The sequence below is a fragment of the Paraburkholderia sp. MPAMCS5 genome, assembly GCF_036016995.1.
Classification (GTDB): Bacteria; Pseudomonadota; Gammaproteobacteria; order Burkholderiales; family Burkholderiaceae; genus Paraburkholderia.
In genome coordinates, this window is record NZ_JAYXBK010000020.1 from 1 (window position 1) to 95769 (window position 95769).

79 protein-coding genes and 1 pseudogene are annotated in these 95769 nt (G+C 62.9%); 54 read left to right on the forward strand and 26 right to left on the reverse strand.

The features are described 5' to 3' along the window. The first annotated feature begins 345 nt into the window (after nt 1–345). Both VOM14_RS28340 and VOM14_RS28345 read left to right on the forward strand, forming a co-directional pair. Nucleotides 346–1344, forward strand: a complete 999-nt coding sequence (locus tag VOM14_RS28340; protein ID WP_327632033.1) for an amidohydrolase family protein — start codon at nt 346–348, stop codon at nt 1342–1344. 22 nt (nt 1345–1366) lie between these two features. Next, complete coding sequence (locus tag VOM14_RS28345) at nt 1367–2704, forward strand: MFS transporter (protein ID WP_327632034.1); 1338 nt, start codon at nt 1367–1369, stop codon at nt 2702–2704. Nucleotides 2705–2756: 52 nt separating this feature from the next. Here the strand turns inward: VOM14_RS28345 and VOM14_RS28350 are convergent, their stop codons facing one another. After that, nucleotides 2757–3650, reverse strand: coding sequence for a LysR family transcriptional regulator (locus tag VOM14_RS28350; RefSeq protein WP_327632035.1), 894 nt, complete (start codon nt 3648–3650; stop codon nt 2757–2759). Nucleotides 3651–3874: 224 nt separating this feature from the next. On the opposite strand from VOM14_RS28350, the gene VOM14_RS28355 reads away from it, so the two are divergent. The 6 genes from VOM14_RS28355 to VOM14_RS28380 all read left to right on the forward strand — a co-directional run bounded on the left by VOM14_RS28355 (nt 3875) and on the right by VOM14_RS28380 (nt 12680). Beyond that, nucleotides 3875–5941, forward strand: a complete 2067-nt coding sequence (locus VOM14_RS28355) for a hydantoinase/oxoprolinase family protein (RefSeq protein WP_327632036.1) — start codon at nt 3875–3877, stop codon at nt 5939–5941. Continuing rightward, nucleotides 5938–7650 (forward strand): hydantoinase B/oxoprolinase family protein, encoded by a 1713-nt coding sequence (locus tag VOM14_RS28360; protein WP_327632037.1) that lies wholly within the window; start codon nt 5938–5940, stop codon nt 7648–7650. The genes VOM14_RS28355 and VOM14_RS28360 overlap by 4 nt, the downstream gene beginning before the upstream one ends. Beyond that, the gene (locus VOM14_RS28365; protein ID WP_327632038.1) at nt 7647–8750 is read left to right on the forward strand and encodes a M24 family metallopeptidase; all 1104 of its coding nucleotides are present in this window, start codon (nt 7647–7649) and stop codon (nt 8748–8750) included. Before VOM14_RS28360 ends, VOM14_RS28365 begins: the two co-directional genes overlap by 4 nt. Nucleotides 8751–8778: 28 nt before the next feature. Further along, nucleotides 8779–9861: an aminopeptidase P family N-terminal domain-containing protein gene (locus VOM14_RS28370; protein WP_327632039.1), complete on the forward strand. Its 1083-nt coding sequence runs from the start codon at nt 8779–8781 to the stop codon at nt 9859–9861. A gap of 11 nt (nt 9862–9872) precedes the next feature. Then, nucleotides 9873–11213 carry an MmgE/PrpD family protein gene (locus VOM14_RS28375; RefSeq protein WP_327632040.1) on the forward strand — a complete coding sequence of 447 codons (1341 nt, stop codon included), beginning with the start codon at nt 9873–9875 and terminating at the stop codon, nt 11211–11213. Nucleotides 11214–11333: 120 nt separating this feature from the next. Further along, nucleotides 11334–12680, forward strand: a complete 1347-nt coding sequence (locus VOM14_RS28380; RefSeq protein ID WP_327632041.1) for an MFS transporter — start codon at nt 11334–11336, stop codon at nt 12678–12680. A 282-nt stretch (nt 12681–12962) separates the two neighbouring features. Here the strand turns inward: VOM14_RS28380 and VOM14_RS28385 are convergent, their stop codons facing one another. Continuing rightward, a complete protein-coding gene (locus VOM14_RS28385; RefSeq protein WP_327632042.1) occupies nt 12963–14363 on the reverse strand; it encodes a GntP family permease in 1401 nt (466 codons plus the stop codon). Nucleotides 14364–14689: 326 nt separating this feature from the next. On the opposite strand from VOM14_RS28385, the gene VOM14_RS28390 reads away from it, so the two are divergent. The 14 genes from VOM14_RS28390 (at nt 14690) to VOM14_RS28455 (ending at nt 30876) form a co-directional block, all read left to right on the forward strand. After that, the gene (locus tag VOM14_RS28390) at nt 14690–16168 is read left to right on the forward strand and encodes a sigma-54 interaction domain-containing protein (RefSeq protein ID WP_327632043.1); all 1479 of its coding nucleotides are present in this window, start codon (nt 14690–14692) and stop codon (nt 16166–16168) included. A gap of 95 nt (nt 16169–16263) precedes the next feature. Beyond that, nucleotides 16264–16524, forward strand: coding sequence for a hypothetical protein (locus tag VOM14_RS28395; RefSeq protein WP_327632044.1), 261 nt, complete (start codon nt 16264–16266; stop codon nt 16522–16524). A 476-nt stretch (nt 16525–17000) separates the two neighbouring features. Next, entirely contained in the window at nt 17001–17204 is a 204-nt protein-coding gene (locus VOM14_RS28400; protein ID WP_327632101.1) for a hypothetical protein, read from the forward strand. 241 nt (nt 17205–17445) lie between these two features. Beyond that, complete coding sequence (locus tag VOM14_RS28405; RefSeq protein ID WP_327632045.1) at nt 17446–17736, forward strand: H-NS histone family protein; 291 nt, start codon at nt 17446–17448, stop codon at nt 17734–17736. Between the two features lie 634 nt (nt 17737–18370). After that, complete coding sequence (gene fae, locus VOM14_RS28410; RefSeq protein WP_327632046.1) at nt 18371–18895, forward strand: formaldehyde-activating enzyme; 525 nt, start codon at nt 18371–18373, stop codon at nt 18893–18895. Nucleotides 18896–18947: 52 nt separating this feature from the next. After that, a complete protein-coding gene (locus VOM14_RS28415; RefSeq protein ID WP_327632047.1) occupies nt 18948–19985 on the forward strand; it encodes an aldo/keto reductase in 1038 nt (345 codons plus the stop codon). After that, nucleotides 19982–21433, forward strand: coding sequence for an NAD-dependent succinate-semialdehyde dehydrogenase (locus tag VOM14_RS28420; protein ID WP_327632048.1), 1452 nt, complete (start codon nt 19982–19984; stop codon nt 21431–21433). The genes VOM14_RS28415 and VOM14_RS28420 overlap by 4 nt, the downstream gene beginning before the upstream one ends. 149 nt (nt 21434–21582) lie before the next feature. Continuing rightward, nucleotides 21583–22965, forward strand: coding sequence for an MFS transporter (locus tag VOM14_RS28425; RefSeq protein WP_327632049.1), 1383 nt, complete (start codon nt 21583–21585; stop codon nt 22963–22965). Between the two features lie 256 nt (nt 22966–23221). Next, nucleotides 23222–23782, forward strand: coding sequence for a fimbrial protein (locus VOM14_RS28430; RefSeq protein ID WP_327632050.1), 561 nt, complete (start codon nt 23222–23224; stop codon nt 23780–23782). Between the two features lie 77 nt (nt 23783–23859). Beyond that, entirely contained in the window at nt 23860–24603 is a 744-nt protein-coding gene (locus VOM14_RS28435; RefSeq protein WP_327632102.1) for a fimbria/pilus periplasmic chaperone, read from the forward strand. 144 nt (nt 24604–24747) lie between these two features. After that, a complete protein-coding gene (locus VOM14_RS28440) occupies nt 24748–27387 on the forward strand; it encodes a fimbria/pilus outer membrane usher protein (RefSeq protein ID WP_327632051.1) in 2640 nt (879 codons plus the stop codon). A 252-nt stretch (nt 27388–27639) separates the two neighbouring features. Next, a complete protein-coding gene (locus tag VOM14_RS28445) occupies nt 27640–27900 on the forward strand; it encodes a hypothetical protein (protein ID WP_327632052.1) in 261 nt (86 codons plus the stop codon). Between the two features lie 388 nt (nt 27901–28288). Beyond that, complete coding sequence (locus tag VOM14_RS28450) at nt 28289–28951, forward strand: fimbrial protein (RefSeq protein ID WP_327632053.1); 663 nt, start codon at nt 28289–28291, stop codon at nt 28949–28951. Nucleotides 28952–29274: 323 nt separating this feature from the next. Then, entirely contained in the window at nt 29275–30876 is a 1602-nt protein-coding gene (locus VOM14_RS28455; RefSeq protein WP_327632054.1) for a peptide chain release factor 3, read from the forward strand. 126 nt (nt 30877–31002) lie between these two features. On the opposite strand, the gene VOM14_RS28460 is transcribed toward VOM14_RS28455, so the two are convergent. Beyond that, a complete protein-coding gene (locus tag VOM14_RS28460; protein WP_327632055.1) occupies nt 31003–31872 on the reverse strand; it encodes a LysR substrate-binding domain-containing protein in 870 nt (289 codons plus the stop codon). A 270-nt stretch (nt 31873–32142) separates the two neighbouring features. On the opposite strand from VOM14_RS28460, the gene VOM14_RS28465 reads away from it, so the two are divergent. Beyond that, nucleotides 32143–34701, forward strand: coding sequence for a bifunctional acetate--CoA ligase family protein/GNAT family N-acetyltransferase (locus VOM14_RS28465; RefSeq protein ID WP_327632056.1), 2559 nt, complete (start codon nt 32143–32145; stop codon nt 34699–34701). A 101-nt stretch (nt 34702–34802) separates the two neighbouring features. Further along, nucleotides 34803–35651, forward strand: coding sequence for a ShlB/FhaC/HecB family hemolysin secretion/activation protein (locus tag VOM14_RS28470; RefSeq protein ID WP_327632103.1), 849 nt, complete (start codon nt 34803–34805; stop codon nt 35649–35651). A 97-nt stretch (nt 35652–35748) separates the two neighbouring features. On the opposite strand, the gene VOM14_RS28475 is transcribed toward VOM14_RS28470, so the two are convergent. Next, complete coding sequence (locus VOM14_RS28475; RefSeq protein WP_327632057.1) at nt 35749–36294, reverse strand: hypothetical protein; 546 nt, start codon at nt 36292–36294, stop codon at nt 35749–35751. 107 nt (nt 36295–36401) lie between these two features. Further along, a complete protein-coding gene (locus tag VOM14_RS28480; protein WP_327632058.1) occupies nt 36402–37190 on the reverse strand; it encodes an IclR family transcriptional regulator in 789 nt (262 codons plus the stop codon). 218 nt (nt 37191–37408) lie between these two features. On the opposite strand from VOM14_RS28480, the gene VOM14_RS28485 reads away from it, so the two are divergent. From VOM14_RS28485 to VOM14_RS28515, 7 genes are all read left to right on the forward strand, one after another. Beyond that, on the forward strand, nt 37409–37579 hold the full coding sequence (locus VOM14_RS28485) for a hypothetical protein (protein WP_327632059.1): 171 nt from the start codon (nt 37409–37411) through the stop codon (nt 37577–37579). Between the two features lie 14 nt (nt 37580–37593). Next, nucleotides 37594–37905, forward strand: coding sequence for a UxaA family hydrolase (locus tag VOM14_RS28490; RefSeq protein WP_327632104.1), 312 nt, complete (start codon nt 37594–37596; stop codon nt 37903–37905). 42 nt (nt 37906–37947) lie between these two features. Next, nucleotides 37948–39270: a UxaA family hydrolase gene (locus VOM14_RS28495; RefSeq protein ID WP_327632060.1), complete on the forward strand. Its 1323-nt coding sequence runs from the start codon at nt 37948–37950 to the stop codon at nt 39268–39270. A 62-nt stretch (nt 39271–39332) separates the two neighbouring features. Next, entirely contained in the window at nt 39333–40385 is a 1053-nt protein-coding gene (locus tag VOM14_RS28500) for an aldo/keto reductase (protein ID WP_327632061.1), read from the forward strand. Nucleotides 40386–40392: 7 nt separating this feature from the next. Then, nucleotides 40393–41223: an amidohydrolase family protein gene (locus tag VOM14_RS28505; protein WP_327632062.1), complete on the forward strand. Its 831-nt coding sequence runs from the start codon at nt 40393–40395 to the stop codon at nt 41221–41223. A 40-nt stretch (nt 41224–41263) separates the two neighbouring features. Next, nucleotides 41264–42007, forward strand: coding sequence for an SDR family oxidoreductase (locus VOM14_RS28510; protein WP_327632063.1), 744 nt, complete (start codon nt 41264–41266; stop codon nt 42005–42007). Between the two features lie 66 nt (nt 42008–42073). Then, entirely contained in the window at nt 42074–42922 is an 849-nt protein-coding gene (locus VOM14_RS28515; protein ID WP_327632064.1) for an ureidoglycolate lyase, read from the forward strand. Between the two features lie 38 nt (nt 42923–42960). Here VOM14_RS28515 and VOM14_RS28520 read toward each other — a convergent pair whose 3' ends face one another. Beyond that, nucleotides 42961–43395 carry a PaaI family thioesterase gene (locus VOM14_RS28520; protein WP_327632065.1) on the reverse strand — a complete coding sequence of 145 codons (435 nt, stop codon included), beginning with the start codon at nt 43393–43395 and terminating at the stop codon, nt 42961–42963. Nucleotides 43396–43665: 270 nt separating this feature from the next. Between VOM14_RS28520 and VOM14_RS28525 the strand changes: the two genes are divergently transcribed. Next, nucleotides 43666–45288, forward strand: coding sequence for a methyl-accepting chemotaxis protein (locus tag VOM14_RS28525; protein WP_327632066.1), 1623 nt, complete (start codon nt 43666–43668; stop codon nt 45286–45288). A 112-nt stretch (nt 45289–45400) separates the two neighbouring features. Here VOM14_RS28525 and VOM14_RS28530 read toward each other — a convergent pair whose 3' ends face one another. After that, a complete protein-coding gene (locus tag VOM14_RS28530) occupies nt 45401–45604 on the reverse strand; it encodes a cold-shock protein (RefSeq protein WP_006047528.1) in 204 nt (67 codons plus the stop codon). Between the two features lie 365 nt (nt 45605–45969). Continuing rightward, nucleotides 45970–47079 carry an AGE family epimerase/isomerase gene (locus VOM14_RS28535; protein ID WP_327632105.1) on the reverse strand — a complete coding sequence of 370 codons (1110 nt, stop codon included), beginning with the start codon at nt 47077–47079 and terminating at the stop codon, nt 45970–45972. Nucleotides 47080–47242: 163 nt separating this feature from the next. Between VOM14_RS28535 and VOM14_RS28540 the strand changes: the two genes are divergently transcribed. The 6 genes from VOM14_RS28540 (at nt 47243) to VOM14_RS28565 (ending at nt 51914) form a co-directional block, all read left to right on the forward strand. Beyond that, complete coding sequence (locus tag VOM14_RS28540; RefSeq protein ID WP_327632067.1) at nt 47243–47530, forward strand: hypothetical protein; 288 nt, start codon at nt 47243–47245, stop codon at nt 47528–47530. A gap of 46 nt (nt 47531–47576) precedes the next feature. Then, nucleotides 47577–48944: a hypothetical protein gene (locus tag VOM14_RS28545; RefSeq protein ID WP_327632068.1), complete on the forward strand. Its 1368-nt coding sequence runs from the start codon at nt 47577–47579 to the stop codon at nt 48942–48944. Between the two features lie 231 nt (nt 48945–49175). Then, the gene (locus tag VOM14_RS28550; RefSeq protein ID WP_327632069.1) at nt 49176–49334 is read left to right on the forward strand and encodes a hypothetical protein; all 159 of its coding nucleotides are present in this window, start codon (nt 49176–49178) and stop codon (nt 49332–49334) included. Between the two features lie 454 nt (nt 49335–49788). After that, nucleotides 49789–50106 (forward strand): hypothetical protein, encoded by a 318-nt coding sequence (locus VOM14_RS28555; protein ID WP_327632070.1) that lies wholly within the window; start codon nt 49789–49791, stop codon nt 50104–50106. A gap of 109 nt (nt 50107–50215) precedes the next feature. Then, on the forward strand, nt 50216–51169 hold the full coding sequence (locus VOM14_RS28560; protein ID WP_327632071.1) for a 3-hydroxyacyl-CoA dehydrogenase family protein: 954 nt from the start codon (nt 50216–50218) through the stop codon (nt 51167–51169). A gap of 133 nt (nt 51170–51302) precedes the next feature. Then, nucleotides 51303–51914 carry a flavin reductase family protein gene (locus VOM14_RS28565; RefSeq protein WP_327632072.1) on the forward strand — a complete coding sequence of 204 codons (612 nt, stop codon included), beginning with the start codon at nt 51303–51305 and terminating at the stop codon, nt 51912–51914. Nucleotides 51915–52141: 227 nt separating this feature from the next. On the opposite strand, the gene VOM14_RS28570 is transcribed toward VOM14_RS28565, so the two are convergent. Further along, nucleotides 52142–54505 carry a heavy metal translocating P-type ATPase gene (locus VOM14_RS28570; protein ID WP_442955596.1) on the reverse strand — a complete coding sequence of 788 codons (2364 nt, stop codon included), beginning with the start codon at nt 54503–54505 and terminating at the stop codon, nt 52142–52144. 265 nt (nt 54506–54770) lie between these two features. Between VOM14_RS28570 and VOM14_RS28575 the strand changes: the two genes are divergently transcribed. Then, nucleotides 54771–56192, forward strand: coding sequence for a DUF1254 domain-containing protein (locus tag VOM14_RS28575; protein ID WP_327632074.1), 1422 nt, complete (start codon nt 54771–54773; stop codon nt 56190–56192). A 235-nt stretch (nt 56193–56427) separates the two neighbouring features. After that, complete coding sequence (locus VOM14_RS28580; protein ID WP_327632075.1) at nt 56428–60237, forward strand: DUF748 domain-containing protein; 3810 nt, start codon at nt 56428–56430, stop codon at nt 60235–60237. A 25-nt stretch (nt 60238–60262) separates the two neighbouring features. Here the strand turns inward: VOM14_RS28580 and pdxR are convergent, their stop codons facing one another. After that, nucleotides 60263–61810, reverse strand: coding sequence for a MocR-like pyridoxine biosynthesis transcription factor PdxR (gene pdxR, locus VOM14_RS28585; protein ID WP_327632076.1), 1548 nt, complete (start codon nt 61808–61810; stop codon nt 60263–60265). 130 nt (nt 61811–61940) lie between these two features. Between pdxR and VOM14_RS28590 the strand changes: the two genes are divergently transcribed. The 7 genes from VOM14_RS28590 to VOM14_RS28620 all read left to right on the forward strand — a co-directional run bounded on the left by VOM14_RS28590 (nt 61941) and on the right by VOM14_RS28620 (nt 68827). Beyond that, nucleotides 61941–63047, forward strand: coding sequence for an ABC transporter ATP-binding protein (locus tag VOM14_RS28590; RefSeq protein WP_327632077.1), 1107 nt, complete (start codon nt 61941–61943; stop codon nt 63045–63047). A gap of 142 nt (nt 63048–63189) precedes the next feature. Further along, entirely contained in the window at nt 63190–64245 is a 1056-nt protein-coding gene (locus VOM14_RS28595) for an ABC transporter substrate-binding protein (RefSeq protein ID WP_327632078.1), read from the forward strand. Nucleotides 64246–64335: 90 nt separating this feature from the next. After that, a complete protein-coding gene (locus VOM14_RS28600) occupies nt 64336–65613 on the forward strand; it encodes an ABC transporter permease (protein WP_327632079.1) in 1278 nt (425 codons plus the stop codon). A gap of 15 nt (nt 65614–65628) precedes the next feature. Further along, nucleotides 65629–66468, forward strand: a complete 840-nt coding sequence (locus VOM14_RS28605; RefSeq protein WP_327632080.1) for an ABC transporter permease — start codon at nt 65629–65631, stop codon at nt 66466–66468. A 151-nt stretch (nt 66469–66619) separates the two neighbouring features. After that, complete coding sequence (locus tag VOM14_RS28610) at nt 66620–67681, forward strand: OmpA family protein (protein WP_442955597.1); 1062 nt, start codon at nt 66620–66622, stop codon at nt 67679–67681. 107 nt (nt 67682–67788) lie between these two features. Next, nucleotides 67789–68430 carry a response regulator transcription factor gene (locus tag VOM14_RS28615; RefSeq protein WP_327632082.1) on the forward strand — a complete coding sequence of 214 codons (642 nt, stop codon included), beginning with the start codon at nt 67789–67791 and terminating at the stop codon, nt 68428–68430. A gap of 7 nt (nt 68431–68437) precedes the next feature. Then, complete coding sequence (locus tag VOM14_RS28620; RefSeq protein ID WP_327632083.1) at nt 68438–68827, forward strand: Hpt domain-containing protein; 390 nt, start codon at nt 68438–68440, stop codon at nt 68825–68827. A gap of 14 nt (nt 68828–68841) precedes the next feature. Here the strand turns inward: VOM14_RS28620 and VOM14_RS28625 are convergent, their stop codons facing one another. The 12 genes from VOM14_RS28625 to VOM14_RS28680 all read right to left on the reverse strand — a co-directional run bounded on the left by VOM14_RS28625 (nt 68842) and on the right by VOM14_RS28680 (nt 80921). Next, on the reverse strand, nt 68842–69465 hold the full coding sequence (locus tag VOM14_RS28625) for a lytic transglycosylase domain-containing protein (RefSeq protein WP_327632084.1): 624 nt from the start codon (nt 69463–69465) through the stop codon (nt 68842–68844). Nucleotides 69466–69632: 167 nt separating this feature from the next. Further along, complete coding sequence (locus VOM14_RS28630) at nt 69633–70376, reverse strand: TadE family protein (protein ID WP_327632106.1); 744 nt, start codon at nt 70374–70376, stop codon at nt 69633–69635. A gap of 89 nt (nt 70377–70465) precedes the next feature. Beyond that, nucleotides 70466–70816, reverse strand: coding sequence for a DUF192 domain-containing protein (locus VOM14_RS28635; RefSeq protein WP_327632085.1), 351 nt, complete (start codon nt 70814–70816; stop codon nt 70466–70468). Further along, complete coding sequence (locus tag VOM14_RS28640) at nt 70813–71694, reverse strand: type II secretion system F family protein (RefSeq protein WP_327632086.1); 882 nt, start codon at nt 71692–71694, stop codon at nt 70813–70815. Before VOM14_RS28640 ends, VOM14_RS28635 begins: the two co-directional genes overlap by 4 nt. 2 nt (nt 71695–71696) lie before the next feature. Then, a complete protein-coding gene (locus VOM14_RS28645; RefSeq protein WP_327632087.1) occupies nt 71697–72551 on the reverse strand; it encodes a type II secretion system F family protein in 855 nt (284 codons plus the stop codon). Between the two features lie 10 nt (nt 72552–72561). Continuing rightward, a complete protein-coding gene (locus tag VOM14_RS28650; RefSeq protein ID WP_327632088.1) occupies nt 72562–74418 on the reverse strand; it encodes an ATPase, T2SS/T4P/T4SS family in 1857 nt (618 codons plus the stop codon). Between the two features lie 21 nt (nt 74419–74439). Further along, nucleotides 74440–76155, reverse strand: coding sequence for a type II and III secretion system protein family protein (locus tag VOM14_RS28655; RefSeq protein ID WP_327632089.1), 1716 nt, complete (start codon nt 76153–76155; stop codon nt 74440–74442). Nucleotides 76156–76179: 24 nt separating this feature from the next. Beyond that, the gene (cpaB, locus tag VOM14_RS28660; protein WP_327632107.1) at nt 76180–77265 is read right to left on the reverse strand and encodes a Flp pilus assembly protein CpaB; all 1086 of its coding nucleotides are present in this window, start codon (nt 77263–77265) and stop codon (nt 76180–76182) included. A gap of 219 nt (nt 77266–77484) precedes the next feature. After that, complete coding sequence (locus VOM14_RS28665) at nt 77485–78198, reverse strand: hypothetical protein (RefSeq protein ID WP_327632090.1); 714 nt, start codon at nt 78196–78198, stop codon at nt 77485–77487. Next, nucleotides 78195–79091 carry a hypothetical protein gene (locus VOM14_RS28670; RefSeq protein ID WP_327632091.1) on the reverse strand — a complete coding sequence of 299 codons (897 nt, stop codon included), beginning with the start codon at nt 79089–79091 and terminating at the stop codon, nt 78195–78197. Before VOM14_RS28670 ends, VOM14_RS28665 begins: the two co-directional genes overlap by 4 nt. Beyond that, nucleotides 79088–80617, reverse strand: a complete 1530-nt coding sequence (locus VOM14_RS28675) for a pilus assembly protein TadG-related protein (RefSeq protein WP_327632108.1) — start codon at nt 80615–80617, stop codon at nt 79088–79090. The genes VOM14_RS28670 and VOM14_RS28675 overlap by 4 nt, the downstream gene beginning before the upstream one ends. 25 nt (nt 80618–80642) lie before the next feature. Next, nucleotides 80643–80921, reverse strand: coding sequence for a Flp family type IVb pilin (locus tag VOM14_RS28680; RefSeq protein ID WP_327632092.1), 279 nt, complete (start codon nt 80919–80921; stop codon nt 80643–80645). Between the two features lie 590 nt (nt 80922–81511). Between VOM14_RS28680 and VOM14_RS28690 the strand changes: the two genes are divergently transcribed. The 7 genes and pseudogenes from VOM14_RS28690 to VOM14_RS28720 all read left to right on the forward strand — a co-directional run bounded on the left by VOM14_RS28690 (nt 81512) and on the right by VOM14_RS28720 (nt 90637). Beyond that, the gene (locus VOM14_RS28690) at nt 81512–86410 is read left to right on the forward strand and encodes an ESPR-type extended signal peptide-containing protein (RefSeq protein WP_442955598.1); all 4899 of its coding nucleotides are present in this window, start codon (nt 81512–81514) and stop codon (nt 86408–86410) included. A gap of 10 nt (nt 86411–86420) precedes the next feature. Further along, nucleotides 86421–86483, forward strand: a pseudogene (locus tag VOM14_RS28695) (hypothetical protein); the annotation flags it as partial. A gap of 21 nt (nt 86484–86504) precedes the next feature. Then, a complete protein-coding gene (locus tag VOM14_RS28700; protein ID WP_327632110.1) occupies nt 86505–86954 on the forward strand; it encodes a YadA family autotransporter adhesin in 450 nt (149 codons plus the stop codon). Nucleotides 86955–87051: 97 nt separating this feature from the next. Then, on the forward strand, nt 87052–88152 hold the full coding sequence (locus VOM14_RS28705; RefSeq protein WP_327632093.1) for an OmpA family protein: 1101 nt from the start codon (nt 87052–87054) through the stop codon (nt 88150–88152). Nucleotides 88153–88490: 338 nt separating this feature from the next. Beyond that, on the forward strand, nt 88491–89099 hold the full coding sequence (locus VOM14_RS28710) for a response regulator transcription factor (RefSeq protein ID WP_327632094.1): 609 nt from the start codon (nt 88491–88493) through the stop codon (nt 89097–89099). A gap of 12 nt (nt 89100–89111) precedes the next feature. After that, on the forward strand, nt 89112–89654 hold the full coding sequence (locus VOM14_RS28715; protein ID WP_327632095.1) for an Hpt domain-containing protein: 543 nt from the start codon (nt 89112–89114) through the stop codon (nt 89652–89654). After that, entirely contained in the window at nt 89651–90637 is a 987-nt protein-coding gene (locus VOM14_RS28720) for a hypothetical protein (RefSeq protein ID WP_327632096.1), read from the forward strand. The genes VOM14_RS28715 and VOM14_RS28720 overlap by 4 nt, the downstream gene beginning before the upstream one ends. 124 nt (nt 90638–90761) lie before the next feature. Here the strand turns inward: VOM14_RS28720 and acnA are convergent, their stop codons facing one another. The 4 genes from acnA to VOM14_RS28740 form a co-directional block, all read right to left on the reverse strand. Further along, on the reverse strand, nt 90762–93479 hold the full coding sequence (acnA, locus tag VOM14_RS28725) for an aconitate hydratase AcnA (protein ID WP_327632097.1): 2718 nt from the start codon (nt 93477–93479) through the stop codon (nt 90762–90764). 40 nt (nt 93480–93519) lie between these two features. Beyond that, nucleotides 93520–94971 (reverse strand): bifunctional 2-methylcitrate dehydratase/aconitate hydratase, encoded by a 1452-nt coding sequence (locus VOM14_RS28730; protein ID WP_327632098.1) that lies wholly within the window; start codon nt 94969–94971, stop codon nt 93520–93522. Between the two features lie 25 nt (nt 94972–94996). Continuing rightward, entirely contained in the window at nt 94997–95506 is a 510-nt protein-coding gene (locus tag VOM14_RS28735) for a hypothetical protein (RefSeq protein ID WP_327632099.1), read from the reverse strand. Nucleotides 95507–95609: 103 nt separating this feature from the next. Then, on the reverse strand, nt 95610–95769 hold a 160-nt coding region (locus VOM14_RS28740), incomplete at its 5' end, for a citrate/2-methylcitrate synthase (protein ID WP_327632111.1).

Consider the following 95769-nt stretch of genomic DNA (forward strand, 5'->3'; position numbering starts at 1 on the left):
CCCAAGACCCGCAAACCCGCACCCTATGTCGAAGGCGCGGTAGCCCGCGCCCATCACAGTACCGCTCGCCTGCTTAAACGCGCCAAAGGCGGGACATCTTGATCAAGACCTTGAAAGGGCTGGGTCTAAAACCCTCATCATGTCGTCGCTGACTTACCTGCTTTCCAAACGAACGACCCTCTACGCAGAGGTTGACCGCACCCGATACGCCGGCACGGAAATAGCGAACGGGCAAAACAACCAGTTCGGCGTCGGTGCCGGCCTCAGCGTGCGGTTCTGAAATCAGCGAATTGCAAACAGACTAACGTCGTGCCCATGGTGGGCGTGACTGACGGAGCAACGATCATGCGCATTCTCGATTCCCACTTCCACTGGTGGCCTCGTTCGGTGTTCGAGGCGCTCTGCAAGCGCGATGGCTTCCCGCGCGCGGAGCCGAACGGCAAGGGCGGCTACACGTATTGGCGTCAGGAAGGCGGAAGCGCGCGCTTTAATCTCGGTGAGGAATGGTTCGACCTCGACAAGCAGATCGCGCACATGGACACGCTCGGCTATGAGGTCGACGTGCTCTGCTCAATTGGACCGTTCTCGCTGCATTTCTCCGATCTGCCGGTCCAGGAGGGCCGCGAAGCAGCGATGCTGTGGAACGCAGAAATGGCCGGCGCGCAACGACGCTATCCGGGCCGGCTATGGGCAAGCGCCGCGGTGCCGCTGCGCGATACTGACATCGCGATCGAAGTGGTCGATCATGCGATCGGCGAGCTGGGCCTCGTGGGCGTGAATTTGCCCGGTAGTGTCGGCTCGGTCGATCGGATCGACGCCGAGCGGCTCGAACCGTTCTACGCGCACATCGAAAAACTCGGCGTGCCGCTGTTCCTGCATCCTACCGATTCCATCTTCCCGGACATCCTGGATGGCTATGACGGCGCGCTTTATTTGAGCCTCGGTCGTGTCGTGGACGTCAGTGTGTCTGCCTGCCGGCTGGTGCTGTCGGGTCTCATGGAGCGCCATCCAGACCTGAAGGTGATCATGTCGCACACAGGCGGCGCGCTGCCGTATCAAGCAGGGCGGATGGACAAGAATTCGAAGCGGGCCAATTTGCCGAAGCCGCCCAGCACCTACATCAAGCGCATGTACACCGATACGGTGTCCCCGCACGAAATGGGGATTCGCTACGCGATCGAGTTCTACGGCGCGGACCATGTGATGTACGGCAGCGACTATCCGTGCTGGGACCCGGCGACCGCAGTGCAGCTATTCAACGAAGTCGGCCTCTCGAAAGAAGACCAGGAAAAAATTTTCTACGGCAATGCGCGAAACCTGTTCGGCTTGCCGGCCGCTAACTGAGGTTGCTATGCCCGAGCGACACATGATCGATCTAGAAGCGCTAATCGACCAAAGCAGGCTGAGCCGCTTTCAGGTCTTCGTCGCGGTGCTGTGCGCGGCGGTGCTGCTGGTGGATGGCTTCGACACGATGGCCATTGGCTTTGTCGCGCCCGCGTTGATCAAGGCGTGGCACATCAATCGCGCTGCCATGACGCCGGTGTTCGCCGCCGGCCAGGTCGGCCTCATGCTCGGCTCAATGGTCGTGGGTCCGCTAGCAGACCGTTACGGGCGCCGGCCGGTGATGATCTTCAGTTGCTTCGCGTTCGGCCTGCTCTCGCTTGCGACGATGTCGGCCACCTCGATCGGTCAACTGGCGGTGCTGCGGTTCCTGACGGGCTTCGGCCTGGGCGGCGGGATGCCCAATGCGCTGGCGCTCACGAGCGAGTACATGCCGTCGCGGGTCCGCGTGACCGCGACGATGGTCATGTTCTGCGGCTTCTCACTCGGCGCGGCGCTGGGCGGCTGGGCGGTCGCGCAACTGATCGCGCAGCACGGCTGGCAGGCGGTCTTCCTGATCGGCGGCGTTGTCCCGCTAGTGCTTTCGGTCGCGCTCGCGCTGCTGTTGCCTGAATCGATGCGCTACTTCGCGGCGGCCGGGACACACCCGGAACGCCTCAGGCGCTACGTGTCCCGCATCGCGCCCCATGCCGACCCCGAGCGCCGCGCCACGTATGTGATCGCGGAGAAGAAGGCGAAGGGCTTCGTGGTTCGCGAGCTTTTCAACGACGGCCGCACGCGCCTGACGTTGCTGTTGTGGACCATCACGTTCATGGTGCTGCTCGACCTCAATCTGCTGTCGAACTGGATGTCGGTGATCCTGCACGATTCCGGTTTGCGTCTGGAGACAGCGGCGACGGTCACGATCGGCTATCAGATCGGCGGCGCGTTCGGCAATCTGTTGCTCGGCCGCCTGGTCGATCGTTGGTCGCCGTTTCTGGTGCTGGCCGGCACTTATGTGATTGCCTTCATCGGCATCGTGTCGCTCGGTTTCGCGGGCACGAACGTCGTGCTGCTCTGCGCGCTGATCTTCCTCGTCGGGTTCTGCGTGATTGGCGGGGTAGGCGCGTCCGACGCGCTGGTCGCAACGTGCTACCCGACAGGAATGCGCGTGACCGGTCTCGGCTGGGTGATCGGCGTGGGCCGTCTCGGGGCGGTGATCGGGCCCACACTCGGAGGCCTTTCGCTCACCATGGGGGCGAGCGCGACGAGCTTCTTTGCGATCGGTGCATTGCCCATGCTGGGCGCGGCCTCGGCGGCATGGGCCATTCACGTCAATGCGCGCCAGATGCAGCCGACGACGTCATCCATGCGCGGCGTCTGACAGTGCGGCTCGCGACGTAAGCCGCGCCCGCGTGCCGGTGGCCGTGGCGCGATCAGCTGGGGAGGCTTTCGGCCTGCCGCACCATGTCGATGAGCCGGTCGATTTCCGGCATGCTGGATTTGGGATTGCGCACGTAATGCAGCGTTAGGTGCATTGGCGCGACGTCCACGTCGAGTTCGACGATCGTGCCGGCGGCAATATCCTTCTGCACCGAGCGCCGCAGTGAGCACGCGATGCCGATTCCCGCCATGACCATGTTGCGCACCATGCTCATTTCCTGCGCCTGGGACGCGACGTTCGGCTCGGCGAGCCCTGCCGCGCGCAACATGCTCGCGATGGTGCGACCGAAATACGACGTGTCGTACGCGACGATGAACGGGTACTGCGCGAGCGTTTCGATCGGAATATCGGCTTCGTTCGCGAGCGGATGATCGGGCGATCCAATGAACGCCAACCGATAACGGCCAAGCGGCTCGGCATCCAGCCGTGGCACCTTGCCGTTGCTCAATAGAAAGCCCAGGTCGACCTGACCGCGCGAGCACAGCGAATGGACTTCCTCGAACGTGCCGGCAAGCGCAACCAGTTCGATTTGCGGAAATGCCGTCGAAAATTCACCGAGCGCTTTTGAAAGCAGCGAATCGGCCGCGAAGCGTTGTGCGGCGAAACGCAGCTTGCGTTTGCTTTTCTTCAGATTCGCGGAGATTGCGGTGGTGCGTTCGAGCGTTTCGAGCGCATAGCTATAAAACGCGCGGCCCGCGGTGGTCAATTGCGGACTCACACCGGGATGACGTTCGAACAACGGACTGCCGAGCTTCGCTTCGAGTTCGCGTATATGCACGCTGACAGAAGGTTGAGAAATGTTGAGCGTTGCCGCTGCTGCACCGAAGCCACCTGAATCGACTACCGCTACGAATACCTGCAGCCCACGCAATGTTACCGGCAACATCTTGTTTGTCTCCGTCAACGCATAACCCATAGCGATACTACTATGAATACATAGGTCGCTGGTGGATTGCTTGCGCTAATCGATGTCCCTTAAATTGGATTCACAGAACAAGAAAGGAAAAGGAGACGCACACACCGTTGACCATTCCCGTTCTGCAGCACGGTCGGCACCGATTGCATGACATATCGGACAGCTAATTGAAAACTGAATCCATGGAATAAGCGATGAATCAAGTAGGTGTGGACATAGGCGGCACATTCACGGACCTGGTGGGCTATCGGGAAGGCGAGCTGTTGCTCGCGAAAACCTTGACCACGCCGTCCAACCCCACGCAGGGCGTCGCGACGGCGCTCGAACTGGCCGGTTCGAAGCTGGACGAGTTGGACGAGTTCCTGCACGGCTCGACAATGGCGATCAACACGGTGCTGGAGCGCAAGGGCGCGGCCACCGCACTGATTACAACCGAGGGCTTTCGCGACGTCTACGAGATCGGGCGCGGCAACCGTCCGCAAGCGTTCGACATTCATTTCCATCGTCCGGAGCCGCTGATTCCGCGCGAGTTGCGGTTCGAGGTGCGTGAGCGCCTGAACGCGAAGGGCGATGTGCTCACGCCGCTCGACGAGGACGCGGTGCGCAAGCTCGGCGCTGCGCTGGTCGCGCAAGGCATCGAGTCGGTCGCGATCTGCTTTCTGCACGCCTATGCCAATCCGCAGCATGAACTGGCGGCGGGCGAGGTCCTGCGTGCCGCGTATCCGGATCTGTTCGTGACGTTGTCGCACGAAATCCTGCGCGAGTTCCGCGAATACGAGCGCACGTCGACCACCGCTTTGAACGCCTACGTCGGCCCGCGCGTGCGGCGCTATCTGCACACGTTGAAGTCGCACCTCGACGAACGCGGCTTCCGTGGCGGCATCCAGATCATGCGTTCGAACGGTGGCAGCATGTCGCTCGCCCACGCGGCGGTCGAGCCGGTCTCGATGATGGAATCCGGTCCGGTGGCCGGCATGATCGGCGCCGGGCACGTCGCGAAGCTGCTCGGCATCCGTCAGGCGATCGGCTTCGACATGGGCGGCACGACCGCTAAGGCGACGCTGATCACCGAAGGCATTCCGGCGATCGAAGACGGCTACTACATTGGCGGCTATGCCACCGGGCAGCCGATGCAACTGCCGGTCGTGTCGATTGTTGAAGTGGGCACGGGTGGCGGCAGCATCGCGTGGCGCGACAAGTCGGGCGGTCTGCATGTCGGCCCGCAAAGCGCGGGCGCGGCGCCCGGCCCGGTCTGCTATAGCCGTGGCGGCGTCGAACCGACCATTACCGACGCGAACGTCGTGCTGGGCCGCCTCAATCCAGGCCGCTTTCTCGGCGGCGGGATGGCGCTCGACGTCGAAGGCGCGAAGCGGGCGCTCGACCAGTACGTCGGCGAGGGGCTCGACCTGAGCGCGAACGAAGCCGCAATGGGCGTCGTGCGAATTGCGGACTCAGCCATGGCGCTTGCGGTGCGCGCGGTGTCCGTCCGCAAGGGCGTCGATCCGCGCGACACGACCATGATTGCCTTCGGCGGCGCGGGCCCGGTCCACGCGGCGGCGCTGTGCAAGGAAATCTATATCCCGACGCTCGTCATTCCGAAGCTCCCCGGCAGCTTCTCGGCGATGGGCATGCTGCTCGCGCCGTGGCGCCAGGATCTGGTGCGCACACTCGTCGGCGTGCTTGGCAAGCTCGATGAGCAAACCGTGATCGCCGGGTTCGACGAGCTTACCCAAGCCGCGAAGCGGCAACTGCACGACGACGGACTCGACGTCGATCACGCGAACTTCGAATTCGCGGTTGATCTGCGCTATCGCGGTCAGGAGCACAGCATCACGGTGCCGTTGAGCGGTCCCGATGCGCTGTCGAGCACGAACACCGCGATGCGCGAGCGCTTCGACGAACTTCACGACCAGCGCTATGGGCACTCGGCGGCTGGCGAAATCATCGAAGTCGTGAATCTGCGGCTTACCGCTCTGGTGGGCCGTGGCGATGCCATCGACAGCTTCATCAGCGCGCCGTTCGAGGCTGAGGAGGAACGCCCCGAGCAGCGGCGCGACGTGACGTTTGACGACCCGCAGCAGCCGCTGGGCGCGCGCATTCTATGGCGTCCGTCGCTGGCGCCGGGCTTCGAGGTGGAAGGGCCCGCGGTGATCGAGGAACCGCATTCGACCACGGTCATTTTCCCCGGCGACGTCGCCCGCATTACCGAACACGGCCACATGGTGGTGTCCATCAAACTGCCCGAAGGAAATCAGCAATGAGCAAGAAGCAAACACGTCCCGGCGTGGACCCGATTACCCTGGAAGTCGTCAGCAATTCTCTGATCGCCTACGCGGAGGAGATGGCGCTCGCGCTGTGCAAGTCCGCTTACAACATGATGATTTATGAGGTTCGCGATTTCTGCTGCGGCCTCATCGACACCGAAGGCCGGATGATCTGCCAGAACGAAGGCGGCTTGCCCATCTTTCTCGCCGACCTGGGCATCGCCGTGAAGGACGGTATCGACCGCTTCGGGCTCGACGGTTTCGCCCCCGGCGACGTGGTCATCATGAATCACGCGGGCGTCTGCGGTCAGCATCTGAACAACGTCGTCGTGTATACGCCGTGCTTCTTCGAAGGCAAGGTTGTCGCGTTCGCGGCGAACCGCGCGCACTGGGCGGACGTCGGTGGTCTGCGGACAGGCTTCGGCAACGTGCAGACGTACGAGATCTTCCACGAAGGCATCCAGATGCGTTCGATCAAGATCTACGAGGCCGGCCGCCGCAACGAAGGCGTATGGCAGATGATCTCCGATAACATCCGCTTCCCCGAAGCGTCGCTCGGCGATCTGCGCGCGCAGATCGCGGCGTGCCAGCTGGGCGGGCGCCGTCTCGCCGAACTGTATGGCCGCTATTCGGTGCAGACCGTCAGTGACTGCATTGCGGCGTCGTGGGACCAGGCCGAGGCGCAGGCGCGCGCAGTCGTCGAAAGCATTCCCGATGGCGTCTACACGGCCGAGTCGCGGCTCGATAGCGACGGGCGTCGTCTCGACGTGCCGTTGCGTGTGAAGGTCACGGTGATCGTCGAAGGCTCGCATCTGACGATCGACTATTCCGACATGAACGAGCAGGTGCCGGGGCCGCTGAATTCGGGCTACTCGGGCGGCTTGTCGGCGGCGCGCGTCGCCTTCAAGTGCATCACGATGCCGCATGCGCCGGTGAACGAAGGCTGCTTCCGCGCGCTCACGCTCATTTCGCCGGAAGGCACGATGCTCAATGCGCGTCCGCCGGCGGCGCTCGGGCTGTGGAGCATTGCATTGCCGACGGTAATCGACACGCTGCTGCGCGCGCTCTCGCAAGCGCTGCCCGATTTCGTGCCGGCCGCGCACAAGGGCGACATGGGCGGCTGCTCCTTCTACGGTCAACGTGAGGAAAACGGCGAGCGCTACGTGCTGATGAACATCTTCGGCGGCGGCTGGGGCGGCCGGGCGACGGAAGACGGCGCGTCGGCATCGGTGTCCATCTGCCAGGGCGACGTGCGCAACACGCCGGTCGAGTTGCAGGAAATCCGCTATCCATTCCTCGTCGAATGTCACCAGCTACGCGAGGACAGCGGCGGCGCGGGCGAACATCGCGGCGGCCTCGGCGTGGTGCTGCGCTATCGCGCGCTGCAGAAGAGCACGGTGAACGTCAATCTCGAACGCATCATCGAACCGCCCTGGGGCGTGAAGGGCGGCAAGTCGGGTGCGAGCAACGCGGCATTGATCCGGCGTCATGACGGAGCGGAGCGCTCGGTGACCAAGGAAAGCAACATCGGGTTGTCCGCGGGCGACACCATCACGTTCTGGACGGCGGGCGGCGGCGGCTACGGCGATGTGCGCGAGCGTTCGCGCGAACGGATCGAGGCGGATATTCAGAAGGGCTACGTGACGCCGGACGGTGCATCTCGCGATTACGGCGTGCAAATGACGCCGGAGGAAACCGTGTCATGAGCGCTCAACTTCATCAGGAACGTTCCGGTCGTCTGCGTGAGGAGATGGCCAACGCGGGACTCGACTTGCTGGTTGTGCCGGGCGACGTGTGGCACAGCGATTACCTGCGCTACGCGCTCGATGTGACGCCGATGGAAGGTCAGGTGATCGCGTGCATTCAGCGCGACGGGCCGTCCCGGCTGTTCGTCGACAGCCCGGCCGAAGCGGCCCGCCTCGCCGCCGAGCAACCGGCTGTCGAAGTGTCGTGGTCAAGCGGGCCGCTCGCCGAAACCGAGGCGTGGCTTGCGGCGCGCGGCGCCGTCAAGGCGGCGATCGTCGCGCCGGGCGCCGCACCGACGCGGCTCGCTCGCGGCCCGCTTGGCGCGACGATCGCGGCGACAACCGCGTGGTTCGATCGGCTGATGGTCAACAAGAGCGCGGCGGAGGCGCAAGCCGTGGTGCGCGCCTGCGCGCTGGCCGATGCCGGCTACGAAGTGTTCCGCGAGGCGGCCCGCATCGGGTGCAGCGAATACGAGCTGATTGCCGCAGTCGAGGGATGGTTCCGCTCACAGGGCTGTCCGGAGAACTTCGTCATTCTGGGCAGCGGCGGGCGGGAAGTGCGCGGGATGCATCCGCCCGGCGAGCGGCGGATCGAAGCCGGCGATCTCGTGACCACCGAGCTGACGCCGTGCGTCGACGGCTACTACGCGCAGATCTGCCGCACGCTCGTGGTGGGCGAGCCGAGCGAGGCCCAGTTGCGCGCGTATGCGGTCTATCAGGAAGCCCTCGCGGCGGGAATTGCCGCGGTGCGTCCGGGCGCGACGCATGGCGACGTCGCGCGCGCGCAGAACGACGTCTTCCGCCGTCACGGTCTGGGTGACTACGTGACGTCGGCCTATACGCGGGTACGCGGCCACGGCGTGGGCCTCTTTGTCGACGGGCCGCATGTGCTGGAGACAGTCGAACTCGTGCTGGAGCCGGACATGACGCTGATCGTGCATCCGAACACCTATCACCCGGAAGTCGGCTACATGGTGCTCGGCGATATGGTCCGCGTGACGGAACACGGCTGCGAGGTGCTGACGAAGACGCCTCGCGATCTGTTCAGCGTGCCGGCCTGACCGCCCTATATAGACAGGAGACGAATCGATGCGCCGAGGTTTAATCAGCTGGTCGCGGGACGAGGTTCCGCAAGCAGTACTCGAAGCCCGGGTAGGGCGGCTGCAGCAAGCGATGCGCGGGCAAGGGCTGGATGCCGTGCTGGCCTATACGTCGTTCGCGCAGCCCGCGCCGGTGCAGTGGCTGACGCACTTCGTGCCGTACTGGAGCGAGGGGCTCGCCGTGGTGTTTGCGCAAGGCGCGCCAGCGTTGCTGGCCGCCCTGACAGCACGCGTGCATCCATGGATACGCGAGGTGTCGCATGTCGCGGAGGTCGTCTCGGCGCCGCGTCTTGGCGAGAGCGCGGCTGCGTTTCTGCGCGAGCGCCTGGCCGCGAAGCCGAAGGTCGGCGTAATCGGTCTGGATGGGTTGCCGTGGTCGGTGGGCGAGCCGTTGATCCATGCGGTGGGCGCGGAGAGCCTCGTCGATGTGACCGCGCTTTACGCCGACTTGCGTCAACAGGCGGATTCCGCCGAATTCGATCTCGCGAAGCGCGCAAGCGCCATCGGTGAGGTCGCCCTGCGCGCAATTCCTGCGGGCGCGACGCGCGCATCGGAAGTGCTCGCGGCGGTCGAAGCGTCGGCGCGCCGCGCCGGAGCCGAGGAAGTGCTGCTGCGGATCGCGCCGGATTTCACGCGTAACGCGACGCTGCTGCGCATGGAAGGCGATGCGCCATTGGGTGAGCGTTACGCGGTGGAATTGTCGGTCGCGTATAAGGGCAGTTGGGTGCGCGTGAACCGCTGCGTGGCGCTGCATGGCGCTCCGTCGTCATGGCAAGCCGCGGCGCAGTGGCTGACAAAGGCCGCGTTGTCCATTTCCGCTGGCCGGTCAACGCCGTCGTTCGACGCGCTTCCCGATGGCGGCAAGCTGAGCGCCTGGACGCTTGAGTCTTGTGTCGGTGTCCATCCGCTGTCCGTCGTGGCCGCGCAGGATCGGCCGCCAGTCAACGCGTCGTCCGAGGGCGGCGTCGCTGTGTTGACGGTCGAACTGGCGCTCCCTGACGGACCATGGCGTGACAGCGTGGGGCTCGTGGTCGGCGCGGCGGGCGGTCATGCGACGCTGCTCGCAACATGAGCAGGCCGTCTATGTCCTCGCTCATCGAGCGACTCGCTGACTTTGCGGCGACGGCATCGAGCGAATCGCATCGCGACGCGATCGGCCTGCAACTCGCGGATTCGGCTATCGCGTTGCTGGCGGGTGCGGCGACGCCGGAAGGCCGCGCGATCCAGCGGTTCGTCGCGAACGCCGACGGCGGCGGCCTTGCTGCGTCGGCCAGTCTCGCCGCGACGATGCGCTTGACCGAGGTCGACGATATTCACCGGCAGAGCGCAGTGACGCCAAGCGCGATCGTGGTGCCGACCGCACTCGCGCTTCGTGCGTCGTGCGTACCGCACGCAAGCCCGTCGTCGTTCACGGACGCGCTTTTCGTCGGCGAGGAACTGTCGATTCGCCTCGCTTGCGCGCTGGGCGGCGTGTCATTGCTCGCGCGCGGTTCGTGGCCAAGCTATGTGGTCGCGCCGCTGGGCGCGGCGGCGACGGCGGGCCGCCTGCTCGGCCTATCGCGCGATCGGATGTGCCATGCGCTCGCGCTGGCCGCCGCGCAGACGCCGCCGCCGATAGGCCGTACTGCCGGACGCCGCCCCGGTCGCTGGCTGCTATTCGGCCAGGCGGTGCGAGCCGGCTGCGTCGCGGCGCTCGCCGCGGCCGATGGATTCGATGGCGACGTCGGCTTGCTGAATGACGCGTGGCTGCGCGCCATCGGCGGCGCAGACGCAAATGCGGGCTGGCTTGCCACGTACGAGGGCGAGATGCCCGCGCGTCTATTGATCAGCACGAAGCCTCATTGCGCGGCGAAGCAGGTGCTCGCGGCGGTTCAGGGCCTGAAGGCGTTGCTTGCAGAGGGCGTCGATCCGGCGAGTGTGGAGTCGGTTGAGATTGCGGTGCCGTCGGCGTACGCGGCGATGATCGATCGCGAACCGCCTGAAGCCGGCCGCCTCGCGAGCCTGCTGAGCGTGCGCGGGCAATTGGCGCTCGCCGCATTACGGCCTGCCTCGCTCGACGATGTCGCGCGCGAGCGCCTGGAATGGACGCCGGACCTGGTGGCCTTTGCCGCGCGCGTGTGTGTCACGTCCGATGCGTCGCTCGACAGCCTCTACCCGGTCAAGTGGCCAGCCCGCGTCCGGATTCGCGCGGCGGGACGCGTGCGTGAAATCACCGTGGAAGACAGCCTCGGCGATCCGGCGCAGCGCTCGAACTTCCACGCGATTGCCGACAAGGCCATACGCATGCTCGGAGAAGCGCATCCCGCGCTCGGCTTGATCGAGACGGCGCGGCGAGCGGCCACGCAACAGACAGACCTCGATGCGTTGTGCGGTTATTTTCAGCCTGAGGCGCCGGGTCATAGGGCGTTGCCTATGCACGCATAGCGTAATGGTCAATTGCCACTCTCAGATTGGGCCCGCTAACGTGTCCCCGTCCGCGCTTCGCGCGGCGGGCTCTTTCGCGAGCACCGAATGCATAAGCAAAAAGACATTGGAGACGACAACATGAACGCGACGACGGAACTCAACGTCGGCATGCTACTTGGCAATCAGCCGCTGCGCTGGCTGCACATCTTGATCGTCGCGGTGCTGGCCGCGACGATGGTGATCGACGGCTACGACATCTTCATGATCGGGCTCATTCTTCCTGCGTTGTCGCACGGGCTCAACGTACATCCGGCTGCACTGACGCAGGTATTCGTGCTTCAACAACTGGCGTTGCTGATCGGCACGCTCGTGTCCGGTCCGATGCTGGACCGCTTCGGCCGGCGGCGCGTGCTGCTGGTTGCGATGCCGGTATTCGCGCTGCTGACGATGGCGACGTCTCAGGTGCGGACGGTGTTGGAACTCGACGTGATGCGCTTTGCGGCGGCGCTGTTCTTCAGCGCGGTGATTCCGGCGACGATTACCCTCGCGAACGAGTTCGCGCCGGCCCGCTATCGGTCAGCGGCGGTGTCGGTGGTGTTCTGCGGGTACGCGGGTGGGAATCTGATCGGCGCGAGCGTGCAGGCGTGGATACTCCCGTTCGGCTGGCAGGCGGCGTTCTGGGTCGGCGGTTTGCTGCCGCTGGTGCTGGTCGGCTGCCTGTGGCTGTGGCTGCCCGAGTCGCTGCAATTCCTGACCATGCGCAATCCGACCGATCCGGGAATCGGCAAGACGCTGCGGCGGTTCGACCCGTCGTTCCAGATTGCATCGGGCCAGCGCTTCGTCGTGAGCGGCAAGCCGGAGCGCATGCCCAGGTTTTCCCCGAAGCTGCTGTTCACAAATGGTCGCGTGACGATCACGTTGCTGCTGTGGGTCGCGTACCTGGCCACGGGCATCTTCAGTTACATCAATAATTCGTGGACCACGACGCTGTTGCATCTGACACGCCACATGCCGATGGTCCATATCGCGCAACTGATGGCGATGAGCGCGCTCGCCGGCGTGATCGGCACGGCGAGCAGCGGTTTCGTGATGGACCGCTTCGGCGCGGCGCGAGTGTTGCCGACGTATCTGGCGGCTGCCGCCCTGACGGTCGCCATCGTCGCAACGATGGATATCTATTCGATATGGGCGCCGTTTGCTTTCGCGATGCTCGGCTTTCTGTACAACAGCAGCTGGGGCGCGTTGAATGCGTTTTGCGCGACCGTCTCGCCGACCGAGATCCGTGCGACCAGCGTGGCTTGGGCGCACGGCGCGTCGAAGTTGGGCGGCATGATCGGCCCGGCGATCGGCGGCGCGATGGTCCGCGCGCAATGGGATTTCACACCGATCTTTCTGGTGGCGGCGGGGTTCGAACTGGCGTCGGCGGCGGCCGTGCTGTTGCTGGTCACGCGCCGGCGGCCGTCGCCAGTGCAGGCGCGGGCCTGACCCGACACTTGACTGTCGGCCGGAGCGAATCCGAACCGCGTTTCCGTGGACGCAAGCGGCTTCTGTGTCGAACCCTGAAAGACAAAACGCCCGATGCAGTGCACCGGGCGTTTCTGGGTTTAACAACTGTCAACCTGTTCCGTGACGGGAGTATTGACTTGACGATCGGCCCGCGCCGTATGAGTCAGTTGCCGCGCAGAGGTGAATTTCGGACCCGTGAAGTTCGACACCGAATTCAAACTTCACCGTTGCCGGCAAATCGTGCCCCGCACGGACTTGCGATCAAACCAACCCGGTCGTGTAATAAACCGCGATCACGAAGAAAACCGCCAGCGTCTTGATCACCGTCACCGCGAAGATGTCGCGATACGACTGACGGTGCGTCAATCCGGTCACCGCCAGCAGCGTGATCACCGCGCCGTTGTGCGGCAGCGTGTCCATGCCGCCGCTTGCCATGGCGACCACGCGGTGCAGCACTTCCATCGGAATATGCGCGGCCTCGGCGCCCTTGATGAACACGTCCGACATGGCCGCAAGCGCGATGCTCATGCCGCCGGAAGCCGAACCGGTAATGCCCGCCAGCGAGCTGACCGACACGGCGGCATTCACGAGCGGATTGGGAATGCTCTTGAGCGCATCGCCCACCACCAGAAAGCCCGGCAATGCGGCAATCACGCCGCCGAAACCATATTCCGACGCGGTATTCAGCGACGCCAGCAGCGCGCCTGCCACAGCAGCCTTGGTGCCGACCGCAAAGCGCTCGCGCACGCGGCCGAACGCCGTGACGAGCACCATGACGATGCCGAGCAGCAGCGCGCCTTCCACGGCCCAGATCGCCACGACGGTTTTGATCGTCGTGGTGAGCGGCGTGTGGACGCCCGGCAGGATGTCCGGCGTGACGGTGTACGACGCGCCATAGGCGTTCGGAATCCAGCGCGTCAGCACGAAGTTCGCGACGCCGACGAGCACGAGCGGCGCGATAGCGAGCAGCGGATGCGGCAATTGCTTCGACTCCACGCGCTCCGGCTCGTTGACCAGTTCCGTGCCGTAGCCCTCGCCGGTCGCCATGGCCGCGCGGCGGCGCCATTCCAGATACGTCAGGCCGACGATGATGATGAAGACCGAGCCGATCACGCCGAGCGCGGGCGCGGCCCACGACGTCGTCTTGAAGAACGTGGTCGGAATGATGTTCTGGATCTGCGGCGTGCCCGGCAGCGAATCCATGGTGAACGAGAATGCGCCGAGCGCGATGGCGCCGGGCATCAGGCGCTTCGGAATATTGCTCTGGCGATACAGCTCGGCGGCGAACGGATAGACCGCGAACACCACCACGAACAGCGAGACGCCGCCATAGGTGAGCAGCGCGCACACGGCGACGATCACCGCGTTCGCGCGCGAGCGGCCGATGTAGCGAATCGCGGCGGCGACGATCGACTCCGAAAAACCGGACAGTTCGATCACCTTGCCGAACACGGCGCCGAGCAGGAACACTGGGAAGTAAAGCTTGACGAAGCCGACCATCTTCTCCATGAAGATGCCGGTGAAAACCGGCGCGACGGCGGCGGGATCGACGAGAAGAACCGCGCCGAGCGCGGCGATCGGCGCGAACAGAATCACGCTGTAGCCGCGATACGCGGCGAACATCAGAAACGCCAGCGCGGCGAGGACGATGACAAAGGACATTGAGTCTCCAGAAGCTTGGTTTGTTCTACGTGTACGCCGTCCCTGGGAGGGCGACGGCACGGCGCCCCATATGCAGTTTCCATGCCATGCCGCCCGGCAACGGCCCGCGTATTGATTCGACGGGCTCAAGCGGGCAAAAGCCCAGGAACGCCAAGGCGCCGATTGTACCCAAACGTCTCAAAATGGCGACGCAAATCGTGCGAAGTTTGCGATTTCCGAGGTTAAACCCTTATGGAATAAGCCTGTTGGCGATCTCGTCGTTGAGATAAGATCGTCTCCAATAAGAGACAGCGACGTATAGAACGATAGCCGGAGACAGCGACAAGATGATGAACGACTGGGCGGGCCTGCCCGCCACTTACGACGACGTGCTACGTCGCGCGATGGACTCGCTCTTCCGCACTTTCGAAAACTTCAGCGAAGGCACGTTTATCGTCGATGCCGAGGCGCGCGTCGTCTGGATCAACAAGCGCTATGCCGCGCGTTTCGGTTTCGCGGACCCCGAGCAGGCAATTGGCCGCGACTGCGAAGCGGTGATCCCGAACAGCCTGATGCGCGAGGTCGTGAAAACCGGCAAGCCGATTTTGCTCGACATTCTCGAAACGGATCGCGAGCCGCTCGTCGTCACCCGTTTGCCGGTGAAGGACGACGCCGGGGAAACCGTCGGCGCCGTCGGCTTCGCGCTGTTCGACGAGCTGAAGGCGCTGACGCCGCTTTTTTCGCACTACTCGCGCGTGCAGGAAGAACTGATCGCGACGCGCCAGTCGCTCGCGCAGGCGCGCCGCGCTAAATACACGTTCGGCAGTTTTGTCGGCACGAGCGCGGCCAGTCTCGAAGTGAAGCGCCAGGCGCGCCGCGCGGCGCAACTGCAATCGCCGGTTCTGCTGCTCGGCGAAACCGGCACCGGCAAGGAACTGCTCGCGCACGCGATCCACGGCGGCTCGGCGCGCGCGAACCAGCCGCTCGTGACCGTCAACGTCGCGGCGATTCCGGACGCCTTGCTCGAAGTGGAGTTTTTCGGCGCGGCGCCAGGCGCGTATACCGGCGCGGACCGCAAAGGGCGCGTCGGCAAATTCGAGCTGGCGAACGGCGGCACGCTTTTTCTCGACGAGATCGGCGATATGCCGCTGCCTTTGCAGGGCAAGTTGCTGCGCGTGTTGCAGGACAAGGAGTTCGAGCCGCTCGGCTCGAACCGGATCGTGCGCGCGGACGTGCGGATCATCGCGGCGACATCGGCGGATCTGCCCGCGCTCGTCGCGGCGGGCCGCTTTCGCGCGGACCTGTTCTATCGCCTGAATGTGCTGACGATCCACGCGCCGCCGCTGCGCGAGCGCGCCTCCGACATCGAGGCGCTTGCCTACGCAATGCTCGAGGACCTGACGACGCAGGCGCGCGGCGGCAGTCACTTCGAATTGCAGGACGACGCGCTGCGCTTACTGTGCTCTTACAGATGGCCCGGCAATGTGCGCGAGTTGCGCAACACGCTGGAGCGCGCCGTCATGCTGTCCGATAGCGAGCGGATCGACGCGCGTTCGCTTGCGCCGTTTATCGGTTCGGGGCAAAGCGGTGTGCTTGCCGCGAACGTGAGCGCGCCGGGCGCCGTGCCGCAGCCGGTTTCGTCGACCACCGCGAGCGCCGAGGCGCAGCCGTTGTCGTGGAGCGAGGCGATGGCGGCGTTCGAAAAGCGCTTTCTCAGCGACGCGCTGCGCGCCAACGGCGGCCGTGTAATCGAAGCGGCCGCGCAGATCGGCATGGGCCGCGCGACGCTCTATAAAAAGATCGCGGCATACGGCATCGACGTGTGACGTGTGAGAACACTCCGTTTGCATCGAGTGACGCAGCGTAATAACCGCGTGGCACAATCGCGTGATCCAAAAACAAGATGTGATCGGGGTTTGAAATGAACCGGAGTTTCTCTTTCTTCGCGCGGATTGTATGCGCCGTGCTGACCGTCGGCGCGGGCGTAGCGCTGAACGGTTGCAGCAGCAGTGCGCCGCTGTTCCTGTCGGACGGCCGCCCGACCACGCTGGTTCAATGTCCCGCAGGTTCCGACTCGTGCGCGCAGCAGGCCACGGCTGGCTGCGGCGGCGCATTCGATGCAGTCCGTCAATCCACGAGCGGCGGCACGCTCAGCCTGATCTACGCCTGTCGCGCAAAGTGACGGCGCGCGGCCGCGCATGAGCGCGGCGGCTACAGCATTAAAACTTTCTTCCTTCCGTGCGCGGCTTCTCGACAAGCCGCGCATAACGCATTGTGTTTGCGCTTTTTTAATAAGCGCACGACCGTTATATATTCGCGCGTAATGCTGTTTTGTAAGGGACAGTCGATATGCGCGACAGTTAAAAACGCACACACGGATTTATTCCGGACGGATCGACATTCATAAAGCGTCAGCGGATTTTTTTGCACGGAAGCGAAGTCGGTGCGCCAGGTAACGGAACCCGGATTCCCCACGCAGTAATCTGTTTCCACGGTTCGCTAGCGCATGCGACCAGCAGCTTTTGCCGGCAGAGGAGGCCATGCGGCAGAAGCCAGGAATAAGTTGCCGACCAACGAAAAATGGCGCTCAAAGAGCGGCACCTAGCTGTGCTTTCCATCGCGTTTCGATTTGAGTCAACAAGCATTCCGGGGAAAAAAATGAACCACCAGCAACTGGAAAAAGATATCCAGCATCTCGAACACATCATCTCCCACATTTCCGCAGAAGACCGAATACCGCTGTCTTATTGGCGTAATCGGCTCGATTCGGTTTCCGGCGCGGTTCGTATGCCGACTCAGGTCAACCGCATCAAACGTCTCAATGCCGCGCTCGCGGCTCTGGAAGAGCGATTAAAAGCGTGACGCGCGATGCCCGCCGCGGCGCATGGTCGAGGATCATTGCGCCCGCGAGCCGCGGTCGAAGCGCTCATCGGCATGATGCTGATTCAGCGCCGTTTCCCACGGCCGTGGATGTCGAGCGCCGCGTGTACGATGCCATTGACGATTGACGGCGCAAGCCGCGCAACGACGGCTTACTATCCGGTGTTTTATTCATCTGGTAGCGTCCGCACTTCAGTTCGCCAAAATCAATGGAGCATCCGTCATGGCCTCTTACAAGCAGTTGACCGCTCAGCTCGAAAAGCTTCACAAGGAAGTTGCGGCGGCTCGCGAAAAAGAAATCGCCGAAGCGATTGCCGACATCAAACAGAAAATTGCCGAATACGACTTGACGGCCGAGGAACTGGGTTTTGCGAGCACGCGCACGGCGGCGCGCAAGACCGCGTCGGTCGCGAAGTATCGAAATCCGAAGACCGGCGAGACGTGGAGCGGGCGCGGCCGCTCGCCGGCATGGCTCGCGGGCAAGAATCGCGAGCGCTTTCTGATCGAAGACTAAGGCTCGGTGTTTGGCGCGCGTCGCCCAGTCAGCAACGTGAATCGACTGCGGTGATGCCGCGCGCCGCTTCTCCCGCACCGCGAGACAAGTCCCGAAAACGCTCACCTTTCGTGTGACTCCGCCGCGCGCGCCATCTCTTCGCGGTGGCGGCGCGGGCGATGCCGCGTTGTTTCGGTGAGCCTGGTGTTGTCGCGGCGCGCACCTCGATCAGGGTGAGCGCGAGCAATGCGCCGCCTCTCACCCTTTCCTTCGAAACCCGCGCCAGCCTTTGCTGGCGGGCGTTCCCAGGCTGTGCGAAGAATCGTCCGAGCGGCCGCGAACGCCGATCCGCGCACAGCCGCCAGCAATCGATGTCTGCCCGACATCGCGCCGCAGGTGCGATAGCGACTTCGCGCGCGCTCACCTTTCGCTGTCCTGCGCGACGCCTCATCGCGTGTCCCGAAAACGCTCACCTTTGCGCGCGCCTCGTGGCCTGGTCACTTGCCGCTTCTGGCTGGCGCGCGGCCCGCGCCCCGCGTCGTCCGGACAAACCCGGAGTTGAGTTCGCCTCATACCCCGGATCAAAACTCATCGATACAGGGTCGCGCATGCCGAACGCCACAATCGGTCATCCCTTCCACTCGACGGAAAAACCATGAGCGTATCGACGGACAAGCAACTCTTTATCGGCGAAGGATTCGAAGGCCCGGGCGTCAACCTCGCGCACATCAACGTGCTGGTCGGCCCGCGCAACGGTCCGGCAGGCCAGGCCTTCGCCACGGCGCTGGCGACACCGTCGGCAGGGCACGCGCCGTTCGTCGTGATCGCGCGGCCGGGCGTGCCGACCAAGCCGTTGACGCTCTATGTGAACAAGGCGCAGATCGGCAGCGAGTTCCACGGCAACGCGACCTGGGGCGCATCGCAAGCCGGCATTGCGAAGGCCGTGGCGGAATCGCTTGAGAACGGCACGCTGCCGCCCGAAGCGGAGAACGAGTGGGTGGTCGTGTCGGCGAATTGGGTCAACCCGGCCACCAACGACCTCGACGCTGTTTTCGACAACAACTACCGCGCGTGCAGGAGCGCGATTCTCGCGGCCATGAAGGGCCTGCCGCATCGCGATGACGTGTTCGCCGCCGCGCGCGACGTCTCGAATCCGTTCTACACCCCCAAACAACGCTGATTGCGGCCTTCACCGCACGCAGCGAAATCCGGTCTGCAAGGAGACAGGTTTCATGGAATACATTCGCCTCGGCCAATCCGGCCTGAAGGTTTCGCGTCTGTGCCTCGGCACGATGAATATGGGCACGCCGCAATGGAAACCCTGGATTTTCGACGAAGCGCGCAGCGAGCCGATCGTGCGTCATGCGCTGGAGGCGGGCGTGAATTTTATCGACCTCGCCGATTTCTATTCGACGGGCGTCGGCGAAGAAGTGGTGGGCCGCATTCTGAAGCGCCTCGCGCGCCGCGAGGAAATCGTGGTGACCACGAAAGTCGGCTACGACATGGGCGCGTATCAGAACGCGGGCGGCCATTCGCGCAAGCACATCATGGACGGCATCGACGCGTCGCTCACGCGCCTCGGCATGGACTATGTCGATCTCTACATGCTGCATTTCTTCGACGTGAATACGCCGGTCGAAGAAACGATGAGCGCGCTGAACGACATCGTGCGCGCGGGCAAGGCGCGCTATATCGGCGTATCGACCATGTACACGTGGCAGTTCGCGAAGATCATGCAGGTCTGCGAACGCAACGGCTGGCATAAGCCGGTCAACATGCAGTTGCAGCTGAATCTCGCGTATCGCGAGGAAGCGCGCGAAATGATTCCGTACTGCCAGGATCAGGGCGTCGGCGTGTCGGTGTTCAGTCCGCTCGCGCGCGGGTTGCTCACGAGCGACGCTCATTCGACGCGCAATCAGACCGACTTCTTCACCTCGCAAATGTACGGCGATGCGGTGTCGCGCGAGATCGCGGCGTCGGTCGCGCGCGTGGCCGCGCGACGCGGCGTGTCGGCCGCGCAGATCGCGCAGGCGTGGGTGCTCCGGCATGCGGGCGTGGCGAGCATGCTGGTCGGCGCGGACACGCCGGCGCAGTTCGACAGCGCGGTCGCCGCGCTCGGCACGACGCTTTCCGACGAAGAGCTGTTCGAGCTTGAACGCAACTACACGCCGTGCGACCTGATCAACGACTACACGGCGGGCAAGCGCATCGACCGCGAGCCGCGACTGGCGCAAGGCGCGTTCGTCGATCATCTGGAGAAAGCCGCATGAACGAATTTCTGCGGAGCGGGCATTACATCGGCGGCGAATGGTACGAAAGCGCGGGCACGTATCCCGTGCTCAATCCCGCGACGGGCGAAGTGATCGCGCAAGTCGCCAGGGGCGGCGCGGCCGAAACAAAGGAAGCCATCGCCGCCGCCGAACGCGCGTTGCCCGCCTGGCGATCATTGACGGCGAAAGAGCGCGGCGCGCGCGTGAAGCGTTGGGGCGAGTTGATGCTCGAACATCGCGAAGCGCTCGCCGAACTGTTGACGCTCGAACAAGGCAAGCCGCTTGCCGAAGCGCGCGGCGAAGTGGGCTACGCGGCGAGCTTTTTCGAATGGTTCGCCGAGGAGGCGAAGCGCGCATATGGCGACGTGATTCCGAGCCCGAATCCGCATGCGCGAATCATCGTGACGCGCGAACCGGTCGGCGTGGTCGCGGCCATCACGCCATGGAATTTCCCGCTCGCGATGATCACGCGCAAGGCCGGGCCCGCGCTCGCGGCCGGTTGCACGATGGTGCTGAAGCCATCGGAGGAAACGCCGTTGTCAGCGTTTGCGCTGGCCGTGCTCGCCGGCAAGGCCGGCATTCCGGCGGGCGTGTTCAACATCGTTTCCGGCGATGCGGTTGCGATTGGCGGCGCGCTGACTGAATCCGACGTCGTACGCAAGCTTTCGTTCACCGGCTCCACGCGAGTCGGCAAGCTGCTCGCGAAGCAGTCGGCGGATACGTTGAAGAAGCTCTCGCTCGAACTCGGCGGCAATGCGCCGTTCATCGTATTCGACGACGCCGACCTCGACGCCGCCGTGCAGGGCGCGATGGCCTCAAAGTTTCGCAACACTGGGCAGACGTGCGTGTGCGTCAATCGCTTCTACGTGCAGGACGGCATTTACGAGGCGTTCACGGCGGCGCTCGCGCAGGCGGTGCGCAAGATGCGCGTGGGCGACGCGTTGCAAGGCGATGTCGAACAAGGTCCGCTCATCAATCAGGCCGCGTTGAAGAAAGTCGAAACGCACGTCGCCGATGCTTTGCAAAAGGGCGCCAAGGTGTTGACCGGCGCAAAGCCGCATTCGCTGGGCGGCACTTTTTATGAGCCGACGGTTCTCGCCGATGCATCGAGTTCCATGCTGATCGCGCACGAAGAGACCTTCGGACCGGTGGCCGCGTGCTTTCGCTTCAAGACCGAAGAGGAAGCGGTTGCCGCTGCCAACGCGACGCCGTTCGGGTTGTCGGCGTATTTCTACACGCGCGATCTGGCGCGCGCGTGGCGTGTCGGCGAGGTGCTGGAAAGCGGCATGGTGGGTATCAACGAAGGAATTTTGTCTACCGAGGTCGCGCCCTTTGGCGGTGTCAAGCAGTCGGGTCTTGGGCGTGAAGGGTCGAAGTATGGAATCGAGGAGTACATGGAAATGAAGTATCTGATGATGGGCGGCCTGGAGGCGAGTGGTGGGGCGTGAATAAGTGCTTTTGCATGGGCCCAGAGTAAGTGCTTTTGCATGGGCCCAGAGTAAGTGCTTTGCATGGGCCCAGAGTAAGCGCTAAAGCGCCAACTCTGGCCGACAGCTAAAGCGCCAGCGCCAGTCGACAGCTTTGCATGGGAGACAACATGAATAATCAGGATATCCAGGTAAGTACCTTAAACATCACTCCAACTTTCGCAGCCGCCTCGCCACCCGCGCACGGCCCCGTTCCTATCGACGACGTCCCGATCAACGCGTTCCACGTCAAGATCGCCGGGCTCACTTTCGGTGCGCATTTCACAGAAGGATTCGCGCTCGGCACCATCGGCTACGCGCTCGCCGCGATGAATCGTCAAATGCCGCTCGACGCTTTCTGGATGGGCATGATCGGCAGTTCCGCGCTAATGGGCATTTTTCTCGGCAGCCTCGTGTTCGGCTGGCTGTCGGATCGGCTCGGCCGGCAAAAGATTTTTCTGACGAGCTTCCTCATCATCACCGTCGCGGCGTTTGCGCAATTCTATGTGCGCTCGCCTTTCGAATTGTGCCTGCTGCGCGTGCTGATCGGCTTCGGCATGGGCGGCGATTTCGCCGTGGGTCACGCGATCCTCGCGGAATTCTCGCCGCGCAAACATCGCGGGACATTGCTCGGCTCGTTCAGCGTCGTATGGACGATCGGCTATGTGGTCGCGAACGTGCTCGGCATGCATTACGCCGATGCCGCGCCCGACGCGTGGCGCTGGCTGCTTGCGTCGGCGGGCGTGCCGGCGGCGGTCGTCCTTGTGCTGCGGATGGGCACGCCGGAGTCGCCGCGGTGGCTGCTCGGCAAGGGCCGGGTCGCGGAAGCGAAGGCGGTCGTCGTCAAGCACTTCGGCGAAAACGTCACGCTCGACGGCGCGTACGACGAACACGCGCAAACGGCAGGCGGCTTCATGCGTCTATTCGAGAAAGACCTGATCCGCCGGACTATTTTTAACTGCGCGTTTTTCGTGTGCCTAGTCATTCCGTATTTCGCGATCTACACGTTCTTGCCGACCATCCTGAAGGCGATTCATTTGAACAACGATTCAGGCGCGGATTTTCTGCTGAACGGCTTTCTCGTGCTGGGCGCGTTGATCGGCATCTGGCTCACGATTAAATTGCCGCGTCGTCAGTTTTTGATCGGGTCTTTCGCGGTGACCTGCGTGTCGCTGATTGCGTTGAGCCTGCTGCCGGAGTCGGCGACGCTCGCCATGATCGTCGCGTTCGGGATTTTCACGCTGACGATGTCGGCCTTCTCGAACCTCGTCGGCGTGTTTCCGCCCGAGTGCTTTCCCACCGAAGTCCGCGCGTGCGGCGTCGGCCTCGCGATTGCGTGCAGCCGTCTCGGTTCGGCAGTCGGCACGTTTATGCTGCCGCTCGGCATTGTGAGCTTCGGCTTTCACGTCACCATGATGGTGCTCGCAGCGGTGCTGCTGGTAGGCATGATCGTGTCAATCGCGTGGGCGCCCGAAACGAAGCATTTGACGCTGAACGAAGCAAGCGGCGGCTAGTCAAGCTGTACTTTAAAAAACCCGCTACCTCGGAAACGAGGTAGCGGGTTTTGCGTTTTTATTCAGACGGGTTCAGATGCTTCAAAATTAATCTGATGGCGATATATTCAAAATAGGAATGATCTTAGATATTTCATATTCCAAAATCAATAACATGGATTTGTGCTTGGGCGACGCGCCATAACGCTCCGAAAGTCACGGGGAGGTTCGAGCATTCGAGGCAATCCCCTTAATTTCTAATAGCAGGAACAAAACCATGAAATCAATTCTTTCCGCAATCGCGATCGCCAGTGGCGGCGTGATGGCTCTTGCGTCGCTTGGCGCACATGCAGCGGACGGCACCATCACTTTCATCGGCACGGTTTCGGACACAACCTGTTCGATCAACGGCACGGCATCGGGCACATCGGCGGATAAGTCGGTCACGCTTGCACCGGTCCCTACCGGTTCTCTTGCGGCGGCGGGCGCCGTTGCCGGCACTTCCAGCCCGACCGACCTGCAACTGAGCCTGACGGGTTGCAGCGGCGCGGCTACCAAGGCGATTGCTCATTTCGAAAACGGCCCCACGGTCGACCAGTCGAACGGCTATCTGAAGAATAGCGGCGGGACGGCAGGCAACGTCGAAATTCGTCTTCTGAACGCACAGATGCAACCGATCAACGTCACGACGAATTCGAACAACCAGCTTGCCACGAACGCCGCGACGATAACCGGCGGCGCGGCAACCCTGCAGTACTTCGCACAGTACTACGCGACTGGCGCTGCACAAGCCGGCACGGTCAACACGTCGGTCCAATACACGATGCAGTATCAATAAGTGAAGGCCCGAGGCGTTCGCAACCGCGTGGGCCTTTATCCACGCATTTTTCTCAGGTTGTCCGGAAGGGATTCGTGATGAAGCTGCTCAAGGAAATGACGACGGCAATCGGTCTTGCATGTGCATTGCTGGCTGGCGGCGCACATGCAAGCGTGACGATCGGTGGAACGCGCGTGGTGTATCCGCTCGAGGAGCGTGAAGTCACGGTCAAGCTGGACAACGACAGCAACGCGCCTTCGCTCGTGCAAGTGTGGATCGACGACGGTGACGCGAACGCCAAGCCGAGCGAGGTGAAAGTGCCTTTCGTCATTACGCCGCCGATTTTCCGCATGGACCCGAAAAAGGCTCAAATGCTGCGGGTCATGTACGCGGGCGAAGCGTTGCCTCAGGACCGCGAGTCGGTTTATTGGTTGAACGTGCTGGATATTCCGCCGAAGGCCGCTGACTCGGCGGGCGTCAATACGCTGAAACTGGCTTATCGCACGCGCATCAAGGTGTTCGCGCGTCCGGGCAAGCTCCCCGGCAAACCTGAAGATGCGCCCGCGCAACTGACATGGAAAATGGCTGCGTCGCCGGATGGCAAAGGCGAGGCCGTGAGCGTTTCCAATCCGACGCCGTACTACGTCTCTTTCAGTGAGGTCGAGGTCGAAAGCGGCGGGCGTTCCTTCAGGAATGAGCAAGGCGGCATGGTTGCGCCGCATGGGTCGTTGGTCTTGTCGATTCCGAAGATGAACAAGGTCGTCGCGGGTTCGAAGGTCCACTACACCGCAATCAATGACTACGGCGGTCCTATCAATGGAGATGCCGCGCTAGGTCAATAAGCGCCGGCATTGGTCAGTCTGGCGGGACAACTCCGCCCTCAGTCAAGTCCAGTCAAGTCCACTCAAGTCCAGCACGTGCGTTGCATAGGCAACGCACAGGGATGACGCATGCCTGTTTCGGGCACATCGCAAATCAGTCAGAACATGAACGTCCGACTCCGTCACAAGCTGTCTGCACGCACCTCGGAAGTCTCCGGTGCAATCCGGCTGACTCCGGCCGCCACGATTGTCATGCTGGCATTTGCGGTATTGGGCGCAGTCCAGCAGACAAGCGCGCAGGCAACGGAAATGTCGGGCGCCGACGCCGCAGTGGAATTCGACACGACTTTTCTGCGGACCGATTCCAAAGAGACAGTGGACGTCTCGCGTTTCGCACGAGGCAACCCGGTTTCGGAAGGCGTGTATTCCGTCGATGTGGTTCTTAACGGCATTCGTGTGGCGCGTCACGATGTGCGCTTCGTCGCCGCCGCGGGCGCGAATGGCGCGCGTCCGTGTTTTAGTCGTGCGATGTTGGAGACACTTGGGATCGATTTTTCGAAGATTGCCGCTAACGGCGGACCACAAACGACCGTGGAGCCGGCGCGATGCATCGACGTTGCATCGGCGATTCCCGACGCTACAGCAGACTTCGACTTTGAAGAGCAAAAGATTTCCCTCAGCGTGCCGCAAAAGTATCTGAAAAACGCGGCGCGCGGTTACGTGCCGCCGGAGATGTGGCAAGAGGGCGTCAATGCGGGTTTCGTGAGCTATAACGCAAACACGTATCAGAGCTTCGCTCGGGGCGTTGAATCGCATCAGAACTATCTGGGATTGAATGCGGGCGTGAACCTGGGCGCGTGGCATTTCCGTCACCAATCGTCGGTATCGCAGCAAAGCCAGGGCTCTCATTTCGACAACATTGCGAGCTACGTTCAGCACGACATCACCGCGCTGAAGTCGCAAGTGACACTCGGCGATGGCTATACGACCGGCGATGTGTTCGACAGCGTGCCGTTCCGCGGCGCCCAACTCGCCACCGACGACCGCATGCTGCCCGAGTCGCTGCGAGGCTATGCGCCGGTGGTGCGAGGTACGGCTGAATCGAACGCGCGCGTGACCGTCCGGCAGAACGGACAGGTCATTTACGAAACCAACGTGTCGCCGGGGCCATTCGAAATCACCGACCTGTATGCGACCGGCTATGGCGGCAACCTCGACGTGACCATCACCGAAGCCGATGGCCGCACGAAGACGTTCTCGGTGCCCTACGCTTGCGTCGCCCAGTCGCTGCGTCCGGGCACCACCCGTTTTTCGGTTACTGCAGGAGAGCTTCGGACCTCCACGCTCGACACGAAGCCGAAATTCACGCAGTTCACCGTGCAACGCGGCCTGACGAACCTGGTGACTGCCTACGGCGGCGCCGGAGTCGCCAACGGCTATATCACTGCGGACTTCGGCGCCGCGTTGAATACGACGCTGGGCGCATTCTCGGCAGACGTGACTGCCGCGCAGACGCAGGTGCCGAATCAGGGCACATCTCGCGGCACGAGCTGGCGCATCGGCTACAGCAAATTTATCGACCCAACCGACACAAACATTGCAGTCGCCGCGTATCGCTATTCGACGGCGGGCTATATGAATCTGTCGGATGCCGCGACCGTGCGCGATCTCGCCATGCGAGGTGGCGATCCGAATTCTGTCTATCGGGAACGCAACCGTTTCCAGGTGACGCTCAACCAGAACTTCAAGGAACACGGCACGGTGTTTTTAAACGCTTCCGCCCAGCAATACTGGAATCGCAGCGGCAACGATGTGTTTTACCAGGCTGGTTACAGCAACAGCTTCAAATACGGCACGTACAGCATTAGCGCAGGCCGCATGCGAGGCGCGGACGGCTCGATGTCCAATCAGGTGATGCTGAGCACGACGCTTCCGCTCGGCCATAGCCAGCATTCTCCGCTGATGTCGACCAACCTCTCCAGTTCCGGCGGAAGCACGAACGCGCAGATGAACCTGGGCGGCTCACTCGGCGAAAGCAACCAGTATTCGTACAACGCGTACGGTTCGTACGGCGCCGGCAACGGCCACAGCATGGCGACAGCGGGCGTGAGCGGTACTTATCGCGCGCCGTATGCGCAGTTGACCGGCGCGGCGAGCACGGGCACAGGTTCGAGCCAGGTGTCGGCCGGTATCAGCGGGTCGGTCGTCGCACATTCGGGCGGCATGATTTTCTCGCAGACGGTCGGCGACACCTTCGGCATCGTCGAGGCGCCGGGCGCGGCGGGCGCAAATGTAATCAGCGCGCCGGGTGTGAAGGTGAACAGCCGTGGCTATGCAGTGGTGCCGTATTTGACGCCGTATGGCGTGAACACGGTCGACATCGACCCGAAAGGAACATCGACCGACGTGGAGTTTCAATCGACCTCCGAGCAGGCGGTTCCGCGCCTCGGTTCGGTCGTGATGATCAGGTACAAGACGGTCAATGGACGCGCGGCGCTGATTCGCGCGCCGCAATTGGGCGACAAGCCGCTGCCGTTCGGTGCGGATGTCATCGATGGAAGTGGACGCAATGTCGGGGTGGTCGCGCAGGACAGCCGGATTTTCGCACGCGGGCTGGATGACTTGGGGACGCTGCGGGTCAAGTGGGGTTCCGATGCGGCGGCGGAGTGTCGCATCGACTATAGGCTGCCGAAAAGAGCGGACAGTGGCGGCGGTGCATATACCTCGATGCAGGCGCACTGCGTGAGCGACATTGCGCCGATCCAGACGGCCGGCACGGCAAGTATGTCCGCGATAACGAAGTAAGGACGAAGAGATGAACAGGTTCAGAATTGCGCAATGCAACGTGATGAGCGACGCCATTTCCTCTTGCATGGCGCGCGCGGGCTCCAGATTCGCCCGGAAGTTTTCCGTGGCCCGATTTCTGATTTGACACAACCGAAAGCCCGCAGGCGGGTGCCGAGTCACTTAATGCTTAACCGCGCCAGCGCGTTGCCGGTGGAAAATCCCATGCTGTCTGCGTGAAGAGATAGGCAAATGTTCAGAGTTTTATCGTGGATGAAAAAGTTTGTGGCGTTCGTCGTGCTCGCATGCATATGCAATGCTGCGGCAGCCCGCTATAACGACTGCTCGGCGCCGTTGCCGATGTCGGTGAATATTCACAATTGCACAATGAATCCCGGAGAAAACTGGTATTTGACTTTGCTTTCCTCCTCCTTTTCCGCCGTCGCCGGTTACAGCGATGCCTGTACGACTGTAGGGATGGGCGCGGGAGTGCGCTTTCGGATTCGCAACGCGGCGGGTACCACCAACGGGTAAGGTCCATGCGACCTCGCTTGCCGCCGTTGGAGTCGCTAACGACAAATAAAATGTGAATATGATGATCAATTTCGTAGCGATAAGGCGTTGGTTCTTGCGATCGCTTGTCCTTGTCATGCTGGCGAGTGGTTGGTCCGCGTCGGCTAGAGCGGACTGCCCCACGGCAGCGTTGCCTAAAACGTTTACATTCGGGTCGATAGCCGCTTCCGCTTCACTGCCAATCGGCGCCATCATCCCTGGCACTGTCCAGTCCTTCACGCTCAGCGGAAAATGTGCCGGTTCAAATACCTGGAACCAACCCATTGTTGTTTGTCCGCCTGGGCAAAACACGTTGGTGAGCGGGACAGTCGATGTCTACAGTGCGGGTTTGCCTGGCGTCGGGATGCGAATGCGTAACGCCAGCGGCACGCCACTTACAGGAACGGGCGCGTGTGGCACGACCTCGTCGCTCGGCAACACCGGTGCGGACGGGAGTTTCAATGTCGCCGGTACCATTGAACTCGTCAAAACGGGCACGATTTCGGGGGGAACCATCCAGCCTACAGCCAGTGGAGGTATTTACTACAGCGGAGTACTCAATACCGGCGTACCTCTGAATAACTCGAGCAATACGTTGAGCATAGCCAGTGGCACTCCCGTGCGGCAAGTTACCTGCTCGGTCTCGTCGCTAAGTGCGAATCAAACCATTCCAATGGCAACGGTGAACCCCTCAATGTTTCCTGGTTCAGGCTCCGTCGCGGCGAAAACGCCGTTTTCAATTGCGCTGATCTGCGATGCCAATGTAGGCGTGGCTGTCACATTTGTTTCGGCTACGGGCAATTCGGGCATTGCCTCGGTGCTGGCTTCAGGTGGAACGGCAACAGGGGTCGGTGTGCAACTGTTGAATGCTTCCGGGGCGCCGATCACTTTGGGAGATCCACTCCAACTGACATCCGGCACCGTGGCCAATCCAACTTTCAATTTTTTCGCGCAATATTGGCGGCTGGGCTCGGCTCCGGTGACATCTGGGTCGGTCAATGCGTCAACCATCTTCACAATGAGTTATCAATAGCGGGGGCTGCGCCACTCTGTTGGAGGCAACTCGCCAAGGCTTGCAGCGACTCGACTGCCGCTCTGCCCTCACATGCGTTTGGTGCTTTCCCACAGGTCGTGGCCATGACGTGTATCATTCGTTCCCTGCGCTGTTCTGCGCTGGCGATTATCCGCATTGTCGAACGCTCGTTCCCGACCTGTTTCCGACGCGGCCCGGTTGCCATAGTGATGCGGGCTCCCGGCCCGAGTCCCGCAGCTCGACGCCGCCGCGCCACGCGTGGCAGCCCGGAGGCCAGCCGCCTCCGAAGACCGCCGAACCCCTATCCGTGACCGCCAGACCCGATGTCAGTCTCCGAACTCAAACGCCGCCGCACTTTTGCGGTCATTTCCCACCCGGACGCGGGTAAAACCACGCTGACCGAAAAGTTGCTGCTGTTTTCGGGCGCGATTCAGATCGCCGGCACCGTGAAGGGCCGCAAGAGCAACCGCTACGCCACGTCCGACTGGATGGAGATCGAAAAGCAGCGGGGCATTTCCGTCGCCAGCTCGGTGATGCAGTTCGAGTACGGCGACGCCGTCATCAATCTGCTCGACACACCGGGTCACGAAGACTTTTCCGAAGACACCTATCGCGTGCTCACCGCGGTCGACGCCGCCGTGATGGTGATCGACGGCGCGAACGGCGTCGAAGCGCAAACGCTGAAGCTGCTCGAAGTCTGCCGCAGCCGCAAGACGCCGATCGTCACGTTCATCAACAAGCTCGACCGCGAAGTGCGCGAGCCGCTCGAACTGCTCGACGAAATCGAGCAGCATCTGGGCGTGGCGGCGGTGCCGTTCACGTGGCCGATCGGCATGGGCAAGGAATTCCAGGGCGTCTACGACATCCAGCGCGATCAGGTTCGCGTGTTCCGCGCGGGCCAGGACACGGCCGGCGGCGCGGTGGAAACGGTGCAGGGCCTGAGCGATGAGGAAGGCGAGCGCCGCTTCGGCCATAGCTGGGTCCGCGCGAAGGAAGAAATCGACCTGATCACCGGCGCGACGCCCGACTTCGACCGCGAGCAGTTCCTCGCCGGCCAGCAGTCGCCCGTGCTGTTCGGCTCGGCGATCAATAACTTCGGCGTGAAGGAAATTCTCGACGCGCTGGTCGATCTGGCGCCGCCGCCGTCCATGCGCATGACGGTGCAGCGTCCGGTGCTGCCCGACGAGCCGAAGTTCACCGGCGTCGTGTTCAAGGTTCAGGCGAACATGGACCTCGCGCACCGCGACCGCGTGGCGTTCATCCGCGTCTGTTCGGGGCGTTTCGAGCGCGGCATGGCGGTGAAGGTGACGCGTTCGAACAAGACGTTCCGCGCCAATAACGTGGTGACGTTCCTGTCGCAGCGCCGCGAGACCGTGAGCGAGGCGTATCCGGGCGACATCATCGGTATTCCGAATCATGGCACGCTGAGTCTCGGCGATACGCTGACCGAAGGCGAAGCGCTGCAGTTCGTCGGCCTGCCGTTCTTCGCGCCGGAAATTTTTCAGACCGTCGAAGTGGTCGATCCGATGCGCGCCAAACAGCTTGGCGAGGCGCTCAAGCAGCTCGGCGAAGAAGGCGCGATTCAGGTGTTCCGTCCGGAAGTGGGCGGCTTGATGATTCTCGGCGCGGTCGGCCAACTCCAATTCGAAGTGGTGTCGCACCGTCTGTCGACCGAATACAAGGTCGATGTGCGCATGGCGCCCGCGCGTTATCGCATGTCCCGCTGGGTGACGTGTGATGACGCCGCCGAACTGCGCCGCTTCACCGATTCCTACGCCGCGCGCATCGCGCTCGACGCCTCCGACGCGCCCACCTATCTCGCCTCGCACGTGTCCGAGATCGAAGTCGCGCAAAAGGCGTGGCCGAAAATCGTGTTCAACGAGTTGCGCGAGCATTCGGGCGCGCCGTTCAAGAAGGCGATGTAAGCCGCGAGGCCAGAAACCCGCGAGCGCGTTTGGCTCGAGGTGTCCGCTGAAATCGACAAAAAGCCGCGTGTCATGCACGCGGCTTTTTCGTTGTGGCGCGGCTCGCGAGCAGGCGCGCAGCGGCGTTCAGTTCATCTTCAGCACTTCCTCGCGCAGCCAGCCCGCGAACGCCTGCACATACTCCAGGCCTGCGTGCGACGGCGCGACGTCGAGCCAATAGCCGAACGGACCGGCCACCTCGACGTCCGAAAATTGTGCGAGGCTGCCGTCCGCCAGTTCCTCGACAATCATGTTCCGGTCGACGATGGCCAGTCCCGCGCCCTTGCGCGCCGCGCGAATCGCCTGTTCGAGCGTCGAAAATTCGATGCCGTTTTCCGCATAGCGCGCGGGCAGGCCCGCCGTGGCGAGCCAGTTCGGCCAGAGGTCGAGCCGCGCGTCGTTGTGCAGCACATGAAGCGCGGGCAGATGTTCGAGCAGCCTGTCGAGCGGTTCGCCGAGCAGCTTCGGCGCGCCGACGAGCGCGTGGCGCTCGGTGATCAGCAGTTCGGAATGCCCGGCCGGCAGCGCGTGCCGGCCAAAGCGAATGGTGCAATGGCAGTCCCCGGTCGGCTCGGTGCGGATCGACAGTTCGACGTCGGGCATTTCGTCCGCCAGCGAACCGAGCCGCGGCGAGAACCATTGCGTCGCGAAAGTCGGCGGCACGGCCACCACGAGTCGGCGGCGGCCTTTTGCGGCAGTGATCTGACGGAAGCCGCGCTCGATCGTGTCGAACGCGTCTGACAGACAAGGCAGAAATTGCAGCCCGGCTGCCGTCAGGCGAATGCCTTTGTGATCACGCTCGAAAAGCTTCGCGCCGAGCGATTCCTCCAGCAGCTTGATTTGCCGGCTGACGGCGCCTTGCGTCACGCACAGCGCGCTCGCCGCACGGTTGAAGCTCATGTGGCGCGCGGTCTCTTCGAAAAAGCGCAACGCGATCAGCGAGGGCAAGCGTCGCATACATCACCTTCTGTTTCTTTGATCGTCCGGGGCAGGGCGGTTTCGCGCCGCGCGCAAAGCGCCTGCAATTGTCGCATCGAAGCGCGTCGTTTTTGCCTAAGCGCGCTAAAAAAATCCCGGCGCGCGGTGGCCCGGATCCAGTGTGGGGCGAGACGCGCCGCGCGCATGCCCGCCACGCGCCGCACCGCGCGATGGCCGCACTTCGCCTATCCTGACGAAGATGCGCGCGTGCACGTCCGAGCGGCGCGCCCCTTCATTCGCGGAGTGCCTGTGACCGTTCGCAATCTCGACGCGTTGTTTCGACCGAAATCCGTCGCTGTGATCGGCGCCTCCGAGCGGCCGGGCAGCACCGGCGCGATGGTGTGGTCGCGCCTGCTGGAAGGCGGCTTCGACGGCCCGCTGTGGCCGGTCAATCCCAAGTACCGCACGCTGAGCGGGCACACGGTGATCGGCGATGCCGGCGACTTGCCGCAAGCGCCGAGCGTCGCGCTGATCTGCACGCCGCCCGACACCTGGCCTTCCATCATTCACAAGCTCGGCGGGCTGGGGACGCGCGCGGCGATCATCGTCGGCGAGACGCGCTCGGAACACGACCGGCTCGCGTTGCGGCACGCGCTCTCGGCGGCGCGGCCGCATCTGTTGCGCATTGTCGGGCCGGGCAGTCTCGGCGTCGTGTCGCCGGCGCTGCGCGCGCATCTCGGCGCGCCGTCGTGCACGGTGAAGGCGGGCGGCGTCGCGTGGGTGTCGCAGTCGAACGCGCTGACCAACGCGGTGCTCGGCTGGGCGCACGCGCGCGGGCTCGGCTTTTCGCACGCGGTCGCGCTGGGCGGCGAGGCCGACGTCGATGCGGGCGACGTGCTCGACTATCTCGCGAGCGACCCCGGCACGCGCGCGATCCTGCTCGAACTCGACAGCGTGCGGGCGGCGCGCAAGTTCATGTCGGCGGCTCGCGCGGCGGCGCGCAACAAGCCGGTGCTCGCGCTGCGCTCGGGCCGCGCCGATCCCGCCGACGCGCTTTACACCGCCGCGTTCCGCCGCGCGGGCATGGTGCGCGTCGACGCGCTCGACGACCTGCTCGACGAAATCGAGACGCTCGGCGTGGGCCGCGTGGCAGCGGGCGCGACGGCGACGCTCATCACAAGCGACAGCGGCCTCGCGACGCTCGCGTGCGACGCCTTCGCGGCGGCCGGCGATACGCTCGCGGTGTGGCCTGACGAGGCGTCGGAGGCGTTGCGGCAAGCGCTGCCGCACGCGGTCGGCGGCAATCCGCTGCGACTCGGCGACGACGCGCGTCCCGAGCACTTCGGCACGGCGCTCAGGCTGCTCGCCGAACATCGCGGCACCGGCACGGCGTTCGTGGTCCACGCGTCCACGCATGGCGCGCCGGTCGGCGAGGTCGCGCAGGCGCTGATCGCGAACCAGCGGTTCGCGTATCGCGGCTTGCTCGCGTGCTTCTTCGGCGGCGTGGATGCCGCCACGCGCGACGCCTTGCACGCGCAAGGCATTCCGGTTCACACGACGCCGCAGCGGCTCGCGCGCGCATTTGCGCGTCTCGTCGATTACCGGATGGGGCGCGAATTGCTGATGCAGACGCCGGAGAGCTTGCCGGCTGAGATCCCCGATGCAATCGACGCCGCACAGGCGCAGGCGCGCGCGGCGTTGGCCGCAGGTGAGCACCAGCTAACCGGCGAAGCGGCGGCCCGCCTGCTGACTCGGTTTGGACTTCAGGTCGAGGGCGAAGCGGGCGGCGCGCAGGAGGCCGCGACGTGCGAAGCCGCCCAGGCGGGTGCGCTGGCGGGACGCCCGAGCGCGGAAAAAACGCGAGGGCAGCAAGAAAGCGCGTTCGCTTCGGAAGCGGAGCGTCAGGCGCCGCCGCCGCGATCCGGTTGCATGGATGCGGGCGCCGAAGCGGGCACTACGTCATCGGCCAGGCCTATCGTCGGTATCGCGGTCGCTCTTCACGACGACGATAATTTTGGCCCTGTGTTCCGCTTCACGGCGCCATCCGCGGACGGCGTCTCCGAGCCGTTGCGCGTGTACGGCCTGCCGCCGCTGAACCCGGTTCTCGCGCGCGACATCGTGACGCGTTCGCCGTACGCGCGGCTCGTCGCGCCCGAGCCGGTGCTGGCCGCGCTCACGGCGCTGTCGCAGGCGGTGTGCGACGTGAAGGAAATCGTCGGGCTGTCATTGACGCTCAACGTGTACCGCGACCACGTCGCGGTGCTTGACGCGGTCGTCGGCATCGCACCGACGCGCAGCCGTCTGGCCATCGTGCCGTATCCGCGCCGTTTCGAAGAGACGCTCGACTGGCAAGGGCTGCGCGTGACCGTGCGACCGATTCGCCCGGAAGACGAGGCCGCGCATCACGACTTCGCCGAGGCCATGACACCCGAGGATCTGCGCTTGCGCTTCTTCGGCGCGGTGGGCAGCTTCGACCACTCGCAGCTCGCGCGGATGACGCAGATCGACTATGACCGCGAAATGGCGCTGATCGCAGCCGTGCAGGACGAGAATGGCGTGTCGCGCACACTTGGCGTGGTGCGCGCGGTCGCGGACCCGGACAACGAAACGGCGGAGTTCGCGGTTGCCGTGCGCTCGGATCAGAAGGGCCGGCGGCTCGGGCAGTTGCTGACCGACCGGATCATCCGATATGCGCGAGCGCGTGGCACGCATTGGCTGACCGGCGAGGCGCTGCGTGAGAACACGGCGATGATCGCGCTCGCCAGATCGAGTGGCTTCACGATTGTGCCGACAGAAGATCCGGCAGTGGTGGGGTTTCGGATGGCACTGGATGAGCCTGGCGAGTGCAAAGGGCCGTCTGTCCGATGAAGAAAGCAGCCCTGTGTTCAGACGTTTCCACACGTTCTTCGAGCGGGCCGCGCTTCATGCAGACCAAAGCGGGCGAAGACGGAGATACCCGCTTGGGGCGTGTGTCCTACGACATCCTCACGGGTTTAGGCGCGAGTCGCGCCGGTATCGCGTACTCGCATGTGGACTACAAACTTGGCGAAGCCTTCGCGGGTTTGGGCACGGGCTCGGCCAACGTGGTCAGCATTTACGGGGTGAGCCCCGTGATTCGCTCAGGCACCGTCAATCTCGACTTGGGCGCCAGTCCCAACTTCAAACGGTCCAGCGACGACAAGTTCGACGACATTCTTCGCACCGGCGAGCGCAGCGTCGTCGCCTCGGTGCGTGCCGACGGCATCGTGCCAGGACAAATCAACGAGCGCCGAAACGTTATTCAATACGGCGCGGTGGTGAGTCGCGGCACGTCGAAGCAGAATGAATTCGACTACTCGGGCAGCGTTCCCACGTTGAACGGGCGACGGTTCGACTTCTACAAGGCTGAGCCGTCGCTCGCTTACGTGCAGGCCATCACACCGACCATTCGAGCGTCCGTTCAGATGTGCGGTCAATGGGCGAGCCGCGGTCTCGATAGTTCGGAGCGGCTCGGACTCGGTGGTCCATCGGCGGTACGCGCTTATGATCAGAACGCGGCGTCGGTTGACGACGGAATCATTCTTTCCGTCGCCGCAAGCAAGTCTTTGAGCAGTTTGCCCGGCGCATCCATGCAGATTTTCTACGACGATGCACGAGGGAGAACGCGCGGAGACGGCCCGATACCAGGCGGCAGCGTCAGACTGCAGGGTTACGGGATTGGCGCAAGTTACAGCGGCAAGCGTGTGTCCGCGCAACTAAGCTATGCAATGCGAGCCGGGCATGCTCCGGCGCACACGGCTCGTCAGCAGACGTGGGTCACGGTATCCACCACGTTTTAAAATCTATTGAGAGTACATGTCGTGGTCCGGCCGCAAATCATTCGACTATCTCGAAGGCGGCATCTCCAGTAGTTCATTGTTCGCCGGCGTTTTTACTTCACGCGGCCAACTTCTCCGCTGCGGCCTCGACCTGTGCGCGCGTCACCGCCAACTCTTCCAGCCACGCATCCGCATACACCGCGCCGGTCTCGCGCTCCAGACGCGCAATCGTTGCCGCGCAACGGTTCGCGTCCTTCGGCGTCGCGATAAACGACTTCACCGATTCGCCCGCCTTGAACGCGTCGAACAGCGGCACGCGAATCTCGTCCGGCAGCGCGCGCGTCGTCCATTGATACGGCTTGCCGTTGAAGGTGAATTGCGGCGGCAGCACACGCTCCTTCTTGGCCGCCGGAATCAGGCCATAGGTACGCGCCGCTTCGCCAATTTGCTCCTGCGAAAAGAGTTCGTCGGGGCTGATGTCGAATTGCTGAATGTAGTTTTCGATGCTTTGCATCGCCGCCGCGCGGTCGTCGCGGCGCTTCTGCGCATGAGCGACGATGTCGCGCAGTTCGTCGGCTTCATCCGGTGTGATCGTGAAGCTCGACTGCTTCTGCTGAAGTTCGGAAAAACGCTGGAATTCGGAATCGGACAGAAGTTTCGCCATTGCTTGTCGATGAGCGCGCACGAATGATGTCATGCGGCGTGGTTTTTTGAGAGGGCCGCCATTCTAAACCATGTGCGCGAGCGGCCCGCTTCACACCCCACTTTGAATCACACCGCTGTCTCGCGAAACATCGAAAGCGCCTCGACCGTGTCGCGCAGCAGCGCGGTCGCCGCTTCGAGCGTCGGCGCGACGTATTCGTCGATACGCCGCAAATACGGGCACGTGAGCGCCGCGATCGCGTGGCCCGACGGTCCCTGAACCGGAAACGTGAGGTCGGTCACGCCGAACGTCTGCTGGCTGTCCTTCTGCGAAAAACCTGCCGCGCGAATCCGCTCGCACACCTGTTCGAGCGCGTCGCGATCAATCGTTACCTCGCCCTTGACCTTGGTGTGCTCGGCAAGCATCTGCGCGCGCTGCTCGATGCTTTGAAACGCGAGCATCACGCGGCCGGACCCGGTGTCGATCAGACCGACTCGCGAACCGAGCCGCACCGACATGCCCCACGTGCCCGGTCCGTCCACTTGTGCGATCACGAGCAGATTGCCGCGGTCGTACACGGCAAGATGACACGATTGCTCGGCAGTATCGGCGAAACGTTGCATGAGCGGCAACGCTTCGGCGATGAGCCGGTTCATCGGCGGATGACGATGCGCGAGCGCATACAACTTCAGACTCAACGAATAACGGTCGCCGCCCTTCGAGCGCACCACGTATTGCCGCGCGACGAGCCGTTCGAGCATCCGGTACATCTCGCTCGCGTTGCGCCCGAGCAGCTTGGTGATTTCGGCGCGCGTCAGTCCTTCTTTCTGCTCGGCGAGCAGTTCGAGGATGTCGAGGCCTTTGTCGAGTGCGGGCGCGCGGTAACGGTCGGCATCGTCTTTGTCTTCTGCGTCCATCGTGAGCGAATTCCGTGAGCTGTTTCTCAATATGTGGCGCTTGAGTGTAAGTGGCGCAGCCGGTCTAGTGCGAGCCGGCGCGTCCAGGGAAAACACGGACGCTCCATGCGGCGCGCATTCCTTGACTTCAAAAAGTCCGTATATGAATAATACGTTCATTGGTGAATGAGCGGACGCCAATACGCGACAAAAGTGCAGAGAAAGCAGAATCGCCATGATTGTGCGCGCCGACAACCACGCAAGGCGAGAAGGCGTGCAAGTACATCGGCGATCACGTGAAGTCGCGCACGGTCGTGCAGACCATGTCGCACCTCGCAAGCGGCGAAGACCAGAACCGATGCAGCGCCCATGCCGTGCTCACGCCACGGCCTCACGGAGAAATCATTTGACCAGCGGCCTCACCATGCCAACCGATCCGCGTCTGATCCTGCTCAGTCCCGCCGACAACTGCCTGATCGCGGCGGCGCGTCTCGACGCGGGCACGCAACTCGACATAGAGGGCGAATGCGTCACGCTCACGCAAACCATCGAACTCGGTCACAAGGTGGCGCGCCACGAACTCGCGAATGGCGAGAAGGTGCTGCGCTACGGCGCGGTGATCGGCCACGTGACGCAGCCGGTGCGGCGCGGCGCGCATCTGCATACGCACAACCTCGAAAGCGATTACCTGCCGACTTACACGCACGACGCGGGTCATCAATTCGTCCATCACTGATTTGCGCACAACGACGCGGCCTCGCGCCGCTCTGGAACGATCATGACTGACACTCCCGTAGCAACTGCCGACACAGAGCTGCCGATGCTGCAAGGCTACCCGCGCGGCGACGGCCGTAAAGGCATCCGCAATGTGGTCGCGGTGGCGTACCTGGTCGAATGTGCGCATCACGTGGCGCGCGAGATCGTCACGCAGTTTCGCGAGCCGCTCGACGCGTTCGGCGACCCCGGCGACCCGGCCGACGGGCGCGAGCCGCCGGTGCACCTGATCGGCTTTCCCGGCTGCTATCCGAACGAATACGCCGAGAAGATGCTGGAGCGGCTCGCCACGCATCCGAACGTCGGCGCGGTGCTGCTCGTCTCGCTGGGATGCGAGAGCATGAACAAGCACTATCTCGCCGATGTCGTGCGCGCAAGCGGCCGGCCCGTCGAAGTGCTGACGATCCAGGAAAAGGGCGGCACGCGCAGCACGATTCAATATGGCGTGGATTGGGTTCGCGGCGCGCGCGAGCAATTGGCCGCGCAACAGAAAGTGCCGATGGCGCTGAGCGAGCTGGTGATCGGCACGATTTGCGGCGGCTCGGACGGCACGAGCGGCATCACGGCGAATCCGGCGGTGGGCCGCGCCTTCGATCATCTGATCGACGCGGGCGCGACCTGCCTCTTCGAGGAAACCGGCGAACTCGTGGGCTGCGAGTTTCACATGAAGACGCGCGCGGCGCGGCCGGAACTCGGCGATGCGATTGTCGAGTGCGTTGCGAAGGCTGCTCGCTATTACTCGATTCTCGGCCACGGCAGTTTTGCGGTCGGCAATGCGGACGGCGGCCTCACCACGCAAGAAGAAAAATCGCTAGGCGCCTACGCGAAAAGCGGCGCGTCGCCCATTGCGGGCATCATCAAGCCGGGCGATATTCCGCCGGCCGGCGGTCTGTATCTGCTCGATGTCGTGCCCGACGGCGAACCGCGTTTCGGCTTTCCGAACATTAGCGACAACGCGGAAATCGGCGAGCTGATTGCGTGCGGCGCGCATGTGATTCTGTTCACGACCGGACGCGGTTCCGTGGTCGGCTCGGCGATCTCGCCGGTCATCAAGGTGTGCGCGAATCCGGCCACGTATCGCAATCTCGCCGGCGACATGGACGTGGACGCGGGCCGCATTCTCGAAGGCCGCGGCACGCTCGACGAAGTGGGCCGCGAAGTATTCGAACAAACGTTGGCCGTGTCGCAAGGCACGGCGTCGAAGTCCGAGATGTTGGGTCATCAGGAATTCATTCTGACGTACAAGAGCTTCGAGCCGGTCGGGCCCGCGTGCCTGCCGTCGCGCGCCGCGCCGCCGCTGCGCGCGATGGCGGTCGAGCCGCACTGAGCGCCGGTTTGCGATGTGATAGAAAGATTGTCCGACAGCAGTGACTGGCAGGAGACGCGTCAATGACCGCAACGAACGGTTCGAAGATCCGGCAGCGCCGCCGCATTGGCCGCGGCGCGGGCCGCGATTCGCTGGAAGTCACCGGGCTGAGCCTCGGCACGGCGCCGCTCGGCGGCCTGTATCGCGATCTGTCCGACGAAGAAGCGCATGCCACCGTCGCCGCCGCATGGGACGCGGGCGTCCGCTATTTCGACACCGCGCCGCACTACGGCAACACCAAAGCGGAGCATCGTCTGGGCGATGCACTGCGCCGCTATCCGCGCGGCGAGTATGTGCTGTCGACCAAAGTGGGCCGCCGTTTCGTGCCGCGCACCACGCCCTTCGAGGACAAGGAAGGCTGGCAAAACCCGCTGCCCTTCGAGGCGATTTACGACTACACGCACGACGGCATTCTGCGTTCGTTCGAAGACAGCCAGCAGCGCCTCGGTATCGTCGAGATCGACATTCTGCTGGTTCACGACATTGGCCGCGTGACGCACGGCGAGAACAATCCTCACTACTGGCGGCAACTGACCGAAGGCGGCGGCTTTCGCGCGCTGGACGATCTGCGCTCGGCGGGCGCAATCAAGGCCGTGGGGCTCGGCGTCAACGAAGGCGCGGTCATCCTCGACGCGATGGCCGAGTTCGATATCGATTGCGCGTTGCTTGCAGGCCGTTATACGCTCCTCGAACAGACGACTCTCGACGACCTCCTGCCGGCATGCGTGCAGCGCGGCGTCAGCATCCTGTTGGGCGGCGCGTTCAACTCGGGCATCCTGGCGCGCGGCGTCGAAGGCGATCTGAAATTTAACTACGGCGAGGCGCCGCGCGAAGTCATCGAGCGCGTTGCGCGGCTGGAGGCGGTGTGCCGCGATTACGGCGTGCCGCTCGCCGCCGCCGCCTTGCAGTTTCCGTATGCGCATCCGGCGGTCGCCACCGTGCTGACCGGCGCGCGCAGTGTCGACGAATTGTGCGAGAACGCCGCGTCGTTCGAGCAGCCTATCCCCGCGGGCTTGTGGTCCGCGTTGCGCGAGAAGGGTTTGCTCGACAGCCGCGCGCCCGCGCCTGAGGACTGATCTGAAGATGCATATCGATGCTCACCAGCATTACTGGGACCCCGCTCGCGGCGATTACGAATGGCTCACGCCGGAGCTCAAGATTCTGTACCGGCCATTCGGCCCAGCGGATCTGAAACCTCTGCGGGATAAAGCGGGCATCGAGAAAACGGTCGTCGTGCAGGCGGCGCCGACCATCGACGAAACGCGTTATCTGCTGAACGTCGCGCGCGATGAGCCGTCTGTCGCGGGCCTGGTCGGCTGGGTGCCGCTGCTCTTGCCCACGGCGCCGGCATTGATCCGCGCGCTCGCGCAGGAGCCGAAGTTCAAAGGCGTGCGGCCGATGCTGCAAGACCTGCCCGACGACACGTGGATCGCGAATCCGGACCTCGCGCCGGCAGTCGAGGCGCTGGTCGCGCACGACCTCGCATTCGACGCGCTGATCTACGCGCGGCACGTCGAGCACATGGAAACGTTCGCGCGGCGTTTTCCCGCGCTGCGCATCGTGATCGACCACGGCGCGAAGCCGCCGATTCGCTACGGTCAGGCGGGCTGGCGGAGCTGGGCCGAGGCGATCGCGCGGCTGGCGAGATTGCCGGGCGTGCATTGCAAGCTGTCGGGTCTCGCGACCGAAGCCTCGTCTGGCTGGACGGAGGAGACGTTGCGGCCTTACGTCGAGCATCTGCTGAACACGTTCGGTCCCGCGCGGCTGATGTGGGGTAGCGACTGGCCGGTGCTCGAACTGAACGGCGATTATCTGCTGTGGCATTCGGTGGCGAACACGCTGCTTGCGTCGCTCACCGACGCGGAGCGCGAAGCGGTTTTCGGCGGCAATGCCGCCACGTTTTATCGGCTGTGACGTGATAGAGACAAATAAGCCCATTCAACTGGAGTCGTAGATGACACAAAGACTGGCCGGCAAGACAGCATTGATTACCGCGGCGGGGCAGGGCATCGGCCTCGCGACCGCCGAACTGTTCGCACGCGAAGGCGCGCGCGTGATCGCCACCGACATTCGCATCGACGGCCTCGCAGACAAGCCGGTCGAGGCGCGCAAGCTCGACGTGCGCGACAATGCCGCGATCAAGGCGCTCGCCGAGGAACTCGGCCCGATCGACGTGCTGTTCAACTGCGCGGGCTTTGTGCATGCGGGCTCGATTCTGGAATGCAGCGAGGAAGATTGGGATTTCGCGTTCGACCTGAACGCGAAGGCGATGTACCGGATGATCCGCGCGTTCCTGCCGGCGATGCTCGCGCGCGGCGGCGGCTCGATCATCAATATGTCGTCGGCGGCGTCGAGCGTGAAGGGCGTGCCGAACCGCTTCGCGTACAGCGCGTCGAAGGCGGCGGTGATCGGGCTGACCAAGTCGGTGGCCGCGGATTTCGTCGCGCGTGGTGTACGCTGTAACGCGATCTGTCCGGGCACGGTGTCGTCGCCGTCGCTCGAAGAGCGGATCGTCGCTCAGGCCGCGGCGCAAGGCGCGACGCTCGAAACCGTGCAGGCGGCGTTTGTCGCGCGTCAGCCGATGGGCCGCATCGGCAAGCCGGAGGAGATTGCCGCGCTCGCCCTGTATCTCGCATCCGACGAATCGTCGTTCACCACCGGTTGCGCGCATGTGATCGACGGCGGCTGGTCGAATTGACCGATGCAAGCGCGCACGCGCATTGAGAAAAGAACCGAACACTGACACCCAGAGGAAAGTGCAACGATGAAACTGCTTCGTTATGGGCCGAAAGGCCAGGAAAAGCCGGGCCTGCTCGACGCGCAAGGCAAGATTCGCGACCTGTCCGGCGTGCTTGCCGATATCGACGGCGCCGCGCTCACCGATCAAGGTCTCGCCAAACTGCGCGCGCTCGATCCGGCAACGCTGCCGGTCGTCGAAGGCAATCCGCGCATGGGCCCGTGCGTCAGCAAAATCGGCAAGTTCATCTGCATCGGCCTGAACTACGCGGATCACGCGGCCGAGTCGAATTTGCCCGTGCCCGCCGAGCCGGTGATCTTCAACAAGTGGACGAGCGCGATTTCCGGTCCTGACGACGGCATCGAAATCCCGCGCGGCTCGAAAAAAACCGACTGGGAAGTCGAGCTTGGCGTAGTGATTGGCAAGCCGGCCAAGTATGTCGACGAGGCGAACGCGCTGGATTACGTGGCCGGCTATTGCGTGATCAACGACGTGTCGGAGCGCGAATGGCAGATCGAGCGCGGCGGCACGTGGGACAAAGGCAAGGGCTTCGACACTTTCGGCCCGATCGGCCCGTGGATGGTCACGCGCGACGAAGTCGCCGATCCGCAGAACCTGAGCCTTTGGCTCGAAGTGGACGGCCATCGCTACCAGAACGGCAGCACGAAGACCATGGTGTTCGGCGTCGCCAAGCTGGTTTCGTATGTGTCGCAGTGCATGAGCCTGCAACCGGGCGACGTCATTTCCACCGGCACGCCGCCGGGCGTCGGCATGGGCGTGAAGCCGAATCCGGTTTATCTGAAGCCGGGTCAGACGGTGCGCCTCGGAATCGAAGGTCTCGGCGAGCAAACGCAAAAGACCTACGCGGCGGAGTGAGCCGCCGCGAACCGGCGCGCAGCGTGCATGCCTGGGCGCTAGCTCGCCGGTTCATGGTCGCCGTTTTCGCCAATCCGGTTGACGGTGCCCTGCGCAACCGCAACGAGTTTCTCGCGGTTGCCTTCCATCACGTAGATGTTGCATTGGCAGGTCGCCTGATGGCGGCCCGCATACACTACTTGCGCCCGCGCGATCAGCGTGCCGTTCACCGCGGGCCGCAGATAGTTGATCTTGTACTCCCCCGTCACGACCTTCGGCCCGAGCGACAAGGCGCCGGCAAAGGTCAGCGCATTGTCCGCGAGATAACTGATCACGCCGCCATGCACGAAGCCGTGCTGCTCCCGAAGCTCATCGCGGATCGGCAGGCTCAGCGTCAGTTCATTGGTGTCGGTGTGCATCAGATCCGCGCCTAACAGCACGCTGAACGGCTGGGCGTGCAGTGCGCCGCGCGCCCGGTCGAGTAGGTCGGTCATCGCAATTCCTTGAGGAAGCCCCGCGGTGGCATCGCGCACCGAGAAGTGCGCGCGTCAGTCCCTACCCACTCTAGGAAGCGCCTACGCACGCCGTCAAGGTGAATCGGAAGCGTCTGCAATGCATTGTTGTGCGAAACGACGAGAATCACGACGTTGGCTGACGTAAATGCTGTGTAAGACGATCTTTGACATCTTTGACCTTAAGCAAAGTTCGACGCTGCCGTTAACCCTGACGTAGCTTCCGTCATTTTTTGCCTTCAGGTGTTCACGATGTTCAGCAAAATCAAGGTCGCATCCGGCCTGCTGTGTGTTCTGGCAGCGTTTTGTATTTTCCAGCTTGTCACAATGGGTCTCGGTTTTTTGTCGTTGACCCGCACCCATGACGATGTGGGCAACCTTTCCAATATTGCGCTCAAGCAGGTGAATGCCGTCAACGAAACGACGCAGCATCTGATGGACGCGCGCATCAACCTGTCGCGCGCCGGCACGCGGATGGTGCGCGGCGGCTCGGAGCCGACGGACATCGTCCAGCACGCGCGCGAACAGATCGCGGCCGCCGAGCAGTCGTTCAACGCCTTCATGAGCGCGCCGAAGACCAACGACGAAAACGGTGCCCGCGCGGCAGCGCTCGCTGAGCGCTACAAGAAGCTGCACGACGCGCTCGCCGAACTCGCGCAATTTCTCGACGCCAACAACATTCAGGCGTTCATGGACCAGCCGACGCAGTCGTTCCAGGACGCCTATCTGACCGAACAGCGCAACTTCACGCAGTTCGGCAGCGCAGCGAGCCGCGCGTCGCTCGATTCGATCGATACGCGCATGGACACGTTCCGCGCCGTCAGCATCGCGATTCTGCTGCTGGTGGTGGGCGGCACGTTCGCGGTCTATACGGCATTGCGCCGCGGCGTGGTCGCGCCGCTGGAGGAAGCCGGCCGTCACTTCGACCGCATCGCGCAAGGTCGTCTCGATCAGCCGATCGCCGCGCACGGGACCAACGAAATCGGCCGCTTGTTCTCGGGCCTCGCGAAAATGCAGGCGAGCGTCGCGCGCACCGTGCAGACCGTGCGCGAATCCGCCGATTCGATTCACATTGGCGCCGATGAAATTGCCACCGGCAACGCGGATCTTTCCGCGCGCACGGAGAATCAGGCGGCATCGCTCGAAGAAACTGCGTCGAGCATGGAAGAATTGACGGCCACCGTCCGTCAGAACGCCGATCACGCCCGCGAAGCGAACGCGCTCGCCGAAACCGCGCTCGAAGCGACGTCGCGCGGCAGCGAAGTGGTCGACAAGGTGGTGGACAAGATGCGCGGCATTGCGCAAAGCTCGGACAAGATCGCCGAGATTATTTCCGTGATCGACGGCATCGCGTTCCAGACCAATATTCTCGCGCTCAACGCGGCCGTCGAGGCGGCGCGTGCCGGCGAGCAGGGCCGCGGCTTCGCGGTGGTGGCCGGCGAGGTGCGCGGGCTTGCCCAGCGCAGCGCGCAATCGGCGAAGGAAATCAAGACGCTGATCAGCGAGTCGGTCGCCGAAATTCAGGGCGGCTCCGCGCTGGTCGAGCGCGCCGGCGAAGCGATGAGCAACGTGTCCGCGTCAATCTCGCGCGTCACGCAGATGATGGCGGAGATCAGCGCGTCGTCGCTCGAACAGAGCACGGGCATTGAGCAGGTAAATCAGGCGGTCGTGCAAATGGACGAGATGACGCAGCAGAACGCGGCGCTCGTCGAGCAGGCGGCGGCAGCGGCAGGCTCGCTGCATCAACAGACGCAGCAGTTGAAGCAGGCGGTTTCCGTGTTCGAAATTTCGGAAGCTGTGTTGCGCACACAACACATTGACGCGATGCCGGCAGAAATGGGTCAATTCGCGTTGTCGGGAATGCGCGTGATTTAAATCATTCGCGCACAAAAAGCGGGCAACCGTGAAAAGAAAAATGGCCCGCAAAAGCGGGCCATTTTTGTATTAGACGCAAGCGCCTATGCGTGCCTCACAGTACCGTGGGTACTTAGGCCGGCGTGATGTTTGCAGCTTGCTTGCCCTTCGGGCCTTGCTTGACTTCGAACGACACCTTCTGGTTTTCCTGCAGGGACTTGAAGCCGCTGCCTTGAACTTCCGAAAAGTGTGCGAACAGGTCTTCGCCGCCGTCGTCCGGCGTAATGAAGCCAAAGCCCTTTGCATCGTTAAACCACTTCACAGTACCTGTTGCCATTTTTGATCCAGTAAATGTTGTGCATTGCATTCGCGACCGCTATATCTCAACCTTGAGATCGAGCGCGAAGTACGAGTTGTATCACGTCTTTATGATGGACGCCAATCAACCCGTATTCGGGTATTCCCCGGCTTCGGCCTTTTTAGGGCGTCGAGGGCACGAAAAAAGACGCACCTGCGGCTAGGGTAAACCGCTTTTATTACGGTTCCAGGAAAAGTCTTCATACATTATTCACGGGAACAACACAGGGCGTTCATGAGCCGTTTGTTCCTCTATCTCGCGGCATTGGTGCTTAAATTGCCTCGGCGAGCTGGCTGATCCGCTCGGCCGAATGATCCGAATGATCGTGCGGATCGCATTGCGCGTCAGGCCGGCAACGCCTCAAAAGCGGTGGCGAGATGGTAAGGCGTAGTGGACGGCATGTCCGCGCGCGCCACCTCGCCCGCCGAAGTCTTGCACTCGAACCAGCCTTGCGAACGCAGGAAACGCTGCTGAAACAATTCCATTTGCCGTGGCAGCGCCGCGCGCACGGCTGGGTCGTCGTGGCTGGCGAGCGCGCGCAGATATTCCGTTTGTGCCCAGATGCGCTGCGTGGACTCCTTGATCCGGCCTTCTTCGTCGAGCGAGGCGCACACGCCGCCCGTTTCCCGATCGACGCCGTGGCATTGCGCGAAGCTGAACGCGCGCGGCATGGCTTGCGCGAGACCCGAGCCTTCGAACACCGCGCCTCCTTGCTTGACCAGCCAGAACCACTCGAACTGATGACCCGGTTCCAGGCGATTGTCCGGCGTGCCGATCGGCAATTCGGCGATGCAGCCCGAAGGCGCATGCACGAAGTGGCGCGCGACCGCGCCGGCGAGGCGCTGTAGCGCGGCTTCGAAAGCGGTGTCGCGCGTGGCATCGCGGGCGGCGAGCCACGCTTCGGTCAGATGCATCAATGGGTTTTGCACCGGCGTGCCGCTCACCGTTGAGAAGTCGGCGGTGAGCGCGGCGTTGAAAAGATGGTCTTCGGCGGCGAAGCGGGACTGAATCAGCGCCGACGTGCGATGCACGATATCCAGCGCGTCACGATTGCCGGAACGCCGGCCATATTCCGCGCAGGCGAACAACACGAACGCGTGCGTGTACAGGTCTTTGGTCGTGTCGAGCGGCGCGCCGTGGCCGTCCACGCTGTAAAACCAGCCGCCGTGCCGTGTGTCCTGAAAAGTGTGCGTGAGCGACTCGAACAGAACCTGCGCGTGGGTTGCATCGCCAGCTTGAGAGAACACGAAGAGCTGGCGCGCGCAGGCCATGGCCCGATAGCGCTGCGCCGGCGCCGGACGATGATCTTCCGCGCTGAGCGCCTCGTGCGGCAGCTTGAGCGCTGCGTTGAAACCCGGGCCGCGCCACATGGGCAGGATGACGCCGTTGAAGTGATCGCGCAGCGCGGCAGCGGACGCGATCGATGAGGCGGCGGTAGGGTTCGTGCTCGGCATGGTCAGGTTGGTCAAACGCGGTATTTCAATCAAGGTGCCCGCGCAAGCGGGCCAGTTCTGCCGATGATGCAACTGGCGACGCAGAGCCGGCAGCCAGCCGCCGCAGGGCAGCAGCGTGCGGGCTAGCATAAAGCAAACGGGCGTCGGCGGGCGCCCAGGAAGGATGCGGAAAAAGCTTCAAATAATTTCAAGAAGGATTGACAGGACGAAGGCAGGGAAAAACGATGCTAGGAACCTCGAAGTTATCTCCAGTCTGATGTTGGCCGCGGTGCCCGGCGGCGTGATCGGCTTCGGGCCGCGCGCGCGTCAATGGCCGGTACAAGGGATGCCCGGCAAGACGATGTGTCGCCGTGAAGCCGTGAACTTTGGCGCGGAAAATCGTCGGCGAATGGCTTCGGCGGCGGTGAGCGCCATGCGACAATGCGGTCTCGAAAAATTCCAATGGCATTGACGAGCGGTGCCGGCGCCTGTTTCCCGGCGACGACCGTTTTTTCTCTATGGCAGATTCCGCAGTATCCACGCAGTCCCGGCCCGGGCGTGCCGCTTCGAAGAAGCGGCGCCAGGCCACCGTCTCGACCGAAACCGAAAAAAAGCTGGCGCGCGCCGCGCGCTCGGCACAACGCCTCGCGCAACTGAGCGACGCCTCGCGCGACGACAGCACGCTCGACCTGTTCCCCGACGATCCCACCCGCGCCACGCTGGAAGCGATGAACGTCGACATCCGGCAAGGCACGCTGCATGGCTTTGAACTGCCCAATGTGGTGCTGGCGGCCGTAGGCGCGCTCGATGCCGCCGACGTCGCGTCGCCGGACGCGAAAGCGGCGCGTCGCGCGCCCCGCGCAGCCAGGGCGGACGAGCCGCTCGGGGTTAACGCCCAATTGAGCGGGCTGGAGATGGAGCCGTCGGTGGTGTGTGCCGCAGAGACGGGATCGGACGAGGCGGCGTCGAAGGCGGCCATTGGCAGTGAGGAAAAAGCGGCCGCTTCGCCGCTTACGCCCGCGCTCGCGGCGGCGACGGTGATGCGCAGTGTGACGGCGTTGCGCCAGGCCGCCGAGCGCGGAACGTCAACCACGGCGGATGCGGCGGCCTCGGGCAAGTTTGCCGCGGCGACCCGGCGCAGTGAAAAGTCGCCGCAGCGTTCGGCTTCGAGTTCGACTTCGACATTGGCTCCCATGTCCGCGCTGGAAAATGAGACGGCGGTTGCCGTCGCCGAAGCTGGCGCAACCAGCACGGGCAGCGAAGCCATTTCGCTGGATTTGGTGTCGGCATCGGAAATTGAAACGGAAACGGAAGCAGCACCGGCATCAGCACCGGCATCGGCGGAGAAAGCCGAACCGGCAGGCATCCAACCCATCTCCGCGCCGTCCCGAACCAGCTTCGCCGCACCTCGGCACGACACGCCGCGCGCCGAGGCCGCAGGCGCTTCGCGCGCCACGCCGGAACTCGACCGCGCGCGCGCGACCGCCTTCGCCGATACCGTCGACGCGCTATACGGCGTGATCGCCGACCAGCGCCGCGCGGCGACCGACCATTCGCGCCGCATGAAATGGATGCTGTCGATCGTGGTCGGCGCGCTGCTGATGACCGTCGCGATCGGCATCACGCAAACCGTGTTGCTGATGCGCCTCACGCATGAAACCACCGCCCAGCAGCACCGCGTCGAACAGATGATGCAAAACCAGCAGGCCGCGATGGCTAGCCTGCTCGACACCCAGATGGCGATGGCCAATGCCGCCGCCGCGCCGGTAGCCACGCCCGCGCTCGCCGCACCTCAGCAAACCGGCGCGACGCCGGCATCCGCGAACGGCAAACGCGCCGTCCGCGCGCAACACGCGCACAAGCCGAAAACGGCGAATTCCTATTGATAATCCGCGAGTGGTCCAGAAGCGCGCCGCATCGCCGGCGCGTATGCGGTGCTGTGCGCGGCAGAAAAACGGGGACGTTGTCGTGTTGCAACGCAATATCAACGTCCACGCACGGTGTCAAGGCGGGATTCCAAAAAAATGCTGCAACGCACTAGATTTCGCCTAGGGAAAACCCTATAATTCTTCTTAAGGGAAAACCCTAGCAAATGCAGTAACCAACCGGGAGTCGCCATGAGCTTCATTTTTGCATTGTTCCAAAAGGTCAGCGACCTCTTTGCGTCGCCCCATCTGCCGCTGGATACGGACTACTCGTACGCAGCGCGAGCCCGCGAAGCAGAGCGTGTGCGCAAGGCACAAGCTACGTTGTTCGGCGTCAAGCTGGGCGACTAACAACAAGTCATACCGGCTGGCGCACGGTCATCGCGCCAGGCACCGCCCGTCGAGTGCGCTGCGTCATTTCAAGCCACTGCCCGCCCAGCGCGTGCCGTGGCTTTTGTTTTATCCGAAGTTTTATCCGAAATCGCTTTCATGTCGGTTCAACGGCGCCGCCGCCGCTCCCGAATATTTCCCGGCCGAAATGGATGTAACCGCAGCCGCGCCTCAGCCGGTTTCTCCCGTTCAGCAGTTTTCCCTGAAAGCCGCTACGAGCGGGGGTTTCGAGGGAAATCGAGGTCCGGCCATCCGACCCTTTCTATGAAATGCGCGCTTACAAGTCCTCACGTTTTCGATCGGGTCGCGTCGCTAAAGTGGGTTTCAAGCGCACGGCGTCCTGTGCGGGCCAGAACAGAGTTCGCGGCTTGCTGACACGGCGCCGGCTCGATTCACACTTTGACGGGAGAGAACCATGAAAACCTTCAACAAGACTTCGCGTTCGATCATTGCGGCTCTGCTGGCCGGCGGCGCCATGCTGGCTGCCGGCGGCGCGTCCGCTCAGGAGCGCGTGATCGTCGATCACGGCCCGGGTCCGGCCGCCTACGGTCAGCCGCACATGACGCCGGTCGGCGTGTCGATCGACATCGGCTGGCACGGCGACCGTTATTACGACGGCCACCGCTACTGGGCTCATGACGAGTGGATGCGCCATCATCCGCACGACTACGACCCGCACCACCGTGACCACGGCGACCACGACGGCCATCGTCCGCCGCCCTCGCGCTACTAACAGGCGCATGACCGCGCCGCTTGGCGCGGCGTGAAATCGGCAAAGCCGGCTCTTTCTTGCGAAAGGCCGGCTTTGTCGCATTGGGAATGGCAAAGCCGCGCGCTGCGCTATGCTTGACGGCTTTCATCGACGGCAGCAGGAGAGTGGCGTGAGCAAGGCAGTGACAGGTGTGGTGGGCACGGGACTGATGGGCGTCGGGATCGCGACGCAAAGCGCATTGCACGGACACCGGACGGTCGTCCATGACGTCGACGCCGCGCGTCTTGCGAGCGTCGCGCCGAAAGCGGAGGCGGTGCTCGACGAATTGATCGACGCCGGCCGCATCGATCTCGCGGCCAAACAGGCGGCGCTGGCGCGCATCGAGACACATGCCGAACTGGAGGTGATGGCGTCGGCGGATTTCGTGATCGAAGCAATTCCCGAAGTGCTCGAGCTGAAGCATCGTCTGTACGAAAAATTGACCGCGCTGCTTGCCGCCGACGCGATTCTCGCGAGCAACACCAGCAGTTTCCCGCCGGATCGGCTGGTCGCGCCGTTGCGTGCCAAAGAGCGCTTTGTGATCGCCCATTTCTGGAATCCGCCGCACATGATTCCGCTTGTCGAAGTCGTGCCCGGAACGGCGACCGCGCCCGAAGTGACGGCGAAAACCGCCGACCTGATGCGCGCCATCGGCATGGAGCCTGTCGTTCTGACGAAGGCGATCCCCGGCTTTGTCGGGAACCGCCTGCAGTTCGCGGTGCTGCGCGAGGCGCTGAATATCGTGCGCTCGGGCGCGGCGACGCCCGATGTGGTGGATCGCGTGATGAAGGCGTCGCTGGGACGCCGCTGGGGAATCGTCGGTCCGCTGGAAGGCGCGGACATGGGCGGGCTGGATACTTTCCTCGACATTTCCACCCATCTGATGCCCGAACTCGCCAAAGACGAAGACGTGCTCGATCTGCTGCGCGAGCAGGTCGAGGCCGGGCGCGTCGGCGTGCGCAGCGGCGCGGGCTTTTACGATTGGGACGACGCGCACCTCGCGCGAGTGAAGGAAGGGCGCAAGCGGGTGATCGCGCGGAAGTGATGCGGATGGCGGCGACGGCATTCCCAGGCCCCCACGATCGTCGAGCCGGACCAGACGGTCCGAGCTTGCTCCGCAGCGCCCCGCGCGACTCTGCGGTATAAATACCGCTCGCCTTTTTCTACGCCTCGCGCCCATGTCCCACTACTTTTACGATCCGGCCGCCGGCCACAATCTTCCGCATGATCCGTTCAAAGCCATCGTCGCGCCCCGGCTGATCGGCTGGATTTCGTCGCGCGACACCGACGGCACGCTGAACCTCGCGCCCTACAGTTTTTTCGGCGCGTTCGCGAGCTTTCCGCCGATCATCGGCTTTTGCAGCGAAGGCCGCAAAGACAGCGTCGCCAACATCGAGGCGACCGGCGAGTTCGTCTGGAATCTGGCCACGAAACCGCTCGCCGAGCAGATGAACCGCTCGTCGGCGTCCGTGCCGCCGCACGTCGACGAATTCGAACTCGCCGGGCTCACGCCGGCGCCCGGACGTAACGTGCAGGTGCCGCACGTGGCCGAAGCACCCGCCGCGCTCGAATGCAAGTTGCTACAAGTGGTGCGTCTGCACGATCTGGATGGCAAGCCGATGAACAACTACCTGTCGCTCGGCCAGGTGGTCGGCGTGCACATCGACGAGGCGTACCTGAAGGACGGTCTGTTCGACACGCACGCCGCGCAGCCGATCATGCGCGCGGGCTATCGCGCGGATTACGCCGAAATCGGCGCGATGTTCCAGATGTTCCGGCCGACCGCATAAGCCATCGAAAGCGCATGGCGTCCCCGGCAAATCACCGGCGATGCCACGCGGCTCCCCGCGGCTCAATTTCGCCCGCTTCCCAGCTTGAACACGCTGACCGCCTGCGCAAGCCGCGCGGCGTGATCGCGCGGCTTGGCTGCGGTCTTGTCCGCTTCGCCGATCTGCGTGACGGCGAGATTCACCTGTTCGATGCCGCCCGCTTGCGCTAGAAATCGCCAGCCGGGTTTTCAGCGCCTCGCCTGCCAGGTGCGCAGCAGCAGCGCGTTCGTGACCACGCTGACGCTGGAGAACGCCATCGCCGCGCCGGCCAGCATTGGGTTCAGCAGGCCGAAAGCGGCGAGCGGAATGCCGATCAGGTTATAGACGAAGGCCCAGAACAGGTTCTGCTGGATCTTGCGCCATGTCCTGCGCGAAATGTCGATGGCGTCGGCCACGAGCGCCGGGTCGCCGCGCATCAGCGTGATGCCGGCCGCTTGCATGGCGACGTCGGTGCCGGTCGCCATCGCGATGCCGATGTCGGCGGCGGCTAGCGCGGGCGCGTCGTTGATGCCGTCGCCCGCCATCGCCACGATGCCCGCGCTGCGGATTTTCAGGTCGCGGATCACGCGGGCCTTGTCGTCGGGCAGCACTTCCGCATGGAATTCGTCGATGCCGAGCGCCTTCGCGACGCTCGCCGCGCTGCCGTGGTTGTCGCCCGTCACCAGCACGCTTTTCACGCCCATGCGGGCAAGCCGCTCGACGACCGCGCGCGCCGTGGGCTTGACGGTGTCGCCGAAGGCGATCAGCGCGAGCGCGGCGGGCGCTTGCGGATCGCGCCGCATCAGCCAGGACACGGTGTTGCCCGCAGATTCGAGTTCGCGAGCGCGCGCCCTGGTTTGCGGCGCTAGCTCGATGCCGAGTTCCTGAAGCCAGCGCGTGCTGCCGAGCGCCAGCGTGCGGCCATCGACGTCCGCTTCGACGCCGCGTCCGGCCACCGCCCGCGCGGCGCTCGCAGCCGGCGCTTGCGCTGCCGCCGCCGCGTCTTGCGCCGCAGCCGGCACAAGCGCCGACGCCGCCACCGCCGCCTCATGCGCTTTGACCACGGCCCGCGCGAGCGGATGATCGCTGTGGCGCTGCACGGCGGCGGCCAGCGCGAGCGCCTCGTCGCGGTTCATCCCGTCCACCGGTTCGAAGGCCGTCACCGACGGTTGGCCGACCGTCAGCGTGCCGGTTTTGTCGAAGGCCACCACATTGACCCGATGCGCGGTTTCGAGCGCCTCGGCGTCTTTAATCAGCACGCCGTGCCGCGCCGCGACGCCCGTTCCCGCCATGATCGCCGCCGGCGTCGCGAGTCCGAGCGCGCACGGGCAGGCGATCACCAGCACGGCGACCGCGTTCAGAATCGCCGTTTCGCCGCCCGAACCGGCGATCAGCCAGCCGATCAGCGTGAGCGCGGCAATCGCCAGAATGGCCGGCACGAAGATCGCGCTGACGCGGTCGACGAGCCGCTGAATCGGCGCCTTCTCGGCCTGCGCGCTCTCGACGAGGCGAATGATCCGCGCAAGCGTCGTTTCCGCGCCGATCGCCGTGGTCGTCACGGCAAGCGCGCCTTCGCCGTTGATGGAGCCGGCGGTCACGGCGTCGCCCGTCTGCCTGGCGACCGGCAGGCTTTCGCCGGTAATCAGCGATTCGTCGATATGCGTGCGGCCTTCCAGCACCGAGCCATCCACCGGCACGCGCTCGCCGGGACGCACGATCACCACCGCGCCGACTTTCACCTGCGCGAGCGGCACGTCGCGCTCGCTTGCGCCGACGCGAATGCGCGCCCGCTCGGGCCGCAGCGCCTGGAGCGCGCGGATCGCATCGGTGGTCTGACGCTTGGCGCGCGCTTCGAGCCATTTGCCAAAGCGCACGAGCGTAATGACGACCGCCGACGCCTCGAAGTACAGATGCATGGCGTCGCCCGGATGACTCGCCAGTTCATACACGCTGATGCCGTACGCCGCCGACGTGCCGAGCGCCACCAGCAAGTCCATGTTCCCCGCGCCGGCGCGCACGGCCCGATAAGCCGCGCGATAGAAGCGCGCGCCGAACACGAATTGCACGATCGACGCAAGGCCGAACTGCGGCCACGGCGGCAGCATCGCCTGCACGCCGAACCATTCGCCGATCATCGGTGCGATCAGCGGCAGCGTCAGCAGCGCGCACACGAGCACGGCCGCCAGTTCGCGGCGCGTCTCGCTGCGTTTGCGGTCGGCGGCGGTTGCGGCGCTGTGGGCGGACGCGGCGCCGATGGGCGCATCGGCTGATTCGGGCGCGGCATCCGGCGGCGCGATCAACGCGGCTTCGTAGCCGGCCTTTTTGACGGCGGCGATCAGCGCGTCCGGGCCGGTTGCCGCGTCCGTCAGATTGACGCTTGCGGTTTCGGTCGCCAGATTCACCGACGCGCCCGCGACGCCCGGCACTTTCGCCAGCGCCTTTTCGACGCGCATCGCGCACGAGGCGCAGGTCATCCCGCCGATGTCGAGTTCAGCGGTGTGAGGCGGGTTGACGCTTGCCGCAGGCGTGGCGGTGGCGAGTTCGGTCATGGTAAGAAAGGCTCGTGACGGCATGGGGCCGCATAGTGAAACCCAGTATTCACCTTCCCATGATGGGAAGGTCAAGTCATGGTGCGAATCATGCCGCGAACGCGCGCGATGTGTTTGGGATCAAGCGCTATTCGCGCCTTTGCGCTTGCCTCGCTAGCGCGGATACGATACAACGCGAAGTTATCGCCGATACGACTGCGGACTGGCTGCGCCGGGCTTGGAGCCGGCGCGGGCACGGTTGCGCTTGCCGGCGTCTTCCTTTGCACTGCACGTTCCGCCCACTGAACGAATGATAAAAAATCGCCGAGCACTGTTTTCGAGTTATTGGACCTGCGCATCGTTCGCAGGCCTTGCATTGCTGTCTGGTTGTGCGTCGACACCCACCGCGACGCAAAAATCCACAGGCTGGATCAAGGACGAAGTCGCCGATTCCTATGTGTTCGGCTATCCGCTCGTGCTGATGGGCGTCGCGCGCGACGCGGCGGTCGGCACCGAGCCCGGTCAGGCTCCGCTCAATACGCTGCGCCATGCGCAGGCGCTGCCGCCCATCGGCGCGGCCAATCCGAGGCAGCCGAGCCTCGATACGCTCGATTCGACCGGCTGGCTCGATGTCGCCAGCGAGCCGGTGATCGTCGCGCTGCCCGATTCGCATGGCCGCTACGTCGACGCCCGCGTGCTCGACATGTGGACCAACGTCGTCTGGTCGACGAGCGATCAGTTCCCGACCCGCGCGGCCGGTATCAAGGCGCAGGCCATTGCGTTTGTCGGGCCGGGCTGGAAGGGCGACTTGCCGAAGAACGTGAAGCGCGTCGATGTGCCGACCCGCAATGCGTGGGTGAGTGTGCGCATCCAGTCGAACGGCACGCGCGATCTGTCGGCGGTTCGCAAGCTGCAGCGCGCGATTCGCGTCGCGCCGCTCTCCGTCTATACCGGCGAAGCGCGTTCCGCGGCGAGCGAGCCGTCGCGCAGCAACGCCGACGCGAGTGCTCCCGCGGGCGCATCGGGCACGCCCGCCGCGCAAGTCGCCGCGCTCGACGCGAACGGTTTTTTCAGCCGCCTCGCGCAGTCGCTGGCCGACAATCCGCCGGAACCCGCCGATCCGCATGCGCTGAAAATCCTCGCCGATCTCGGCGTGAAGCCGGGCGAAGCGGTGAAGCTGCCTGTCGGCTCCGACGCGATCGCCGCGGGTCTCGCCGACGGTCACGACCGCGTCGTCACGCCGCCGACCAATCTGCTGATGGGCAATGGCTGGAGCTGGTTCGGCGACGGCGTCGGCAACTACGGGCCCGACTACGCGTTGCGCGCTTACGCCGCCTACGCTCAACCCGGCATCGGCACGAAAGACGACGAAGTGCGCGCGGTTGTCACGCAGGACAGCGACGGTCACGTGCTCAACGGCGCGAACCGTTACGTGATTCACTTCGCGCCGAACCAGTTGCCGCCGGTGCGTGGTTTCTGGTCGATCACCGCTTACACGAAAGACGGCGCGCTCGGCGAAAGCGCGCCGGCACGACTGGCGGTCGGCGATCGAAACGGCGCGCGCCGCAACCGCGACGGTTCGCTCGACGTGACGGTGTCGTCCACGCGCGGCCGCAGCGGCAACTGGCTACCCGCGCCGCGCGCCGATATGCAACTGGTGCTGCGCTTGTACGCGCCGAAACCGCAAGCCGCCGACGGCACGTGGCAACCGCCGGCCGTCGTGCGTCAGTGATTTTCACCAGTGATTCGCACAATTAATCGACGCGCGTAATCCGCGCGATTCGAAGCCCGACGAGCGCGTATCCGTCACGTCATTCAGATGAACGACGGACGCGCGTCCCGCCTACGCGGGCAATTGTGTAAGCCCGGCTTACATTTCGTGTCTGCCGAAAGATTCACGTCTTATACTGCCGCTTGCGGAATTTTCGTTTCGCGGCGGGCTTGCCGCCGCATTACCCCAATCGAGCATGGCAAGCATCAACAAAGCATCACTCGCCTCTTCCATGCGGACCGTGCGCGATGTCGCACAGTCGCGCCGCACCCGGCGCGTCGTCACCGGTCTGCTGATCTTCATCGTATTGTTCGGTCTGCTGGGCTTTTTCGCGGCGCCGCCACTCATTCGTCACATTGCCGAGCAGCAGCTCAGCAAACAGCTTGACCGGCCTGCCACCATAGGCCGCATCGCGCTCAATCCCTACACCCTGAAACTCGAAGCCGATCGCGTGCATGTCGGCGAGCGCGGCGGCGCGGGCAATTTCGTGGATATCGAGCGGCTTATTGTGCAGGCTTCGTGGAGTTCGCTGTTTCGCGCGGCGCCGATCATCGACGAAGTGCAGCTCGATTCACCGCGCTTTCATATTGTTCGTTACGACGCGCAGCGCTTCAATTTCACCGACCTGATCGAGAAATTCGCCAGCCAGCCGGCCCAACCCGCGAGCAAGCCGACGCTCTTTTCCGTGTCGAATATTCGGCTCGAAAACGGCCAGATCACATTCGACGACAAACTGCTCGGCGCGACTCACGTGATCGATCAATGGAAACTTGGCATTCCGTTCATCGCCACGTTGCCTTCCAAAACGGATATTTTCGTCGAGCCGTTGCTGCGCGCGCGCATCGACGGCAGTCCGCTTGCTATCGACGGCAGGACGAAACCGTTCGCGGCGTCGCGGGAGTCCGAAGTATCGTTGCGCTTCGACGGGCTCGACGTGCCGCGTCTCATCTCGTACGTGCCGACGAAATTGCCGGTGATCGTGCAGGCGGGCAAGCTCTCCACCGACCTGAAACTCAACTTCATCATGTCGCACGACGCGCCCACGTTGCGCGTGACGGGCACCGTCGACATGAACGACGTGAATGTAGAGGACGCGAGCAAGGCGCCTTTTTTCGCGGCGCGCGCGGTGCATGTCGCCGCGCGCACGCTTGAGCCGCTGAAAAGCATCTATCACTTCGACGACATCCGTATCGACGCGCCGAGCGCGAATCTCGCGCGCGACAAGAGCGGGGTGCTGAGCGTCGAGCGGATGTTCGCGCCGGCGCCTTCGGGCGCAAAGCCGGCGGCGGCTGAAGCCGCGAGTGCGGCGGCCCTTGCGTCCGCGCCGGCGTCGGCTGCGAGCGCGGCGCAAAAAGAAGCACAAAAAGCCGCCGCGCCGCTCGATCTCTCGATCAAACGCTTCGCACTCAACGACGGCACGGTGAACGTGCGCGACGAAGCGGCGTCGCGTCCCGTGGATGTCGGCCTCGACAAGCTCGCGGTCACGCTGACTGACTTTTCCACGCTGGCCAACGCGCCCGCGCATTACACGGTGAATACCGACTTCAAGCGGACCGGCGGTTCGCTCGGCGCGGCGGGTGCCGTGAGTCTCGCCGCGAAAACCGCGAGCGCGAAGCTCGACCTCAAATCGCTGAATCTGCCGATGCTCCAGCCATATCTCGACGCGGCGACGACCGCGCAGATAACGGACGGCGCGCTGTCGGCGACCGCGAATATCGGCGCGAACTGGTCGAAGTCGCCGGCTGCCGTGATGGTCTCGGAGTCCGAAGTCGGGCTGAAGTCGCTGAAAGTGGCGGCGCGCGGCGACAAGGCGCCCGTGATCGCGCTCGCGCAAGGCAGCGTGAAGGTCAAGCAGGTTGACCTGAATGCGCGTACCGCCGATGTCGCGAGCGTCGATACAACCGGCCTCGCGCTCGACGTGCAACGGCTGAAAGACGGCAGCATCAACCTTGCGTCGCTGGCCGGTGCGCACGAAGCCGAGCCGCAACGCACCGCGATTCACGCGGCCAGGAAAGCGCAAGCCGAAGGACCGGCGTGGCACTACAAGATCGGCGAGCTGAATCTGAAGGACGCCACGGCCAATTTCACCGACAACACCACGCCGCAGCCGGTGAAGCTCGGCATCGCGCCGCTGCAGCTCAAAGTGCAGCAGATCAGCGACGACCTGAGCCGTCCGCTGCCGGTCGAACTGCAAGCCACGCTGAACAAAAAGGGCACGCTCGACCTCAAGGGCGACGTGACGGCGACGCCGCTGAAGGTCGCCGTCAAGGTGAACGCGAACCGGCTCGACGCCGCGGCTTTCGAGCCGTACTTCGGCAGCAAGCTGAACGCGGCGATTGCCAGCGCGCTGCTCAACGCGAGCGGCGATCTCGCGGTGAACCAGGCGAAGTCGTTGAAGGCGAGCTATCGCGGCGACGTGGCGCTCGTCGATGTACGCATGCTCGACAAGGCGACGTCGGACCCGTTCGCGGGCTGGGGCTCGCTGGCGCTGTCCAGACTGAAAGCGGATTACGACGAGCGGGGCACGTCGGTGGACGCCGAGCGCGTCACTTTCACGAAGTTTTACGGGCGCGTGCTGCTCAACGCGCAAGGCAAGCTCAATCTGACCGATGTCGTCGCGCATGAAAGCGGCGCGGCGCAGTCTCTCACGCGCGACAAGAACAGGCACGGCGCGGAGCCTGTGCCGCTGACGCCGCCCACTGCGTCGGCTGTCGTCGCTGCGCCTGCGCCCGTGGTGGCCTCCGCGGCTGCGCCGGCTTTGTCCGCCGCCCCCGCCGCGCCGGCCACCGTGACGGCGGCCACGCCGCCGCAAAATCCGGTCAAGCTGCACTTTGGCCAACTGGTGTTGCAGCAAGGCCGCGTGACCTACACCGACAACTTCATCAAGCCGAACTTCACGGCGAACCTGGTCGGCATTCAGGGCACGGTGGGCGCGTTCGGCACGCAATCGACGACTTCCGCGCCGGTCGACATCGCGGCAAAACTGGCGGCCAATGGTCCGCTGTCGATTCGTGGCACCGTGAACCCGCTGATCGCCAAGCCGGCGCTCGACCTGACCGCGAGCGCGCACGACATCGAACTGACGAACCTCACGCCGTATTCCGCGAAGTATGCGGGCTACCCGATCACGAAGGGCAAGCTGAACGTCGATCTGCACTACAAGCTCGAAAACGATCAATTGAATGCGGATAACCATCTGTTCATCGACCAGCTCACGTTCGGCGATCACATCGAAAACGACACGGCGACCAGGCTGCCGGTGCGGCTCGCTATCTCGCTTCTGAAGAATTCGCGCGGCGAAATCGACGTGAACCTGCCGGTGTCGGGCTCGTTGTCGAATCCGGAGTTCAGCGTCGGCGGCCTGATCTGGCATGCGGTGCTCAATTTGCTGCAAAAGGCGGTGACCGCGCCGTTCTCGCTGATCGCGAACGCGTTCGGCGGCGGTGGTGAAGAGTTGGGCTATGTCGAATTCGAGCCCGGCTCGGCGGATCTTTCCGACGCCGACAACAAAAAGCTCGACACCATCGTGAAGGCGCTCTCCGACAAGCCGTCGATCCGCATGGACCTGATCGGGCGCGTCGATCCGAAAATCGACGAGCCCGCGTTGCGCACGCGCTATGTGGACCGCCTCGTCAAGCAGCAAAAGATCAAAGACGTGGTGGGCAACGGTGAGAGCGTGGATCTGTCGAGCGTGACCGTCGATCCCAAGGAATACGACAAGTATCTGACCAAGGCCTATAAGTCGGCGGACTTCAAGAAGCCGCGCAATTTTGTCGGTCTGACGAAGACCTTGCCCGAGGACGACATGAAGAGCGCGCTCGCCGCCAACGCGCCCATCGACGAGGCCACCTTGCGACAACTCGCGCAGCGGCGGGCGCAGAGCGTGCAGCAGTATCTGGACGGCAAGATCGACAACAGCCGCATCTTTATCGTCGCGCCGAAGCTCGACGCCGACGGCATCAAGGACAAAGGCGCGACCACGCGAGTCGATTTCGGGCTGAAGTAAGCGAAGGTGAGCGCGGCGGCTGCGTTCAGGCCGCGCGCGTCGGCGCTTTCAGCGCGGTTCGTTCGATCACGCGTGCCAGCGTCTCGAACGCCGGCGCGATCTTGTCGTTGGGCACGCACGCATAGCCGAGCAGCAGCCCGCGCCGCGCGGGCGGATCGTTGCTGTAATAGCTTGCCAGCGGTCGCACGATCACGCCGGCGTCGAAGGCCGCCGCCGTCACCGCGCGATCGTCCGCATGATCGGGCAGGCCGAGCACCAGATGCAAACCGGCTTCGTCGCCCATGACCGGCAGTTCGTTGCCGAAACGCGCGGTGATCGCGTCGATCAGAATCTGCCGGCGCTCGCCATATAAAGCGCGCATTCGCCGCACATGCGACGTGAGATGGCCGTCCATGATGAAGTCGGTCATCACGGCCTGCTGCATCAGCTGACCTTCGCGATACAGCTCGGCCACGCCCGTGCGGAACGTATCGACGAGATGCTCCGGCGCGATCATGTAGCCCATGCGCAAGCCGGGAAACAGCATCTTGCCGAGGCTGCCCACGTAGATCACCTGACCGGCGTCGTCGAGTCCTTGCAGCGACGCCAGCGGGCGGCTGCCGTAGCGGAACTCGCTGTCGTAATCGTCTTCGATGATCCACACATTGTGCTGGCGCGCGTATTCGAGCAGCGTGCGGCGGCGCGCGAGACTCATGACCATGCCGAGCGGATATTGATGCGACGGTGTGACGAGCGCGAGACGCGGCGGCTGCTGCAAATCCAGCTCGCGCGGATTGAGGCCTTCGTCGTCCACGGGGACCGGCACCAGCGTGACGCCCGACGACTGCAACACGCTGCGCGCACCCCAATAACACGGCTCCTCCACCCACGCGCGGTCGCCGACGTCGGTCAACAGGCGCACCGCCAGATCGATCGACTGGTGAATACCCGTAGTGATGATGATCTGATCGGGCGTGCAGTTCACCGAGCGCGCCACGCGCAGATAGTCGGACAACGCGCGGCGCAACGGACGATAGCCGCCGCCGGGCGCATACGTGAGCAGATCCGGATTCGCTTCTTTCCACAACCTCGCCTGCAAGCGGCTCCACGTTCGCGCGGGAAATTCGGCGACGTCGGGCACGCCGGGCATGAACGCCCCCCACTGTTTAGCGGACACGCCGGCCTGGCCGATCAGGCGCCGTCCGCGCATCGACAGGTCGTCCAGATTGCGCTTGGCCGGCTTGCCCTGAGCCGCGACCGGCTTGCCCTGAGCGTCGATGGCCGCGACCGCCGGCTGTCTGCGCGCGTTGACTGCGGCGGTGTCCGGCTGCGTGTCGGCGACATAGGTGCCGCTGCCCGTGGTCGAAATCACATAGCCTTCGGCGGTCAACTGGTCGTACACATGCAGCACCGTATTGCGCGCGATGCCGAGATCTTCGGCGAGCGTGCGCGAACTGGGCAGCTTGGTGCCAGGCGGCAACTGGCCGGTGAGAATGGCCTGCTGCATCAGCCGCAAGGTCTGCCGATAGAGCGGCTCCGCGGCCGCGCGATCAAGCCCGGCGGCGAGCCAGTCCGACAAGATGATCGTGTCCAAGTGGTTCTATCCGGAATAATGAAATGGTTCCATATTGTAGAACCGTAACGGTCTATAGTGGGCCACGCATGGGATACGCGCGCGCCGTGTGAGAGGCGCAGCCGGCCGGACCGCAGAGGAGACATCGGCGATGAAAACAGATGAAGTGATCGTCAGCTTTCGAGGTGTGCGCAAGACGTACGACGGCGAAACGCTGGTCGTCAAACAACTCGATCTGGACATCTATCAGGGCGAATTCCTGACGTTGCTCGGGCCGTCGGGTTCCGGCAAAACCACGTGTCTGATGATGCTCGCGGGCTTCGAATTTCCTACCGGCGGCGAAATATGGCTCGACGGCACGCTGCTCAATACCGTGCCGCCGCACAAGCGAAACATCGGCATGGTGTTTCAGAACTACGCGCTGTTTCCGCATCTGACGGTCGAACAGAACGTCGCCTATCCGCTCACTGTGCGCAAGCTTTCCGCGGAAGAGCGCGCGCATCGCACCCATAACGCGCTGAAGATGGTGCGCATGGAGAGCTTCGCGAAGCGCTATCCGGCGCAGCTTTCCGGCGGGCAGCAGCAGCGCATCGCGCTCGCCCGGGCGCTCGTGTTCGAGCCCAAACTCGTACTGATGGACGAACCGCTCGGCGCGCTCGACAAGCAGCTGCGCGAACACATGCAGTACGAATTGAAGTCGTTGCACGAGAAGCTTGGCGTGACCTTCGTTTATGTCACGCACGATCAGGGCGAGGCGTTGACCATGTCGGATCGCGTCGCGGTGTTCGACAAAGGCATCGTGCAGCAGCTCGATACCGTGGATCGTCTGTACGAATCGCCGTGCAACGAGTTCGTCGCGAACTTCATCGGCGACAGCAACAAGCTGCGCGGCACGATCGCGAATGTGGACGGCGAGTATTGCGAGTTTCATCTCGTCGATGGCACGCGGCTCACCGGCCGCAATATCGGCGGCGCGCGGGCGGGGACGACGGCCATCGCGTGCATCCGGCCCGAACGCATGCAGCTCGCCGCTCACGGCAACGGTGCGGCGCGGCCCGGCGCCAATGCGTTGAGCGGCGAAGCGCGCGGACTCATCTATTTCGGCGATCACGTGCGCATGCGCTGCGGTCTGCCGCAACAGGACGAGTGCTTCGTCAAGGTGCCGCTCGGCACAGACGCACTCGACGCCTTCGCGCCGGGCGCACCCGTCGCGCTGGAGTTCGCGCCGGAGCATCTGCGGGTCTTCGCGGGGGCGTGAGCGTGCCCGACGCGCGCATCGTCGCGCACATCGTTTCACGCAGCAGAGCAGTCAGCAGCACATAACAACGCAGCCCCAAATCTGTGCGGCCCTGCGTTTTCTTGATGAGCCTGAAAAAACCACCCAAGAGGAGCAACACACCATGAGCAAGATCGGGAAATCGCGCTGTGCCGTCGCCGTCGCTGTCGGTGCCGTGGCGCTCGCGCTGGGCGCCGCGCAGGTCAATGCAGCCGAGTTGACGGTCGTGAATTTCGGCGGGGCGAACGGCGACGCGCAAAAGGCCGCGTTCAACCAGCCGTTCGAGTCGAAGACCGGCAACAAGGTGACGGCCGTCGAATACAACGGTGAACAGGCCAAGGTCAAAGCGATGGTCGAAGCCAAACATGTGAACTGGGACGTGGTGGAAGTGGAGTCGGGCGACATCGGCCGAGGCTGCGATGAGGGTCTGTATGAAAAGCTCGACTGGTCGAAGATCGGCAAGAAGTCGGACCTGATTCCCGAAGCGCCGCAGACTTGTGGCGTCGGCTTCTTTGTGTGGTCGACGGCGCTCGCGTATAACGCCGACAAGCTGAAGACCGCGCCGTCCGGCTGGGCCGACTTCTGGGATGTGAAGAAAATCCCCGGCAAGCGGGCGATGCGCAAGGGCGCGCGCTACAACCTCGAGTTCGCGCTGATGGCGGACGGCGTCGCGCCGAAAGATGTCTACAAGGTGCTCGCGACGAAGCAAGGCCAGGACCGCGCGTTCAAGAAGCTCGACGAGCTGAAGCCGAACATCCAGTGGTGGGAAGCGGGCGCCCAGCCGCCGCAATTCCTGGTGGCGGGCGACGTGGTGATGTCCACGGCGTATAACGGCCGCATCGACGCCGCGCAGCGCGAAGGCAAGAACCTGAAGGTCGTGTGGAACGGCAGCATTTACGACCTCGACTACTGGGCGATTCCGAAGGGCTCGCCGAACAAGTCGCTGGCTGAGCAGTACATCGCCTATACGCTGAGCCCGAAGCCGCAGCAGGACTACGCGCACCACATCGCGTATGGCCCGGTGAACGCGACGGCGATCAAGTCGCTCGACGCGAAGACGCTCGCCGATCTGCCGAATTCGCCGGCCAACGGCAAGAACGCGGTGCTGCAGAACCTGTCGTTCTGGACGGATCACGGCGATGAGCTGGAGCAGCGGTTTTCGTCGTGGGCTTCGAAGTAAGTTGATGGGATCGGGGTAACGGCTTTGCGTGGATAGTTAAGGCTTAAAGCGCGTTACTCCGATCAACAGTTTCTGCGTGGAGATAACACCGTGACTACGATGACGATCGCCGCCGATCCGACGCCGGATTCGACCGGCCAGCTCAAGCGCGAATTGAAGGCCGCGGAGTCCAGAAAGCGCGCCATGGCGCTGCTGCTGATCGCGCCGCTCGCGATTTTTCTGTTGCTGATCTTCGTCGTGCCGATTGGCGCGCTGTTGACGCGCGCCGCGCAGAATCCCGAAGTCGTGAACGCGCTGCCGCACACGCTCGGCGCATTGAGCACGTGGGATCGCAAGACGCCGCCGCCGGATGCCGCCTACGCCGCGTTGGCGACCGACCTCGCGGCGATCGCCGACAGCGATGGCATGGGCGCGCTGGCGCGCCGGCTCAACGTCGAAATTCCGGGTTATCGCTCGCTGGTCGCCAAATCGGCGCGCGCGATGCCGTTCGCCGACGACAACAGCAAGCCGCTGCAACTCACGCCCGCGCAGTTCCACGTGAAATTCGCCGAACTCGACGAACGATGGAACGACATCGCGTACTGGCAGGCTATCGCCAAAAACGGCAGTCCATATTCGCCGTTCTATCTGCTCGCCTCGCTGGATCACAAGCAGGACGCGTTCGGCCACATCGTTGCGACCGATCCCGATCAGCAGATCTACCTCGCCGTGTTCAGCCGTACTTTCGTGATCGGCGCGGCCGTGACGGTGTTCGCGCTGCTGCTCGGCTATCCGCTCGCGTACTGGATTTCGACGCTGTCCGAGCGTCGTGCGAATCTGGTGATGATTCTCGTGCTGATTCCGTTCTGGACGTCGATCCTCGTGCGCGTCGCCGCGTGGATCGTGATTCTGCAAAGCGAAGGGCTCGTGAACAAGGCGCTGATCGGCAGTGGCTTGCTGCACGATCCGCTCGCGCTGCTGTTCAACCGAACCGGCGTCTACATTTCGATGACGCACATTCTGCTGCCGTTCATGATCCTGCCGCTCTACAGCGTGATGAAGTCGATTCCGCCGACCTATCAGCGCGCGGCCATCTCGCTCGGCAGTCATCCGTTCGCCGCGTTCTGGCGCGTGTATGTGCCGCAGACTTATCCGGGCATCGGCGCGGGCGCGCTGCTGGTTTTTATTCTGGCGATCGGCTACTACATCACGCCCGCGCTGCTCGGCGGACCGAACGATCAGATGGTCAGCTATTACGTCGCGTACTTCACCAATGTGACGATCAACTGGGGCATGGCTTGCGCTCTCGGTGGCCTGCTGCTCGCGGCCACGCTGGTGCTGTATGTGATCTACGGACGCTTCACGCGCTCGTCGCTGAGCCTCGGCTGAACGGAGCCTATCGACATGAAACTTGCCAAGCCTCTGTTCGCGCCGCATACGTCCTTCGTGGAGCGCGTGTGGTATTTCGCGTTGCGCGCGCTGGCCGTGCTCACGCTGCTGTACCTGATCTTGCCCGTGCTGGCCATCGTGCCGCTGTCGTTTTCGTCGAGTACGTTTCTGGTGTATCCGATTCCTGGCTGGTCGCTGCGCTGGTATCAAAATCTGATTGCGTCCGATGAGTGGCGCATGGCGGCTAAGAATAGCTTTATCGTGGCGCCCTCGGCGACGGTGGTTGCGACGGTGCTCGGCACGCTCGCGGCGATTGGGCTCACCAAGGCGAATTTCCGCGGCAAGGCGCTGCTCATGGCGATCCTCATTTCGCCGATGATCGTCCCGGTGGTGGTGGTCGGCGTCGGCATGTATCTGTTTTTCGCGCCGCTCGGCCTCGCCAATACCTACATCGGCCTGATTCTCGCGCATGCATCGCTTGGCGTGCCCTTTGTCGTGACGACCGTGGCCGCGACCTTGCAGGGCTTCAACTACAACCTGGTGCGCGCGAGCCTGTCGCTCGGTGCGAATCCGGTGAAGACGTTCTTCCGCATCACACTGCCGGTGATTGCGCCCGGCGTGATTTCGGGCGCGCTGTTCGCGTTCGCCACTTCGTTCGATGAAGTCGTGGTGACGCTGTTTCTCGCGGGCGCGGATCAGACCACGCTGCCGCGACAGATGTTCACGGGTATTCGCGAGAACATCAGTCCGACGATTGCGGCGCTTGCCACGATCCTGATTGTTTTTTCCACGTGTCTATTGCTCGCGCTCGAATGGTTGCGAGGCCGCAATGCGGCGCGCGCGATCAGGGCGTGAGCGCGCGACGACCGCTATCACGCACGCAGTCAACGAGCCTGGCCCTCAACAAGTGCTGACTACCTTCTAAGAATTTTCCCATTCCGCGGGCTTCCGTGTCTCGTCATACTTTTGTCTCTCGATAAAAAGATGCGTATGACGCAGAAAACAAATGAAGCTACCGCTATCCGTGCTTGTGTGCGTGGTCACACTAACCGCTTGCGCGGACCACGCCGCGCGCGCGCGTCTCGGTATTGAAGACTCCACGTTGCTCAAATCCGGCCTTGGCGCCTCGCAAGACGAGGCGGCAGGCGCCGCCAATCCGCAATGGGTCAATACCTACGCGCCCGTTGTGAGCGGTGGGGCTGCGCTTCAGTCGTTGCAAGCGCGGCTCGATCGCATGCCGCCGGAGCAGAACAGCTATTTCCGCGCGAAAGCGCAATGCTGGATCAACGCCGCACAACAGGCGCGGCAAGCCGGCGACCATTGGGGGTTCGTGGAGGAGGCCATTGGTCAGGTGGCCGCAATTACCATGAGCCTCGAAAGCGGCAAACCGCCATCCGCTGCTAACCCGGCGTTGCGCACGGTGTCCACGGTGCGCCCCGATCTCTGGAAGATCGTCAATACCATCAAGTCCGATTCCGCCATTGCTTCGTGCCGGGAGGCGCAGCCGCCGCTCGCATGTGCCGAAGTCGAACTCATGCAAGCCGGCCACGACGCATGGAAGCGCAGCTTCTCCAATGCCGAAGCCAAGCTGCCGGACGTTCAGGAGAACTTGCGTAAGTCGGCTGAACTGACATTGCAATGCAAGCAGGCCACGCAGGCCAATGCGGCGGCGTCGAGCGGCAAGCCGTCCCGAACCGTCACGCTGCGCGCCGACTCTCTGTTCCGTTTCGATGGCGGCAGTGACGCAGCCATGCTGCCGGTCGGCAGAGGCCAACTGGATGCGGTAGCCAGCGGCCTGAAGGCGAACCCCACCATTCGCGAGCTGAAAGTCACCGGATACACCGACCGCCTTGGCGGCAATGCACATAACCAGGCCCTGTCTTTGCAACGTGCACGAACGGTGGCGAGCTATCTGCGCACTCGCGGAGTCACGTTGCCAATCGCAATTCGCGGCGGCGGCAGTGCAAATCCACTGGCTGACTGCCGGCAATCGAAGCGCGACGAACTGGTGCGATGCCTTGCGCCGAACCGCCGCGTGGAGATCGAGCTGGTGGCCGCCGCTTCCTGAGGCGCTTTCGTATCGCGAACGTACGCCGTCAAAAGCAGACGAGAGCGGCGTACGGCGCGTGAGGCGCCATTTATCGACAACGGAGTTTTTCTGGAGAAATACAGTACATGTCGACCATTCTGATTATCGACGACCACCCTGCATTCCGGATGATCGTCAAGTTGCAGCTCACGCAGTTGCTGAGTGTCGAAGAAGTGATCGAGGCGGACAACGGCCAGACCGCCGTCGAACTGGCCCGGCAATGCAAGCCGGACCTTGCCATTCTCGATCTCGACATTCCACGTATTAGCGGACTCGATGTCATTCCGCGTCTCAAACTCGCGCATCCGCCGATTCGCGTGATGGTGCTGTCGGGCCACGATCCGGCCACGTTCGCGCCGCGCGCGATGCGCTCGGGCGTGCACGGTTTCGTCGGCAAGTCGCAGGAAATGAAGGAGATCATGCGTGGGGTCGAAGCCGTGCTCGCGGGCTATACGGTTTTTCCGGTCGCACCCAACGGCGCGAGCATTGCGCCAGGAACCGGGCCGAGCGGCGACGAGGGGCGGATCATGCTGCTTTCCGACAAGGAACTCGTCATCTTGCAGATGCTTTCGAAAGGCATGTCGAACAAGTCAATCGGCGACGCGCTCTTTATCAGCAACAAGACGGTGAGCAGCCACAAGACCCGCATCATGCACAAGCTGGGTGTGAAGTCGCTCGTCGAATTGATCGATCTCGCACGGCGCTGCCGGATCGCTTCGGCGCAGTGAGCGAGGCATGCCTGAAGTGACACACGCCCTAACTTGTGCCGATTTTTCTCAGTTGCGAGCGAAAGCCATCGAACTGGTGGGCGATGACGAACGCGCCATCCAACGCCTGCTCGAACTGATTGCCGAAACCAACCGGACGACGCTCGCATCGCTGCGTGAGAACGCCGAGGCGGCGTTCTGGGAGCCCGTGAGCAGCGCCGCGCATCGCATTGCCGGGTCGGCTCGCATGCTCGACTGCCATGCGTTGCTTACCTTGTTGACGCAACTGGAAGCCGCCGCGCGCGAGCGGAACAGCGAACTTGCAACGGCACTTATGCCACGCGTAGCCGACGCGCTCACACTTCTCGATACATCCATTGAAGCCGCGCTCCAGTTCACCGTTGGCGCCGCGCGGTGAGCGCGTGGCGGTCGTCAGTTCCTGACGCTTGAGCCGACCAGGAAAAAGCGTCCATCAGCGCTGTCAGACGCTTGCTCCCGCAATGCCGTGACGGTTGAAGGCGCCACGCTCCCATACCACTTGTATCGGGCCATGACCTTGGGCACATAGCTCATCGTCTCTGCATAAGGCGGAATCTGGCCGCCATACTTTTGCACGGCGCCTTCGCCTGCGTTATAGGCCGCGAGCACGAGCGGCAGATCGCCGAATTGCCGGATAAGTTCTTTCAGATAGCGAGCGCCCGCTGAGACATTCTGGCGTGCGTCCAGCAGATTCGACGCGCCGTGCCTTGCGCCGGTGCCAGGCATCAATTGCATGAGTCCGCTTGCGCCCTTGGGCGATATGGCTTGGGGATTGCCTCCAGATTCGACGTCGACCACCGCCATGAGAAGCGCGCTGTCGACATCGGCGATGCGTGCGGCTTCATTGATGATCGGCGAGAGCGCCATCACGCGTGCGGCGACCGCCTCCGACGGTTGCCGTATCGCGTCAGTCGAGGCTCCGCTTCCAGGTTGGATCACGACGGATTGCCGGCTGCGTGCATCGTCAGGCGCGGCGATGAGCGCCGCCGGCGCGACCGCTTCTGTGTCGTTTGCCATTCCGCCGACCATCATCACGACGCCGGATGTAGAGCGTTCGCGCGCCGCATTGACGCCTGCGGCGTGTGTGCAAAGTGGCAAACACGCTGCATACGCGGCGGTAGCGACGAGCATGAAGCGTCGCAGCGGTTCGCTTGTCCGCTGTCTGTCTTGGACCCGGCGCGGCATCAATCGCCTGTCGGATTCGGCGAATCGTTCAACGCGGATTCTCTGAGCGGCGATTGCATGCGTACGATCGCTTCCGAATCGAGCGAAATTGGCCAGTGGCCTGTCTTGATGCCATCCGCAAGTTTGATCTTGCACAGCGCGTCGCCGTTTTGCGGAAAGCCATACGGATCGAGGTCGGGCCTCGCCGGCTCGCGCGTCAAAATCCCGCCCGTGCCGATGGGGCCGATGATGTTGGCCGCGTAGTAGATCACCTTGTTGGCCAGCGGCACATACATGTTGTAGCAGTAGTGCACATGTATCTTCAGGATGTTGGCGTCCTGAATATTCATTCGCGACGATGCGCTCGCGGCTATCGAGGAATCGCGGTACATCAGCGAGTCGTTTGGAATCTCGGTGTAGGTTGCGGCCTCTTCCGGATAGTAGCGAGGCCGCGCATAGTCGCGTACGGCGGCGCTCGTCGGGTTGAGTACCGTAATGATGCTGAGACTGTTCGCGTCGGCCTGGGCCTTCGTCAGCGCGGCGGCGGCGCCTGCGGCGGTGGCCTCGCGCGCGTAAATGGGCGCGAGGCCGCGTGCGAGACCCGAGCGCATGGCTTGCATCGAACCGTGATTGACGGCGCCTTCGCGCGCGGCTTCGAGCACCGCGACATCCAGCGTCGACTTTGCCTGATAGAGCAGCACGAACTGCAGCGTGCCGAAGCAGACGAACAGCAAGAGCGGCGCGATGACGATGAATTCCGCCATCGACTGACCCGACTGCTTGCGCTTGCGCCCGCTGCGATTCACACCGGCCTGGTGGGAGCGCGATTTCTTTGACCCGAAAGATGGAAAGTTCACGACGTCGCCTCGAAAACAAAGGAATCGCCTACCGCGAGTCCGTGCTTGCGCGTCGCGCCGGCCGGCATCTCAAGCGTCTGGGTTGCACGCATGTTGAACAGCAGACGGCGCTTCTTCACCTCGTGATGAATCGCCACGACGCGTTGGTGCCCGTCGAGAAACAGCACGTCGATGTCAAAGCGCATGCCGAACGTGTGCACTGAGCCGCAACGCTCCAGCAGCATCGCTTCACCGGACGATAGCGAGTCGCGGCCGAGCAGGCCGCGCATTCGTTCGCGCATGGTTTGCGTGATCGACACTTCGATGCCCGCATCCTGGCCGCGCACCTTAAGACGGGCGAATTTCACAGGAAACCCTCCTGCATGAACTTCATGACGATTGGGAATCCCAGCACGATGAAGGTAATCGGGAAAATGAACACGAGCAGAGGAAACACCAGTTTCACCGGGGCTTCCATGGCCTGTTTCTCCGCGCGCTGGAAACGTTCCGAACGACGCTGCTCGGATTGAAAACGCAGTGATTTCGCAAGACCGGAACCCATGCGTTCCGCCTGCACGACCGCGCCGACGAAGTTCGTGACTTCCTTGATGCGCAAACGGTCATCCAGACGGCGCAGCGCTTCCGTGCGGTTCAGCCCCGACTTCAGGTCGCGCAGCACATGTTCGAGCTCCCAGCGCAACGGCCCTTCCGGGCCTTTTTCCACGGCCTTCTGAAGGGCGCCGTTGATATTCAGGCCGGCTTCCACCGCAAGCGTCAGGAAGTCGAGATAGATCGACAGATGCTTGAGAATTCGCGCGATTCGGCGACGCCGCACGTCGCGCGTCCAGATGCGCGGATAAAAATAGCCGAGCAGGGCTGCGCCGAACAGAACCAGCAGGGAGAAGAGGCCGAGCACCAGCATCGCCAGCAGCGCGAAAAGCGAAGCGATGACCGCACCGATGATCGACAGTGCGATGAACTGATGCGCGTTCAACAGGAAAGTGAGCGACGTGAGTCGCAATTGCAGTTCGGTCTTCTCAACCAGCTTTCTGCCGAAACGTGAGCCGAAATGATGAACCACGAAATTGACGAGCGGCCACAACGGACGCAGCGACTTCGGCAGCGGGTCGAGGAAAGTGCGGTCTTCCGCCGGCACGGCGCCAGCCAGGCCGCTGATCGACATATAGCCGATGCCGGCGATGACGACCAGCCCGATGCTGACGGCGAGAGCGATGAATAGCAGCATGATCAGACGTCGATGTGGGTGATCTTCGAAATTGAGAAATAGCCGAGAAGCTCCATCACGCCAATCACCGCCAGCGTGCCCCAGCCGACCGGCTGAGTGAAAAGCGGCGCCATGGCCTTCGGTTCCATGAAGCGCAGTACCAGCATCAGGAACAGCGGCAGGCAGGTCATCACGATGCCTTGCATGCGTCCTTGCGACGTGAGCGCCTTGATCTTGCCTTCCATGGTCAGCTTTTCGCGCAGCGTGCGCGCGACCGACTCCAGCGCCTCGGCGAGATTGCCGCCCACTTCACGCGCGATGGTCACCGCCGCTGTCATCATCAGAAAGTCGGGAATCGGAATGCGCCTTTCGACGTTGCGCATGGCGATGTCGAGGTCGATGCCCAAGCGGATTTCCCGCATCAGCAGATCGAATTCCTGCGAGATGGGCGGCGCGCTCTCGTGCACCACGGCTTCGAGCGCCGTTGGAAAACTGGCGCCCGCGCGCAGCGCGCCGGACATCATGAGGAGCGCGTCGGGCAATTGCTGTTCGATCGCTTCAATGCGCTTGGCGCGCATGCGCTTGAAGTACTTGCGCGGCAACATCATGGCGATCGGAACGGACGCCACCGCGAGAAAAATGCTGCGACTCAGCACGAAGACGATGAGCGGCAAGCCGACAATGACCAGCATGCTCCAGGCAGCGGCTTTCTGCTGATTCACGAACACGAACACGAACGCGTCCGCGAGAGACGACTCGATTTCCCCGGCCATTTGCCGCGAACTGGCTCGCAGCGTGGACGTGCCCATGCGCGAGACGAGGAAGATCAGAAACAGGCAGCCGCAAAACGCCAGCGCGAGAATAATTGGCAGGCTCATGGTCGACCTCTTATTCCGGGCGCGTAAAGATGTCGGTATTGACGGGAATACGCCGACGGATCAGTTCCTGGTAGAAGTCGGGAATATAGGCAGTGGGCACGAACTTGCCCTGAATCTTGCCCTGTTCGCTAAAGCCCTCTTCCTTGAACACGAACACGTCTTGCAGCGTGATGACGCCGGATTCCATGCCGCTCACTTCGGTGACATGCGTGACGCGGCGCGAGCCGCACGAAAAACGCGACTGTTGCACGATGATGTCGACCGCCGAGCAGATCTGTTCGCGAATAGCCTGCACCGGCAGGTCCAGACCGGCCATCAAGGTCATCACTTCGAGACGCGCGATACAGTCGCGCGGCGTGTTCGCGTGGGCAGTGGTCAGCGAGCCGTCGTGGCCGGTGTTCATGGCCTGCAACATGTCCAGCGCCTCGCCGCCGCGGCACTCGCCAATCACGATCCGGTCCGGGCGCATTCGCAAGCAGTTCTTCACCAGATCGCGGATGTGGACCGCGCCCTTGCCCTCCATATTGGCAGGGCGCGCTTCGAGCGAAACGAGGTTCGGCTGCGACAGTTGCAGCTCCGCGGCATCTTCGACGGTGACGATACGCTCGTCGTCGGGGATATAGCTCGACAGCACATTGAGCAGCGTGGTCTTACCCGAGCCCGTGCCGCCGGAAATGATGATGTTGGCGCCCTGCTTGACCGCGGTGTGCAGGAATTCCAGCATTTGCGGCGACAGCGTGCCGAACCGGATCAGGTCTTCGCCGACCAGCTTGCGCTTTGAGAACTTTCGAATCGTGATGCTCGGGCCTTTGAGCGCGAGCGGCGGAATCACCGCGTTGACGCGCGAGCCATCGGCGAGACGCGCGTCGACCATCGGCGAGCTTTCGTCGATGCGGCGGCCGATCGGCGCGACGATTCGTTCGATTGCGCCGATCACCGCGCGGTCGTCGGTGAAGATGACCGGCGAGCGGGTCAATTGTCCGCGTTGCTCGATGAAAATCTCGTTATGGCAATTGACCATGATTTCGGACACGGTCGGGTCCGCGATCAGTTCTTCGAGCGGCCCGAGCCCGATGATTTCGTCGAACACGCTTTTCTTCAGCACCTCCATCGAGATGTCCGGGGTGCGAAACATGGGGTCGTGATTGAGAATGTCGTCGAGCGCGGCGCTGACCGTCTTGCGCAACTCGTCTTCTTCCATTCGCGCGACGTTCAGCCGACGCAGATCCAGCGCGGCGATCACTTTCATGTGAGCCTGCTTGCGCAGCTCGATGCCGAGCGGGCTATTGATCGGCGCGACGGGCAACGCGGCGGCAGCCGTTTCTTTCACTGACGCGGAGGGCGCGCGCAGCGGGGCGGCGGCCGCCGGTTGCGGTTCGGCTACCGCGTGACGGACAGCGATGGGCCGATTGGCGGCTTCGGCTGTTGCGTGTTGATCCAGAGCCGGCGCGGGCGCGGTGCTTATCGACGAGGGCGCCACGCTTGCTTGCGCTCGGGGTTCGGCCGGCGAGACGGCTTTCGGCGTCGCGGATGGCGCGTGCTGTTCCGCGTGCCCCGGTTGGTGTGCTGCGGCTGCGGTGGTTCCGCGAATGATCCTGATCGTCGTCATGCCGATCTCGATCTGATCCGCCTCGGTCAGCGGACCGTAGCGCGTGATCGGCGAACCGTTGACGAGCGTTGCCGCGATACCGCCCTGGTCCTCGATGTAATAGGCGTTGTTCTCGCGCGCGATGCGCGCCTGAAGCTTGCCTATCAGGAGTCCCTTGACGTTGATGTCGCAGCTTGCGTCCTTGCCGATCGTGCAGCCGTGTTCGATTTGCAGCGCGCGCATGGGTGCGTTGCGCGTATGTACTTGAAGATTGAGCATGAGGTTCTCCGCGTGGCGCGTTTAGTTGGGCGCGCTGCCGAGCACGCCGACTTGCTGTGGCGGCACCTTGCCGTTGGTCGCGGAGTTGGCTCCATCGCGCGGAGTGGCCGGCGACGCGGGCGGCTGCTGCGCGGCGTTCAGCATGTGAAGGGCTTCCGCGACGCCCTCCGGCGGCAGGCTTGCGGGCGCTGGCTGCGGCTGCGGTTCTGGTTGCGGTTGCGGTGCCGCTTGCGCCGGGGCACTGGGGATTTCCTGCTGCGCGGCAGGTGCCGACGGCGAGGGCTGCTGCGGTGCAGGCGCCGGCTGGTCCGCAACCGGCGCACGGGGCGGAGTGGCGCGGATCGGCGCGGGAAGGAGCGCGGGTGTCGGCGCGATGGCGCGAAGCGGCGTCTTGACGCGCATCGCCTTTTCCTCGTCGGCGACGATCGGCTCCGGGTTGCCGTATTGCTTCCGGTAGCTTTGGTCTATGCCGTCGGCGCGCTCCAGCATGTCGGAATTAGGCGCGAGTTCCGGATCTGAAATAAGCGGCGTCACGAAAATGACGAGATCGCTCTTCTTCGCGCGGAAACTGTCCGAACGGAACAACTGGCCGATAACCGGTATCTGGCCGAGGTACGGCATGCCGTCGCTGTCTTTCACCGCATCGGCGCTGATGAGCCCGGAAATGGCGAGCGTTTCGCCGGTGCGCATCGAAATGTCCGAACTCGTGCTGCGCGTCAGGAAGCCGGGCAGACCACCATAGGTCACGGTCGGGTCGATCTGGCTGATCTCGGTGGTCAGGTGCGCCGAGATAATGCCGTTTGCGTCGACGACAGGATCGATGCTCAGCTTGACGCCATAGTCCTTGAACATGACGTTCGTGGTGCCGAGCGCGCCCGATTGCGGAATCGGCACTTGCCCGCCCGCCAGAAAACTGGCGGTGCCGCCGCTTTTCGTGTTCAGTTCAGGCGCGGCGAGAATGAATGCATCGCCATTGTTGACCGCGAAATTGATTTGCGAGCCGATGTTCGACGCGATACCTGCAAGGAAGTAGCTCGTGCCTGCCGTGACCGCCTTGGCCGCGCCTGTCGCAAAGCTCGCGGCGCCGCCTATCTGCGGTCCCTTGAACGCGCTGTCCCAGCCAATGCCGAGCTTTCGCTGCACATTGCGCGTGACTTCCATAATCTGCACCTTGAAATGGACCGTCTTTCTGAGCCCGTCACCTTCGTCGACGGTCGTGGTGTCGATCACGTTCTTCATATCTTGCGTCGCCGACTTGATGACGGCCACCATGTCGCGGTGCACGACGCCCGATAGAACGATATTCGAGCCGATCGCGTCGATGCGAAGTCCGGATACCGACTTCAGCACCGCACGCAACTGCTGCAGTGACGCGCTCACTTCGGCCTTCGCGATGCGCACGGTGGTTTGCAGCGCGATGCCTTTCTCGTTCCACACCACGAGCGAAGTCATGCCGTCCTGCTCGCCCAGCAACATCAGACTGCCGTCGACCACGTTCGCGGTGATCAGCTTGCCGTTGCCTATCGCGATGCGCTTGATCGTGCCGGGCACGCGCAGAATGCGCACTTCGCCGCGGAACATTTCGAGCACATGCGCGTTCGCGGACGCGTCATCCGCCGGTGGGGAATAGACGGTCTGAGCCAACGCGAGCGGCGCCGCTTCGCACAGCAACATGCCGATGAGAACGGACGGCAGAACCCGGCGACGCAATCGCGCCGCATTGTGTTTGACTTTCATGGTGTGAAACCTGTGCTCGTACTTTTAGTTTTGCTGAGACGCGCCGGGCGCAACGGCCTTCTGGAGTTGCTGGGCGATGGCGTTGGCCTGCTCATAGACGCTCTGCTGATGCTGCGGCAACCGAGGCGCGGTTTGCGCGCCAACGGGCGGGGCTGTGGCTGCGGCTGGCGCATCATGCGCGGCGTCCGACTGCATGCTCGGGACGATACTGGCGCTACCTGCCCCACCGCCCGAAATCACTTCGACGGACTGGGAAGTCGCACGCTTGCCGCTTGACATACCCGGCTGCGCCGGATCGGTGAACACGTCTTTCTCCTCCACCAGCGGCGGGCCGTCGTGCCCCTTGTCGTCGGCATTGCGCAGAATAAGACGCAGGCCGCCGATTTTTTGCGCGAGCGTCAGGCGTCCCACTTCTTCCGCCGGCACTTGCAGTGTGACCGTCGAGTAACCCGTGTTTTCCTGCCGGTTCATGGCGCTTGCATTTGCCTGATCGTGCTCGGCGGCCTCGCCCGCGTCGCGCGGACGCAAGTCCTGGCCGGTGGCGAGCACCAGCGCATTGGGCATCATGAGTTGGACCATTTTTTTCTCGTCGGAGGCGCCGTCCGGATGAAAGACCTTGCCGATCCAGTACACATCGACGCGATTGCCCGGGCGCAGCATCAACGCAGTCGAGTTGATGGTGTCGATATCCAGTGTGACGGCGCGCTGCCCTTCCGGCAGGATGTCGGAAAAATCGCGGCCGCGCAGTGCGTCGATGTCGCCAGCGCGCAAGGGCAGGCCGCGGCGCACCGGCTTGACGAGATGCGACGTGCGGTATTGCTCGAAGTTTTCCGGACGGACCATGTCGTCGTAGACCAGATCGCCTTGAACCTCGCGTGACACGAAATCGCCGCTCGACAACTGTGTGCCGACCGGTAGGTCGCGGGCCGGCACCACGACCTGAACAGCGTTGCGAACCTTGTTTGCGCCCATGTCGGCCTTCAGCTTGTTTTCGCGCTCGTTCAGATACTTGTAGAGCAGGAACGTCAGGCCGCCGGCGACGCATGCCGCGAGGAACAGTAGGACCCAGGAGTTCGCCAGAAGCGAACGGAATTTGATTTTCTTAAGCATAACCAATCGACCGTTGTCGGTCAGGGAAGCGAGAGGGTGAAGCTGTAGGCGCCGAAAAACGACTTCAGCACATTGAGGAGCGTAGGGGCGCCTGGCCAGTCGCTGCTTATCAAGAGGAGAGCGATCAACCCGGCACACGTAATCACGAGGTATTCCGCGGACGCCTGGCCGCGCTGCCTGTTACGCGGCGTCGCGGGAAGATTAAAACGTTGGTGCATCTCAACGGTTCCTGGTTGCATTGACGACTGCGACAGTTCTTCCATCGCGGTCTGAAAAACTCGCGTCCACGCTGTCCTTGCCGTGTTGCATCGCGAATGCCTTGCCTTGAGGTGCCTGGCTGCCGACCGACAGATAGTCCGGCTGGCGGCCCACATTCACCCATCCTTGCAATGAGAGCCGGTTGCGATAGCGCTGCGCATTCCAGCGCGCCTCGCCAGGCATGTCGAGCAGCCATGTGCGCCCCGTCTGGCCGCGATCGCGGCTCTCGACATCCGAGAGAACCGTGATCTCTTCCGGCAGTGGAATCGCGGAATCGGGAATACGGTGTTCAACCTGATCCGCGCCGAGGCGCACCACGCTCATCAGACCGCGCGCGTGCGCGCCTTCGCGCTGCGGCGGCAGACTCAGCAGATAGAGGCAATGACCATCCACGGCGCTCAGCATCAAACCTGACGCGGTGCTTCGGCCTTTCGCCGGGACGCTCTCGCCGATCCAGAATTCGCGGAAGGCCTTCGACACGTCGCCGACTGTTCCGTCGAACTGCATACCGACGACCGATGTGGGCACGCCGTTCACGATCATGTCGCGCCCAATGGCCTCGACGCTTTGTGGCCGAACCGGTGTTTTGTCGCACGCGGTGCCGGCGACGGCCGCGTCGGCAATGAGCGCACAGGCGAGAAGTGCGCCGCCGGCGAGGTGGTGAGCGCGTTTCATCGGTTCAAGCGGCCTGGTGGCACGACGTCTTGCCGGATGCGGCCGAACTGGAGTGTCGAAATCTCCGGCGCGTACTTTTGCAGGCTTTGATAACCGTTGGGCGACACGAGCGTGACGTTGGCCGCGGGCACCGCCTGACTGAACAAGGCCTTGTTGCTGTTCGAACCGTCCGGTACCCACGTGTTCGTCATGAGCACGTTCGTATCGGAGAAGGTCAGACCGTTGAATGCCGATACCGGCCCGTCCTTCGGCCAGAGGCGCTTCAGCACGTCGCTGTTCTGGGCGATAGAGATGCTGACTGCTCCCGCTTGCAGCGTGTGGGTCGGCAAGTTGAATTGAGCGGTATATGCGCTGCCGGTGGCGGTGGGCACGAGCCAACTGGCCAAGGCTGACCTGGTTTGACTGCTCGCTGGATCGGCGGCCGAGCTGGTGCTGACCGCAACATCCGATGCCGAGGCCAGCAGCGGATTGCCGCCATAGTCGTTCCACATGGCCGGCTGCGTCGCGGCCAATTGATCCTGCGTGTGGTCTGTGCCCGTGACTGGCGCGCCGTCGCCCGCCATGATGCGTTCCAGCACTTCGCCTTTGATGTCCGAGTCCGTCTTGCCTGCAGCGAGCGCCGCGCTGCCGTAGCGACTCGACCAGCCTTCGGTGGTGCTCGGATCGCTGGAGAGATACTTTCTCGCGTCGTTGTCCGTCCACACGGTCCGCTCCCATGCGACGTAGCGCGAGCCCATGAGCGTCCGGTTACGAACGTCGTTGAACTTGGCAAGCATGACGATGGCGAGCATGAGCACACTCATGACCGTGATCATGGCGACGAGGAATTCCACCATGGCCTGGCCGGTTTGCCTCACAGGTTTCCCGGCGTTTCTAGCGTGCGTTGATTTCATTGTGTATGCGCCTGCAGTTCAGCCGGAATCTGGTTTGCCTGAGCGGCCGCGCGCTCGTCCGCGCTGACCGGTGCAAGCGTGGCTTGCCAGTACGGGCTGAACAGGCTCGGATATTCAGTGGCATGGTCCACGCGCGCCCATTGACTGGCGTCCAGCAGAGAGCCGATCAGCGAACTGGCGACCGATGCCTCGTCCGGGCGCACGAAGTAGGCCTTCGCGCTCGACAGTGCGCGCATGGCTCCGCCGGCCGCGTTGTAATCGACCTTCATTCGTCCGCCACCCTGGAGGCCCACGGTTTTCACGAGGCTGTCGCTGTTGCGCGTGACTTCGATGGTGATGCGCGGCGCCTGCGCGGCGAGTTGTTTGCCGTTCACTTCCTGGTAAGGCAGCAGTCCACCGTTGGCCGGGTCGAGCGAGGGGCCCGGACCCGCGCGGAACTGCTCGGCCATGGCGTCGGGCACTTGCCATCCGGGTTGCGAGCTGCCCGTATAGCCGAAGTTGAAATAGCCGCCGTAACCCTGCCAGTCCTGCCACGCAGCGAACGGCGGATGGGTCATGTAGCTGGTGATATTGCCATTGGCGCTGCCGCCGTAACCGGCTTCGGATTCGACCGGGCCAATGCAACTGATGCGAAGGTGCGCGGTGCTCGCGTCGATAGACTGCCAACCGCTCTTGTCGCTGCGCAGTTGCGTGCCGCCGTCGTGCGTCACGTTGATCGTGAACGAACTGCCCGCTCCGCAGATCTTGTTGGCGCTGTCGTTCAATTGCTGGAACTTCGGCGCGACGCTGCGCATGGAGTCGCGATTCTTGACGAAGCCGTCGAGCGTGGCGGGGTTCGTCACCACGTCGGCGAAGTCGTCTTGTCCCAATGTGCCAGCAGGCGTGATGGTCGCCGTGTAGGAACTCCACGCCGCGAGTTGCGCGGCATTGCGCGGGCTCGTGAAATAGCCGGTTGTCACGCGCGTGTCGGGCTGATTGAGTTGCGCGATGGCGTCAGCCGTGTCAGGCACGGCGGTGAAGACGGCTGCATGATAGTTCGCCTGAGCGTTGCTCAGCGCCCGATTGAGCGAACCGATGTTGCGCGCGACGGTGGGCAGCAGCGCGTCTAGCGTGGCACGCACCGGGTCGATGTCCGCCTTGCCGATTTGCTTCGGTGTACTCCATTGAGCCGGATGATCCGCCAGGACATTGACGGTCTGGTCGAGGTCCGAGGACGAGTAAGTGGCGTCGAGTTCATCGATCCATGATTTCAATGCGACCACCTGGGCGGCGGTGACCTGATTGGCGACCATGGCCCGGTTCGTGTACGCGGAGAAGTTGTAGTCGCGCGCCTGCAACACGGCAGCGCTGTACGCGGCAGCGTCGGCGGTGTTCTGCAGTTTGATTCTGGCGCTCGTCATCTGGAACGAGTTGAACGCCACATACAGGCCGGCGCAGCCGATCACAAGAAAAATCAGAGCAGGGACCAGCGCCTGCCCGCTAGCGCCGGCAACCCTGGCCCTGCCCTTGCGGGCAGAGCGTTTCATCATGGATATCGCTAATCGGAAAAGATTAGTTGACGACGTTAGCGTCGTTATACGTACCCATATTCTTGGTCTTGTTGCCGTTGGTCGTCGCCGTGTTGGCGTTGCCTTGTGCCTGACCGATATTGGTCTCGGCGTTCTGACCGGACATTTCCTTCGCGAGGCCGGCGGTCTGGTTGCGCAGCGTCTGGCCGAACAGCGAATACACGCCAATTGCGGAGACGGCGATCAGCGCGACGATGATGATGTATTCCGTCATACCCTGACCGAGCTGCTTATTTTTGCGGCGGATTTGTGAGAGTTTCATGATTTATATGAAAAAGGATTAAGGGTGCTCAGACACGGCTGTGCAAGTTGTGTTTTCCTAGATTAAAAATATAAATTAGGAATACTCTTGCCTGAACGCATCAGCAGCAGTGTCAGTGCGAATTATAAGAATGTAAGAGGCATATGAATTGGTGAAATTTCCGAATTTTGGCACTGCAAATCCTGTATCGGATATCGTATGTGGGTATTACCGATTTTGACTCGTTTACCGCGGCTGGACCTGGCGCGGTTAGGCGCAAAAATCCAGCACCAACGGCGGCTTGAGGCGCCACTGGCGCCAGCGTGAGCCGCTGCCGGAGGCGCCCATTCGCCGTATGCGCCGGGCGGCTTAATGCAGGGATAAAGAGTTGATTTAAGTGGGAGGTGACTTACTCCGCATATATGCGGAAATTTCCTTTCTGTTTTTCCTGTTTCCTGATTTTTAGAGACAAAGCCCACAGTTAGATTCGCCATGCGTGAAAACTTTGGATCGAGCTTTAAACGTGCCGGTCGGTTTTTTTGCGGGGAGCGTGTGCGCACGGTTTCTCAAATCGAACTGCAAGCGGGGCTTGCCCTCTATTTAGGGAATTTATGAATAAGTCGTATATCAGCGTCTGGAATGACGCATCCGGAACGTGGGTGGCTGCGCCCGAAACTGCAAAGGCGCGTGGTCGTGCGACAGCTTCGTCTTCCACCGCCCCGGCTGACACGAGTGCTCCGAGCCGTCCGGCAACGGCCTTGAAGGCCGCGTTCATGCCAATCGCCATGGCGATCGGGGCAATGGGTATGTCGATGGTGCCGGGTACGGCGGCGGCGCAAGCCGTTACGGGCAACGGCGGTCTCGAGTTGTGTCCGGGGCAGTTGAATATGGGGGCAATGGGCACGTCGTGGGGTCCGGTCTCGAGCGCCGTCCAATTGATGAAATGCAACACCTCCGACGGGATGTCGTTCGCTTTGAATAACGCCGCGAGCGACAACGGCGCATGGGGTTTGCACGGTACGACAGCCTCCGTGGTCGGTTATACCGACGGGCATCTGGAAATCCAGGGCGTGTATGGCATTCACATGATGAATGACGTGCAGATGCTGGGCAATAAGGTCACGCAACTGGGAAATGGCGACGTCTCGTTGAATAGTTCGGACGCGGTCAATGGCGCACAGCTCTATCAGTACACGCGCTATTTCCAGGCAAACTCGCCTTCGTCCGAAGCCGCTAGCAGTGCGCGGGCCACCGGTTCCAGTTCAGTCGCGTCTGGTCCATATTCCTTGGCGGCCGGCAACAATTCCAGTGCATATGGCGCAAACACCGTGGCGTTGGCATCCAACTCCGTTGCGTTGGGCGCGGGTTCGGTTGCCAGCCGTAGCGATTCTGTGTCGGTCGGCTATCTTTCCTCGGACGGCAAATCGCAGTACACGCGACAAATCACCAACGTGACCGCGGGCGCCGCAGGCACCGATGCCGTCAACGTTAACCAGTTGAATGCCGCCATTGCGAGCGTCAATGGCGGAGGCGGCGGTGGTACTGTCACTCCCAATGCCGTGACGTACGACAGCTCCCTGTCAACCTTGATCACTCTCAAGGGCACGAACGGTACGAAGATCACGAATCTGACTGCGGGCGACATTTCGTCGAACTGGAGCACGGATGCGGTCAACGGTTCGCAGCTGTATCAGACCAACCAGAACGTTGTGAACGTTGCAAACAGCGTGGCCAACGTTGCCGGCAATCTCGCGAATGTGACCAATGTGGTCAACAACTTCGTGAACAATGGCATTGCTGGCAATCCGCTTATCGTGACGTACGATTCGTCGGCTCGCGACACCGTGACGCTCGGCGGTACGGCTCATACGTCGGCGGTCAAGCTGACGAACGTGGCGGCAGGCGATATTTCGTCGGCCACGAGCACCGACGCGGTCAACGGTAGCCAGTTGTATGCGACCAACCAGACGTTGAATGCTCTCGGGAATAACCTGAGCGGCGCCATCACCAACATCTACAATCACGGCGTCAAGTACTTCCACACGAATTCGACGCTGGCTGACGGATCGACAGACGGCGCGGAATCGGTGGCGATCGGCGGCATGGCGATCGCATCGGCGAACAACTCGGTGGCCTTGGGTTCGAACTCGGTCGCTAATCGCGCGAATGCCGTGTCGGTGGGTTCGTCAACCGCTCAGCGTCAGATCATCAACGTCGGCGCAGGCACGCAGAACACCGACGCGGTGAACCTCGGCCAGATGAACGCCGCGATCGCTGCTGTCGCGGGCGGCGGTTCGCCGGACGCAGTGATTTACGACTCGTCGGCGCATACCCAGCTCACGCTCGGCGGCAAGCTCTCTACCACAGCCGTTGGCCTGACGAACGTGGCGGCTGGCCAGGTCGTGTCGAGCAGCAAAGATGCTGTGAACGGGGCGCAGTTGTATAGCACGGCAAGCAGCATTGCGAATGCACTCGGCGGCGGCTCGAGCGTGAGCGCAAGTGGTGCAGTGACCAACCCGGCTTACATTGTGCAGGGCAGTACGTACAACGATGTCGGCTCGGCACTCACCGGAGTGAACACTGCCATCAGCGGCCTCAGTAACGACGTCGAGAATTCGTCGAAGTACATTAAGGTTGTATCAGCTTCTTCTTCTTCAATTGCGACGGGCTCCGAATCGGTGGCGATCGGCGGTTCGGCCTATTCGAGCGGAGCCAGCGCTGTAGCTATTGGTTCCGGTGCGCGCGCCCAGTTCGCGAACTCGGTGGCGCTGGGTGCCAATTCGCGTGTGACCGTGGCGAACGCGGTTTCAGTTGGCGACGTCGGCTCGGAACGCCGCATCATGAACGTGGCGAACGGTGTTGCAAATAGCGACGCAGTAACGGTCAGTCAATTGTCCGCGGTTCAGGCTGCACTGACGCAACAGATGCTGAAGTCGGGCGGCGTCAAATCGATGCTTCTTGGGGCTTCACCTCTCGGTGCGACTCCTGTCACCGCATACATTGCGGTGAGTTCAAACGTTACGGCGGGCACTTCGACGAGCACCGACAACTCGACGGACGCAATGGCGATCGGGCCGACTGCAACCGCGCTGGGTACGGGGTCATTGGCCGTCGGCGCCGGTTCCGGCACCGCGCTCGCGGGTTCTACAGCAGTCGGTACGGGGGCAGCGGCTCTTGCACTCGAATCAACGGTGATTGGCGCGGGCGCCAGTACTAGTAACGCTGCTACCAATGCTGTCGCGATCGGCTACAACGCCGCCGCGCAGGGCGCCAACGCCCTGTCGCTGGGCTCGACCAGCATGGCCAACGCCTCGAATGCAGTTGCAATGGGCGGTAGCGCGGTGGTTACAACCGCAGGCACGAATTCAATGGCTTTCGGCGCGAATGCTACCGCCAGCCAGGCTAATTCCGTCGCTTTCGGCGCCAATGCAACAGCTAGTGCAACGAATTCCGTGGCGTTGGGCAGCAACTCCGTTGCTGACCGCGCCAACACTGTGTCGGTGGGCAGTGCCTCGGCACAGCGTCAGGTCGTGAACGTGGCAGCCGGTACGCAAGGTACGGATGCGGTCAACATCACGCAATTGACCGGCGTGGCCAACATGATCGGCGGCGGCGCGGGAGTGAACGCCGACGGCACGATCAAAAAGCCGTCGTTTATCATCAGCGGGCTGACCTATTCAGACGTCGGTGCGGCCATTACCGCTGCGGCGTCGAGTGGCACGGCAAACGCCGTTCAATACGATTCATCGGCGCGCAACAAGGTGACACTGGGCGGTCTGGTGGGCACCCCCGCGCCGGTCACTCTGACCAACGTGGCTAACGGTGTGGCGAGCAGCGACGCAGTGAACGTTGCACAGCTGCAGGCCATGGGCGGCACGTTCAACAGCAGCGGCGTGGTCACAAACGCGTTTGTTGCCTATGACGACACGACCAAAGCCAAGGTGACCTTTGGCGGCTCCGGCGCGACGAAGGCAGTGACGCTGACCAACGTGGCCAACGGTGTGGCGAGCAGCGATGCAGTGAACGTTGCACAGTTGCAGGCCATGGGCGGCACGTTCAACAGCAGCGGCGTGGTCACGAACGCGTTTGTTGCCTATGACGACACGACCAAAACCAAGGTGACGCTTGGCGGCTCCGGCGCGACGAAGGCGGTGACGTTGACCAACGTGGCCAACGGTGTGGCGAGCAGCGATGCAGTGAACGTTGCACAGTTGCAGGCCATGGGTGGCACGTTCAACAGCAGCGGCGTGGTCACGAACGCGTTTGTTGCCTATGACGACACGACCAAGGGCTCGATCACGCTGAAGGGTACGGGCGGCACGACAATCACGAACGTGAAGGCAGGCGCGCTGACTGCCACCAGCACGGAAGCAGTCAACGGTAACCAGCTGTATCAAACTAACGCCGACGTTGCAAACGTGGCGGGTAACGTGACGAACGTGACCAACACGGTCAACAACATCGTCAACGGCGGCGGCATCAAGTATTTCCACACGAATTCGACGCTTGCCGATTCGTCGGCGACCGGTACGAACGCGGTGGCAATCGGCGGTGCAGCAAGTGCATCGGCAACCAACTCGGTGGCGCTGGGTTCGAACTCGGTGGCCAGCCGCGCGAACGCGGTGTCGGTGGGCGCAGTGGGCACGGAACGTCAGATCATCAACGTGGCGAACGGTACGAACGGCACCGATGCCGTGAACGTGCAGCAGCTGCAGGCCATGGGCGGCACGTTCAACAGCAGCGGCGTGGTCACAAACGCGTTTGTTGCCTATGACGACACGACCAAAGCCAAGGTGACCTTTGGCGGCTCCGGCGCGACGAAGGCAGTGACGCTGACCAACGTGGCCAACGGTGTGGCGAGCAGCGATGCAGTGAACGTTGCACAGTTGCAGGCCATGGGCGGCACGTTCAACAGCAGCGGCGTGGTCACAAACGCGTTTGTTGCCTATGACGACACGACCAAAACCAAGGTGACGCTTGGCGGCTCCGGCGCGACGAAGGCAGTGACGTTGACCAACGTGGCCAACGGTGTGGCGAGCAGCGATGCAGTGAACGTTGCACAGTTGCAGGCCATGGGCGGCACGTTCAACAGCAGCGGCGTTGTGACCAACGCGTTCGTTGCATACGACGACACGACTAAAAATTCGATCACGCTGAAGGGCGCGAGTGGCTCGACGAAGATCACTAATCTGAAGGCCGGTACGCTGCTCAGCACAAGTCTCGACGCGGTGAATGGCAGCCAGCTGTTCGCCACGGCAAGCAGTGTTGCGAACGCGCTGGGCGGTGGTTCCACAGTTAGTTCTACCGGTGCGATTTCCGCTCCGAGTTATCAGCTTAGCGGCGGCACCTATTCGGACATCGGTTCGGCCCTTAGCGGTATCGACAGTCAAGTCAACTCGATCAACAACAACATCGCTGAACCACCTGTCCACGGACGGTGGTGGTTCGACCTACATCAACATCAGCAACCCTGGTTCGGGTGGCACGGCTGCGGACGCTTCGGGTTCTGATGCAATCGCGATCGGTAACGGTGCTGTCGCATCGGGTAGCGAATCGATTGCCATCGGCAAGAACACCAAGTCGACGGGTGACAACTCGGTCGCCATGGGTGCCGGAGCTTCGGCTGGCAACGCCAACTCGGTCGCGCTGGGTGCGAACTCCACGACGGATCGCGACAACACGGTGTCGGTGGGGTCTGCCGGCGCCGAGCGTCAGATCACCAACGTCGCAGCGGGCACGCAGGCAACGGATGCAGTCAATCTGGGCCAGTTGAACAATGCCATGGGCAACATGAGCAACACGATCAACAACGTTGATCGCAGTGCTGCCAAGGGTATTGCTGCCGCATCGGCGCTGAATATCGTGACGCCGTACCTGCCGGGTCGTACCACGCTGAATGCAGGTGTGGCGAACTACCGTGGCTACCAGGCGGTTGGTTTGGGCGTGTCCCGCTGGAATGAGAAGGGCACGGTCAACTACAACCTCGGCGTGTCCACCTCGGGCGGCAACAGCACCATCGTTCGCGCTGGTATCGGCATCGTCCTCGGCAACTAAGCAATGGCCGTCGGGCCTTGAATAGGAGCTTGAGACGTTAGCTGTCGGGGTCGCACGGGAAGTTTCCGTGCGACCCTCTTTCCATGAGAAAACAGACATGAAGTATTCTTTAATTGCCGTCGCGCTTGCCGCGATGTTGGCCGGATGTTCGTCGTCCGCGACGCGCGACCGGCTGCAAATCCAGGACCCCACCGTTCTGCAGAATGGCTTCAGCGCCACGCAAAGTCAGGCCGCTGGCGCCGTAACACCGCAATGGATCGAAACCTATGGCGGCATCAAGAACGGTGCATTGCTCGATACCGTTCAGGCTCGCCTGCAGGCGCTGGGCGAGCGCAAAAACAATTACTTCGGCGAGAAGGCGCAGTGCTGGCTGAACGCCGCGACTGCTGAGCGATATAGCCGCGATCATTGGGGCTTCGTCGAGGAAGCGCTGGTTCAGGCCAATCGCCTCACCACGGCGCTTGAAACCGGTCAGGGCCTTTCCGTCGACAATCCTGAATTGCGGACTGCGTCGGTGATTCGCCCGGATTTGTGGAAGCAGATTCTCGAGGCAAAGACGTCCCCGCTATTTCCGCAATGCCAGGAAGCGCAGCGTTTAACGGCGTGTTCCGAGGTGGAAATGATTCACGCCGGTCATGAGGCGTGGACGCGGAATTTCAGCGAAAGCCAGCGTCTTGTCGACGGCGTCGAGAAAGGCATGCCTGTTGTCGGCGCGGCGCTCGAAGCCTGCACGCCGCGCGCCGTTGCGACGCCGGTCCCCTCGATTCCACAGAAGATGACGCTGCAGGCCGACGCGACCTTCAAGTTCGACCGCAGCGATCTGAATGGCATGTTGCCCGCTGGGAAGACCAAGCTCGACCAGCTCGTTCGCGATCTGAAGCAAGTGGACGACGTGACGGGCATTCGTATCGAAGGCTATACGGACCGTCTTGGCAGTGACAGCTACAACCGGCAGTTGTCAACGAAGCGCGCGGAGACCGTCAAGCGCTATCTGCAAAATGGTGGCGTCACCACGCCCATAGGCGCACGCGGCCGCGGCAAGGAAAATCCGGTGGTCCAATGTAACGACCGGAATCGTCAGACGCTTATCGACTGCCTCGCGCCCAACCGTCGTGTCGAACTGGAATTTGCGCGCGGTGGTGCGCAGAAGCCCGTTCCGCCGAAGGATGGACTGATGCAAAACGAGCCGGAGCAGTGACAGAGGTGGCCCGTGTTTAACGCACACGCGGCCACTTTTAGCCACGCCTCCGCCATCTAAAGCAGGAGCGCGAAGCAATTCGCGCTCGCTTTTTTCTATCCCTTGCAGCTTGCTGAAAACAAATTCTGCGTGGATAAAACACGCGAATCCATTGTTATGAGGCAGTGCAGGAAATTTCCATTGCTCGCATAGAAAAGCCTCTTCCCATTTCAGAGTTGTCTCTCCGCGTTGTGGCAAAAATGAAAGCGCAACATGGTTAACATGAGTGCAAATTCGCGTTGGGCTTTTCTGTTTCGTTTTGCGCCCATTGATTAATAAGAAAACAAATGGAGCTGTAAATGAAGAGAATTGTAGTTATTGACGATCATCCAATCATTCGAGGAACGATAGCCAACGTGCTGCGGGCCGACCCTGAACTCGAGCTCGTCGGGGAGTGTGGCGACGGGGAAGACGGTTTGCAAATGGTCCTGACCGAAAAGCCGGATATGGTCATTGTCGATCTGGATTTACCGAGGCTCGATGGCTTATCCCTGATTCGCCGTATTCGCGAAGAAAATCTGAAAATCAGTATTCTTGTGCTTTCGGCAAAGCCAGAAGACGTCATGGCCGGATATACGCGTACCGCCGGTGCAAACGGCTACGTGGGAAAAGGGCGCCAAATGAGCGAACTGATTACGGCGCTCAAGACAATTCTTTTTGGTTATGACTGTTTTCCCGCCGACGCTGCCGGGCCCGCGCCGGAGAACGCCTTGAGTTCATTGTCAGTTCGCGAAGTCGAGGTGTTGCAGCACCTCGCCCGTGGTGCGAGCAATCGCGATATTGCGAGCCGCCTGTTTCTCAGTGACAAGACGGTAAGCACCTACAAAAGCCGCATCCAGGAGAAACTCGGGCTGTCGTCGTTGGCAGCTTTGATCGAGTTTGCTTCGTTGCATAAGCTGATCGACTAGGTTCTTGCAGCCATGAACGAAACGAATCTGCATGGCGGCGAAGACGCCGGCCTCAACCAGCATGCGCAACCCACCGCTCAGGCAGATCACGCACGCCCGGCGCAGGTGGCTGCGCGCGCGGCTGTGGAGACTGCACAGGCCATCGTCGGCAGCGCGCAGCCGGCTGATGCTCGCGAGAAGGCTCAGCACCCTGACACGAGCTTGAGCCCTTCTTTTGAGCCCTTCGATCATCGTTATCTCACTGCGCTGACTGACGAAGGCATCGATCTCGCCGATTTTCTGAGCAACTGGTGTCGCGTGATGCGAGACGACCTCGATAGTCTCGATCATCTGCGTCGCGAAGGTGAGTTGGATCTCCTGCCACGATTGCTGCACCGATTGAGCGGAGCATTAGGGCTGGTCGGGGCACAGAGTCTGATGGAAGCGTTGCGGCGCGCGAGTACGTCGCCGTCCGAGCGCAATGCCGCCGCACTCGACGCACTCGCAGCACGCACCCGAAATTTGCTCGCGCAGCTTGAGGCAGCGCCCGCTGCATATCGGAGCGCCAGGTCATGAGCAGGCCGCTGGCCTTGATCGAGGGCGATCTTGCGCTGCCGAGTTCGCGGCCGCTCGCCGGTTTGCCGCCGCCTTTTGGCTCGCGGCGACGGTCGGCCTCCGGGTCGGAGCAACGCACGCCGCAATCGGCATCGCTTGGCGGACGGTCCTATGCGGCGTCGCCAATCCGTCGCGGAAAAAAGGTGCCGAACGCCAAGCTCCTGTTTTTCTACAAGCTGCCACCGCAGCCCGATTTTTCGACTCATTTCGACGAGCAATTGGCCGAAGCGAGACACTATCTTGCTGCTGACAGACCACGTCCGAGTTCGTCGCGCTCGGACCATGTACTCGGCGCAGCCATTTTTGTGGGTTGCAGCATGGCGCTCGCGTGGCTGCTGGCAACCTGTTCGACGCCCGACGCCGCCAACAAGCTCACCACAGCCGCAAGGGAACCTGCGGCGGCCGCGCAGTCGCGCGCTGGCGCGGTTCATCCCGCAAGTGCGTTAGTAGCAGACGTCCAACGGCTGCAGCCGGCCACACAGGCGCCACAGTCCATGGCGGCACCTCGTACGATTGCGCAACATGCGCCTGCCCAGGCGAACACGTCGCTTGAGGCCGCACATCGTGACGAGCCGCGGCCTGCCGCTCACGTGCCCGGCCATGTCGCTGCACGCACCGTTCTTGCAAAAATCGAGCGCCCGCTCGGCATGACCCGCATGACCCACATGCAAGTCGCGTCGCGCATGGCGTTGACCCGTTCCTTCGATTCGCCAACCCGTGCTTCGGTATCGAAGCAACCCGAATGGACGGCGTCTGCATCGTCCGCGAGCGAATCAGCCGAACGCACGGCATTGCTCGATTGGGCCACGCAGCAGCGGCGCGCCACTGTCGCCACGCGTGCAAGCGTGCCCGCGCCGGGCGATACGGACTGGAACGCGCACATGACGCAGCGCCGGATCACAGAGAACCCTGCCGCCTTCCAGGCAGGCCGCGCACAGCCCTAAGCGCCAAACCAAGCAGCGAAAAAAAAGCCCGACCAGGGGTCGGGCTTTGAAAGTCGGCTGCGCCCTCCACAGGACGCAGCCCCTGCAAAACAGCCAAGCCGTTTGCTTTCCGCTCAGGCCGAACTTAAGCAGCCAGCAGCGAACGCAACACGAACGGCAGAATACCGCCGTGCTTGTAGTAGTCGACTTCGATCGGCGTGTCGATACGCAGCAGCACCGGCACGCGCTTCTCGCTGCCGTCCTTGCCGCGAATCACGAGCGTCACTTCCTGCTGCGGCTTGAAGTCTGCGCCGAGGCCTTCGATGTCGTACGTTTCCTCGCCGGTGATGCCGAGCGATTGCACGCTGTCCGAGCCCTTGAACTGCAGCGGCAGAACGCCCATGCCGACCAGGTTCGAACGGTGAATCCGCTCGAAGCTGCGTGCGACCACGGCCTTCACGCCCAGCAGTTGCGTGCCCTTCGCTGCCCAGTCACGCGACGAGCCCGTGCCGTACTCTTCGCCGGCAAACACGATGGTCGGCGTGTCGGCGTCGATGTATTTCATCGCTGCGTCGTAGATCGACAGTTGTTCGCCGCTCGGCTGGTGAATCGTCAGGCCGCCTTCCACGCGCGTGCCGTCTGCCTTCGCCGGGATCATCAGGTTCTTGATCCGGACGTTCGCGAACGTGCCGCGCATCATCACGTCGTGGTTGCCGCGGCGCGAGCCGTAGCTGTTGAAGTCGGCCTTCTGCACGCCGTTTTCCTTCAGCCAGCGGCCTGCGGGCGAATCTTCCTTGATCGAGCCAGCCGGGCTGATGTGGTCGGTCGTGACCGAGTCACCAAAGATGCCCAGTGCGCGCGCGTTCTTGACCGCCGCGATGCTGTCGGCCGGCGTCATCGAGAAGTCGTTGCCGAAGAACGGCGGCTCCGCGATGTAGGTCGACTTCGGCCAGTCGTAGACCTGACCTTCTTCGCCTTCGATCTTGCTCCACAGGTCGCCCTTCTTGGTGAGCTGCGAGTAGTTCTTGCGGAATGCGTCCGCGTCGAGCGCGAACTTGAGCAACGCGTTGACTTCGTCGCTGGTCGGCCAGATGTCGCCCAGATACACGTCTTTGCCGTTCTTGCCCTTGCCGACCGGTTCGGTCATCAGATCGCGCGTGATGTTGCCGGCGATCGCGTACGCGACGACCAGCGGCGGCGAGGCCAGGAAGTTTGCACGGATGTTCGGGTGAATACGCGCTTCGAAGTTACGGTTGCCCGACAGCACCGCTGCCGCGACGATGTCGTTCTTCGTGATCGCTTCGTTCAGTTCCGGCGTCAGGTCGCCCGCGTTGCCGATACAGGTCGTGCAACCGTAGGCGGCCAGCGTGAAGCCGAGCTTGTCGAGGTACTTCAGCAGATCGGTTTTCGTCAGGTACTCGGTGACGATACGCGATCCCGGAGCCAGCGACGTCTTGATGTGCGGAGCGACCGTCAGGCCGGCTTCGACAGCCTTCTTTGCCAGCAGGCCAGCGGCCAGCAGCACGCTCGGGTTCGACGTGTTCGTGCACGACGTGATCGCGGCGATCAGCACGTCGCCGTTCTTGACGTCGACGCCGTTGCTGGTCGTGTATTGCGTGTCCAGATCTTCTGCCTTCTTCGCGAAACCGTTTTCAGCCACCGGCTTCGAGAACAGATCGCCGAAGGTCGACTTCACGTTGCCGATTTCGATACGGTCTTGCGGACGCTTCGGACCCGCCAGCGACGGCGCGACCGAGCCCAGATCCAGCGTGACGACCTTCGTGTACTCGATGTCGCCTTCCTTCGGAATGCCGAACAGGTTTTGCGCCTTGAAGTAGTTCTCGAACGCCGAGATTTCAGCGTCGGTGCGGCCCGTGCCCTTGAAGTAGTCGATCGTCTTTTCGTCGACCGGGAAGAAGCCCATGGTCGCGCCGTATTCCGGCGCCATGTTGCCGATCGTCGCGCGGTCCGGCAGCGACAGCGAGCGCGTGCCTTCGCCGAAGAACTCGACGAACTTGCCGACGACCTTTTCCTTGCGCAGCAGTTCGGTGATGGTCAGCACCAGGTCGGTCGCCGTCACGCCTTCGCGCAGCTTGCCCTTCAGGTTCACGCCGACCACGTCCGGCGTCAGGAAATACACCGGCTGGCCGAGCATGCCGGCTTCAGCTTCGATGCCGCCCACGCCCCAGCCCACCACGCCGATGCCGTTGATCATCGTGGTGTGGCTGTCCGTGCCGACCAGCGAATCCGGGTAGTACACGGTGTCCGCGCCTTCGGCCTTCTTGTGCACGCCGCGTGCGAGGTATTCCAGGTTCACCTGGTGAACGATACCGACGCCCGGCGGCACGACCTTGAACGTGTCGAATGCCTGCATGCCCCACTTCATGAACTGGTAGCGCTCGTTGTTGCGCTGGAATTCCAGTTTCATGTTCAGATCGAGCGCGCCCTTTTCACGGAAGTGATCGATCGTCACCGAGTGGTCGACGACCAGATCCACCGGAACCAGCGGCTCGATGGACTTCGGATTCTTGCCCACGCGCTGCGCGACGCCGCGCATTGCCGCGATGTCGGCGAGCAGCGGCACGCCGGTGAAGTCCTGCAGCACGACGCGCGACACGACAAACGGGATTTCGTCGACGCGCGCAGCGGTCGGCTTCCAGTTCGCGAGTTGCGTGATGTGTTCTTCGGCGATTTTCTTGCCGTCGTAGTTACGCAGCACCGATTCCAGCACGATTCGGATCGAAACCGGCAGGCGGTCGATCTTGATGTTCAGTGCCTTGCCGAGTTGCGGCAGGGAGTAGAACTTGCCTTTGCCGGAACCGCTGTCGAATTCCTTGAGCGTTTTGTGGAGGTTGTGGGCCATGGTGTTTTCCTTGGTTTGATCGCGGAACTACAGTACTTAACTAGATGACGTACAAATCGACGTACTCATTGACCGGCATGGCTTCGAGCCGTGCCTGATCCAGCGACACGTCGAGAATCGCCAGTTGTTGCCTGACCGGGAAGCGGCGCGCGAGGTTGGTCTTGAACTTCTCGACCAGCAACGGAATTCCGTCTTCGCGACGACGCTTGTGACCGATCGGGTATTCGACTACGACTTCGTCGAACTGCGATCCGTCGTTGAATTCGATCGTCAGTGCATTGGCAATCGAACGCTTCTCGGGATCGTGGTAATTCTTCGTGAACTGCGCGTCTTCCATACATTCCATTTTGGCGCGCAGCACATCGATACGCGCGTCCTGCGCGACCGAATCTTCGTAATCCGCGGCCGTCAGGCGGCCGAAGATCAGCGGCACCGCGATCATGTACTGGATGCAATGATCGCGGTCGGCCGGATTATTGAGCGGACCTTTTTTGTCGATGATGCGGATCGCCGCTTCATGCGTGCGGATCGTGACTTTGCGAATGTCCTCGACGCGCCGGCCGCGCGCAACGAGTTGCGCGTGCAGCGAGATGGCCGCTTCCACCGCGGTTTGGGCGTGGAACTCGGCTGGAAACGAGATCTTGAACAGTACGTTTTCCATGACGTACGAACCGTATTCGCGCTGGAACCGGAACGCGTTGCCCTTGAAGAGCACGTCGTAAAAGCCCCACGCCTTCGCGCTCAGCACCGACGGATAGCCCATCTCGCCGGTCTTCGAAATCAGCGCGAGGCGCACCGCGCGCGAAGTCGCGTCGCCGGCCGCCCAGGATTTGCGCGAACCCGTGTTCGGCGCGTGGCGGTACGTGCGCAGCGCCTGTCCGTCGACGAGCGCCTGCGACACCGCATTGACCAGTTCGTCGCGCGTGAGGCCGAGCAACTGGCCGACCACCGCCGTGGACGCGAGCTTCACCAGCAATACATGATCGAGCCCGACCTTGTTGAAGGAATTCTCGAGCGCGATACAGCCTTGAATTTCGTGCGCCTTGACCATGGCGATCAGGACGTCTTTCATTGCCAGCGGCGCTTTGCCGGCCGCGATGGCCGTGCGCGAAAGCCAGTCGGCGGTCGCGAGAATTCCGCCGAGGTTATCCGACGGATGACCCCATTCGGCGGCAAGCCAGGTGTCGTTGAAATCGAGCCAGCGGATCATGGCGCCAATATTGAAGGCAGCCTGAACCGGGTCCAACTGGAACGACGTGCCCGGCACTTTCGCACCGTTGGGGACGATCGTGCCCGGCACGATGGGTCCCAACAGCTTGGTGCAGGCAGGGTAGGTGAGCGCCTCGAGTCCGCAGCCGAGCGTATCGATCAGGCAATGACGCGCGGTTTCCAGCGCGAGTGCGCTGTCGATCTGATAATCCAGAACGTAGTCGACGATATCGACCAGGACTGTGTCCGGATCGGGTCGCACGTTGGAAATCGGAGCGGACATCGAGGGTTTTCCTGACGACGACGAGTTAGTTGCTGCTCTTGTTGATCGCGTTCGATTGCGTCGCAGCCGGTGCGCCTTGCGCCATCGCGGCGGTTTGGCACTCGTCGGCCAGACGCGAGCTGTCCTTGTCCTGGAACAGCATGGCCTTGGTCGGGATCACGACGAGATCCATGCCGGTTGCGGCGTCGTGGAAACGGTCGGCGCCCGTGGTGGTCGCTTCGCGCGGCAGATTGTAGTTCTTGTTCGCCCAGTGAACCGTGACGATCTGGTCACGCTTCATGTCGCCCTTCATTTCGAAGGCGAGGCCGTCCTTGCACGACCACTTTTCTGCGCCTTCCGGCACCGGATCGTTCTTCGCTTCCTTGGCGGCATTTTCTTTACGCTTGATCAGGCGGCGCGGTTGCGGGCGTTTTGCAACCGCCTTCTTGGCAGCCGGCTTCTCGGTGGTCGTCGTTTGCGCGGCGGCGTCAGTCGCGACGGTCAGCATCGTCGTGGACAGGGCGCCAATCACGGCGGCGATCATCAGCTTCTTCATGGAGAAAACCTTTCTATCTAATTTCAGTTGAACGGTACGCGGTCTACCGGTCCTGGCGGCCGCGAGGTTGAACTGCACGCGCTTTGAAAGCGCACAGCGACCGCTATTTTCGCTTATTTAGCGGGACGTACTTCAAATTCTCGGGTCCGGTGTAATTCGCGCTCGGCCGGATGATCTTGTTGTCGATCCGCTGCTCGATAATGTGCGCGCTCCAGCCCGCCGTGCGCGCGATCACGAACAGCGGCGTGAACATGGCGGTCGGC

Coding starts and splice junctions, on each gene's coding strand:
- VOM14_RS28615 (WP_327632082.1), top strand. CDS start 67,789: ATGTCGACCATTCTGATTATCGACGACCACCCTGCATTCCGGATGATC.
- VOM14_RS28405 (WP_327632045.1), top strand. CDS start 17,446: ATGGCCTCTTACAAGCAGTTGACCGCTCAGCTCGAAAAGCTTCACAAG.
- VOM14_RS28490 (WP_327632104.1), top strand. CDS start 37,594: ATGCCAACCGATCCGCGTCTGATCCTGCTCAGTCCCGCCGACAACTGC.
- acnA (WP_327632097.1), bottom strand. CDS start 93,479: ATGGCCCACAACCTCCACAAAACGCTCAAGGAATTCGACAGCGGTTCC.
- VOM14_RS28455 (WP_327632054.1), top strand. CDS start 29,275: ATGTCAGTCTCCGAACTCAAACGCCGCCGCACTTTTGCGGTCATTTCC.
- VOM14_RS28610 (WP_442955597.1), top strand. CDS start 66,620: ATGAAGCTACCGCTATCCGTGCTTGTGTGCGTGGTCACACTAACCGCT.
- VOM14_RS28535 (WP_327632105.1), bottom strand. CDS start 47,079: ATGCCGAGCACGAACCCTACCGCCGCCTCATCGATCGCGTCCGCTGCC.
- VOM14_RS28370 (WP_327632039.1), top strand. CDS start 8,779: ATGCGCCGAGGTTTAATCAGCTGGTCGCGGGACGAGGTTCCGCAAGCA.
- VOM14_RS28620 (WP_327632083.1), top strand. CDS start 68,438: ATGCCTGAAGTGACACACGCCCTAACTTGTGCCGATTTTTCTCAGTTG.
- VOM14_RS28530 (WP_006047528.1), bottom strand. CDS start 45,604: ATGGCAACAGGTACTGTGAAGTGGTTTAACGATGCAAAGGGCTTTGGC.
- VOM14_RS28375 (WP_327632040.1), top strand. CDS start 9,873: ATGTCCTCGCTCATCGAGCGACTCGCTGACTTTGCGGCGACGGCATCG.
- VOM14_RS28550 (WP_327632069.1), top strand. CDS start 49,176: ATGAGCTTCATTTTTGCATTGTTCCAAAAGGTCAGCGACCTCTTTGCG.
- VOM14_RS28520 (WP_327632065.1), bottom strand. CDS start 43,395: ATGACCGACCTACTCGACCGGGCGCGCGGCGCACTGCACGCCCAGCCG.
- VOM14_RS28475 (WP_327632057.1), bottom strand. CDS start 36,294: ATGGCGAAACTTCTGTCCGATTCCGAATTCCAGCGTTTTTCCGAACTT.
- VOM14_RS28555 (WP_327632070.1), top strand. CDS start 49,789: ATGAAAACCTTCAACAAGACTTCGCGTTCGATCATTGCGGCTCTGCTG.
- VOM14_RS28390 (WP_327632043.1), top strand. CDS start 14,690: ATGATGAACGACTGGGCGGGCCTGCCCGCCACTTACGACGACGTGCTA.
- VOM14_RS28445 (WP_327632052.1), top strand. CDS start 27,640: ATGAAAAAGTTTGTGGCGTTCGTCGTGCTCGCATGCATATGCAATGCT.
- VOM14_RS28570 (WP_442955596.1), bottom strand. CDS start 54,505: ATGCCGTCACGAGCCTTTCTTACCATGACCGAACTCGCCACCGCCACG.
- VOM14_RS28505 (WP_327632062.1), top strand. CDS start 40,393: ATGCATATCGATGCTCACCAGCATTACTGGGACCCCGCTCGCGGCGAT.
- VOM14_RS28715 (WP_327632095.1), top strand. CDS start 89,112: ATGAACGAAACGAATCTGCATGGCGGCGAAGACGCCGGCCTCAACCAG.
- VOM14_RS28720 (WP_327632096.1), top strand. CDS start 89,651: ATGAGCAGGCCGCTGGCCTTGATCGAGGGCGATCTTGCGCTGCCGAGT.
- VOM14_RS28400 (WP_327632101.1), top strand. CDS start 17,001: ATGAACCACCAGCAACTGGAAAAAGATATCCAGCATCTCGAACACATC.
- VOM14_RS28420 (WP_327632048.1), top strand. CDS start 19,982: ATGAACGAATTTCTGCGGAGCGGGCATTACATCGGCGGCGAATGGTAC.
- VOM14_RS28345 (WP_327632034.1), top strand. CDS start 1,367: ATGATCGATCTAGAAGCGCTAATCGACCAAAGCAGGCTGAGCCGCTTT.
- VOM14_RS28655 (WP_327632089.1), bottom strand. CDS start 76,155: ATGAAAGTCAAACACAATGCGGCGCGATTGCGTCGCCGGGTTCTGCCG.
- VOM14_RS28565 (WP_327632072.1), top strand. CDS start 51,303: ATGTCCCACTACTTTTACGATCCGGCCGCCGGCCACAATCTTCCGCAT.
- VOM14_RS28580 (WP_327632075.1), top strand. CDS start 56,428: ATGGCAAGCATCAACAAAGCATCACTCGCCTCTTCCATGCGGACCGTG.
- VOM14_RS28495 (WP_327632060.1), top strand. CDS start 37,948: ATGACTGACACTCCCGTAGCAACTGCCGACACAGAGCTGCCGATGCTG.
- VOM14_RS28510 (WP_327632063.1), top strand. CDS start 41,264: ATGACACAAAGACTGGCCGGCAAGACAGCATTGATTACCGCGGCGGGG.
- VOM14_RS28545 (WP_327632068.1), top strand. CDS start 47,577: ATGGCAGATTCCGCAGTATCCACGCAGTCCCGGCCCGGGCGTGCCGCT.
- cpaB (WP_327632107.1), bottom strand. CDS start 77,265: ATGCTTAAGAAAATCAAATTCCGTTCGCTTCTGGCGAACTCCTGGGTC.
- VOM14_RS28665 (WP_327632090.1), bottom strand. CDS start 78,198: ATGAAACGCGCTCACCACCTCGCCGGCGGCGCACTTCTCGCCTGTGCG.
- VOM14_RS28425 (WP_327632049.1), top strand. CDS start 21,583: ATGAATAATCAGGATATCCAGGTAAGTACCTTAAACATCACTCCAACT.
- VOM14_RS28560 (WP_327632071.1), top strand. CDS start 50,216: ATGCTTGACGGCTTTCATCGACGGCAGCAGGAGAGTGGCGTGAGCAAG.
- VOM14_RS28675 (WP_327632108.1), bottom strand. CDS start 80,617: ATGAAACGCTCTGCCCGCAAGGGCAGGGCCAGGGTTGCCGGCGCTAGC.
- VOM14_RS28680 (WP_327632092.1), bottom strand. CDS start 80,921: ATGAAACTCTCACAAATCCGCCGCAAAAATAAGCAGCTCGGTCAGGGT.
- VOM14_RS28460 (WP_327632055.1), bottom strand. CDS start 31,872: ATGCGACGCTTGCCCTCGCTGATCGCGTTGCGCTTTTTCGAAGAGACC.
- VOM14_RS28450 (WP_327632053.1), top strand. CDS start 28,289: ATGCGTAACGCCAGCGGCACGCCACTTACAGGAACGGGCGCGTGTGGC.
- VOM14_RS28595 (WP_327632078.1), top strand. CDS start 63,190: ATGAGCAAGATCGGGAAATCGCGCTGTGCCGTCGCCGTCGCTGTCGGT.
- VOM14_RS28500 (WP_327632061.1), top strand. CDS start 39,333: ATGACCGCAACGAACGGTTCGAAGATCCGGCAGCGCCGCCGCATTGGC.
- VOM14_RS28575 (WP_327632074.1), top strand. CDS start 54,771: ATGATAAAAAATCGCCGAGCACTGTTTTCGAGTTATTGGACCTGCGCA.
- VOM14_RS28540 (WP_327632067.1), top strand. CDS start 47,243: ATGCGGAAAAAGCTTCAAATAATTTCAAGAAGGATTGACAGGACGAAG.
- VOM14_RS28440 (WP_327632051.1), top strand. CDS start 24,748: ATGAACGTCCGACTCCGTCACAAGCTGTCTGCACGCACCTCGGAAGTC.
- VOM14_RS28730 (WP_327632098.1), bottom strand. CDS start 94,971: ATGTCCGCTCCGATTTCCAACGTGCGACCCGATCCGGACACAGTCCTG.
- fae (WP_327632046.1), top strand. CDS start 18,371: ATGAGCGTATCGACGGACAAGCAACTCTTTATCGGCGAAGGATTCGAA.
- VOM14_RS28525 (WP_327632066.1), top strand. CDS start 43,666: ATGTTCAGCAAAATCAAGGTCGCATCCGGCCTGCTGTGTGTTCTGGCA.
- VOM14_RS28360 (WP_327632037.1), top strand. CDS start 5,938: ATGAGCAAGAAGCAAACACGTCCCGGCGTGGACCCGATTACCCTGGAA.
- VOM14_RS28690 (WP_442955598.1), top strand. CDS start 81,512: ATGAATAAGTCGTATATCAGCGTCTGGAATGACGCATCCGGAACGTGG.
- VOM14_RS28640 (WP_327632086.1), bottom strand. CDS start 71,694: ATGCTGCTATTCATCGCTCTCGCCGTCAGCATCGGGCTGGTCGTCATC.
- VOM14_RS28605 (WP_327632080.1), top strand. CDS start 65,629: ATGAAACTTGCCAAGCCTCTGTTCGCGCCGCATACGTCCTTCGTGGAG.
- VOM14_RS28395 (WP_327632044.1), top strand. CDS start 16,264: ATGAACCGGAGTTTCTCTTTCTTCGCGCGGATTGTATGCGCCGTGCTG.
- VOM14_RS28350 (WP_327632035.1), bottom strand. CDS start 3,650: ATGTTGCCGGTAACATTGCGTGGGCTGCAGGTATTCGTAGCGGTAGTC.
- VOM14_RS28645 (WP_327632087.1), bottom strand. CDS start 72,551: ATGAGCCTGCCAATTATTCTCGCGCTGGCGTTTTGCGGCTGCCTGTTT.
- VOM14_RS28515 (WP_327632064.1), top strand. CDS start 42,074: ATGAAACTGCTTCGTTATGGGCCGAAAGGCCAGGAAAAGCCGGGCCTG.
- VOM14_RS28365 (WP_327632038.1), top strand. CDS start 7,647: ATGAGCGCTCAACTTCATCAGGAACGTTCCGGTCGTCTGCGTGAGGAG.
- VOM14_RS28630 (WP_327632106.1), bottom strand. CDS start 70,376: ATGGCGGAATTCATCGTCATCGCGCCGCTCTTGCTGTTCGTCTGCTTC.
- VOM14_RS28650 (WP_327632088.1), bottom strand. CDS start 74,418: ATGCTCAATCTTCAAGTACATACGCGCAACGCACCCATGCGCGCGCTG.
- VOM14_RS28700 (WP_327632110.1), top strand. CDS start 86,505: ATGGGTGCCGGAGCTTCGGCTGGCAACGCCAACTCGGTCGCGCTGGGT.
- VOM14_RS28480 (WP_327632058.1), bottom strand. CDS start 37,190: ATGGACGCAGAAGACAAAGACGATGCCGACCGTTACCGCGCGCCCGCA.
- VOM14_RS28625 (WP_327632084.1), bottom strand. CDS start 69,465: ATGGCAAACGACACAGAAGCGGTCGCGCCGGCGGCGCTCATCGCCGCG.
- VOM14_RS28670 (WP_327632091.1), bottom strand. CDS start 79,091: ATGAAATCAACGCACGCTAGAAACGCCGGGAAACCTGTGAGGCAAACC.
- VOM14_RS28705 (WP_327632093.1), top strand. CDS start 87,052: ATGAAGTATTCTTTAATTGCCGTCGCGCTTGCCGCGATGTTGGCCGGA.
- VOM14_RS28385 (WP_327632042.1), bottom strand. CDS start 14,363: ATGTCCTTTGTCATCGTCCTCGCCGCGCTGGCGTTTCTGATGTTCGCC.
- VOM14_RS28415 (WP_327632047.1), top strand. CDS start 18,948: ATGGAATACATTCGCCTCGGCCAATCCGGCCTGAAGGTTTCGCGTCTG.
- VOM14_RS28430 (WP_327632050.1), top strand. CDS start 23,222: ATGAAATCAATTCTTTCCGCAATCGCGATCGCCAGTGGCGGCGTGATG.
- VOM14_RS28590 (WP_327632077.1), top strand. CDS start 61,941: ATGAAAACAGATGAAGTGATCGTCAGCTTTCGAGGTGTGCGCAAGACG.
- VOM14_RS28735 (WP_327632099.1), bottom strand. CDS start 95,506: ATGAAGAAGCTGATGATCGCCGCCGTGATTGGCGCCCTGTCCACGACG.
- VOM14_RS28710 (WP_327632094.1), top strand. CDS start 88,491: ATGAAGAGAATTGTAGTTATTGACGATCATCCAATCATTCGAGGAACG.
- VOM14_RS28355 (WP_327632036.1), top strand. CDS start 3,875: ATGAATCAAGTAGGTGTGGACATAGGCGGCACATTCACGGACCTGGTG.
- VOM14_RS28380 (WP_327632041.1), top strand. CDS start 11,334: ATGAACGCGACGACGGAACTCAACGTCGGCATGCTACTTGGCAATCAG.
- VOM14_RS28340 (WP_327632033.1), top strand. CDS start 346: ATGCGCATTCTCGATTCCCACTTCCACTGGTGGCCTCGTTCGGTGTTC.
- VOM14_RS28435 (WP_327632102.1), top strand. CDS start 23,860: ATGAAGCTGCTCAAGGAAATGACGACGGCAATCGGTCTTGCATGTGCA.